A 115,343-nucleotide genomic window follows, 5' to 3' on the forward strand; every position below is an offset into this window, starting at 1 on the left:
TCAAGGGCAACTTCGGGCACACCAAGGCGGCGGCGGGGGTCGCCGGGCTGATCAAGGCGGCCCTCGCCGTGCACCACCAGGTCATCCCGCCGGGCACCGGCCACCACGACCCGCACCCGAGCCTGACCGCCGACGACGCGGTGCTGCACGTGCCGCGCGACGCGCAGCTGTGGCCCGCCGACCGGCCGGTGCGCGCCGGCGTCTCGGCGATGGGGTTCGGCGGCATCAACACCCACATCACGCTGGAGCAGGCCGCCGGCACGGCCCGCCGCACGGAGCTCGGCGACCGGACCCGCGCGCTGGTGACCGGCCGCCAGGACGCCGAGCTGCTGCTGTTCGACGGCGCGGACGTCGCCGAGGTGCGCGCCCGGCTGGCCGAGGTCGCCGCGCTGGTGCCCAAGCTGGCCTTCGCCGAGCTGGCCGACCTGGCGGGCGTGCTGGCGGGCCGGCTGACCGGCGGCCGGGTGCGGGCGGCGGTCGTCGCCCGGAACCCGGAGGAGGCCGCGCGCCGGCTCACCCGGCTGCTCGACGGCGCCGGGCCGGTGACCGACCCGGCGGACGGGATCTTCCTGGCCGACCGCGCCGAGCCGCCGCGCATCGCGTTCCTGTTCCCGGGACAGGGTTCCGGGCGCGGCGCGGTCGGCGCGATCCGGCGCCGGTTCGCCGCCGCCGAGGCGGTCTTCGCCGGGTCGGGCCTGCCGACCGGCGGCGACCAGGTGGCCACCGAGGTCGCCCAGCCCCGGATCGTCGCGGGCGCGCTGGCCGGGCTGGAGGTGTTGCGGGAGCTGGGGATCGAGGCCGGCACCGCCGTGGGCCACAGCCTGGGCGAGCTGACCGCCGTGCACTGGGCCGGCGCGCTGGGCGCGGACCGGGTGCTGGAGCTGGCCGCCGAACGGGGCCGGGTGATGGCCTCGGCGAGCCGGGGCGGCGGCGCGATGGCGGGCCTGGCGACCGGGCCGGAGCGCGCGCTGGAGCTGGCCGGGGACGAGGACGTGGTGATCGCCGGCTACAACGGCCCGGCGCAGACCGTGCTGTCCGGACCGGCCGAGGCCGTCGACCGGGTGTGCGCCGCAGCGAAGGCCGCCGGCGTGCACGCCACCCGGATCACCGTCTCGCACGCGTTCCACTCGGCACTGGTCGAGCCCGCCGCCGCGGCGATGGGCGAGCGGCTGGCGGACTACGACTTCGACCGGCCGACCCGGCCGGTGCACTCCACCGTCACCGGGGACCTGCTCGACCCCGGCACCGACCTGCGCCGGCTGCTGCGCGACCAGGTGCTGGAGCCGGTCCGGTTCCACGCCGCCGCGGCCAGGGCGGCGGCGGACGCCGACCTGCTGCTGGAGGTCGGGCCCGGCCGGGTGCTGACCGGGCTGGTGGCCGACATCGCGCCGGGCACGCCCGCCGTCGCGCTGGACACCGACCACGCCTCGCTGGCCCCGCTGCTGACCGCGGTCGGCGCCGCGTTCGCGCTCGGCGCGCCGGTCCGGGTATCGACCCTGTTCGCCGGCCGGGGGCTGCGCGACCTACCGCTGGACGGCGCGATGACCTTCCTGGCCAGCCCGTGCGAGACCGCGCCCGCGCTGGACGTGGCCCTGGTCGCCGACGCGCCGGCCGCCGCCGACGCCGTGACCACGTCGGAGGGCGAGTCCACCCTGGACCTGCTGCGCCGGCTGGCCGCCGAGCGGGCCGAGCTGCCGCTGGACGCGATCGGCCCGGACACCCACCCGCTGGACGACCTGCACCTGAGCTCGATCACGGTGGGCCAGCTGGTCAACGGGGTGACCAGCAGCCTGGGCCGGCCCGCGCTGACCGCCACGCCGAACTTCGCCACCGTGCGGCTGGGCGAGCTGGCCGGGCTGATCGACGAGCTGGCGTCCACCGCGCACGAACAGGAGCGGCCGGGCGAGGTGCCCGGTGTCGCGCCCTGGGTGCGGCCGTTCGCGGTGACGCACGTGCCGCGCCCGCGTCCCGACGCGGAGCCGGCCGGGCCGGGGGAGTGGACCGTGTTCGCACGGCCCGACCACCCGCTGACCGCTCCGCTGCGGGCCGCGCTGCCCGGTGACGGGGTCCTGCTGCTGCCCGAGGAGGGCGACCCGGGCCTGTTCCTGGCCGCCGCACGGGCGGTGCTGGCCGCGCCGCACGGGACCCGGTTCGTGGTCGTGCAGGGGCGGTTGGGCGCGTCCGGGCTGGCCCGGACACTGCACTTGGAGGCCCCGCACGTGCCGGTGACGGTGGTCGACGGCGAACCGGGCGTCGAGGACGTCGTCGCCGAGGTCGCCGCCACCACCGGGTTCACCCAGGTCCGCTACGCCGGCGGCGTCCGCACCGTCCCGGTCCTGCGCGCCGTGACCGGCCAGGCGTCGGGCACCGCGCTGGACGCCGAGGACGTGCTGCTGGTGACCGGCGGCGGCAAGGGCATCACGGCGGAGTGCGCGCTGGTCGTGGCGCAGGACTCGGGCGCGGCACTGGCGCTGCTCGGCCGCGCCGACCCCGCCGACGACGCCGAGCTGTCGGCGAACCTGGAGCGGATGACCGCCGCCGGCATCCGGTTCCGCTACGAGCGCGCCGACGTGACCTCGCCGGAGCGGATCGCCGAGGCGGTGGCCCGGTTCCGCGAGGAGCTGGGCGAGATCACCGCCGTGCTGCACGGCGCGGGCCGCAACGAGCCGCGCGCGCTGACCGGCCTGACCGACGACGAGTTCACCGCGACCCTGGCGCCCAAGGTCGAGGGCCTGCGGACGGTGCTCGCCGCGGTCGACCCGGACCGGATCAAGCTGCTGGTCACGTTCGGCAGCATCATCGGCCGCGCCGGGCTGCGCGGCGAGGCTCACTACGCCACCGCGAACGACTGGATGAGCGAGCTGACCGTCGAGTTCGGCCGCGAGCACCCGAGTGCGCGCGTGCTGGCCCTGGAGTGGTCGGTGTGGTCCGGCGCGGGCATGGGCGAACGGCTCGGCGTGGTCGAGGCGCTGGTGCGCGACGGCATCACGCCGATCTCCACCGACGAGGGCGTGGCCGTGCTGCGCGAGGTGCTCGCCGACCCGGGGCTGGGCCCGGTGCTGGTGGTCGGCGGCCGGGCGGCCGGTCTGCCCACGCTGGAGTTCGACCGCCCGGACCTGCCGCTGACCCGGTTCGCCGACCGCGTGCTGGTGCACTACCCGGCGGTGGAGCTGGTCACCGAGGCCGACCTGTCGGCGGGCGGCGACCCGTACCTGGCCGACCACCGGCTGGCCGGCGACCTGCTGTTCCCGGCGGTGCTCGGGATGGAGGCGATGGCCCAGGTGGCGTGCGCGCTCACCGGGAACGCCGCGCCGCCGGTGCTGGAGGACCTGGAGTTCCCCCGGCCGATCGTCGTCCGGCCGGACGGCGCGCTGACCGTGCGGATCGCCGCGCAGGTCCGTGCGCCGGGCGTGGTCGACGTGGTGATCCGGGCCGAGGACACCGGCTTCGGCGCGGACCACTTCCGCGCCCGGCTGGTGTTCCCGCGCCCCGAGCTGACCGGGGCACCGCTGGAGGACCCCGGCCTGCCGCCGGTGCCGGTGGACCCGGTCGGCGAGCTGTACGGCGGCGTCCTGTTCCAGGGCAAGAGGTTCCAGCGGTTGCTGGGCTACCGCCGGGCGTCCGCGCGGCACGCCGTCGCGGAGGTCGCGGCCACGCCCGTGTCGTCCTGGTTCGCGCCGTACCTGCCGCAGGACCGGGTGCTCGCCGACCCCGGCACGCGGGACGTGATGATGCACGCGATCCAGTGCTGCGTCCCGGACGCGACCCTGCTGCCGCAGCGGGTGGCGCGGCTGATTCTGGCCGACCCGGCCGACCGGTCCGCCGAGTACGTCGTGCTGGACGCCCGCGAACGGTCCCAGGAGGGCGACAGCTACACCTACGACGTCGACGTCCGCGACCCGTCCGGGAAGCTGGTCGAGCGCTGGGAGGGGCTGGTGCTGCGGGCGGTTCACAAGCGCGACGGCGCGGGGCCGTGGACGCCGACCATGCTCGGCCCGTACCTGGAGCGCTCGCTGGAACGCGTGCTCGACGGCGCGGGCGCGGTCGTCGTGGAGCCCGACCACGCCGAGACCGACCTGGCCGACACCGCGCCGGACCGGCGGGCGCAGACCGCGCTGGCGCTGAGCCGGGCGCTCGACCGCCGGGTCGACGTGCGCTACCGGCCCGACGGCAAGCCCGAGGTCGACGGCGCGGCGGTGTCCGCGTCGCACGGCGCGGGGCTGACCCTGGCGGTGGCGGGCACGGGCCGGCTGGGCTGCGACGTCGAGTCCGCCGCGCCGCGCACCGACGCGGACTGGGCCGGGCTGCTCGGCGCGGACCTGCTGCCCGTGCGGGACCTGCTGCGCACCGAGGCCGACGAATCGCCGGACGTGACGGGCACCCGGCTGTGGGGCGCGCTGGAGTGCCTGCGCAAGACCGGGTCCACCAGCCGGGCGCTCACCGTCGACCGGGTGCACCCGGACGGCTGGGCCGTGCTGTCGGCGGGTGACGCGAAGGTCGCCACCTGGGCCACCACCGTGACCGGACGCCCCGACCCCGTGGTGTTCGCGGTGCTCGTCGGAAAGGAGGACTGACCATGCCGGAGTACTACGAGATCCGCCACACCGTCGGATTCGAAGAGACCAACCTGGTCGGGAACGTCTACTACGTGAACTACCTGCGGTGGCAGGGCCGCTGCCGGGAGCTGTTCCTGCGGGACAAGGCACCCGGTGTGCTGGAGGAGGTGCGCGAGGACCTCAAGCTGTTCACGCTCAAGGTGGACTGCGAGTTCTTCGCCGAGATCACCGCGTTCGACGAGCTGTCGGTGCGGATGCGGCTGGACGAGATGACCCAGACGCAGATCCAGTTCAGCTTCGACTACGTCAAGCTCAACGACGGCCCGGAAGTCCTGGTGGCGCGCGGGAAGCAGCGCGTGGCGTGCATGCGCGGCCCCAACACCGACACGATCCCCTCGCGGGTGCCGGAGGAGTTGCGGCTGGCGCTGGTGCCCTACACCGAGACGCCGGAGCTGGCGCGGGCCGGGCTGGGGTGATGACCGTGTACGACTCGGCCCTCACGATGGAGGAGACCACGCTGCGGGACGCCATGTCCCGGTTCGCGACCGGCGTCTCCGTGGTCACGGTCGGCGGCGAGCACACGCACGGCATGACGGCGAACGCGTTCACGTGCGTGTCGCTCGACCCGCCGCTGGTGCTGTGCTGCGTGGCGCGCAAGGCGACCATGCACGCGGCGATCGAGGGCGCCAGGCGGTTCGCGGTCTCGGTGATGGGCGGCGACCAGGAGCGGACCGCGCGGTACTTCGCGGACAAGCGCCGCCCGCGCGGCCGGGCCCAGTTCGACGTGGTCGACTGGCAGCCCGGCCCGCACACCGGGGCGCCGCTGCTCTCCGGTGCGCTGGCCTGGCTGGAGTGCGAGGTGGCGCAGTGGCACGAGGGTGGCGACCACACGATCTTCCTCGGCCGGGTGCTCGGCTGCCGGCGCGGGCCGGACTCGCCGGCGTTGCTGTTCTACGGTAGCGACTTCCACCAGATCCGATGAGGGGAAAGCGATGTTGGTGACGGTCACCGGGGGCAGCGGTTTCGTCGGCGCGCACACGGTCGCCGAACTGGTCCGCGCCGGGCACCGGGTGCGGGTCCTGGCCCGCAGTGAGTCCACAGTGGACAGCGCACTGCGCCCGTTGGGGGTGCCCGCGGTGGAGGTGGTGGCCGGGGACGTCACCGACGAGCGGTCGGTCGAGCCGGCGGTGCGCGGCGCGGACGCCGTGGTGCACTGCGCCTCGGTGTACTCGTTCGACCGCCGGCGGCGGGAGGAGATGGTGCGCACCAACGTGCGCGGCACCGAGGTCGTCCTCGGTGCCGCGCTCCGCGCGGGCGTCGGCCGGGTGGTGCACGTGTCGAGCATCGCCGCGCTGTTCGGCCCCGGTGTCCGGGTGATCGGGGAGCAATCGCCGCTGGGCACCAGCCGTGAGCCCTACGCTGCGACGAAATCCGGGTCCGACGCGGTCGCCCGCCGGCACCAGGAGCGCGGCGCGCCGGTGGTGATCAGCTACCCGCCGGCCCTGCTCGGCCCGCACGACCCGAAGATCGGCGACCAGACGTCCCGGCTGCGCGACCTGGTGCGTGGCCTGATGCCGATGTGGCCGGCCGGCGGTCTCCAGCTCGGCGACGTCCGCGACACGGCGGCGCTGCACGCCGCGCTGCTCGCACCGGACGTGACCGGCCGCCACTTCGGCCCCGGCCGCTACCTCACCACGGCCGAGTACGTGCGCGCGGTGCGTGCGGCGACCGGCCGCGCGCTGCCCGCCGTGTTCCTGCCCGCCGCGGCGATGCTGCCGGTGGGCCGGCTGGCCGACCTGGTGCAACCGTGGTGGCCCTGGCACATCCCGGCCGAGCACGGCGCGATCGCCACGGTCGGCGCGGCCACCCGCGTCGACCCGGCGGCGAGCACGCTGGGGCTCGCGCCCCGACCCTTCGCGAACACGGTGGCCGACACGGTGCGGTGGCTGGCGCAGACCGGTGTGGTGACGCCCCGGCAGGCGGGCGGCTGAGGATCAGGCCACTCCGGGGCAGGCCACTCCGGGGCAGGCCACTCCGGGTCAGGCCGATTCGGGTCAGGCCGATTCGGGGTCAGGCCACCTCGGCGAGGCGGGCGGCCGAGTCGGCCACCGACCGCCGGGCGGTCTCGGCCCGGTCGCCCGCGCTGACCATCATGCCGACCAGTTGCGACTCGAACACGCCGTCGGCGGTGAACGGCTCGATCAGGTACTCGCCCAGCTCCAGCGTGACCAGGCCGTGGGTGGCGATCCACATGTGGTGCGCCACCAGGTCCGGGTCGCCCGGCGCGAACCGGCCGGCCGCCATGCACCGGCCCGCGCAGCGGGCGACGTTGGCCAGCGTGTAGCGGCCGTGGTGGCGGTCCTCTTCGCTCAACGTGTACCCGGCCAGCGAGAGCCCGCCGAACATCACCGGGTACAGGTGGGTGTTGGCCAGCGCGTTGCCCCGGTACGCCCGCCCCAGCAGCGCCATGTCGGCCACCGGGTCGTCGGTCTGCCCGACCCCGGTCAGGAAGTCCTGCAACCGCGCGAAACCCTCGTGCACCATCTCCCGGACCAGGCCGCTCATCCCGCCGAAGTGGGTGTACACCGCCATCGTAGACGAGCCGGCCTCGGCGGCCAGCCGCCGGGTGGACAGCGCGGCCGGGCCTTCCTCGGCGAGGAGGCGCGCCGCGATGTCCACCAGGGCGGACCGGGCCTGCGGGGTCGCGCGGCGTGGGCTCACCGGCGCACCCCGGCGCGACCGGTGGCGGGCAACGCGGTCAGCGCCCGGCGCGCAGCGGCGACCGGGTGGGCGCGCGGCCGGGTCCGGCCGGGCCCCGGTAGGCCTGCGCGAGTTCCAGCCAGCGGCCGGCGACCGCGCCCTCGGCCCGGACGTCGAGGTCGGCGTGGTGCCGGCGGCGGGTCACCAGCAGGCAGAAGTCCTCCGCCGACCCGGTCACCCGCTGCGCGGCGTCCTCGGGACCGTGGTCCCAGCGCTGCCCGGACGGCGCGGTGATCTCGAACCGGAACTCGTCGGCGGGCGGTCGCTCGCCCCGCGCCAGGTAGCCGAAGTCCTTGGTGCGCACCGCGAAGCCGACCAGGAAGCCCAGCCGGTCGTCCCACTCGCGGGTCACGCCCAGCGCGTCGGCGACGTCCTGGCCGTGCCCGAACAGCTCCATCATCCCGGCGGCGGCCAGCACGGTCGGCGTAAGCGGGTTCACCAGCCACGGCACGACCGCGTCGGCGGGCACGGCGGCCAGCGCGCCGATCGCGGCGTCCTTCGTCGCCTGCCACCGCCGCAGCAGCTCGCCGGTGTCCAACGCGAGGTGCGGGGCCATCGAGGCGTCCACGTTGGCGTCGAAGTCGTCCGACAGGGTCGCCAGGACCGCCCGGAACTTGTCGCCCTCGGCGGCGGCCATGCCGGCCATGCCGAAGATCGACGTGAGGTGGGCGACCTGGTGCTTGACGGTCCACCCCGGCGCGGGGGTGGACAGCGACCACTGCTCGTGGTCGAGGGTGGCGACCATCCGGTCGAAGTCGTCGCCGGTGGCCCGGAGCGCCGTGATCACGTCCATGCGCACGTCCTCTGGTCGAGTTTGCCCGGATGCGTTCGGACCCGGCGGGACCGCACCGGCCACGCGGAGCCCGCAGGCGGTTGTCCAGTCCGACGATGCCCCAGCGGTGCGGCGAAGTCTTCTCACGGCGTGCTCAAGGGTGCGCACGATCAGCGCGGGGCCACCACCTCCCGCAGCGCGTCCTGCACCGCTTCGGCGACGCGCAGCAGGCGGGTGTCGCCGAACGGGTGCGCCTCCAGGCACACGCCGACCGGCAAGCCGGTGCGGGAGCGGCCCGCCGGCAGCGACAGCATCGGCAGCCCGGCGACCGTGCCGGGCCCGACGTTGCGGGTGACGGTCGGGAACACCGGCACCTGCTGTCCGTTGTGGGTGATCACCTCGTCCTCGCCGAGCAGCGGCGGCAGCACCGGCGCGGTCGGCCCCAGCACGACGTCGACCCGGGCGAACACCTCGGCGTAGGCGCGCCGCAACCGCCAGCGGGCGGCCCGCGCGTCCTCGTAGGCGTCGGCGGTGACGGGGGCCGAGGCCATCAGCCCGACCAGCGCGCGCACGTCGGGCGAGACGACCCGCTCGGGCCACCGCTCGACGGCCGAGCGCACCCGCCGGGCCAGCAGCCGGGGCGCTTCGAAGAACACCAGGTCGTTGCCCGCACCGGCGGCCACCTGCACGTCGTCGCCCAGGTCGACCTCGACCAGGTGCGCGCCGGCCTGTTCCAGCGTGGAGAGCACCTCGTCCACCGCTGCGGCGACCTCCGGGTCCAGGTGCCGGAAACGGCTGCGCGGCAACCCGATGCGCAGGCCGGCGAGCGTGACCGGGGGAGCGTCCGGTTCTCCGGTGATCACCCGGTCGACGGTCCGCACGTCCCGCACCACGCGGGCGTGGACGCCGATGGTGTCGCGGCTGGTCGACAGGTTCACCACGCCGTCGCCGGGGTAGCGGCCGGTGGACGGGCGGAACCCGACCACGCCGCAGAACGAGGCGGGCACGGTGACCGAGCCGCCGGTGTCGGTGCCCAGCGCGAACGGCACCACGCCGAGCGCGACGCCGACCGCGCTCCCGCCGCTGGACCCACCGGCGCTGCGGTCCGGGTCGGCGGGGTTGCGCACCGGTCCGAAAGCCTTGTTGTTGCTGGTGATCCCGAACGCCAGTTCGTGCAGGTTGGTCTTGCCGACCACGACCGCCCCGGCGGCCCGCAACGCGCTGACCACGGTCGCGTCGACGGCCGCCGGGGAGTCGTCGAGCAGCGGGCTGCCGGCGGTGGTCGGGACTCCCCGGACGTCCACGTTGTCCTTGACCGAGAACGGGACCCCGGCCAGCGGGCCCTCGCCCGGCGAACCGTCACGCACGGGCCCGATCCAGTCGCCGTGCGCGGAGGCCCCGGCGCGGGCGACCGCTCCGGCCCGCCGGCGGTCGCGTTCGGCCGGGTCGAGGTCCGACCAGTCGGCCAAGGTCAGGGCGCTGGTCAGGGCGCTGTCGTCGGCCATGGCCGTCCTCTCCGGGGCGGGTAGTGGTCGAACCTAGGGTCGCCCGCGCCGGCGGTCGTTGTCCGTGCGTGCCGGTTGTTGTGCCGCGCGCGCACGGTTCGGGCCGGGGTCGGCGCGTGATCCGGTCAGGCGGGCAGGTCCTCGAACTCCACGACCTGCCGGACCTCCACCTCGACCGCGTCGAACAGGTCGGCGTACTGCGCGGCGTGGGCCACCGCCTCGGCCCGGTCCGCCGCGTTGATCAGCACGAACCCGCCGATGACCTCCTTGGCCTCGGTGAACGGGCCGTCCGTGGCGGAGACCGCCGCGCCGTGCTCCTTGCGGACCCGCGCGCCCTTCGCCGACGGGTGCACGCCCTCGGCGGTGATCAGGATTCCCCGGTTGATCCAGTCCTCGACGAGCCCGCCCATCCGCGCGACGAACTCCGGGGAGGGGTTCCACGCCTCGGAGGCGCTCTCGTCGAGCCGGTGCATCAGCAGAAACCGCATGTGTCGCTCCCTGGGTCGTCCTCGGTCGGTGCCGGGCCCGGTGGCCGGCCCCACCTCCACGTCGAACGGCCGCACGCTATTTCGACAGCGCGTCGCAGGCAATTCCGGGCAGGCGTGTCGGCGCTGGTCAGCCTCGCCTCGGCGGTGGTGGCGACCACACTCGCTTGCCGAACCGGACAACTCGGTTTACCGTTTAGACAACTCAGTTGACCAGTATGCGAGTCGAGGAGCCTGGTGCCCACCTACGTCGAAGCCCCCTTCCCCGACCACACCCCGGAAACCGCCCCGCCCGGTTCCCGCCGCGCGATGACGGCCACCGCCGACCGGCTGGGCTACCTGCCCGCGCCGGTCGCCCGGCTCGCCGCCTCACCGCACCTGCTCGACGGGTTCCTCAAGGTCAGCGGCTTGTTCGAGGCCGCCACCCTGGACAGCACGGCCCGCGAGGTCGTGATCCTGACCATCGCGACCCGCAACGGGTGCGAGGTGTGCGTGGCCATGCACACCGCGATCCTGACCGGCCTGGGCGCGCAACCCGGCCTGATCGAGGAGCTGCGGGAACAGCGGCCGCTGAGCGACGCCCGGCTCGAAGCCGTGCGGACGTTCACCTTGGCGGTCCTCGCCACCAGCGGGGCCGTGGACGACGACGCGCTGCGGGCGTTCCTGGCCCACGGCCACACCCCGCAGAACGCGCTGGAGGTCGTGCTGGGCATCGGCGCGTACACGATGTCCACCCTGGCCAACCGGCTCACCCGCGCGCCGCTGGACGAACCGCTCGCGCCGTTCGCCTGGCACCCGCACGTCGAGGCGCAGTCCTGCTCGTGAGCCGGGCTCACGCCGCCGCGGGGCGCGACAACTGGCTGAGGAACTCGTAGTTCGTGCGGGTCTTGCGCAGGCCCTCCAGCAGCATGTCGACGTCACGGCCGTCGAGCGCCCGCCGCAACGTCTGCGTGACGGCGAGCTCCTCGGGCGAGAGCAGCAGGTCGTCGCGCCGGGTGCCGGACTGCTCGACGTCCACGGCGGGGAACACCCGCTTGGCGGCGACCTTGCGGTCCAGCTTGAGCTCGGCGTTGCCGGTGGCCTTGTACTCCTCGAAGATCAGCGTGTCACCGGTGGAACCGGTCTCCACCAGGGCGGTGGCGAAGATGGTCAGCGACCCGCCGCCCTCGATGTTGCGGGCCGCGCCGAGGAACCGCTTGGGCGGCAGCAGGGCGCTGGAGTCGATGCCGCCGGACAGGGTCCGGCCGGAGGCGGGCGCGGCCAGGTTGTAGGCCCGGCCCAGCCGGGTCAGCGAGTCGAGCAGCACGACGACGTCACGGCCCTGCTCGACCAGCCGCTTCGCCCGCTCCACGGCCAGTTCGGCCAGCGCGATGTGGTCCGCGGGGGAGCGGTCGAACGTCGAGGCGACCACCTCGCCGGGCACGGTGCGGCGCAGGTCGGTGACCTCCTCGGGGCGCTCGCCGACGAGCACGACGATCAGGTGGCACTCGGGGTTGTTGCGGCTGATGCCCTGGGCGATCGAGCACAGCACGGAGGTCTTGCCCGCCTTGGGCGGCGCGACGATCAGCGCCCGCTGCCCCTTGCCGACCGGCATGAGCAGGTCCACGACCCGGGTGGTCAGCTCGTCGGGCCGGGTCTCCAGTCGCAGCCGCTCGGTGGGGTGCACCGGCACCAGGTCGGCGAACTCGGGGCGGTGCCGGGCCTTCCCGGCCTCCTGCCCGTTGACCCGGTCGACCTGGACCAGCTGCGGCCGCTGGTGGCGGCCGGTGCCGGGCCCGGTGGAGCCGGCCACCAGGTCGCCGCGGCGCAGGCCGAACCGGGTCGCGGTGGACGGGGGGACGAAGACGTCGTTCGGGCCGGGCAGGTAGCCCGACGTGCGGATGAAGGCGTTGGCGCCGACGACGTCGAGGACCCCGGTCACCGGGGTGTGCGTCGTGGTGGTGGTCTTGTCCCCGCGTTGCAGAGTGGCAGTCATGGTGGGTGTCCTTTCCGGACCGGAGCGCCCGGTGACCACGCGAAACGTGACGAAGGGCGAAAAGTGGAGAGGGGCGGAACTCCGAAGACCGGATCCGGACCCTGGGAGGAGAATCCCGGTGGGAGGCGTTGGCCAACATCCACATCAGGACAACCACACCATAGCGCGCTTCGGGAAGTCGCGCAATGTGACCCACGTCCCGTCGCACGCGGTGTCTTCTTGCCCTGTCGACATGGCGGTGACGCACTCGTCCGTCACGCCGGGGACTTTGCGCGACGGAGGCGCGAGGCAGCCGCGCGCGGCACCCACAACAGTCCACAATGGACTGAAGTGGGCGGAGCGCCGCCCGCGCCGGGCTGTCCGGGCGCGGGCGGCGTCGGGCTACATCCGTTGGCCCGGCGGCACGTTCGTGCGGTTGCCGCCGATCACGTCGTAGGTGCCGTTCGACGGTCCGATGTGCGTCTCGCCGACGGTGTTCAGGTTCGCGTCCTCGGTCAGGACCTCGGTGTTGCGGTTCGGGTAGTACTCGGCGTACGAGCTGGTGCCGTTCGGGTCGTGGTACCACTGGGTGCCCGAGTAGTCGCCGTGCACCACGGACTCGGTGATCTGGCCGTTGGGCCGGTTGGTGACCAGGGTGGTGGAGCCGTCCGCCGGGTTGTGGGTCATCGTCCACGGGTTGCCCTGAGCGTCGACGCCCTGCACCGGGTTGTGCCCGAGGCTGGTCTGCGGCGTGCCGCCCGGCGTGAACGTGTGGATGCCGTCCGGCGAGCCGACGTGGACGTTGGACCCGTGGGCGTTCGCGATGCCCTGGAACTGCGGCTGGCAGGACGTGCACATCGGCCGGGTGACGACGATCGGGTTGCCCGGCTGGCCGTTCCACGCCTGCAGCTCGGCGTGCGAGGCGTTGTACTGGCCGTTGACCCCGCCGTCGAAGTTGTGCGGCGAGAACGGCGTGTTCGAGTTGTTCATGATCGTCTGCGGCGGCACCGAGTCGAACCGGCCGGGCGGGGACGTCCAGCCGCTCTGGTACTGGTTGTAGCCGGTGAACGCGTTGGTCTTGTCGCCCGGGTAGTGCCCCTGGTTGTTCAGCGTCTGGCACGGCGTGGGCATCAGGCCGAGCGGGTCGGCCGCCGAGGTCGGGTTGCCCGCGTAGGCGCGGGTGTTGGCCGACGGCGCGAGGCCCAGCGGGTCGTGCGTCGCGTACCGGCCCACCAGCGGGTCGTAGTAGCGGTGCACGTTGTAGTACAGGCCGGTCTCGTCGTCGTGGTACTGGCCGGGGAACCGCAGCGGCGTCCCGGCCGGGTTGGGCGCGCCGCCCCACAGCGTGGTGTCCTGGTGCCAGTCCAGCGTGCCGTCCGGGGCGACCAGCTCGGTCGGCGTGCCGACCAGGTCGGTGACGATCGCCTGGAACCGCTGGTCGACCCACTGCGCGCCGGTTGTCGCGCGCAGGGTCTGGCCGACCGCGCGGTGGCCGCCGGGCTCCCAGTCCCACACCACGGCCGCCACGCCGTCGCGGACCTGCTCGGCCACCGTCGTGCCGTCCCAGGTGAAGTCGACCCGCTCGACCACCGAGCCGTCCGGGGCCAGCCGGTGCTTCCACACCCGGCGGCCCAGCGCGTCGTAGCCGTAGCGCCACCGGCCGCCGGGCGTGTCGGTCCACACCAGCCGGTCCTCGGCGTCCCAGCCGAACCGCCACGTGTCGACCCACCCGCCGGGCCGGGCCACCTCGCGCAGCACCATCCGGCCCTCGGCGTCGTAGCCGTACCGGACGTTGCCCGCGCGCAGCACCAGCGTGCCCCGGTACTCGCGCGGCCCGTGGCCGTCGGCTCCCCGGTGCGACTGGGCGTGCACCACGTTGCCCGCCGGGTCGTAGCCGTAGGACTCGGTGCCGTGCGCGCCGCGCACGGCGGTGACCCGGCCCGCCTGGTCGAGGTCGAACGCCCGCCCGCCGGTGAGCTGGTCGTCCACCGCGACCAGCCGGCCGTCCGGCCGGTAGTGGTAGGAACGCCGTTGCAGCGTCGACGGTCCCGCGAGCACGGTCTGCCCGCCGAGCCGGTCCGCCGCGTCCCACCGCTGCGCCAGCACCACGTCGCCGACCCGGCGTTCGACCTCGCGGCCGGCGGCGTCGTAGCCGAACCGGATGGTGCGCCCGGCGGTGTGCAGGGCGGTGACCCGGCCCGCCGGGTCGTGCTCCCACGCGCTGAGCGCCCCGGACGGCGTCCGGCGGCCGACCCGGCGACCCAGGGCGTCGTAGCGCGACGAGAGGACCCGCCCGCCCACCGCCTCCGCCAGCACGCGCCCGGCGGCGTCGTAGGAGATCGCCAGGTCGGCGTCGGACGTCGTGGCCCGCACGACCCGGCCGACGCCGTCGTAGGCGAGCCGGGCCGAGCCGTCGTCGTGGTTGCGGGCCACCACGCGGCCGCGCGCGTCCCGCGCGTACCGGACGGTCTGGCCGGCGGCGTTGGTGCGCGCGACGACCTGGCCCGCGGCGTCGTAGGCGTAGCGGACCAGCCGGCCGTCGAAGTCCTCCTCCGACAACAGGTTCCCGGCCGGGTCGTAGGTGTAGCGCCACACCCGGCCCTGCTCGTTGGTGACCGCCGTGGGCCGCAACTCGGTGTCGTAGGCGAACTCCAGCCGCGACCCGTCCGGCCGCACCTCGGCGACCGGCAGGTCGAACACGCCGATCTCCACCCGCGTCGCCGACCCCAGGGCGTCGCGCGACTCGCGCAGGTTGCCCTCGCCGTCGTGCCGCAGCACGACGTGCGTGCCGTCCGGGTCGACCCGGCCCGCCGGCCTGCCCTCCGGGGTCCAGGTGAACCGGGTCGCCGCGCCGAGCCGGTCCACGACCTGCGCCTTGCGGCCCAGCTCGTCGTAGGCGTAGCGGGTGGTCGCGCCGGACGGGTCGGTCGCCGACACGACCAGGCCCAGCAGGTTCACCTCGTAGGTGGTGGTCCCACCGGCCGCGTCGGTGACCGTGCGCAGGTTGCCCAGCTCGTCGTAGCCGTAGACCGTCCGGCCGCCCATCGGGTCGACCAAGGCGGTCAGCGCGCCGGCGGGGCTGTACTCGCGCCGCCACACCGCGCCGTCCGGGTCGACCGCGGACACCAAGCGGCCGAACTCGTTGTACTCGCCCAGCGACCGGGTGCCGTCCGGGTAGGTGACCGCGACCAGGTTGCCGCGCTCGTCGTACGCGTAGGAAGTCTTGCGGCCCAACGGGTCCGTGCGCGACAGCGGCTGGTGGTGCTCGTTCCACGCGAAAAGCGTCGCGTTGCCCAGCGGGTCGGTCTCGCGCACCACGCGGTAGCGCTCGTCCACGTGGTAGACGGTGGTGTGGCCCAAGGAGTTCGTCGCACGGGTGACGCCCGGCTCGTACTCCATCGAGTAGTTCAGGTAGCCACCGGCACCTTCGGCGCGCACGCAGCGGTTCGCCGAGTCGTAGGAGTAGCGGTACCACATGCCGTTGCGGTCCTCGCAGCGGACGATCCGCTCCTGGTCGTCGTACTCGAACGTCAGCGGCGTGCCGCTGGAGTTGACCACTTCGGTGAGCCGGCGCGCGGCGTCGTGGCGGAACTCCGCGAGCAGCACGTCGTCTTCCTCCTGACGTACCAACCAGAACGCGGTGATCAGGCCGTCGTCGCTGTCCACCCGCAGGCGGTAGCCGCCGGAGTGCACCACCTCCACGACGGTGCCGTGCGCGTCACGGCCGAACTCGATCCGCCGGCCGTTCGCGTCGGACACCGCGCTGAGCAGCCGTTCCCGGCCCGTGGTCGCGGCGAAGTGCAGGATCAGGTCCTGCTCGGCGACCAGCACCGCGTAGCCGCCGGCGGTGGTGCGGGTGAGCGGCCGGCGCGGACCGTTGTCCGGCAGGACCTCCTGACCCTCGGCCGGGTGCGGGTAGAGCAGCAGCGTGCCGTCCTCGGCGGCGAACGCCACGCCGGCGTCGTCCACCTCCAGCCGTTGGTCCAGGGTGGACGCCCAGGAGCGGCCGAACGACCGGCCCAGCCGGTAGTTCGACAGGTGGGTGCGGGACAGCACCAGCGGGAGCGTCGAGTCCAGGTGCACGTCGGTCTGCGGCAGGATCATCCAGCCGGTCGTGACGTCGATCGGGTCGCCGCAGGTCGGCCGGTTGTCGACCGGGTTGTCGTGCGCCCCCTTGGGGGTCGCGTCCTCCCGGATGCCCCGGTCGTTCCTCGGCGGACCGTCGGTGCGCGGCGGGGGAGGCGCGTCGGTGCGCGGCGGCGGGTCGGTCTTGGGCGGCGGTGGGGCGTCCGTCTTCGGCGGCGGAGTGTCGGCCTTCGGCGGTGGCGGCGGGGCGTCGGTCTTGGGCGGGCCGCCCGTGCCGGACGTGGACGTGGTGCCGCCGCCGTCGCCCTTCGGCGCTGGTGGCGGGTCGGTCCTCGGTGGCGGTGGGCCGTCGGCACCGGAGGTCGAGGTGGTGCCCCCGTCACCCTTGGGCGTCGGGGGCGGGTCGGTCCTGGGCGGTGGGGGAGGGCCGCCGGAGCCGGCGGTGGAGGTGGTGCCGCCGGCTCCGCTCGGGCCGTCGCTGTGGTGCGCGGGCGGCGGGCCGCCCCGGGTCGGCGGCGGCGGGGCGGAGCCGGTGGGCGCCTTGATGCCGCGCAACGACTTCGCGGCGTCGTCGAACAGGTCGCCGGCGCGCTTGAGCAGCGGCACCAGCGCCTTGAGCGCGCGCACGAGCCGGGTCGTGTAGCGGGCGATCAGCGCGGCGACCTTGGCCACCTCGGCGACCACCTGCGGCACCACCCAGGCCAGGCCGATGCCCAGCGTGGCCACCACCTGCAACGCCCAGCTGATCAGGTGGCCGACCAGTTCGGCGATGACGTCGCGGACCAGCCCGCGCACCGCGCCGACCACCTCGCCCGCCGTCTTCACGCCGCTGGACGCGCCGTCCGCACCCTCCTTGGCGGCGGTGAGCAGGTTGGCCGTGTCGGCCGCGCGGCCCCGGTAGGAGTCGGCCGCCGCACCCTCCCACCCGGAGGTGTCGGCGGTGACCATCGCGGTCAGGTCGCCGGCGATCGCGGCCAGTTCGGCGGCGACGTTCTTCCACGTCTCGGAGTGCGCCTTGATCTCGTCCGGGTTGCCGGCGAGCTGGTCGAGCCCCTCCTTGAGCGGGCCGACGTGCTCGATCAGCCAGCCGACGCCGGCCGCGAACACCGCGCCGACCGGGTCCATCACCGCGCCCAGCGCGGTCAGCCCGACGTCCACCGCGCCCATCGCGATCGAGGCCCAGTCGCCCTGCTCGATGGCCTGGCGCAGGCCGATCGCGGACTCGACCATGGTCGCGCCGGTGTAGGACTTGGTGGAGTCCTCGGTCTGGGCGACCAGCGGGTTCACCACGGCCGGTCCTCCTCGTCGTCGTCGGCCGGCGCGGCCTCGCGGGCGGTCGGCGCGGGACCGTCGTCGTCGTCCGCGGTCTCCGGGTCGGGGAACCGCGAGCGCAGGTTGTCCAGCACCAGCGCCCGGGTTTGCGCGTCCTCGTCGCCGAGCCCCTCGGCCATCACGCCGGCGACCTGGTCGGCGATGCCGGACTGCGCCTGCCGCACGGTCTCCATCACCAGCCCGGAGAGCCGTTCCAGCGGCACGGTGCGGGCCCGGTCGCCGAACTCCAGGTCCTCCAGCGCGCCGTCGGCGCGAACCGTGACGCGCACGGCCCCGTCCGGGCTCGACGCGGTCAGCCGCAGCGCCTCGGTGCGCTGACCGACCTCCTGGTAGCGGGCCGCCTTGTCGGCCAGGCCCTGCGCCCACGCGGCCATCCGGGCTTCCGCCTGGTCGGGGTCGCGCGCCGGCTCGCCGAATCCCGCGGGCAGCGTCACGAGGCACCGCCCAGGGACTTGGTGCGCAGCGCGGTCATCGTCTCGCCGTGCGCGGCTTCCTGGTCGTCGTACGCCGTCGCGGTGTCGCGGATGCTCGACGCGATGTCGGAAACGCCCTCGACCGCCGCGCCGAGCGCCTCGGCCGCCTTCTCCTCCATCGGGTTGACGATCAGCGGCATGAACGCGCACAGCAGCCCGTAGGAGTCGCCGGACATGCCCGCGATCCGCGCCGCGTCCGCCGCGGTGCCCAACCGGTCCGCCAAGCCGTCCAGATGACTCCCGTGCGCCCGCAGTGCCTCCGGCACCGCGCTGTACCCGCCCGCAGCCATGGTCCGCTCCCCTTCCTGCCCGGTGCTCCGCCGGGGCGATCTCCGCAAAAAGGGGGAGGGCGGCACAGCGCCCACGTCGGCACGACCCGCCCGCCCCGGAAACCCCGCGGCGGCGAACTCTCGATTCTGCCGAAAGTTCTCCCGGAATTTGCGAGAGCGCGACCACGACACCCTGAATTCGCCCGAATGATCTAACGGAACTGGACCGTCTCGCGTAGCTATCGGTGGTACCGAAGGTCGCGAGACTCGATCACGACCTGGCGCAGATCACCGTCCCGCGGACGACCCCGCAGACGACCCCGCAGACCGCCGCACCAGCCGCCATGCGCACCGGGTTGTCCCCCTTTCCTTTCGGCTTACGTGCCACTGCTCCGAAAGGGGTGGATCACTCCGAACGGGTTGACGCACGGCGACCGGATCGGCGACGAGCCGCGCGGATCTTCGACGGCGACAGCCGGTGGGCGCCGCTACCCTCCCAAGTGGACACTCCCCGAGGAGGACACGTGACCGGCCTGCACACCGACATCCCCACGCGCGCCCAGGTGGACCGCCTGTTCACGACGAGAACGCCGGCCGGGGTGTCGCTCTACCTGCCGACCCGGCCCGAGTCCTCCGGCGACGCCGAGCGGATCGAGCTGAAGAACCTCGCCGGCGAGGCGGCCGACCAGTTGCGCGCCAACGGCGTGGAGCGGGCGGCGCTGGCGGCGGTCGAGGAGCAGCTGGCCGACCTGGTGGACGACGACGAGTTCTGGCGGTTCCAGGCGCGCAGCCTGGCCGTGTTCGTCACGCCCGAGTCGCTGACCACGTTCCGGCTGCCCAACCACCTGACGCCGGCCGCGGAGGTGTCCGACCGCTTCCACGTCAAGCCGCTGCTGCGCTCGATCACCTTCGCCCAGACCGCGTTCCTGCTGGTGCTCACCCAGGGTTCGGTGCGGCTGCTGGAGGTCGTGCCGGACCTGCGGCCCGCCGAGGTCGCCGTGCCCGGCCTGCCCCCGGACGTGGCGAGCGCGGTCGGCAAGTCCTCCACCGCCGACCGGGCCCCGGCCGGCCGGGTGCAGGGCGGCGAGGGGCAGAAGGTCCGGCTGCGGCAGTTCGCCCGGCAGGTCGACCGCGCGCTGCGGCCGGTGCTGGCCGGGCACGACGTGCCGCTGATCCTCGCCTCGGCCGAACCGCTGGACAGCATCTTCCGCTCGGTGTGCAGCTACCCGGGGCTCGCGCCGACCGGCATCCCGGCGGGTGTCGGCGCCCCCGGCACGGCCTCCGCCGACAGCGAGCTGGTCGCCGCCGCCCGCGCCGTGCTGGACGGCGTGCACGCGGGGCAGCTGGACGAGCTGCGCGAGCTGTTCGAGCGGCGGACCTCGCAGGGCCGCACCGCCACCGACGTGTCGGACGTGGCCCGGCTGGCGACCATCGGCGCGGTCGACACGCTGTTCGTCGACATCGACACCACCGTCCCCGGTTTCGTGGACGAGGAGACCGGCGCGGTCGAGTTCCGGGACACCCCGAACGCCGTCGACTACGGCGTGCTGGACGAGATCGCCCGCCGGGTCTGGCTCACCGACGGTCGCGTGCTCGCGGTGCGCCGGGAGGACGTCCCCGGCGGCGGCGAGGTCGCGGCCGTCCTGCGGTTCACGCCCTGACCGGGTTCACGCCCCGACCGGGGTTCACCGGGCCTCCACGAGCTGCCGGTAGCGCGCGGTGTCGTCGGCGGACCAGTCGGCCGGGGTGAGGACCTGCGCCCACGCCCCGGCCACCTCGACCGGCCCGTAGTGGTGGCCGTACCCGGGCGGCACGTCGGCGGCGAACACCATGTCGATGGTGAGCTGCCAGAACGTGACGGCGGGCAGCCAGGTCATCTCCGGGCTCACGTCCGGGCCGCGCGGCTCCTCCAGCCAGTCCGGCGGACCGGTCAGCAGGTCGGTCGACCACCAGACGACCGGGTCGGAGGCGTGCTGGAGGTACACCACCCGGTGCGGCCCCCACGGGGTGCCCAGGTCGAGGTCGTCGGGCCGGGCGGCGAACCGCGCGGCGGCGCCGCCGTCGACCACCGGCAGCCGCTCGTCCGAGCCCGGCTCGCGGTCGGCGGTGAGCTGCCGCCACACCTCGGTCGAGTTCGGCGTGCCGACCCACAGCGCGCCGGAGGTGCGGGTGGTCATGTCCTGCAACCCGCTGAACGCGGCCTGCCCGCCGAACGAGCCCAGGCTCTCGCCGAACGCGACCAGCCGCGGCCGGTGCTGCGCGGGCCGGCGCTGCCACGCCGCGTAGACCTGGTCGAACAGCTCCAGGCCGGCCGCGCGCGGGCTGTCGCGGTCGGCCACGAACGCGGCCCAGCTCGGCAGGTAGGAGTACTGGACCGCGGCGATCGCGGTGTCGCCGCCCTCGACGTACTCCAGCGCCTCGGCGATCGCCGGGTCCACCCAGCCGGTCCCGGTGGTCGTCGCGACGGCCAGCACCGCCCGGTCGAACGCCCCGGTGCGCTCCAGTTCGGCCACCACCAGCGCCGCGACCTCGCGCAGCGACCCGGCCGACGACAGCCCGCCGTACGCCCGGATGGGCGAGAGCGCGGGACGTCCGGTGAACGCCGTGAGCTGTTCAGCGCGCGGACCGCCCGCGACGAACGCGCGCCCCTCCTTGCCCAGCGACTCCCACCGCACCAGCGAACCGGGGCCACCCGACCGCTCGGCGGTGTTCGGCTGCTCCACGCCGGGGAAGTCGCCCTTGTCGGACCGGGCGGCGATGGCGTTGACCACGGCGAGGAACCCGTTCACCAAGCCGCCGTTGACGACCAGCACGGTCATCACCGCCACCACGACGACCCCGGCCAGCCGGGCGATCCGCACCGGGACGTACCGCGCGCCCCACGTGCCCACCCGCCGTGACGCGGCCAGCAGCAGTCGGCCGACCTCGCGCAGCGCCGTCGCCACGCCGAGCGCGATCGCGAGCACCAGCCCGTAGTAGAAGTCCTCGTCCGCCCGCACGCCGACCAGCACGCGGACCTGCTCCTGCCAGTGCGCGCCCAGGCCCAGCGCGACCGGGACGTACACGCACGTCACCGCCCCGAGCGCGACGTTGCCCCGGTACCGCGCCAGCGGGGACCAGTCCGGGTGGTAGCCGATCCGGCGGACCAGCCGGGCGACGCCGACCCCGATCAGGTAGCCGGTGGCCGTGCAGATGCCGGTGGCGACGCCTTGCAGGTACCAGGCGCGCGGCAGCAGCGACGGTGTCATCGACCAGGCGAAGAACACCAGGGCGAACACCAGTCCGACGCTGCTCAGCGACCGGCGGTAGCGGACCAGGGCGTGGCGGACCGGGTTCGGGCGCGGTGCCTTCGAGACCTCGGCGGCTGCCGTGACGACCTCCCCGCTGGTGCCGCGGGCCGGTGCGAGCCACACCGGCGGCGAGGCCGGCCCGATGATGATCGCATCCTAGGTCACGGGGGTCTCCCCCGCTCGGCCCAGTCTGGCCACCCGTAAGGCCCAGTCGGCCGCGCGCAGTGCCGTGACACTTCCGCCAGGTGACCGTTCGGTCGGGTAAGCAGCAGCGAGTGCCCGCTGGCCGGGAAGATCCGCAGCCGCCCGCTGGGCCGGTAGCCGCTGCCGGCTCACCGGCGGCCTCTTCCCGCCGAGAGGTCGGTCCGGAGGGGTGATGGCCGGCCGCGGGCTGTGCCATCGTGGAGGGGGCGACGGGACGAGGGAGGCGTGCGTGGCGCGCAAACGTGGGGGCGGGATGGCGCTGTACGTGGCGCTGGCGGTGGCGCTGGTCCTGTTCGTGCCGCCGCTGCGGGAACGGGCCGCCGACCTGATCGCCCCGCTGCTCGACCAGCTCAAGAGCCTCAACCCGTTGCGGGGGTGAGGCTCCGCGCCGGCGGGCCCGGTCAGCCCAGGCCGCGGTCGTCCTGCTTGAGCGCGGTGTCGACGGTCAGCGCCGACGCCACGACCAGGCTCAGCAGCGGGTCCGGCAGCGGTCGGTGGATCTGGAGCACGTAGTTGTCGGCCGTGGTGAACATGGTCTTGGCGAAGCCCTCCCACGTCTTGGTGATCCGCGCGACCTCGGTTCCCGTGTGGTCGGAGATCGCGAAGTTCCACGCCCGCCAGTTCTCCGCCTGGATGCCGCCGATCCGGGCCCCGTCCCGCTCGAACGCGAACCGGATCCGGCCCACCGCGTTCTCCTGGCGGATCTCGCCGACCGGGGACCCGTCGGCGCGCTCGACGATCATCCGCGACTTCACGAACTTCGCCGGCCGGGTCAGCCGCAGCAGGGGGTGGCCGGCCGCGTCGCGCACCTCCAGCCGGTGGGTGAAGAACTGGTCGTAGCTGCCCAGGAACCGGATGGCCTTCTTGAGCGCGCTCTGCCCGACCTGGACGACGCTGCCGAGCTGCCGGCCGTGCTGGTCGTGGACGGCGTACTCGTTGGCCAGTTCGATCAGCTTCACCCGCTGGTTGACCACCAGCACCGGCTCGGTGAACAGCGTCCCGCCGCCCGCTCCGACCTGGCCGACCCCGGCAGCGCGCTGCTGCGCCCGGATCCGGTCCGGGTCCGGCGCGCCGTCGAGGGGCACCTCCCACGGGCTGCCGTCACCGGGCCGCTGGTGACGGGTCTGGTCGGTCCACCGCGCGCCGTCCCAGTAGCGCAGCACCGGTGAACCGGGCGCCTCCGGGTACCAGCCGGGCTGAGGGTTGGTCATGTTCGGCACGGTACCTCCGGCGCGCGCCGCCGGGGTTGTGCCGCGGACCACGCCGGTCCGGTACGGGCGGATCGTCACTGTTCGTCATCGCCTGGTGGGATTCACCGCCGGACTGCTCCATCAGTGGCCCGCCTCCCGGGCCCACCGGTCCGGGGAACGATTCCACGAGTGCGCCGGGTATCCGTCGACCGGGATTCGGGAAAGGGGAAAGGGGTTGGCCGGGTGACGGGCCGGCTTTCGCTGGATCCAGAGTTGACCGTTGCCATTCACCGGACAATTCGCTACCTACGATCAGGTGTATCGCCTGCACCCCGGGTTCAGTATGTTCACATGATTGTGGAAGGTGGAATCGGCACCCGGCGGAGTGCCCGGTGGTCGCGGTGGTCCGCGCCCTGGGTGCTGCTGGTGGGTTTCCTCTACCTCTACCTGGCGATCTGCGCGACCGACGACGTCGCCGGCACCCCGGTGCCCACCACGGTCGTGTCGATGGCGGCACCGTCGCCCACCGACCACCACCACGGCACCGCCGACGGGTTCGGCGTGCTGATCCGGCACTCCGACTGCTTTTTGCTGGTCGGCGGGGATCTGTTCGCCGGTGCGCTGCTCCTGCTCGCGCTGTGGCTGTGCCCGGACCTCGCGGCGCGCCCGGCGACCGGCCAGGGCCCGCCCGGCGTCGGCCGCACCCGCCCGCCGCCGCTGATCGGCGCGGGCGGGCGGGAGATCCTGCTCTCGCTGTGCGTCGCCCGGACCTGACCGACCTTTTCCCGTGACGTTCCCGGCCGCCCCTCGGCGGTACCGGACCTGTTCGCGCGTTTCCCCGACACCGCCCGCCGACCGCCTTGCGCGGATTGCCGCCGGCCGTTGTTCCGGGACCCGCCGTGCGCGGACGACCGCGATCCCGTCACATCGCCACTGGCTGCCCTCCGCTGTGTGAGGGCATTGTGCCGCCGCACCCCCGGTGCGCCCCTTTTCGCGCTGGTTGCTGTTGCAATCGTCCCTGCGCTCAGGTCCTGAGCACGATTCTTGGAGTTCGCATGGCACACGTCCCGCATCCCTGCACCGGCCCGGACGGCCGCCTACCGACCGTGTTGGACACCGTCGGCACCACCCCGATGATCGGTCTGCGACACCTGACCCGGACGTCCGACGCGGCCGTGGTCGTCAAGCTGGAGCGGTGCAACCCCGGCGGCAGCATCAAGGACCGCCCGGCCTGGTACATCGTGCGCCGCGCCGAGGAGGAAGGTCTGCTGCGGCCCGGGGGAACCGTCATCGAGTCCTCGTCGGGCAACTTCGGCATCTCCCTGGCGATGATCGGCGCGGCCCGCGGCTACCGGGTGATCGTCATCGTCGACCCCAAGGTCACCGCGACCAACCTGGCGATGCTCCAGGCGTTCGGCGCGGAGGTGATCGTCGTCCACGAGCAGGACGACACCGGCTCCTACCACAAGACCCGCATCGCGCTGGCCAACCAGCTGCACCGCGAGATCGCCGGGTCCTTCCGGCCCGACCAGTGCTTCAACCCGCTCAACTCGCTGGCCCACTACCACGGGACCGCCGTGGAACTGGTCGACCAGACCGGGCCGGGGCTCGCCGCCGTGGTGGCCACCGTGAGCACCGGCGGCCAGCTCGGCGGCATCTCGCGCTACCTGCGCGAGCACGTGCCGGACGTGCACGTGGTCGGGGTGGACGCGGTCGGCTCGGCCGTGTTCGGCGGCGACTCGCACTCCTACCTGATCCCGGGCGTCGGCCTCGGGTGGACGCCGGCGAACCTGGACGACCTGTCCCGGCTCGACTCGGTGTACAAGGTCTCCGACGAGGACGCCTTCGTCGCGTGCCGCGTGCTGGCCCGCGCCGAGGGGATCCTGGTCGGTGGCTCGACCGGGGCGGCGCTGTGCGTCGCCCTGCGGCTGGCCCGGGAGCACGGGGCGGGTCGCTCGGTCGCGCTGCTGGCCGCCGACAGCGGCGAGCGCTACCTGCACACGATCTACAACGACGACTGGATGAAGGAGCACGGGCTGACCCTCGACACCTCGCCGGACGAGCTGCACCGCCGGGCCGAGGACCTGGTGCCGCACAGCACCGAGCCGGTGGAGACCGCCAACTACCGGCCCGAGCTGGCCGGCGAACTGGGCTCGCCGCACGCGCCGGCCGACCTCGGCCGGCCGGCGTCATGACCACCGGTGTCGAGCGCGGGGCGTGGTCGATCCCGGCGTTCCGCCGGCTGTGGCTGGCCAACACCGCCGACGCCTGGGCGGTCTCGCTGCTGCCGGCGGCGGTGACCTTGGCGCTGGTGCACCAGGGTTCCGGCGCGACCGTGCTGGGGCCGGTGCTGGCGGCCAAGACCGTCGGGTTCGTGCTGGCGACCGTGCCCGGCGGCGTGCTGGCCGACCGGTGGTCCCGGCGCAAGGCGATCCTCCTGGCGTGCCTGGTGCGGGTCGTCGCCGCGCTGGCCCTGCCGTTGGCGTTGACCGGGCCGAGCTGGGGCAGTGTGCTGTGCGTGTTCCTGGTCGGCGCGGGGGAGGGGGCGTTCCGGCCCTCTTACCAAGCCATGGTGGGAGACCTGGTCCCGGAGCGGCAGCGGCAGTCGGCCAACGCGCTGTCCACGATCACGTTCCGGCTGGCGCTCGTGCTGGCACCGGGAGTGGCCACCGCGGCGGTGATCTGGGTCGGGCCGTGGGCGGTCTTCCTGCTCACGGCCGCGTTGTGGTGCCTCGTCGCGCTGGCCGCGCGGGGGTTGCCGGAGCACGAGGTGTCGGGGGTCCGTGCGGACGAGTCGTTCGGGCAGCAGTTCATGGCCGGCGTGCGCGAGGCCCGACGTCACCGCTGGTTCGTCGCGGGACTGGTGATGCTGGTCTTCGTGCTCGCGGTGGGGGAGGCGTCGCAGATGGTGCTGCTCCCGGTGATCAGCCGGGACCGGTTCGGCACCGACCTGGTGTTCGCGGCGGCGCTGACCGGGTACTCGATCGGGGCGCTGGCCGGCGGTGCGGTGATGACGCGGTGGACACCCCGGTCGCCCGGCCTGGTCGCGGTGTCCGGACTGGCCCTGTACGCGGGGATCCCGCTGGCGTTGGCGCTGTCGTCGGACGCCTGGCCGGTGGTCGGCGCGTACGTGCTGGCCGGGGTGGGGATGGAGTTGTTCAACGTCCCGTGGTTCAGCGCGGTCCAGCGCGAGGTCCCGCCGGAGCTGCAAGCCCGAGTGTCCTCTTTGGACTTCATGGTCTCGTACTCGATGAGCCCACTGGGCCTGGCGCTGCTGCCGCTGGTGGTGGAGGCGTCCGGCGTGCAGCACGCCCTGGTCGGCACGGCGGTGGTGGTGCTGGTCGCGTGCGTCGGCACGTTGGCCGTGCCGGGCATGACCCGCTTCCGCACCGGTGCGCCGTCCGCCGCACCTGTTCCGGAAGGCAGCCGCTCTGGGTGATGCGCTTGTCGGCGTGCCCGGTCACCGCCGTGACCGGGCACGTCGACGCGGTGGGCAGATCAGTCCTCGTGCTCCTCGAAGTTTTGGTTCGGGTCCGGCGAGACGATCATGTAGCGCAGCCGCACACCTGATCGTTCGGCAATCGCCATGCCGCGGCGATTGTGGTCCGTGTCGATGGCCTCGCCGGCGGGCGTCAGGAGGACGACGATCGGCATGTCGAGCGGCGGGTCGATGGCGTCCATGGCGGCCCACAACAGAGTCTGGAAGTCGCGTAGTGGTCCCCAGAACAGGTAGTGGGTCGAGCGGCCGTCGGTGACGCGGCAACCGGGCGGCCTGGCGCGGAGCGAGCCGGGCACGAACGTCCATCCGTCCCCGCACACCGCGCGGATGAGTGACGCAGGTCCGCGGATCGGGTCTGCTACCGTCGTCCAGTAGTCCAGGTAGTCCTCGACGTCCCGTCCCCAGGACGTCAGGACCCGTGCGACCTCGTCGGCGGACTTCGGGTCGACCTCCACGTCCAACGAGTTCGCGTGGCGGAGCAAGTCCTGTGGTTGCACCATGAACAGCCGTCGGCCCGTGCGTTCGCGGAACTCCACGGACAGTTCGTGCCGCGGGCCGCGCAGCTCGTCACGTGAGCGTTCCCACCAGTCGTCCTTCGTGTCGCTGGTGACGAACAAAACGTCGCACTCACGGCCGGCGGCCTCGCACAGCAGTTGCTCCCACACCAGGTAGTCGCCTACGCGGAGGTCGGGGTCCTTGTCGTGATCGAGGTAGCCGGGCGGCTGCTGGTCGCGGATGCGGGATTCGGCTTCGCGCAACGCCTTTTCGTGCTCCTCGGACGGTAGGGGCGCTCCGATGCGCCGGGCGAGGAGTTCGGACAGGCGGGTGAGGACGTGGTCCTTGTCGGTGTCGTACGTGTGGGCGGAGGCGTCGGTGTCGGTCTGCCGGTCGATGGCCTGGCGCACGGTTGTGAACGCGCGGTCCAACTCGGCTCGCAGGTCGTCGCGCAACTTGTCGGGCAGGGCCGACTTCTTGGCCCACACCGAGATGGCGTTCTCCGCGGACCGGGAGGACTTCTCCAGGGTCGCGGTGGCTTCCCGGGCGGCGTCGCGCAAGGCTCCGAGGACCGAGTCGCGGTTGCGCCAGAATTCGCGCATCGCCTGGTGCGGGACCCACAGGTGGTCGCCGATGCGGTCCATCACCGAGAGCAGGTCGTCGCGGGCGCCGGTGTTGTACCGGTAGAGGTTGAGCAGGACGTTGGCGTCCAGCACGACCAGGCCCTCGGCCAGCGCGCGCTGGTAGTCCTCTGTCTGCGGCGTCCGGTACTGCTCGAAGCCCTCGAAGATGTCCCCTTGCGGCGGGGTGGTGTCTGCTCCCACTGCGGCCCCCTGGTCGATCACCGGATCTTAGCCCGGTTGTCCCCGTACGTTCCGCCCTACTGCGGGCTGCGCCTTTCCCTCCAAGCTCGATCGGCGGGGGTTCACGTCGGGAAGGCGGCGCACATGCGCTCAGGTTTGGTGAAACTGTTAACGGTGGCCCTGGTCCTGGCCGGCACCGCGGTACCGGGGACCGCTTCGGCGGCGGGGCGGGTGGTCAGTGAGCCGGTGTACGACTTCGCTTCGGCCATCAGGGAAACGGTGTGGGTCGACACCGGGCGGGACGGGGACGCGGACGGGCGTGACGACCGGGTCGCGGCCGACCTGGTGCGGCCTCGGGAGGCCGCCGACCGCGGGATCAAGGTGCCGGTGATCATGGACGCCAGCCCGTACTACTCGTGCTGCGGTCGCGGTGGGGAGAAGGAGGTCAAGACCTACGACGGCGCCGGGCGGCCGGTCGGGTTCCCGCTCTACTACGACAACTTCTTCGTGCCGCGCGGGTACGCCGTCGTGCTGGTCGACCTCGCCGGCACCAACCGGTCGCGCGGGTGCGTCGACGTCGGCGGGGTGTCGGACGTCGGGTCGGCCAAGTCGGTGGTCGACTGGCTCAACGGGCGCGCCACCGGGTACTCCTCGGCCACCGGCGGCACGGCCGTGAGCGCGGCGTGGAGCACCGGGAACGTCGGCATGATCGGCAAGTCCTACGACGGCACCATCGCCAACGGCGTCGCCGCCACCGGGGTCGCCGGGCTGAAGACGATCGTGCCGATCGCGGCGATCTCCAGCTGGTACGACTACTACCGGACCGACGGCGCGGTGGGCAACTCCGGTTCGCCCGCCGGGCTCGCGCAGACCGTCTCGGCGCGCAACCAGGGGCAGAACTGCTCGGCCGCCAACCAGCGGCTGCGGCAGGACTTCCCGGCCAACGGCGACTACTCGCCCGCCTGGCTGGAACGCGACCACGTCGCCGCCGCCAAGAACGTGCGGGCCAGCGTGTTCGCCGTCAACGGGGTCAACGACCTCAACGTCAAGACGATCAACTTCGGGCAGTGGTGGAGCGCGCTGGCCTCGACCGGCGTGGACCGCAAGCTGTGGCTGTCGCAGACCGGGCACGTCGACCCGTTCGACTTCCGGCGCGCGGAGTGGGTGGCGGCCCTGCACCAGTGGTTCGACCACTACCTGCTGGGCCTGGACAACGGGGTCGGGAACTCGCCGCGGGTGAGCGTGGAGCGGCAGCCCGACGTCTGGGTGGACCAGACGGCGTGGCCGGCGGCGGGCACCCGGGACGTCGTGCTGCGGCCGGTCGCCGGGCCGACGGCCGGGGTCGGGACGATGACCTCGGGGCCGGCGGTGACGGGCAGCGCGTCGATCACCGACACCGGGCGGGTGGGTGAGGCGACGTGGGCCGCCCAGCCGACCGCGACCTCCACCTCGCGGGTGCTGTACTCGACCGGGGTGCTGGCGCAGGACCTGCACGTGTCCGGCACCGGCACGGTCACCGTGACCGTCACGCCGAGCACGCCCACCGCGCGGGTCTCGGCGGTGCTGGTGGACTACGGCCGGCAGACGATCCGCAACTACGGCGGGGCCGGCGAGGGCGTCAAGTTCGGGTCGGCGGAGGACTGCTGGGGTGCGAGCACCACCGGTGACGACGCCTGCTACCGGATCGCCGCCACCGACACCGCGAACGTCGGGCTGCACATCTTCAGCCGGGGCTGGGCGGACCTGGCCAACCACCGCTCGCTGAGCCGCGAGGAGCAGCTGGTCCCGGGACGCCCGTACACGATGACGTTCCGGTTGGCCAGCACCGACAAGGTCGTGCCGAAGGGGCACCAGCTCGCGCTGATCATCGGTGGGACGGACGCGGGGTTCGTGTCCGCTCCGGCGCAGCCGCCCAGGCTCACGGTGGACCTGTCGAAGACGTTCGTCACCCTCCCGCTGGACGGGACGACCCCGGTGGCCGGCGTGCCGGGGTCGCTGCCCGCGCACCCGGCGCAGGTCGTGGCGACCGAGCCGGCCCGGCTCGACCACGGCTGACCGGGAACCCGGTGGTCCGGACGCCGCCCAGGCTCCCGGACCACCGGGCCGCCGTCCCTACGCCCAGTTCCAGCGTCGGCTCGGCTTGTTCCGCAGGACGCGTCGCAGCACAGCGGTCATGGCTGATCACCTCCTCCCGGTGCGGTCGGCGCTCCGGGCGGGGGCCCGGTGCAGGACGAAGGGCCGGGGGACCGCGCCGTCGGCCAGGACGGGGCGCGTGTCGCCGCCGGTGACGGTCAGCCGGGCGTCGTGGCCGAGGGCGGCCAGGGCCAGGCCGGTCAGCTCGCGGGCCAGGGACGCCCCGGCGCACGCGAACGGGCCCGCGCCGAAGGGCAGGTACGGCCCGCGCCCGCCGGGTTCGGCCCAGCGCTCGGGCCGGAACGCGGCCGGTTCGGTCCAGTGGCGTTCGTCGTGGTGCAGCAGGTAGGGGCTGACCGACAGGACGTCGCCGGGCCGGAAGGGCAGGCCGCCGACCTCGGTGGGACGGGGGACCGTGCGGCCGACCATCCAGGCCATCGGTCGGTGCCGCAGCGCCTCCCGCACGGCCGCGTCGACGGGCCACGGCCACGGCGGGCCCGCCGGGTGGTTCAGGCAGACCAGCAGCACCGCCCACGCCAGCGAGCAGCCGACGGGGGCGATGATCGACCGGAACAGCACCAGGAACAGCTCGGCCACCGCGCGGTCGGACGTCTCCTCGGGGCACGTACCGACCACTGCGTCCAGCACGTCGAGCGGCTCGCCGGCAAGGACTTCCCGGCGGTCGCGCACCACGGCGGCCACGGCGGTGACCAGCCGGGCCCGCCGCACCTCCGCCCGCGCCCGCCGCCACACCCGTCGCGCTCGCAGCACGACCCCGTCGGTGACGGCCCGCGCCAGCAGCCGCCGGGTGCCGGCCGGCGTCCCGGGGTGCAGCAGGAGGTCGGCCAGGCACCGGTGCACCAGCCGGGTCCCGGCCGTGGGCCAGCGGCTGGCCGAGGACAGGTCGGCGACGCCTGCGGCGAACCGGTCCCGGAACTGCGGCGCGTGGGCCCGCAGCACGTCGCGCACCGCGTGCCCGACCGCGACCTGGGCCGACCGGGTGGGCAGCAGCGGCCCGAAGAAGTCGGACGCCCCGTCGTTGAACTCCGCCCCGCGCAGCACCTGCCGGGCCAGGTCCGGGTCGCCGACGCACCAGCCGCCCCACGGCAGCGGGATCACCCCGGACGGGCTGCGCCGGCGCAAGTCCTCGATGTAGCCGTACGGATCCCGCCGGAACCGCCGCCTGTCCCCGATCCCCATCCGACGACCCACTTCCGCGAGAGGTGTCGACCCTGCCGAGGACGAGCGTGGCCGCGCGGGCGGTGGTCCGGGAACACCCAAGTTTGGGGATTGCCGAGGGGATCGGGGACGGGCAGGCGGGGGAGCGGGGGCGGTCAGCCGCGCAGCGGGCGGCCCGGCAGGGCGTCGAGCATCCGCTGGTCGCGGACCACGAACGTGCCCGCCACCAGCAGGTGGTGCACGCCCGCCGAGGGTCGGGTGGAGTCCTGGTAGGTGGCGGTGTCGGTGATCCGCTCCGGGTCCAGGACGACGATGTCGGCGTCCGCCCCCACCCCCAGGTGCCCCTTGCGCGCCGCGGCCGGCGCGACCGGGTCGAGGGTCCGGGCGGGCAGCCACGAGCAGCGCCGGAACGCCTCCAGCCAGGTCCACGTGCCGCTCTCGCGGACCATCTGGCGCAGCGTCTTGGCGTAGGTGCCCGCCGTGCGCGGGTGGGTGCGGCCACCGGGCGGCAGCGGCCACTCGTAGGTGTCCCAGCTCCCGTCCGGCCACTGGATCGGCAGCGCGTCGCTGGCCACCATCGAGTCCGGGAACACCATCGACCTGCGCAGCAGGGCCGCGTCCGCCGGGTCGTCCTCGTCCAGGAACGCGATGATGCACCCGGCGGCCGGGTCGAGCTCCCGCAGCTGCCGCAGCCGGCCGAGGTCGGCGACCCGCTCGCCGGACTCCACCATGGTGATCGACGTCGGCCCGACGCCCAGGCCCGCCAGGCGTTCGGGCGCGAGGAAGTACGCGCCGATGCCGGTGCTGCCCGCCCCGTACGGGTAGCACTCGACGGTGACCCGCGACCCGGCGGCCTGGGTCGTGGCGAGCAGGTCCAGCACCCGGTCGATGTGCCGCAGCGACGTGCTGTTGACGTGGCAGTGGTGCATCGCCGCGCCGGTCTCGACGGCGGCCCGGACGAGTTCCGCGGAGCCGTCGTACCGGGTGCTCGGGTCGGTCTCGACCAGCTCGCGGACGTGGGTGAAGATCGGGGCGTCCGCGCGGGCGGCCAGCGCCGCGAGGGTCAGGAACTCGGCCGGGTCGGTCTCCGGCGCGTACCCGAGCGGCACGCCCACGCCGAGCGCGCCGGTCGACAGCTCGTGCTCCAGGTCGCGCAGCCAGGCCACCAGCTCGGCGGGTGTGGACGAGCGCTGCCAGCGCGGGTCGTCCAGCAGCTTCATCCCGGCCCACGGGTCGGCGTTCTCCTCGAAACCCAACTGGGCCTTGGCGCGCGCCGCGCCCCACGACGCGGAGAACCCGTAGTTGAGCGGGCGGCCCTGGGCGGCGGCGTCGGCGTACGCGCGCTCCACGGGGTGCAGCCCGGACTCCAGGTCCAGGGCGGTGGTGACGCCGTCCATGCCCTGGAGGCGCTGCCCGGCGACGCTGTGCACGTGGCTGTGCAGGTCCACGAACCCCGGGCCGACGACCAGGCCGGTCACGTCCACCACCGCCGCGCCGTCCGGAACGGGCAGGTCGGCGCCGACGGCGGCGACCTCGCTTCCCCGCACCAGCACGTCCGCGACCCCGTCCAGCCCGGTTCCGGGATCGACCACCCGTCCGCCACGCAGCAGCAGCACCATGCGGCCCACCTCACCACGGACGGGCCGCGACGCACGTTGTCGGGAACGACAACACCGCGCCCCCGGATTGGTCGCAACCTCTGATGACCCCGCTTCCACGGCCCCGCCACAGTGGGCCGGAGATCCGGGAGGGAGTCTGATGGGGACGATGACGTTGGCCGAGGACCTGCTGGTCGGTGCCGGGTGGCAGCAGCGGCTGGACGGGCTGCGCGAGCGGCACGGCGTGCCGGGCTGCCAGGTGGGGCTGATGACCGCCGACGGCGACCTGCGGGTGCTGGCCTCCGGCCTGGCGGGCGTGGGCACCGGTGTGCCGGTCACGCCGGAAACGCTGTTCCACTACGGTTCCGCCGGCAAGGTCTGGACGGCGACGCTGGTCCTCCAGCTCGTGGACGACGGCCTGCTGGACCTGGACACGCCCGTGGTGGACGTGCTGCCGGGCTTCACCCTGGCCACCCCCGGCTACGCCGAGCGGATCACCGTCCGCCACCTGCTCACCCACACCAGCGGCATCGACGGCGACCTGTTCACCGACACCGGCCCCGGCGACGACTGCCTGGACCGCTACGTCGCCTCGCTGGCCGGCGCCACCTCGGTCACCGAGCCCGGCGGCCCGCTGAGCTACTGCAACTCCGGGTTCGTGGTCGCGGGTCGGATCGTCGAGGTGCTGCGCGGCCAGACCTGGGACGAGGCCGTGGCCGAGCGGATCGCCCGGCCGCTGGGCCTGACCCACGTGCTGACCCTGCCGCACGACGCCCCGCTGTTCCGCACCGCCGTGGGGCACCTGGTCGACGGTGACCGGGTGCGGCAGGTGCCGCACTGGCAGTCGCCGAGGTCGGTCGGCCCGGCCGGGTCGGTCACCGGGACGGCCGGCGACCTGCTGCGGTTCGCCGTCGCCCACCTGCGCGACGGCGAGGGCGTCGACGGCGGCCGGGTCCTGTCGCCCGGGTCGGCCCGGCTGATGCGGGACAAGCACGTCGACCTGTCGCACCTGCTGTCGACCTACGACGGCTGGGGCCTGGGCTGGATGCTGTCGGACTGGCACGGCGTGCGGGTGGTCCACCACGGCGGCAACACCGACGGGCAGATCGCGCAGCTGCGGACGTTCCCGGAGCTGGGGCTCGCGCTGTGCGTGCTCACCAACTCCGAGCACGGGTCGGCGCTGACCGACGCCGTGGAGGCAGAGCTGGGGCCGGAACTGGGGCTCACGCCCGGTCTCCCGGTGCCGGACCCCGACGCGGCGGACGCGGACGTCACGGCCGTGCTCGGCCGGTACGAGTCCACGCTGATGGTCTTCGAGCTGGAGGGCGGCCCGGGGTCGCTCGCCGCGCGGTTCTCGGTGAAGGGCCAGGAGCGCGGCGCGCCGATCCCGGTGACACCGCTGGGCGGTGACCGGTTCGAGGTCGAGTTCAACGGCGCGCGGCGCGAGTTCGCCCGGCTGGTGCACGACGGCCGCGAGTTCGTCCACCTGGTCCGGTTGATCGAACGCGCGCGCTGACCGGCGAGCGGGGTGGCGCGGTCGACGGCGACCGCGCCACCCGTCGGGACTACGAAGTCGTGAACACGACGTCGACCCAGTAGTTGTTGTAGGTGGCGTCCCTGGGGAACGACGGGTAGCCCTGGATCCGGCCGAACATGCCGTTGTAGGAGTCCGGACCGCCCGGGGCGGTCAGTTGCGGCGTGACCGTCCCGCCGTTGCGGAAGTAGTTCGTGGTCTGCGAGTAGCGGCCGTCGAGCATGGTGTACCAGGCCAGGTACTCGGTGCCGGCGGTGACCGGTACCGGGTTGGCGAAGGTGACCGTCTGCCAGCCCGACGGCGTCTCGTCGGCGAACCCGCCGGACGCGAGGGTCTCCTGGTTGGGCAGCGACAGGTAACCGTGGTGGTACCGCCGGTTGGCGGGCCCCTTGTAGAACTTCACGGCGGTGATGGAACCGTTGGTGCTGGGGATGAACCGGACGCCGATGCCCGCGCCGCCGTAGTAGCCGAACTCGGCGATCTCCGGCACCGCCGCCTCGCTGTAGAGCGAGCACGGGCACGGCGGGTTGCCCATCGTGAACGACCAGGTGACCGTGTCGACCGCGATGTTCTCGGAACTGTCGGCCGCCCGCGCGCTCGCGGTGTAGGTCGTGCCGCGGACCAGCGGCGCCACCGGCGTCCACACCAGCGTCCGGTTGCCGTCGGTCAGGCTGAGTGTCCCGCGCATGGTGACGCCGTGGGAGTCCTTCACCCGCACCGTCGAGTCGGCGACGTTCAACGGCTCGTCGTAGGTGATGTGGAGCGGGCCGCTCAACCCGACGTCGACCGCGCCGTCACCCGGCGTGTGTCCGGTGTGGACTGGCGGCGTGAAGTCGGTGTAGGGCGTGAAGTCGACGTCGACCCAGTAGTTGTTGCCGTTCCAGGTCAGGCTGGGGTAGCCGCCGCCGGGGGCGAACACGCCCGCCGCCACGCCCTCCGCGGTGCCCAGCGGCGGTGAGACGACCGGGTTGCGGAAGGTGAAGTACCCGTGGTCGATCGAGTAGTGGCCCTGGGGCGCGGAGTACGAGGCGACGTAGGTCGCGCCGTGCGCGATGGCCACCGGCTCGGCGAAGGTCAGCTCCTGCCACCCGATCGCGGTCTCGTCGGTGAACGTCCCGTGCGCGATCCGCTGGCCGCTGGAGTTCCACAGCGAACCGGTGTGGGTGCCGTTGTTGCCCTCGCCCTTGTAGAACCGGACGCTGGTGACCCAGCCGCCGCGCGGGACGGTGAACCGCACGCCCAGCTCGTACGCGCCGCCGTCGTTCGCCGACGGGATCTTCGGCACCGTGGCGTCGCTGAACAGCGAGCACGGGCAGGGCGCTGTGGCCTGGGTGGTGATCGACCACGAGACGGGCGCGGTCATCGTGTTGCCGTTGACGTCCGCCGCCTGCACCCGCACCGCGTACCTGGTGGCGGGCTTGTACGTGCCGTTCGGCGTCCAGGTCACCGTCTTCTGGTCGGCGGAGAGCGTCGACGTGCCGCTCAAGGTCCCGCCGCCGGTGTCGGAGAACGTGACGACCGCCGACTCCGGGTCGATCGCCTCGCTGAAGCCGAGCGTCACCGGCTGGTCGAGCGCGACGCCCGTCGCGTCCGGGCCGGGCGTGCGGGTGTCGAGGGTCGGCCGGTCGGTGTCGCCGTTGAGACCGTTGCGGTAGACGACGTCGACCCAGTAGTTCGACGCCAGGTACCCGCCGGTGGGGAAGCCGCCGTCGTAGCGGAACAACCCGTTCGCCCCGGCCGTGCCGTCCGTGATCGCGGTGATCGGGCCGTAGGTCGTGGGCTGGTCCTGGAACTGCTTCTGGGTGACCGCGTAGTGGCCGTCGGGCGCGAAGTACGACACCACGTAGGTGGTCCCGGTCTGCACGGACACCGGCTCGGCGAAGGTCAGGGTCTGCCACCCGGTCGTGGTCTCGCCGGTGAACGTGCCGGTCGCCAGCAGGACACCGGTCGAGGTCCAGAACGACCCGGTGTGCGTGCCGGTGTTGCCGGCACCCTTGTAGAACCGGACGCCGAGCACCTGGCCCTTGCCGGCGAACCGCACCTTGACGCCGAGTTCGACCGGCCGCGAGTCGTCGGCGGCGGTCACGGCGGGCGTGGTGAAGTCGTCCCACAGCGTGCACGGGCACTCCGCCGCACGCGGCGTGCCGGTGGTGAACTGCCAGGTGTGCTGGGCGGTCTGGTTGCCGGCCGCGTCGCCGACCCGCACCGACGCGGTGAACGCGGTGCCGGCGGGCAGCGGGCCGTCCGGGGCGAACTGCGCGGTCTTCGCGTTGCCGGACAACGAGGTCCGGCCGGTGACCGGGCCCGCCGGGCCGGTGACGGTGAACTGGGCGGAGCCGGGCGCGATCGTCTCGTCGAACGCGGCGCTGACCGGGGCGGTGAGCGCGACGCTGCCCGCGCCGCCGGTCGGCGTGGTGCCGATCAGGTCCGGGGCCCGGCCGTCCGCGCCGGGCTCGGGGGCCCACACCACGTCGACCCAGTAGTTGGCGTTGCCGGGCGAGCCGGTGTTCGGGAAGCCGCCGCCGGTGCGGTACACGCCGTTCGGGCCGTCGACCCCGGTCTGGAGGCCGGTCAGCGGCTCCAGGTAGCGGGAGGACCGGGCGAAGTACCCCTGGTCGACCGAGAAGTGGCCGGTGGGGGAGAGGTAGGAGGCGGTGTAGGTGGTGTTGCCGGTGACCGCGACGGGCTGCGCGAAGACCAGCGTCTGCCAGCCGCTCGCGGTCTCGGCGCGGAACGTGCCGGTGGCCAGCGCCGTGCCGGTCGCGGACCACAGCGTGCCGGTGTGCGTTCCGGTGTTGCCGGGTCCCTTGTAGAACCGGATGCCGCGCACGTGGCCGTCCGACGTGGACCGCCACTTCAGGCCGAGTTCGACGGCGGTGTTGTCGGTGGCGTCGGCGGTCGCGGGCGCGTCGGCGTCCGACCACAGGCCGCACGGGCAGACCCGCGCCGCGACGGGGGTTTCGGCCGAGGCCGCGCTGAACGGGCTCTGCGCGGCGTCCAGCGCCCGGACCCGCAGGTGGGCGGTGCCGGAGTTGGCCGGGGTGAACGTGTGGCTCCACGTCGTTTGACCGGCCTGCCACCCGGCGGCCCGCCAGGTCACACCGGCGTCGGTGGACACCTCGACCGCGGCGACCGGGCTCTCGTCGGTGACGGTGCCGCCGAACGTGTACGGCGCGCCGACCGCGGCCGTCGCGGGGACGTCGGTGAACGCGGTGGTCGTGGCGGCGACCGCGACCGGTGTGCGCCCGGCGACCGGCGCGACGACCAGCGCGGCGGCGACCACCAGGACGGTGACCAGCCGGACCAGTGCGGTGCCGGGTCTGTGCCTGGCCGCATCGCTCGGGAACATGAGTCCACCTCTCCCCGCCGGGCCTGGGGATGGCGCGGCTTCATGCCGGGGATCGGCGTGCGGGACAACGCTGTTACGGCTCGTCTGATCGGTTGGAGCCTCTATGGCGCAAGGGATGCACCCCGTTGCGACGGGACCCGCGAACCTGCGCTTCGTGCACCGGGGGGACGGCGATCGACCTGCGGCGCGCGCAGGCGGCCATGATCATGCGACCCGTGCCGCCGTGGGCCTGCCTTCGTAGCGGGTACTCGATAACCGGCAGCGGGTTACTCGCCGGGTTTGGGGTCGGACGTGGTCGTGGGCGGGTCGTCGATGCCCGCTCCGCTGGTCGTGGACGTGCCGGCGCGATCGGCCGACCACGTCCCCACGACCACCGCCGCGACGGAGGTGACACCGAGTACCGCCGCCACCGCCATCGCCACCGCGAACCGCTGATGAGCGCGCATACCGGTCCTCCTGTCGGCCGACGCCCGGAAAGCCACCGCGAAGTGTCCTCCTGCCCGGCACGCCGGTCCACCGGCCGGGCAGGCGAACCCGAGGGGTCCGTTCAGGCCCCGTCGAGCCCGGCGATCAGCAGCCGGACCCGCCGGGCCTCCTCGCCCCGGTGCTGGGCCTCGAACAGCCGGACGGCCCGCTGCCACGCGCGGCGGGCCTCGTCCGGCCGGCCCAGCGCGCGGTACGGGTGGCCCAGGCGGTCGAGGGTGTGCGACTCGCTGAACGCGTCGCCGTCCTCGCGGAACAGGGCCAGAGCGCGCTCGTAGTGCGCCACGGCGGCGGCGTGGTCGCCGGTCTGGTGCGCGATGTAGCCCAGGCTGTCGCGGGCGGCGGCGTCGACCTCGCGGCCGGCGCGGTCCAGCGCGGCCTCGCAGTGCGCGCGGGCCCGCCCGTACTCGCCCAGCCGGGCCAGGTACCAGCCCACCGCGTTGAGCGCCAACGCCTCCAGCGCCGGCCGGCCCAGGCTCCGGTACAGGTCGAGTGCGCTGGTGGCGTGCTCCAGCGCCTGCCGGTCGTGGCCGAGTCGTTCGGCGATCTGCGCCAGGGACCGGTGGGTGTGGGCCTGGGCCAGCGCGTCGCCCAGGTCCTCGGCCAGCGCCAGCGCCTCGGACAGGTGCGCCGCGGCCTCGTCGTGCAGGCCCGCGTAGGTGACCGCGGCCCCGAGCAGGCGGTGCGCCAGCACGCGGACCGCCGGGTCGCCGTGCCGGTCCGCCGCCGCCAGGCCCTCCCGCCACACCAGGACCGCGTCGTGCAGGTGCCCCTGCCGGTAGAGGAACGTGTCCAGCGCCCAGGCGAGCTGCCAGACCCGGGCCGAGGACGCGTGCCGGGTGACCGCCAGCAGGGTGCGGTGCTCGGCGGTGAACCAGTCCAGCGCCGCGCCGGTGTCCGGCAGGTGCCGGGGCCGGGAGTCCGGCGCGGGCTCGCCGAACGGGATCGGCGTGCGGTGCGGGTTGAGCAGCCGGTCCGCCGCGCGGGCGGTGTGCAGGTAGTGGTCGACCAGGCGGGCCAGGGCCCGGTCCAGCTCGCCCCCGGGCATCTCCTGGTCGGCCGCGTACAGCTTGATCAGGTCGTGCAGGTGCCACCGCGCCGGGCTCCGCTGCTGCACCAGGTGCATGTCCTCCAGAGCGCGCAGCACGGACCTCGTCGCCGCCTCGGACCGCCCGGCGAGTCCGGCCGCCGCGGCCAGGCCGATGTCCGGTCCGGCCACCCGGCCCAGCAACGCGAACACGCGCGCCTGCTCGGCGGTGAGCGCCTGGTGCGACCAGGACAGCACCGCGCGCAGACCGGCGGCCGGGTTGTCGTGGTCCAGCACGTCCAGGCACGCCTCGTGCAGCTCCGCCGCCAACGCGGCCAGCGGCGAGCCGGGGTCGGCGCACGCGCGGCCGGCCACGATCGCCAGCGCGAGCGGGAAACCGTGGCAGCAGGCCAGCAGGTCGCCGGCCGCGTCGGGTTCGGCGGCCACCCGCGCGGCACCCAGCCGGTCCACCAGGACGTGGCGCGCCTCGGCGTCGCTGAGCACGTCGACCCGCAACGGGCGTGCGCCGTGACCGGTGGCCAGCCCGGTGAGCCGGTGCCGGCTGGTGACCAGCACGGTGCACGTCGGGCTGCCCGGCAGCAGCGGCACCACCTGCTCGGCGTTGCGCGCGTTGTCCACCACGACCAGCACCCGCTTGTCCGCCACCAGGCTCCGGTACAGGCCGGCCTGGGCGTGCGGGTCGGGCGGGACGGACCGGGGGTCGACGCCGAGCGCGTCGAGGAAGCCGCGCACCGCGGCGGTCGGGTCCACCGGTGACGCGGTCGGGCTGAACCCCTGGAGGTCGACGAACAGCTGCCCGTCCGGGAAGCGGTCGGCGTGCCGGTGCGCCCAGTGCAGCGCCAGCCAGGTCTTGCCGATGCCGCCCGCCCCGGCGACCGCCGAGACCACCATCGTGCCGCCCGGTGCGGCGCCGTCGAGGTGGGCGGTGAGGGCGGCGAGTTCCGCGGCCCGGCCGGTGAACCCCGGTGGTGCCGGCGGGAGTTGGCGCGGCACCGGGACGACGTCCCCGTGCTGGGCCGGGGCGGTCAGCGTCCGGTCGTCCTCGATGATCCGCTGGTGCAGGTGGCGCAGCGGGAGGCCGGGGTCGGTGCCGATCTCGGTGACCATCCGGGCCCGCAGGCCCCGGTAGTGCTCCAGCGCCTCGCCGGGACGCCCGGCGTGGCACAGCGCCAGCAGGTACTGGGCCGCGACCCGTTCGTCCAGCGGGTGCTCCGCGGCCCGCGCGGCCAGCTCGGCCACCAGGTTCGCGCCCTGCCCGGACCGGAGCCGGGCGTCGGCCAGGTCGCACTCGGCGGTCAGCCGCTCCCCGGCCGCCCGGCCCCGCTCGGCGAGCACCCACGCGCCGCCCAGGCCCGCCAGCGCCTCCCCGCGCCACAGCCGCAGCGCCTCGGTCAGCAGGGTCTCGGCCTGGTCGGTCGCGGCGGTGCGGGCCCGCGCGCACAGGTCGCGGAACCGGTGCAGGTCCACCGCGTCCCGGTCGACGTCGAGCAGGTAGCCGCCGCCCCGCCGGAGCAGCCCGACCGGTCCGACCAGGGGCCGCAGCCGGGAGAGGTAGCTGTGCAGGGTGGCGCGGGCCCGCAGCGGCGGCGCGGGGCCCCAGACCCGCTGGACCACCCGGTCCACCGGCACCACCTGCCCGGCGTCCACCGCCAGCGCGGCCAGCACGCACCGCTGCCGCGCGGGCCCCAGGTCGACCGGCCGGCCGTCCACGAGCGCGGTCACCTCGCCGAGCAAGGTGAACACTGTCGCCATCGCCGTCCCCCCTGCGATCACGGCTGCCCGACCAGGCTTACCGGTCCACCCGGGACGGCGTGCGGCGTTGCCCCCGGTTCACCCGATCGGCGGCCGGCTCATGCCCGGTCGGCGCGCACGGCCGCCGCCGCCGCGCTCACGTCTGGTCGGTGCGGACGGCCAGGGCGGCGTCGCGCACGTCCGGGTCGTCGTGCCGGCGCAGTCCGCGCACCAGCTCGCGCCACCGCGCCGGCCAGCCCGCCGCCGGGCCCGCGGCCGTCGCCACGGCGACCGCCAGCGCCGGGCACTCCACCGCCAGCACGCCCGCCAGTTCGTGCGGCCGGTCCGGCGGGAGGCGGTCGAGCACCCCGGAGAGGGCCACCGCGAGCTCCTCGGACGCCTGCCGGCGCAGCGCCGGCCGGTCCGCGACGCGCGCCACGTCCCGCAGCCCGGCCAGGTCCGCGCCCGGCTCGCCCCACGGCACCGCGAGCACGGCCAGCCGGACCGCCGCCGGGTGGTGCCCGGCCGCCGCGAGCACCGGCCCGAGCGCGCCCGCCTCCGCCCGCCGGCCCGCCGAGTCGGCCTGGCCCGCGACCTGGCGCACCAGCGCCTCGATCCGCCGCCGGCCCGGCAGGTCGCGGTCGGTCTCGGCGTCGTACCGGTCGGCCACGGCGAGCAGCCCGGTCACCGCCCGGCGCAGCGGTTCCGGGTCGGCCTGCGCCCGCGCCGCGCGGACCAGCGCGGACAGGGCGAACTCCCAGGTGGCGGTGTTGTCGAGGTCGACCACGAGCCCGACGAGCAGGTCGGCGGTGCCCTCGACCCAGCGCAGCCAGGCCGGCAGCGCGGCCAGCCCGCGCCGGGCGGTGTCCGGGTCGGCGGACGCGGCGACCGCGAGCACCAGCTCCCCGTAGCCGACCCGGTGTCGGCGGGGCACCGCGGCGGGCGGCTGTTCGAGCACCTCGGCGGCCACCTCGCACTGCTCGGCGGTGGCCCGGGTCAGCAGGTCCCACGCGGTGTCGTCGTCGAGGAACCAGCGGGTCGCCGACACCAGCGCCCGCCGCACGTCCCGGTGCGCCCCGTCCCAGGCCCCGGCGAGCACCGCCACCGCGCCGGGGGCCCGGTGCTGGGCGAGCAGCCGCACGGCCTCCTTGCGGGTGGTCACCTTGCCGCCGGTCACCAGCGGGGCGAGCAGCTCGCCGAGCCGCCGCGGCGAGGTGAACCGGGCGCACCGGGACAGCGCGTAGACCGCGACCCGGGCCCGGTCGGTGCCGACGTGCTCCAGCAGGTCCGGCAGCACGTCGGCCGGGTCGTCGGTCCACGCCAGCGTGGCCAGCGCCGCCTCGGCCACCGGCACGTCCGGGTCGGTGGTGAAACCCCGGACCTCGGCCACCGAGCCGGGCAGCCGGCCCAGCCGCGCCACGGCGGACGCGCGCTCGAACACCGGGACGCGCGCGGACGTGGCGCAGTCCAGCAGCTGGTCGCGGTAGGCGTCGACCTGGCGCGGCAGCCAGCGCTCGGCGCAGTCCGGGAACGGCGGCACGTACCGCACGCCGCGCTTGAGGAACCGGCCGTGCAGCGGCTTGCCGATCACCAGGTCGAGCAGGTCGGTGCAGCGCCGGGCGACGACCTCCCGCACGACGTCCACGGTGATGGTGGACCGGTCGTCGGCCAGCACCCGCCGCACCCGGTCGTCGCGGGTGCGCGGCGGCGCGAGCCACAGCCCGATCGCCGCGGTCACCACCCGGTCGCTCTTCGCCGACCGGGCCCGGTCGAGCAGCTCCTGCAGGCGCGGCAGGTCCCAGGCGCGTCGGCCGAGCCCGGTCGCGAGCGGCAGCAGCAGGTCGAACTCGCCCCGCCGGGCGTCCTGGGACAGCCGCGGCTCCAGCGCGGCGAACACCTCGTGCTCGGCGCCGCGCGGCAGCGCCCGGCCGATGCCGTGCAGCCCGATCGCGGCCTGCTCGGCGATCCGGGCCAGCCCGGTGCGGCCCGCGTCGACCAGCTCCGGGCGGCGGGCCACCACGCCCTCCCGGATCAGCGCCTGGGCCAGCCCGCGCACGGCGTACCTGGTCTGCCAGGAGGCGTCCCGGGCGTCCGCCGCGTCGGCCATGAGCTTGCCGTAGGCGTCGACGTCCGCGACCCGGAACAGCCACGACGGCACCTCCGCGAACGCGGCCAGCGCTCGCGAGCGCACCGGGTCCTGGTCGTTGGCCAGCCGGGCGAAGTTCGCCACCACCTCGGCGAGCACGGCCGGGTCGCGGGTCGCCACGGCGGCCCGCACGCACAGCTCGTGACCGGTGGCGCGGTCGTCGGCGGTGGCCCGCCGGGTCGCCGCCAGCAGCGCGTCCCGGGCCTGCGCCCACGGCAGCAGCGCGGTCGCGGCCAGCCGCCGCACCGGGTCGTCGGCGACGGCCGGCCGGTCGAGCAGCCGCCGGCCGAACTCCGCCCGCGCCGGGGCCGGGAGCTGGTCGAGCACCCCCGCCGGCAGGTCGAGCCGGTCGCCGTACACGCCGGCGACCACGGCCGCCCGCCGCGACGGCGGCAGGGTGCGCAGGAAGGTGCCCTGGTCGCGCTCCGGCAGCACCCGGCCCACCGCCACCAGGTCGGCGTCGGGCAGCGCCGCCAGCGCCCGCCACAGCGCCGGCCGGGCCGGGACCGGACCGGTGCGGCGCGGGTCGACCAGGACGGCGGCGAGCCGGCGCGGGTCGTGGCGGGCGAGCCGGGCGGCGGCCGGGTGCAACGCCCACGGCAGGGGCGCGTGCGGCAGGACCCGTTCGACCAGGCCGAGCACCCGCTCCGGGTGGGTGGCCGCCGCGGCGGCGACACCTCCGGCCACCCGGCCCCACACGTCGGACCACCAGGTCGGGGCGGACCCGTCCAGCTCGGCGCCCACGAAGTCCAGCAGCACCTCCGGGTGCCGGCGGCCGAGCGCGGTCCAGTTCCGGACGGCGTGCTCCAGCTCCGGCAGCAAGGCCCGCACGGTCTCCGTCGTGCATGACGCCAACAGCCCCGCCGCCTCCACGTCGCCGTACGCGGCGCGCACCACGGGCAGCAGCTCGTCCACCTGTCGGCCCCGGTTCCGCCGGCGCACCGCGCGGTAGAGCGTCCGCCGCAGGTCGGTGGACAGGTGCGGGAGGAGGTCGAGGAAGACCGTGGTGGGCAGGTCCAGCCGGCCGGCGGAGGCCAGCGCGTGGCGGGCCACCTCGGTCTCCGGCCAGGTCGCCGCCCGCACGACGAACTCGCCGTGCCCGGCGACGTGGGCGATCCGCACCGCGAGCCCCCGGCTGAACCGGTCGCCCCCGGACAGCTCCCGCAGCAGCCCGTCCAGCGCGGGCGTGCCGACCAGCTCGCGCGCGGTGCCGGCGAGCAGCCGCTGCCGCGAGCCGTGAGGGAGCGGGTCGAGCGAGCGCAGGAGTCGGTTCGCGGTGATCGTCACGACCGCGATTCTCGCCGGCGGGCGCGCCCATTGCCAGCAGATTGATTACCGGCGCGGGATTCGCCGACCGACCCGAGGCGGCCCGTGCCCGGCGATCCGGTCCTGTCCCGCGGGGGAATTGCGGTGGGTGGACGGCTCTTTTCAGGCCGCATCCGCTGCAATTGAAATTCCGGTGCGCTGCGGAAGCGGCGGGCGCTGCACGTCCGACGAGGCCGAAGGGGGACGGCTGGTGCGCCGGTCCGGTGATCGTGGAACCGCCGGGTACGGCTTTCGGGGTGCCTGGTTCACCTGAAGGCGTGCACTTCGGAACCACCCTGGCCCACCGCTCGACCGCAGCGGTTGACTTCACAGGTCAATCCACGAACTGGAGGCATTCGTGACCAGTGGTTCCGTGATCCAGGACGACAACCTCGGCAAGATCTTCGACGTGCTCGACGTGACCGGCGACGACGTCTTGTCGGCGGACGACTTCACCGTCCTGGCCGAGCAGGTGGCGGCCCGCCTCCTGCCCGGCGCGGAGGAGGAGCGGAGCAAGGGCGTCACGGCCGCGTTCGGCGAGTGGTGGGCGCAGGTCGAGCGTGACGCCGACCTCGACGGCGACGGGCGGGTGAGCCGGGCGGAGTTCGTGGCCGCCACCGAACGCGGTCTGCTCGGCAACCCGGACTACCTGGAGGAGGCGGTCTCGTCGGTGGCGCGGGCCGTCTTCGAGGTCCTGGACCGCGACGGGGACGGGCGGATCGCCCGGGGCGAGTACCTCGACCTCTACGCCGCGATCGACGTCGACACCGACATCGCCGTCACGGCGTTCGAGCGGATCGACGCCAACGGCGACGGCGTGATCGACTTCACCGAGTTCCGCGCCGCGATCCAGGAGCTGTTCAGCACCGCCGATCCGGCCGTGCCCGGCGCGGCCATGCTGGGCTGACCGCGACCGCCGCGCGGTGGGCTGACGACGACCGCCGCGCGGTGGGCGGGCCGCCGCGCGGTGGGCGGGCCGCCGCGCGGCGGGAGCGGCACGGGCCGGGGTCAGGAGCCGGTGGCGCTGGGGAGCAGGGCGGGGCAGCCGGCCGTGGCGTAGGACGGCGAGTACTCGAAGTGCCAGTACTCGTTGTCGTAGCGGCGGCACCACCCCAGGGCCGGCGCGTTGCGCTCGACCCAGATCGCCGAGTCCTGCGGCTGGACGTCCACCGCCCTGCCCTTGACGTGCATCGACTTCTCCGGCGGCAGGACGTACCGCGCGGCCAGCTCCGCCGAACCGAGCTGCCGCACCGACGCGTCGAACTCGCGTTGCTGCTGGCCGTTGCTGCGCTTGCCGTCGTTGAGGCACAGCCGGACCCCCTTCGCGCCCGCGGCGTCCACCAGGCGCTGCCACGCGGCGAGGACCTCGGGGTGCAGGCCGGTGGCCGGTTCGTCCACGTACCGACCGTCCACCGGGCACACCGGGCCGGTCTCGGGACCCGGGACCTCCTCCAGGATCGCCAGCGGCCGGCCCGGAGCCGGGTCGGGGACGAACCGCAGGCGGCCGGTCATCCCCAGCCCGCCCGCGACCCCGGCCGCGATCATCGCCACCACCAGCGGAACCACCACACGCAGGTACACAGAACCCCCCAATCGGCGACGACGGGACAGTGCTTCACGTCAGCACGGCCACGACCTGCGCCGCGGCCTCCGCGATGAGCGCTTCGTCGTACTTCGCGTCCGTCGTCGTTTTACTGGACATCACCGCTATGACGAGTGGGGCGGCGTTCGGTTGCCACCCGAGGCCGATGTCATTGACCGTCCCGTACTCGCCCGTCCCGGTCTTGTCGGCCACGACCCACCCCAGGGGCACGCCCGCGCGGATGCGCCGCGCCCCGGTCGTGTTGCGCTCCAACAGGTCCCGCAGGAACGCCCGCTTGTCGGCCGGCAGCACGTCGCCCAGCACGATCCGCTGGTAGTCGGTCCCGATCGCCCGGGGCGAGGTGGTGTCGCGAGGATCACCCGGGGCGGCTTCGGTGAGGGCGGGCTCGGTCCGGTCCGCCCGGGTCACCCCGTCGCCGATCCCGCGCAGGAACGCGGTGAGCCCGGCCGGCCCGCCCAGGTCGCGGACCAGCAGGTTGCCCGCCGTGCCGTCGCTGTACCGCACGGCGGCGTCGCACAGGTCGCGGATCGTCATGCCGGTCGCGACGTGCTCGCGGGTGATGGTCGAGCTCTTCATCAGGTCCGCGTCGGTGTAGGTGACGACGGTGTCCAGGTGCGCCAAGGGGTTGCGCTGGAGCACGGCGGCCGCGGCGAGCCCTTTGAACGTCGAGCAGAACGCGAAGCGCTCGTCCGCGCGGTAGGCGAACGTGGCACCGGAGCCGGTGGCGACCGCGTACACGCCCAGGCGTGCGTCGAACTTCCGTTCCAGCCCCGCCCACCGGCCGTCCGGCGGCACGGCGGTGGTGGTCGGCCCGGTGGTCGGCGTGGTGACCGGAGTGGACGTCCCGGATGGACTCGGCGGCTCCGGCTCCGGCGTCGCGCACGCGGCCAGGGACAGCAGGGCCGTACCCAGCAGGGTGCGGCGGGTGATCGGTGCGATGGTGTTCCCCCTGTGGTTCTCCGGAACCCGCGCGATCCCGGGTTCCGGACAGGCCGGTCTCAGTCGAAGAGGGGAGCGATGCCCAAGGTCAGCCCCGAGGTCCAGACGGCCAGGAGCACCCAGCCGACGACCAGGCCGACGCCGAAGCCGCGCCACGAACGGCGACCCCGCACGGCGCACCACGCGCCGGTGAGCGCCATCGCGAGCAGCAGCGCCGCGCCGAGCGCGTACCCCACCACGGGCAGCATGAACAGGGCGATGGCGAACACCTCGAAGCCCGCCACCGCCGACACGAAGACGCCGAAGCACGCGGCGATCACCACCGCGACGCCGACCTCGAAACGGGTCGGCTCGGCCGTGGGCGGGTCGTCGCGCACGGGCCTGGACTCCTCCACTGGATCGTCCCCCTCGTCTGGTCCCCGACAGCCTCTCAGCCTGCGGTGCATCGCGTCCAAGACGCCAACGGCCGCATCGATGCCGATTCGGCATACGATGGCCGGCGTGGACGTCGTCGCGGCATGTCGGGCCTTCGTCGCCGTGAGCGGGCACGGCAGCTTCACGGTTGGCGCGTCGGTCGCGCGGATCCCGCAGTCGGTCGCCAGCCGGCGGATCGCGGCGCTGGAGAAGTACCTCGGGGCCCGCCTGCTGACCAGGTCGTCGCGCAGCGTCGCGCTGACCCCGTTCGGCCGTGAGCTGCTGCCCTCCGCCCGCCGGCTGGTCGAGCTGGCCGAGGCGATGGAGCACGACGCCGAGCAGGCCCGGCTCCGGCCGTTCCGGATCGCGGTGCCCGCCGTGTGCGCCCCGCACCGGCTGGCCCGCCTGGTCGCCGCCGCGCGCGGGCACGGCCTCACCCTCGACCCGCACCCGGCCGACCCGGGCCGGCGCGCCGAACTGGCCCGCACGCTGGAGGTGCGCGCGGCCGTGGTCGCCGTGCCGCCCGACGAGGGCGCCTGGCGGGTGCCGCTCGGCCTGGCCGGCGTGGCGGACGAGGGCGGCACGTCCGCGCTCTACCTGGAGACGCTGCGCGCGGGCCGAGTGGACCGGCGTGCCCGGCGTCGCCGGGTCTGGATCCACGCGGAGGACGACGTGCCGCACGTCCGGGACCGCGTCACCCGGCTGCGGGACGCCGTCGGGCTGCTGCCCGCGCAGGTGGTGGTGACGGCCTCGCTGGTCGCCGCCACGGCGGAGGTGCTGGGCTCGGCCGACCTGCTGCTCTGCCCGCCGGGGCAGGCCGCCGAGCTGGGGCTGCACTGGCGGCCGATCGGCGAGCTGACCCTGGCGCGCGGCTACGACGTGACGTCCCGGGCGCGCGAGGACGTCCAGCGGATCCGCGCCCTGCCGCCCGCCCTGATCGGTGCCTGCCTCGGTGCGGTGGACGACCACGCGCCGGGGGTGGGGGCGGGATGACGGCGAAGGTGCTGCGCGACGCGCGCGAGGCGTTGGAGGCCGGTGGGCTGCGCGGCTCGTTCCTGGTGCGGGACCTGGACACCGGCGACGAGCTGGGGATCGACGCGGACGTCGAGTTCCCGGTGGCGTCGCTGGTGAAGGTGCCGCTGGCGGTCGCCACGCTGGAGCGCGTCGCGCGCGGTGAGCTCGACGAGACCCTGCCGGTCGTGGTGCGGCCCGGCCGCAGCACCGTGCCGGGGCCGACCGGCCTGAGCAAGTTCCGGCACCCCGCCACGATCGCGCTGGGCGACCTGCTCTACCTGAGCACCGCGATCAGCGACAGCGTCGCGGCCGACGCGCTGTTCGCGCTGACCCCGCCCGCCGCCGTCACCGCCGAGCTGCGCCGGCTCGGCTACGACGGCATCGCGGTCCGGCACCTGGTGGCGGACCTCACCGACACCCCGGCCGAGCGGTTCGCGCCGCCCGACGTGCACCTGGCCCACTCGCTGGCGATCACCGCCGGCACGGCGGGCCAGGGCCACCCGGTGCCCCAGCTCGACATCAGCCTGGCCAACACCGGGTCGCCGCGCGCGTTCGTGGACCTGGTCGGCGGGCTGTGGCGGCCGACCTCGGTCGATCCGTCGGTCGCCGCGCGGGTGCGCGGGCTGATGGGGGACAACCTGCTGCGCCAGCGGCTGGCCCCGGACTTCGTGTCCGACTCGTCGCGCTGGTCGTCCAAGACCGGGACGCTGCTCAACCTGCGGCACGAGGTCGGCGTGGTGGAGCACGCGGGCGGGCCGGCGTACGCGGTGGCGGCGTTCACCGAGTCCCGCGTGCCGGCCGTCGTCCAGCCCGGCGCGGAGGCGTTGATGGCGCACGTCGCCCGGACCTTGCGCGACCAGCTCCGGATGTCTTGACGGTCGCTCTCCCGGGCGCATCCCCTGCGGGCCCGGCGGAGCGGAGTTAGGTTGCGCTGCGTGGCCGACCGTCCCGCCGGCGAAGGGGTCCGCATGACGTCCGAGCAGGCCGCGCTCACCAGCGGTGCCGACTTCTGGCACACCGCGAGCACCCCGCCGATCACGCTGACCGACGGGCCGCACGGCGTGCGGCTGGCCGGCACGCCCGGCGACCCGCTGACCGGGCGGCCCGCGACCTGCTTCCCGCCCGCCGTGACCACCGGCTCGACCTGGGACCCGGACCTGCTGCGCCGGCTGGGCGAGGCGCTGGGCGACGAGGCGCGGTCGATGGGCGTCGCTGTCCTGCTGGGGCCGGGCGTCAACCTCAAGCGCAGCCCGTTGTGCGGGCGCAACTTCGAGTACTTCTCGGAGGACCCGCTGCTCACCGGCGTGCTGGCGACCGCGTGGGTGCGCGGGCTGCAGAGCCGGGGCGTCGGCGCGTCGGTCAAGCACTTCGCGGTCAACAGCCAGGAGACCGACCGGATGACGGTCAGCGCCGACGTGGACGAGCGCACCCTGCGCGAGCTGTACCTCACCGCGTTCCAGCGGGTCGTGCGCGAGGCCCGGCCGTGGACCGTGATGTGCTCCTACAACCAGGTCAACGGCGTGTACGCGAGCCAGAACCACTTCCTGCTCACCGACGTGCTGCGCGGCGAGTGGGGGTTCGACGGCGTGGTGGTCTCGGACTGGGGCGCGGTGGTCGACCGGGTCGCGGCCGTCGCGGCGGGCCTGGACCTGGCCATGCCCGGACCGGACGACACGGGCGACCGCGCGCTGGTCGAGGCCGTGGCCGGCGGCCGCCTGGCTCCCGAGGCGCTCGCCACGGCGGCGGACCGGGTGCTCACCCTGGTCCGGCGGGCCGCCGCACGGCAGGCGGGGGAGTACGACCGCGACGCCCACCACGCGCTGGCCCGGGAGATCGCCGCGCGCGGCACGGTGCTGCTCAAGAACGAACGGGCCGTGCTCCCGCTGCCGGCCGACACCTCCGTCGCCGTGCTCGGCGAGTACGCCCGCACCCCGCGCTACCAGGGCGGCGGCAGCTCCGCCATCACCCCGACCAGGCTCGACGTCCCGCTCACCCGCATCGCCACCGCGACCTCCGCCCCGGTCCGGTTCGCGCCCGGCTACGGCCCGCCGGGTCCGGACGGGACGCCGGCCGAGCCCGACCCGGCGCTGATCGTGGAGGCCGTGGCGGCGGCGCGGGAGAGCGACGTGGCGCTGGTGTTCGTCGGCACGCCGGAGGAGACCGAGGGACGGGACCGCACGTGCCTCGACCTGCCCGCCGCCCACGTCGACCTGATCCGGCAGGTGGCGGCGGCCAACCCGCGCACGGTCGTCGTGATGTGCAACGGCGGCGTCGTGCGCACCACGCCGTGGGACGCGGAGCCGGCGGCCGTGCTGGAGTGCTGGCTGCCGGGCCAGGCGGCCGGCAGCGCGCTCGCCGACGTGCTGTTCGGGCAGGTCGACCCGTCCGGCCGGCTCGCCGAGACGATCCCGCTGCGACTGGCCGACCACCCGTCCTACCTCGACCTCCCGGGCACCGACGGGCACCTGCGCTACGGCGAGGGCATCCACGTCGGCTACCGGGGCTTCGACGCGCGCGAGCAGGAGGTCGCCTACCCGTTCGGGTTCGGCCTGTCCTACACGACGTTCGAGTACGGCACCGCCACCGCGACCGCCGACGACACCGGGATCCGGGTGCGGGTCGAGGTGACCAACACCGGCGACCGGGACGGGCGCGAGGTCGTCCAGGCGTACGTGAGCCGGCCGGGTTCACGGGTCCGGCGCGCGCCGCGCGAGCTGAAGGCGTTCGCGAACGTGCCGATCGCGGCCGGCGCGACCGCCGAGGTGGTGCTGGACGTCGCCCGTGATGATCTCGGCCACTGGGACGTGGCACTGGGCCGGTGGCTGGTCGAGGGCGGGCCGTGGCACGTCTCGATCGGCGCGTCCTCTCGTGACCTCCGCACAACGGTGGTGGTCGACGTGCCGGGCGACGAGGTGCACGTCCCGCTCACCGCCGGCTCCAGCCTGGCCGACTGGTTCGCCGACCCGCGCGGCGCGCGACTGCTCGGCGCGGCGCTGGCCGGCCCACCCGGATCACCGGCCGTCGACCCGGCGCTGCTCGCCATCGCCGCCGCGATGCCGCTGGACCGGCTGGCCCGGCTGCTGCCCGGCGGCCCGCTCGACCCGGCGGCGGTCGCCGCCCTGGTGGCCGCCGCGAACTCCTGACCAGGGCGACATCGAACCCGTTGCGGGACAGCGGTCGTGGCCCGGCGGGCGGGCCCGGGGCGTCGGACGCGGCCTCGGTCCACATCGGACGGCGCGCCCCGGCGGAACCGGACGAGCCGGGCGCGGCGGCCGGCGCGACGGCGGTCGGACCGGCGGGCATGTCCCGCGACCAGGTGACCTTGGGCGACCGGCCGGCGCGGTGGTCGGACGTCCACCGGTCGGACTATCGCGCAGGTCACAGCGGGGTGGTCCGACCGCATCGTGCACCGAGGCGTCCGCGCACCTGGGCTTTTGGACGTTCTCCACAAATGCGGAGCCGTGTCATGCTTCCTCTGCGACATTCCCCTACTGGCGAGTAGTAGTAAGGCTGTACTGGCGCGGTGGGGGCCGCCCCGGGGAGGGCGCGCACAGTCAACAGGAAGGCTCGGTCGGTGTTCAGTCGTGTCGTCATCGTCAACCGTGGTGAGGCCGCGATGCGGCTCATCCACGCGGTCAGGGACCTGGCCGCGGAGACCTCCACCACGATCGAAACGGTGGCGCTGCACACCGATGTCGACCGCACGGCCACGTTCGTGCGCGAAGCCGACATCGCCTACGACCTCGGGCCCGCGTCCGCGCGCCCGTACCTCGACCTGAAGGTGCTCGAACGCGCCCTGGTCGAGACCGGTGCCGACGCCGCGTGGGTCGGGTGGGGCTTCGTCGCCGAGGACCCGGCGTTCGCCGAGCTGTGCGAGAAGGTCGGCGTGACCTTCGTCGGGCCGAGCCCGGACGCCATGCGCAAGCTGGGCGACAAGATCGGCGCGAAGCTGATCGCCGAAGAGGTCGGCGTGCCGGTCGCGCCGTGGAGCCGGGGCGCGGTCGAGTCGCTGGAGGCCGCGACCGCGTCGGCCGCCGAGATCGGCTACCCGCTGATGCTCAAGGCCACGGCCGGCGGCGGTGGGCGCGGCATCCGGGTGGTCACCAGCGACGCCGAGCTGGCCGACGCCTACGAGCGCACCAGCCAGGAGGCGGCGCGGGCGTTCGGCAGCGGCGTGGTGTTCCTGGAGCGCCTGGTCACCGGCGCGCGGCACGTCGAGGTGCAGGTCATCGCCGACGGCCAGGGCACGGCGTGGGCGCTGGGCGTGCGCGACTGCTCGGTGCAGCGGCGCAACCAGAAGGTCATCGAGGAGTCCGCCTCGCCGGTGCTCGGCCCGGAGCAGACCGCCGAGCTCAAGACCTCCGCCGAGCGGCTGGCCGTCGCGGTCGGCTACCGGGGCGCGGCGACCGTCGAGTTTTTGTACCACCCCGGCGACAAGCTGTTCGCGTTCCTGGAGGTCAACACCCGGCTCCAGGTCGAGCACCCGATCACCGAGTCGACCACCGGGTTCGACCTGGTCAAGGCCCAGCTGTGGGTCGCCTCCGGCGGCCGGCTGGAGGGGGAGCCGCCGGCCGAGCGCGGGCACGCCATCGAGGCCCGGCTCAACGCCGAGGACCCGGACCGCGACTTCGCGCCGTCACCGGGCCGGATCGCCCGGCTGGACCTGCCCGCCGGGCCCGGCATCCGGGTGGACACCGGGGTCAGCGAGGGCGACACGATCCCCGCCGACTTCGACTCGATGATCGCCAAGATCATCGCCCACGGCCGCGACCGGGACGAGGCGCTGGGCCGGCTGCGCCGGGCCATGGCCCAGACCACGGTCGTCATCGAGGGCGGCGCGACCAACAAGAGCTTCGTGCTCGACCTGCTCGACCAGCCCGAGGTGATCGACGCCAGCGCCGACACCGGCTGGATCGACCGGGTCCGCGCCGAGGGCCGGCTCGTCTCGCACCGGCACTCCGCGGTCGCCCTGGTGGCCGCCGCCATCGAGGCCTACGAGGAGGAGGAGCGGGTCGAGCGGCAGCGGCTGCTGTCCACCGCGTTCGGCGGACGCCCGCAGGTCCGGCACGAGAGCGGCCGGCCGCTGGACCTCAAGCTGCGCGGCGCCGACTACCGGGTGCGGGTCGCCCGGGTCGGCGCGCACCGGTTCCGGGTCGGCGTCCAGGCGGGCGAGGACGTCCGGGTGGCCGACGTCGAGCTGGACCGCTTCGACCGGCACACCGGCCGGATCGTGGTCAACGGCACCCGCTACCGCCTGCTCACCGACACGTTCGGCTCGGTGCACCTGGTCGAGGTGGACGGCGTCACGCACCGGGTCAGCCGGGACGAGGGCGGCGTGGTCCGCTCGCCCGCGCCCGCGCTGGTCGTCGCCACGCCGCTGGCGGTCGGCGCCGAGGTCGAGGCCGGCGCGCCCGTCCTGGTGCTGGAGAGCATGAAGATGGAGACGGTGCTGCGCGCGCCGTTCAAGGCCCGCCTCAAGGAGTGCGTGGTCTCGGTCGGCAGCCAGGTGGAGACCGGCGCGCCGCTGCTGCGGCTGGAGCCGGTCGCCGACGCCGACGTCGAGGAGACCGCGGCCGGCGTGGCCGTGGAGCTGGACCTGCCCGCCGCGCCCGACCGCGGCCCGGTGCTGGAGCGCGTCACCCGCGGCCAGGAGGACCTGCGCGACCTGCTGCTCGGCTTCGACGTCGACCCGCACGACGAGGGCCGGGTGCTGGAGGACTACCTCGCCGCGCGCCGGGCCGCCGCCGACGACGGCCACCGCCCGCCCGCCGAGGAACTCGGCCTGGTCGCGGTGTTCGCCGACCTGGCCGAGCTCAGCCGCAACCGGCCGGCCGGCGAGGAGGGCGGCGGGCACGTGCACAGCGCCCGCGAGTACTTCCACACCTACCTCCAGAGTCTCGACGTGGACCGGGCCGGCCTGCCGGAGTCGTTCCAGGCCAAGCTCGCCAAGGCGCTCGGGCACTACGGCGTCACCGACCTGGAGCGCACGCCCGAGCTCGAAGCCGCCGTGTTCCGGATCTTCCTGGCCCAGCAGCGCGCGGCCACCGACGCCACCGTCGTCACCACCCTGCTGCGCGCGTGGCTGCGCGAACTGCCGCCGGACGAGGCGTTGCGGGAGACCGCCGGCCTCGCGCTGGAACGCCTGGTCGCCGCGACCCAGGTCCGCTTCCCGGTGGTCGCCGACCTGGCCCGGGGCGTGGTGTTCGCCTGGTTCGGCCGGCCGCTGCTGCGCCGCAACCGCGCCCGCGTCTACGCCGACGTCCGCAAGAACCTGCGCCACCTCGACGCCAACCCGGACGCGCCGGACCGCGCCGAGCGGATCGCCGACATGGTCCGCAGCACCGAGCCCCTGGTGCGGCTGCTCGGCCAGCGGCTGATCCGGGCGGACCTCGACAACGCGATCATGCTGGAGGTGCTGACCCGCCGGTACTACGGCAACAAGGGCCTCACCGGCGTGCGCACCACCGAGGTCGCCGGCTGCACGTTCGTCGTGGCCGGGCGCGCCGACTCGTGCGTGGCCTCCACCGCGGTCGGCTTCGAAGCTTTGGGCAGCGCGCTGCGCGGGCTGGCCGAACTGGCCCACGGCGAGGACGCCGTCGACGCCGACATCTACCTGGCCTGGGAGAACCAGCCCCAGGACTCCGAGGCGATGGCGGCGGCGCTGGCCGACGTGATCGGCGCGTTCACCCTGCCCCACCAGGTCCGCCGGGTCACCGCGACGGTGGCGGGCAGCGGCGGCGCGGTGATGCACCACCACTTCACGTTCCGCCCGTCGACCGCGGGGATGACCGAGGAGCGGCTGATCCGCGGCCTGCACCCCTACATCGCGCAGCGGATGCAGTTGGAGCGCCTGCGCAAGTTCGACCTCACCCGGCTGCCGTCGTCCGACGAGGAGGTCTACCTGTTCCAGTGCGTGGCGCGGGAGAACCCCGCCGACGACCGGCTCGTGGCGTTCGCGCAGGTCCGGGACCTGACCGAGCTGCGCGAGCAGGACGGCCGGCTGGTCGCGCTGCCCACCGCCGAGGACACCGTGGCGATGTGCCTGGACTCGATCCGCCGCGCGCAGTCGCAGCGGCCGTCCAACAAGCGGTTCACCACCAACCGGATCGTCGTCTACGTCTGGCCGCCCAGCGACATCACCCGCGCCGAACTCCAGATGATCGCCGGACGCGTGCTGCCGACGACGGCGGGCGCGGGACTGGAGGAGATCCTGTTCATCGCGCGCCAGCGCAGCCCGAAGACCGGCGAGCTGACCAAGATCGCGGTGCGGGTCTCGTTCGACGCCGCGGGCGGCACGTCGCTGTCGGTCGGCGAGCCGTCCGCCGAGCCGCTCGAACCGCTCGACGGCTACCGGCTCAAGGTGCTGCGGGCGAGCAGCCGCAACACGGTCTACCCGTACGAGCTGACCGCGCTGCTCGGCGACTTCACCGAGCACGACCTCGACGCCGACCACGCGCTGGTGCCGGTCGACCGGCCGAAGGGCCGCAACAGCGCGGCGATCGTCGCGGGCGTGGTCAGCACGCCGACCCGGCGGCATCCGCAGGGCGTCACCCGGGTCGTGCTGCTGGGCGACCCGACCAAGTCGCTGGGCGCGCTGTCCGAGCCGGAGTGCCGCCGGGTGATCGCCGCCCTCGACCTCGCCGAGCGGATGAGGGTCCCGGTCGAGTGGTACACGCTGTCCTCCGGGGCCCGGATCTCGATGGAGTCCGGCACCGAGAACATGGACTGGGTGGCGGCGGCGCTCAAGCGCATCGTCGAGTTCACCCAGGACGGCGGCGAGATCAACATCGTGGTCACCGGCATCAACGTCGGCGCGCAGCCGTACTGGAACGCCGAGGCGACGATGCTCATGCACACCAGGGGCGTGCTGGTGATGACGCCGGACTCGGCGATGGTGCTGACCGGCAAGCAGGCGCTGGACTTCTCCGGCGGCGTGTCGGCCGAGGACAACTTCGGCATCGGCGGCTACGACCGGGTGATGGGCCCGAACGGCCAGGCCCAGTACTGGGCGCCGAACCTGTCGGCCGCGCGCGGCGTGCTGATGTCCTACTACGACCACACCTACGTCGCACCGGGCGAGAACGGGCCGCGCCGCGCCCGCACCTCGGACCCGTTCGACCGGGACATCTCCGGGTTCCCGCACGCCGTGCCGGACAGCGACTTCACCACGGTGGGCGAGATCTTCTCCGCCGAGGCCAACCCGGACCGCAAGAAGCCGTTCGACATCCGGACCGTCATGCGGGCGCTGTCCGACCAGGACCACCCGGTGCTGGAGCGCTGGGCGGGCATGGCCGACGCGGACACCGCGGCGGTGCAGGACGTGCACCTCGGTGGCATCCCGGTGTGCCTGCTCGGGATCGAGTCGCGCTCGGTGCCGCGCCGCGGCTTCCCGCCCACCGACGGCCCGGACACCTACACGGCGGGCACGCTGTTCCCGCGCTCGTCGAAGAAGGCCGCGCGGGCGATCAACGCGGCCAGCGGCAACCGGCCGCTGGTGGTGCTGGCGAACCTGTCCGGGTTCGACGGCTCGCCGGAGTCGATGCGCAAGCTCCAGCTGGAGTACGGCGCGGAGATCGGCCGCGCGATCGTGAACTTCCGCGGGCCGATCGTGTTCTGCGTGATCTCGCGGTACCACGGCGGCGCGTTCGTCGTCTTCTCGAAGGCGTTGAACCCGAACATGACGGTGCTCGCGCTGGAGGGCTCGTTCGCCTCGGTGCTCGGCGGCGCACCGGCCGCCGCGGTGGTGTTCGCCGGTGACGTCAACGCCCGCACGGCGGCCGACGCGCGGGTCCGTGACCTGGAGGCCCGGGTGGCGGCCGCGTCCGGTGCCGACCGGGCGGCGCTGGCCGCGGAGCTGGACGAGGTGCGCTCGTCGGTCCGGGCGGAGAAACTGGGCGAGGTGGCCGCCGAGTTCGACCGCGTGCACGACATCCGCCGTGCGGTCGAGGTCGGGTCGGTCGACGCGGTCGTCCGCGCGGCGGAACTGCGGCCGAAGGTGATCGAGGCGATCGAGGCCCGCCTGGGCCAGATGATCTAACGCAAGGAGTAGGTGCCTGGAGACGCGAGGGTGTCGACGTACGGGTTGTGACGACCGGCGTTGACACCCTCGCGACCGCATTCCAGGTCAGGACCGACGACCTGCTGAAGGCCGCACCTGGCCCCGTGGCGGCCGAGGGTCGGCATCGCGCCGAGATCGACCGACGCGGGGCTCTTGTCACCGGCGGGTCGCGGCCTGGTGGATCTCGGGGTCCAGGATGACCCGCCGGGGCGTCTCGCGGCCGTCGTGCATGCGTTCGAGGATGTGCACGGCGCACTGGGCGAGCCGGTGCGAGTCCTGCACGACGGTGGCGCGCAACGGGCTCGTGCCGCTGTCGATCAGGTCGCGGGCCTCCGGCACCCCGTCCACGCCGACCACCACGGTGTCGGGGGAGCCGGCGGTGCGCAGCGCGTCGACCGCGGCGAGCGCCATCTCGTCGTTGGTGCAGAACACCGCGTCCGGCACCGGCTCCGCGCACAGGTGCGCGCACACGGCCCGGTAGGCGCGGACGCGGTCGAACGCGCAGCCGTCGTCCACGGTGATCCGCACCGCGCACAACGCCTCTCGCAGCACCCGCGCGCAGTGGTCCTGCCGGTCCCGGTGCTCGCGGCTGGCGATCATGAGCACGCGCGGCCGTGGTACGTGGGCCAGGTGGGCAGCCAGCCACCGGCCGGCGAGTGCGCCGATCGCGGTGCCGAGGTAGCCGACGTAGGCGGCGTTGGCGGGGTGGTGGTGGCCGGGGCCGAACGGCTCGATGTCGGTGAACACCACCGGCCGCCCCAGTTCCGCGCAGAACTCGACCAGGTCCGGCCGCAGCCGGTCGATCTCGGTCGGCACGACGAACCCGCCGACGTAGTCGCCGCCGGCCGCCAGGACCCGGCGCAGCAGGTGCGCCTGGGCGGCGGCGTCGTAGTCCCGGTCGGGCAGCTTGAGCACCAGGTCGACCCCGTCGCGGTCGAGCGCGCGGTGCATCCGGCCCACCAGCTCGGCGATCCAGTACTTGTGGTCGAACGCCGAGGCGACCAGGAACGCCTGGCGCGCCTTGCCCTCCGGCCACGCCGACCGTCCGGGCAGGTGGAGGTGCTGCTCGACGGTGACCAGCACGTCCCGCCCCGCCTGCACGACCGCCCCGGAGTCCGACGCGCACGCCTGCTGCCCGCCCGATTCCGGGCGGGCCGCGTCGGGCGGGTCGGGGGCAGGACGGCGCACGCGGGCGATGGTCCCGCAGCCGCGTGCGCCGGCGTGTGTTTCCGCCTGGGTTGCCCGACTTGGCCCAGCGCGGACACGCCGTACTGCGGAAAGGCCGGCTCACGGGCACGTGTCGCGGAACGGGGTGCGCGGTTCGAGGTCGGGCCGACAGCCGGTGGCCACCACGCGGCCGGCGACGCGGCCGGCTCCGGTGATCAACTGTCCGCAGGGGCGGCCCCGTTCGCCCGAACGGCCGCCCGAACGTCCCTGAGCCGGGGGCCGGCGACGACCGCACAATCGGGGAGCCGTCGAGAAATCGGGAGGCTGCCATGGCCGGTGCAGGACGACACGACGAACCTGTCACACACCTCCCGAAGCCACGCCCACCCCGCCCGGCCCGCAGCCCCGGCCCGGCACTCGGCCCCTCCGGCGTGCTGGCGCTGCAACGCTCCGGTGGCAACCGAGCCGTCACGGCCGCCTTGACCGCACGCTCCCCGGGCGCTGCGCCGGCCGCCGTGCAACGGCTGGTGCTCTACGCGGACCAGATCACCGAGATCGACGACGTGATCTCCGCCGACCTGGCCTTCCAGCAGGCGATGGCACGTGCCCGGCCGCGCGGCGCGGGAGCCGTGCTGACCCTGGACGCGCTGGAACACCCCGGCTTCCGGCACGCCATCGAACCGGATGAAGCCGTGGTCGTCATCGGGCACGGCCTGCCCGGTCTCGTGCAGGGCCGCTCCGCCCAGGACATCGCCCGATCGCTGCGCCGCGTGGGCAACATCCAGCACGCCTCGTTCGTCTACATCGCCAGCTGCGACGCGGCGGTGGACCAGCCGGGCAGGCTCAAGTCGTCGGTGGTGGACGTGACGGCCACCGTCCTGGCGTCGCTGCGCCAGGAGGGGATGCCGGTCTACGGCGCGCCGGGCGCGGCGGTCAACGACTTCACCGGCGTCACCGGCGACCGCCAGGCCTACGCCTTCCCGGAGACCGACGCCGAGGCGAGCGCGCTGGAACTGCTGGTCATCAACGCCGAGGGCCGGCACGACATCAAGGAGGCACGCGGGTTCACCGGAGTCGCCCAGGCTGCCGCCCACGGCGCGGCACTGATCGAAGACCCCGAGTTCCTCGGCTTCTACGGCAAGTTCGTCGGCGCGGTCTCCGGCGCGGACCGCCGGCAGCTGGTCCGCCTCAGGCACCAGTACCACCAGCTGACGTCCGCGGCCGGCGCCCGTTTCGGCTGGCCGACCTGGCTGGTCGGCTGGATCACCGCCGCCGAGCGCCGGACGAACAAGCGGATGGACGACAGAACGTGGCTGGCCATGACCAAGAAACGCCTGGCGCCCGCCGGCGCGAGCATCCAGAAGATGCTCGCGGACCCGAAGGTCGGCTTCCTGTCCCAGGCCAGGAAGGGCAAGCAACCGCTCCGCAAGGCCGGCGGCCACTCGATCGGCTACAACCGGATCGCGGCCGACGCCGAGTTCTACCGCAACCAACGCGAAACGATGCGCAACCACGGCACGGTCGACGCCAACACCAGCATCCGGCCGCCCCACGACTGGTCGTCCGCCTACATCGGCTGACCGCCGGGCGGCATCAGTGGTCGAATCTGCCCAGGGTGTCGACCGGGGTCGCGCCGGGGCGGGTCCACTGCGGCACTGGGCGGCTGGTCGGGCCCCAGGTGGCGTTGCCGTCCGCGTCGGAGCGCCACGACCAGCACGCGGGCTGTCCCTCGGGCCAGGTCGCGGGCTTGTCCTCCCACTTCTCACCGCGGCCGTAGGGGGTTCGGTCGAGCAGACCGAGCGACGGGTTGAACGGCTCGTTGCCGCGACCTGTCGTGTCGTAGGTGAGGAACGTGCGGTCGCCGTCGCGCAGGTAGCAGGTGAGGTGGCCCATGGGGTCGCCGATCGGGGCGGCCAGGCCGCGTACCGAGTACCAGGGCTCGGTGTAGCCCATGAACTCGACGTACGGGGCCACCTCGTCCCAGCTTCCCGTGGTCAGGACGGCGTACGAGACGCCGCGCGCGTTGAGGTAGACCGCGTCCTTGATGTGCCAGGCGATGGTGGTGCAGCCCTCGCACTGGCCCTGGTGCGGCGCGCCGTCGTGCCACATGTGCTTGTAGACCACCAGTTCGGCACGGCCTTGGAACAGCTCCACGAACGGCACCGGGCCGTCGGGTCCGACGACCTCGGCCGTTGCGTCGAACTCGACCATCGGCAGGCGTCTGCGGGCCGCGGCCAGGGCGTCGCCTTCGCGGGTGTGGGCCTTCTCGCGGACCAGGAGTTCGTCACGGGCGGCCTGCCAGGTGGCCAGGTCGACCACGGGTGGGCGGCCGTGGGGGTCGTTCGGCGTCGTCATGAAAGTCCTCCGTGGCGTCGCGTACCGCCGGCATCCTATGGCCGGGCGCGTCGATCAGGTGGTGGCTCAGCGGTCGTGCGTCCCCTCGGCGGTGTGGGTCGTCCGGTCGCGGAGCATCGCGTCGCCGGCGTCGATGTAGGCGGTGAAGAAGTCCGCCACCTCGGTCAGCCGGGACTTGGCGTGGTCGTCGTCGGCGAGTCGGGTGCCGTCCCGGAGCACGCGGACGAAGACGCGGGTCCGGGCGTGGGAGGCGGCGAGGAGCTGGTCGAACCCACCCGCCGCGTCGACCAGCAGGCGGCGGCTGCCCGGCTGCGGGATGGTGCGGGCCAGGCCCCACGAGACGAGTTCGCGGACCGCCGTGCTCACCGCGCCCTTGCTGAGCTCCAGCGTGGTGCCGAGGTCGTCCAGCGACGCCGGGTCGGCGTTGAGCAGCAGTTGCCCGTACACCCGGCCGGTCGCGCGCGGCAGGTGCCACGACGCGAGCAGGTCGCCCAACGCCGCGACGAACGCGGCACGGTCGTCTCCCGTGGTCACGCCTCAGCCTCCCACCGGTCGACCAGGTCACGGATCACCGCGGCGGTCGCGTCGGCCGCGTCGAGCGTCACGTTGTGCCCGGCGTCGGGGATGACGTGTTCGGCCACGGCTTCGGCGGCGGCCCAGCGCGGCATGGCGGTGGCGATGTTGCCGGTGCGGTCGTGCTCGCCCCGGACGAGTCCCAGCGGGACCGGTGTGCGGTAGCCGGGTTCGGGGGCGATCAGCGACACGGTCGCCCGCCACACGTCGAGGAAGACCCGCTTCGGGATGCGCGCGAACGTCGCCTCGGACTCCGCGATGCCCTCCGGTGTCACGGCCGACGCGCGAGCCATCAGGCCCGGCAGCCGGGAGGCCGGCACGAGGGCCAACGACGGCGCGGCGAGCCCGAGCAGGAACCGTTCCGCCGTGCCCAGCGGCCCGGCGTTCCACGTCGCGTCCACGACGACGAGGCCGTGCGCCCGGTCGGGCAGGCGGCGGACGAACGCCTGGGAGAGGTTTCCGCCCAACGAGTGCCCGACCAGGACCGGGCGCTCCAGTCCGAGGTGGTCCAGCAGCGAGACCAGGTCGTCGAACGCGGCGGTCGCGGTGAACCGGGACCCCGCGTCGAGAGTGGACTCGCCGTGACCGCGCAGGTCCCAGGTGACCACCCGGTGGCCGGCCTGGTGCAGGACGCGCGCCGGCACGTCGAACATCCGGTGGTCCATCCCCGCGCCGTGCGTGAACACGACGGGCCGCCGACCACCCGCGAGGTCGCGGTACCGCACCACCGCCCCGTCCCGACGCAACACCCCAGTCAGATTTGCCATATTCAGAATATAGCAAATATAGCTGTCCGCAGGCGAGGGCACTGGTGGCCGAGCATGGTGTGTGGCCGGAGGTCGTCCGCCACATCGCCACCGGGCGGCTCCCTACCAGATGATCACACCGCCGCCGACAACCCCCGCGCGGGCAGCGGCAGCCTCGATGTTCGACAGGCGCAGCTCAACGGGGTCGGTGTGCTGGTCCTGGGCCCGAGGCAGGTCCGGACCGGGGGTGACCGCAGCCAGGTCGGCGCGGATCACGGCACACTCCCGCACCAGCGCCGGCACCTGGTCGGGAGCGACGACGAGGTCTCCGGTGGCCAGGACCGGCAGCAACGTGCAGCCCAGCCCACGGGCCGCGGACGACCCCCAGACCCTCGTGCGCCAGCTCTCGAACCCCGCGGAGTCGTCGCAGCCGGGCGGCGTGTCCACCACCTCCACGCGGTCACCCGGTCCGAAGACGAACACCTGCACGTTCAGGCTCATACCCGCACTCGACCACGGCGGCCGTCCCCCGGTCCACCGGGTACGGCGTCACAGCGCGTCGGCCACCGCGATGCCGATCGCGGTCAGCCCGTCCTCCGACAGCGGCAGGGTTTCGCGGCCCGGACCGGTTCGGTCGAACGCCCGGCCGTCCGCCTGGGGGCGGAAGTCGGGGCTGCCGAAGTTCCGCAGGGAGATCGAGTACACCTCACCCGACGGCGCGTACACCCGCAGTTCCTGGGTCAACGACTGGAACGGCTCGCTCACCCGCACCGGGTAGAGCTGGAGCAGGACGCCGTTGGGCCGGACCATCCGGCGCGGCGGCAGGCAGTTGCCCTGCGCCCACAGCTCGGCGTCCGCCGCCGCCTGCGGTGGCACGCTCGCCGAACCCCGCTCCAGCGAGACGCTGCCGGTGCCGCGGTCGTCGGTCAGGTCGATCCAGCGGGTGTGGCCGTCCACCGAATCAGGGCGCTTCGCCAGGTTCGCCGGGAACAGGTGCGAGTGCACCGGGCTCGCCCGGCCCGGCGCGGCGACCTGGCCCGTGGTGGTCGACCAGGCGTTCTGCACCGCCGCGCCGGGTTCGGGGTGCAACCACGACACTTCCGGCCCCGGGAAGGCCAGATCGCACTGCGGCACCGCCTTGACCTCCCGGTCGACCGGGGGCGGGGCGCTGAACGCCGGGCTGAACGTCCCGTACGGCTGCCGCGCGGCCCGGTCCAGGGTGGTCCACGGCGGGGGCGGAGCGGTCGTGGTCACGTCCGGACCGGACGCCGGCTCGGCGGGCCGGGCGGCCAAGCCGCTCAGCGCCACCGTGCCGCCCACCACCCCGACCACGGCGAGCGCACCCGCCACCGCACCCGCGCGGCGGACGAGCACCCGGCGCCGGCCCCGGCGCAGCACGTCGGCCAGGTCGGTGCGCGCGGCGGGCGCGGGGCCGTCGACCTCCGTCCGCAGCGTCGCGCGCAGTCGCTCCTCGTCCTCCCACATCACGCACCTCCTGGGGCCGCGGCCCCGTGATAGGCGGTGCGCAGCGTCTCCAGCCCGCGCGCCGCCTGGCTCTTCACCGTGCCCGGTGAGCAGTCCATCGCCTCCGCCACCTGCTCCACGGACAGGTCGTGCACGTACCGCAGCACCAGCACGGCCCGCTGCCGCGGCGGCACCCGCTGGAGCGCGGCCAGCAGCGGCGGGCGTTCCTCGGCCGCCGCGGTGTCCGGCGGCACGGCGGCCTCCGGTGGCGAGGCCACCACCTCCTCGCGACGCCTGCCGCGCCGTCGGGAGTCCAGGAACACCCTGGTCAGCACGGTCCGCAGGTAGGCGTCGGCGCTGTCCGGCCGGACCCTCGGCCAGTGCGCGTACAGCCGCACGAACGCGTGCTGCGCGATCTCCTCCGCCTCGACCCAGTTGCCGCACAGCGCGTTCGCCGTGCGGCGGGCCTGGTCGAAGCGGCTCGCGAAGAACCGGGAGAACTCGTCGTCCCGTCGCATCCCTCGTCCCCTCAAGTCCGGTCGGACCTTCTACGCCGATCCGGCCCGGGTGGTTGCATCGCTGTCCGGGTGAATGCGGTCGTTGTGCGTCACGTGACCTACTGGCCGGGGCCGGTCGGCGGGACCGTCGTGATCATGGCGAACTCTGGTCGGCTCGCGCACCTGGTGGCGTGGGGGTGCGACGTGTGGGTCCGGCGGCGGTGGGACCTGTGCGCGGTGGTGTGCTGGCAGTTGCTGCTCGCGCAGTTCGGCGTGGGGTGCTTCGTGGCGCGCGCCCTGGTGGTGGCGCTGTTCCGGGACCGGGGTGGTCGGTCGTGGTGGCAGCGGCTGGCGGCGGTGGACGTCGTGGAGCTGGCGTTGGACGCGGCGGGGCTGCCGGGCGCGCTGCTGGCGCAGTGGGCGGTGCTGGTCGTGTGGCTGCACCGGAAGGCGGCACCGCGCCGCAGGGCGGGGCTGCGGGGTGGGACGACGTGGCACGGGGGAGTGGTGCCGCGCGGAGGGGCGACCGGTGCGACGTGACGGACCCGGCCGTCCGGAGTGGACTGCCGGGTCCGTCGCGGACAGGGGTCAGGAGGTGGGCACGTCGCCGACCGGGCAGTCGGCCACGCCGATCGTGTCGCGGGTGATCGCCTCGACGTTCTCCTGGGCCTTGGTCGCGTCGTTCACCCAGGTCTTGTAGAAGTCGAACGGGCAGTCCGCCACGCCCTTCGCGCCCTCGCCCGCGGCGTGCACGCCGGTGTAGCCGCGGTGCAGCAGCTTGAAGAGGTGGTTCTGCGACTGGTCGAAGTGGCGGGCGTCGCGGATCGCGGACACCGACAGTTGCGCGTACTGGATACCGTACTCCTCCTCGCCGGTCTCGCCGAGGGTGCGGCCGTCGAAGCCGATGATCGCCGAGTGGCCGAAGTAGGAGTACACGCCGTCGAACCCGGCGGCGTTGGCCACCGCCACGTAGCAGTTGTTGGCCCACGCCATGGCTTTGGCCATCAGCACCTGCTGCTCCTTGGCCGGGTACATGTAGCCCTGGCAGCGCACGACGAGCTCCGCGCCCTTCATCGTGCAGTCCCGCCAGATCTCGGGGTAGTTCCCGTCGTCGCAGATGATCAGCGAGACCTTGAGGCCCTTCGGGCCGTCGGTGACGTAGGTGGTGTCGCCGGGGTACCAGCCCTCGATCGGGCACCACGGCAGGATCTTGCGGTACTTCTGGACGATCTCGCCGGCGCTGTTGATCAGCACCAGGGTGTTGTACGGCGGCTTGTGCGGGTGCTCCTCGTGGCGTTCGCCGGTGATGGAGAAGACGCCCCAGGTGTCGGCCCGGCGGCACGCCTCGGCGAAGATGTCGGTCTCCTCGCCGGGCACGGCGGCGGCGGTCTCGAACATCTCGCCCGGGTCGTACATGATGCCCTGGGTCGAGTACTCCGGGAACACCACGAGGTCCATGCCGGGCAGGCCGGTCTTCATGCCCACCACCATGTCCGCGATCTTGCGCGCGTTGTCCAGCACCTCGGCCCTGGTGTGCAGCCGGGGCATCTTGTAGTTCACCACCGCGACGCCGACGGTGTCGGGACTGGCGGAGATGTCACCGTGTCGCATCAGCTCTCCTTGGCTAGAACGGGTTGGGGGACGAAAGATGCGCGCGAGGCCAGCACGGCGGCCAGCGCCACCAGCGCGACGGCGAGCACGGCCGCGAGCACGCCGGTGCCGGCGTCCGAGCGCAGCGAACCGGTCATCGCGAGGAACGCGGGCACGGTGCAGGTGGGCTGGCTCAGCAGCACCACCGCCCACCCGGTGAACCGGGTCAGCCGCTGCTCACCGAGGCCGAACACCAGGAAGAACAACGCCCACAGCAGGGCCCACGCCAGCCAGATGACGCCGAACACCGGATCGCCGTTGCGGAAGAACGAGATCCCGGCGTACACCACGGCCGCGCCCGCCACGAACAGCGAGAACCAGCCGATGCCCTCGGGTTCGAGGCCGGCCAGCGCGCCGATGCCCACGTACAGGTAGGTGAAGCCGAACAGGTAGAGCCCGGACGCGGCGAGCACCGCGTCCGCGTTCCCGTCCGCCTGGATGATCAGCACGGTCGGGGTGACGCACTGCAACGCGCCGACGAGCAGGTTCAGCGCGGCGGCGGCGCGGGCGGGGACCCGGCCGAGCAGCACCAGGCCGTTGAGCAGCAGCACGGCACCGACGTAGAGCAGGCCGACATCGCTCATCGCGCCTCCCTATTAGCACCACTTGTAATATTTTCAAGTGAACGTAAATGGCCGCACGGGGTCCGTCAAGGGGGTGCGGTGGGTTCAGCGCCCGGGGCGGAGCCGGGTGATCACGTCGAAGTCGTAGCCGTCCGCGACGGCCAGGTGCACGTGCTGGTCGGCCTGCGGCCCGCGGAACCGGACCGTCCCGCGTGGACCGTCGTAGGCCACGCCGTCGATCGCGGCGTTCAACTCGGGCAGGCCCGCCGTGCCCGCCCGCCGCACCAGGCTCGCCATCGTGCGCAGGCCCTCGTAGCAGGACTCCGCCGCGTTGTTCAGCGCCGGCGCGGCCGGCCCGTGCAGGCCGACGTAGCGGCCCAGCAGGTCCATCGCGTCGGCGTTGACCATCGACCGGAAGTACGCCGCCGACACGAACAGGTTGCGCGTCGCGTCGCACCCGCTGGCCAGCAGCATGTTCTCCTCCATCAGCGGGCTGAACCGGACCAGCCGCTCGTGCAGGCCGCGCGCGGCGAACCGCCGGTTGAACTCGACCGCGTCCTGGCCCACCAGCAGCATCAGCACGCCGTCGCACGAGGACCGCTCGACCTGCCCGATCACCCGGCTCATGTCGGCGGTGCCCAGTCGCACGAACGCCTCGCCGGCGATGCGCAGATCCAGCTCGTGCGCGTACCGGCGGACCGCCGCGGCCGATGTGTGCGGCCACACGTAGTCGTCGCCGACCACGAACCAGTCCCGCACGCCCGCGTTGTCCCGCAACCACTCCAGCGCCGGAGCCAGTTGCAGGCGGGGCGTCTCGCCGCAGCAGAAGATGCCCGGCCGGCGTTCGCCACCCTCGTACAGCGAGGTGTAGATGTAGGGCACGCGCCCGGCGACGACCGGCGCGATCGCGTTGCGCACCGACGAGATGTGCCACCCGCTGACCGCGTCCACCCGGCCCTCGGCCACCAGGTCGCGCATTCGCGCCGCCACCCGCTCGGGCGCGTCGCCGCCGTCCACCACCTCGACCGAGACCTCGCGGCCGAGCAGGCCGCCCTCGGCGTTGAGCTCGCGCGCGGCCAACTCGGCGATCGCCTCGCAGGACGGCCCGAACAGACCGGCCGGACCCTGGAGGGGGACCACCAGGGCGACGCGCCAGTCGGCGCGGGTTCGCGAGGCGATGCCTGCCATCCGGACAACTCTCGACCCTCGGCTGTTGCTTTCAGCTGAAAGTCTTACAATCGGTCGCAAGTTCCGCAAGAGGGAGGGTCTGTGGGCGAGCCGCTGACCAGAGCGCTCACCAGGGCGGTCCGCACGGTGACCGGCCACGTCGAGCAGGTGCTGCGCCCCGAGGGGCTCACCCTCGACCAGTGGCTGGTGCTCGCGGCCCTGGCCGAGGAGCCCAACCTGACCATGACGGAGCTGACCGCCCGCACCCCGGCCAGCGGCCCCACCGTGACCAGGGTGGTGGACAAGCTGGTCAGCACGGCGGCGGTGTACCGCGAGGTCGACCCCGAGGACCGCCGGCGGGTGCGCGTCTACCTGAGCCCGCGCGGCCGGGCCCAGCACAAGCGGCTGGCGGTGAAGGTGGCGGAGGTCGAGCGCGAGCTGCTCGGCCAGTCCGACGCCACCGTCCTGGAACTCCTGCACCGCCTCGCCGACAGCTGACGCCGCCCCGCCCCGGCAGCCCCAGGGTGTCGTTCTGGTGCTCGGCCACGCCACCTCGGCGGTGTCGGTCGCACTCCGCGTCGTGCTGATCTTTACCGGGGACCGGTGTCGCCCGGCCTCCGGACCGGGCTGCCGCTGACGGCGATCGCCGCCGCGCACCTCTCCGCCGGTTGCCGGGCCGGGGCGCGAAGACCCCGGCCGAGTACGCCGCCGCCGTCCGCGCCCGGCTCGACGCGGGCTAGCCGGTGAGCTCCCGCCACCGGGTGTGGCGCTCTCGCTGCACCACCGGGTCGGCGACCGGTGCGGCGGCGATCAGGCGGGCCGTGTAGGGGTGTCGGGGTCGGGTCAGCACGTCGGCCGCCGGGCCCTGCTCCACGATCTCGCCGTCGCGCAGCACGGCCACCCGGTCGGCCAGCCGCTCGACCACCGCCAGGTCGTGGCTGATGAACAGGCACGCGAACCCCAACCGCTCCTGCAACGACCGGAACAGGTCCAGCACCCGCGCCTGCACCGACACGTCCAGCGCGCTGGTCGGCTCGTCGGCGATCAGCAGCGCCGGGTCCAGCACCAGCGCGCGGGCGATCCCCACCCGCTGCCGCTGCCCGCCGGACAGCTCGTGCGGGTACCGCGACCGCAGCGACACGTCCAGCTGCACCAGTTCCAGCAGCTCGTCCACCCGCCGGTCGGCGTCCACGTCCCGGGGGTGCAGCAGCAGCGGCTCGGCGATGGTGCGGGCGATCGTGGCCCGGGGGTTGAGCGACGAGGTCGGGTCCTGGAACACCACGCCGACCCGCCCCCGCGCGGCCCGGCGCTCGGCCCGCCGCACCGTCGACAGGTCCCGCCCCGCGACCACGACCCGCCCGGACGTCGGCGAGCGCAGCCCGGTGACCACCGACGCCAGCGTGCTCTTGCCGGACCCGGACTCGCCGACCAGCCCGAGCACCTCGCCGGGCTCGACGTGCAGGCTCACCCGGTCCACCGCGCGCACGGCGGACCGCCCGAACCGCCCGCCGTAGACCACCGTCACGTCGTCCACCACCAGCGCCGCCTTCGCCGACGGCACGGCCGCCGGCAGCGTCGACACCACGGCCTCGTCCAGCGGCGACAGCGACACCACGGCGGAGAGCAGCTCCCGCGTGTACGGGTGGCGCGGCCGGGCGAACAGGTCGAGCACGTCGCCCTGCTCGACCACCTCGCCGTCCTTCATCACCGCCACCCGGTCGGCCAGCCCGGCGACCACGCCCATGTCGTGCGTGATCAGCAGGATGGCCACGTCCAACCGGTCGCGCAGGTCGCGCAGCAGGTCGATGATCTCCGCCTGCACGGTGACGTCCAGCGCGGTGGTCGGCTCGTCGGCGATCAGCAGCGCGGGCTCGCACGCCACGGCCATCGCGATGACCACGCGCTGCAGCTGCCCACCGGACAGCTCGTGCGGGTACGCGCGCAGCCGCTGCTCCGGATCGGGCAGGCCGACCAGTTCCAGCAGCTCCACCGCACGCCGCCGGGCGCGCGACCGGCTCCACGGCCGGTGCGCCCGGACCGCCTCCACGAGCTGGTGGCCGATGGTGAACACGGGGTTAAGCGCGCTCATGGGTTCCTGGAACACCACGCCGACCCGGCCGCCGCGCACGGCCCGCAGCTCGGCGGGGCTCATCCGGTAGAGGTCCTGCCCGGCCAGCAGGGCGCTCCCGGACAGCACGGCGGTGTCGGGCAGCAGCCGCAGCAGCGACATGGCCGTCACGGTCTTGCCGGACCCGGATTCGCCCACCACGGCGAGGACCTCGCCGGCGGCCAGGGACAGCGTGACGCCCCTGACCGCCGGCCGGTGCCCGCCGCCGAACTCCACCGTGACCTCGCGCAGAGCCAGCAGCGGTGCGGTCACGAGGTCAGACCGACCTGGAGGTAGTTCGGGTAGGCCGGGAAGTCCGCGATGAACAGGTTGGTGACCTTCGACCCGCGCAGGAACGAGTTGCGGGTGTAGATCAGCGGCACGATCGGCGAGTCCTGGAGCACCAACTTGTCGATGGCGGCCCACTTCGTGCCGGCTTCGGCCGGGTCGACGGTCGCCTGGGCGGCGTCGATCAGCTTGTCCACCTCGGGGTTGCGGTAGCGGGACAGGTTGTACCCGCCGCCGCCGATCTCCGAGGACGCGAACAGCGGCTGGATGTTGGCGTTGGCGCTGGGGAAGTCGGGCTGCCAGGACGCCAGCGTCAGGTCGAACTTCGCGGTCGGGGCGACGCTGGTCTCCTCGGTGTAGGCGTCGCCGTCGAGGGTGCGGATGGTGGTCTGGATGCCGGCGCGGGCCAGTGACGCCTGGAGCGCCTGCGCCTTCTCCGGGGCGTTGTTGGTCTTGGCGACCAGGAAGTCGAGGTTTTGCAGGCCGTTCGGGAACCCGGCCTCGGCCAGCAGCTTCTTCGCCTTCTCCGGGTCGCCCGCGGGCGGTGCCGGGAACAGGTCGAACCTCTCCCGGCCGGGGATGCCCTCGGTGATCAGCGTGGTGGCGACGTCACCGGCGAGCTGGGCGTTGCCCGCGGACGCGATCTGGAACGAGGTCTTGTCGACCGCGTACTGGAACGCCTCGCGCACCTTCGGGTTGTCCAGCGGGGCCTTCTCGGTGTTGAGCGCCAGGTAGGCCAGCGCGCCGGACTTCGACGTGACGACGCGCTGCTTGGCCGAGGCGTTGCCGGACAGCTGGGCGAGCTGCGCGGCGGACACGAACGACGAGCCGAACGCGGACTTGTCGTCGCCGGAGTCGGCGGTGAGCCGCTGGGAGACCACCGACGCGTCCTGGCCGAGCTGGAAGACCACCTCGTCGGGCAGGCCCGCGCGCACCTGGTCGGTCTTCTCGTCCCAGTGCGGGTTGCGGGTCAGCTTCGCCTCGACGCCCTTCTGGTACTTGGCGAGCTGGTACGGGCCGGACGCGACGGGGTGCTCGGCGTAGTCCGGCTCCGCGCCCTTGCCCTTGGGCACCGGGGCGAACGCGGGCGTGCTGACCACCCACGGCCAGTCGCCGTAGGGCCGGACCAGGCGGAACCGGATGGTCCTGGCGTCCGGGGTCTCCACGCCCTTGAGCTCGGCACCCTCGAACGGCCCGCGGTAGTCCGCGCCGCCGTCGATCAGCTGCTTGTGGTAGCCCAGACCGCCGGAGACCGAGGGGGCGAAGGACCGCTCGACGCCCCACTTGACGTCGGCGGAGGTGATCGGCGTGCCGTCGCTGAACTTCAGGCCCTCCTGGAGGGTGAACGTCCAGGTCTTGCCGCCGTCCTCGGTCTTGCCGACGTCGGCCAGGTCGGGCACGACCTTGGCCTGCTCGCCCGGCTTGTTGTGCCACGCGGTCAGCCTGCGGTGCACCAGGGCCAGCGAGGTGACCGCGAGGCTCGCGCTCTTGGCCGGGTCGAAGTTGACCGTCTGCCCCTCGGACAGGACGCGCAGGGTGCCGCCGCGGGTCGCGGCCGCCTGCCCGGCTCCCTGCGGCTGCTCGTTGGCGCCGCAGGCGGTCACGGCCAGGGCCCCCGCCAACGCGGCTGCCACGGCCAAGCGACTTCTGGTCATGTCGGGTGTCTCCTCGGGTTCTTCGTCAGCCGGTTCTCGTGGAGCCGGTGGTCGGGGGCGGTCGTTCGGCGGGGGTGGGCCGGTCAGGTCAGGCGGGCCCGGGGGTCGAGCGCGCCGTAGCAGAGGTCGACCACGACGTTGGCCGCGACGATGAGGAAGGCGGCGAACAGCGTGCAGCCCAGCAGCACCGGCAGGTCCCGCTGGCCGACCGCGTCGATCAGCAGCCCGCCCAGGCCCGGCAGGCCGAACACCCGCTCGGTGATCACCGCGCCGCCCAGCAGCGTGCCGAGGTCGACGCCGAACACGGTGACGATCGGCAGCAGGACGTTGCGCAGCGCGTGCTTGCCGACCACCTTGGTCTCGGTCAGGCCCTTGGCCCGCGCGGTGCGGATGTAGTCCTCGCCGAGCGTGTCCAGCATCTGCGCGCGGGTCAGCCGGGTGTAGACGGCGGCGTGCGAGAACGCGAGCACCGCCCAGGGCAGGGCCAGCCGCCACGCCCAGTCGACGGGGCTGGTGGTGAACGGCACGTACCCGCCCACCGGCACCACGTCGAGGGTGAACCCGAACAGCAGGATGCCCAGCAGCCCCACCAGGTAGACCGGCGCGGACACGCCCGCCACCGACGACGCCAGCGCGATCCGGTCCCACGCGGTGCCCCGGCGCAGCGCGGCCACCACGCCCGCGCCGACCCCGGTGACCAGCCACAGCAGCGCCGCGCCGACCGCCAGCGAGACGGTCACCGGGAGGCGCTCGCCGATCAGCGTGAGCACCTCGGTGTTCTGCGCGAACGAGTAGCCGAAGCAGGGCGCGTCGCAGCGGATCGCGGTGGGCCCGGAGCCGAACGTGCGGCCGGTGAACAGGCCGCCCGCGAAGTCCAGGAACTGCCGCCACCACGGGTCGCCGTAGCCCATGAACTCGCGGGCCAGCGCCAGGTTCTGGTCGGTGCACGGCCGGCCGCAGGCTTGCAGCGCCGGGTCGGCCGGCACCAGGTAGAACACCGCGTACGTGCTCAGCGCCACCAGGAACAGCACCAGCACCGCCCCGGCCAGCCGGGACCCGACGAACTTCGCGGTACCCATCAGCGCAGCACCGCCGTCCGCGGGTCGAGGGCGTCGCGCAGGCCGTCGCCGAGCACGTTGAACGACCAGGTGGCCAGGAACAGGGCCGCGCCGGGGAACACCAGGAACATCGGGTCGGTGGCCACCCAGTCGATGGCGGCGCTGATCGCGCGCCCCCAGCTCGGGGTGGGCGGCGGGATGCCGAGCCCGAGGAACGACAGCGCCGCCTCCAGCCCGATCTTGCCGGGGATGGACAGCGTGGACACCACGATGATCGGACCCCACAGGTTGGGCAGCAGCTCGTGCCGGAACACGTGCGCCGGTCCGGCGCCGAGCGACCGCGCGGCCGAGACGAAGCCGCGGGTGCGCAGGGTGAGCGTCTGGGCCCGCACGATCCGGGCGATCGACGGCCAGCCGAAGAACCCGATGACCAGCACCAGCAGCAGCGGGCGCGGCACCTCGCCGGGCACCACCGCGGCCAGCGCGATCATGAAGACCAGGTAGGGGAAGCCGAGGATGACGTCCGCGCTCCAGGTGACCACCCGGTCCAGCGCGCCGCCGAGGTAGCCGGCCGTCGCGCCGAGCAGCACGCCGATCAGCACCGACAGCGCGGTGGCGGCCAGGCCGATCAGGAACGACGTGCGCGCGCCGTGCGCGACGATCGCGAACAGGTCGCGGCCGGTCAGCGGCTCGACGCCGAACCAGTGGTCGGCGCCGACCCCGCCCAGCGGCCCGGCGGGCGCGCCGGTCGCCGGGTCCAGCGCCTCGGTGCGGTAGGTGTAGGGGTCCTGGCCCTCGATCGCGGTCCAGAGGTCCGCGCCGACGGCGAGCAGCGCCAGCAGCGCGATGGTGACCGCGCCGGCCAGCGCCCAGCGGTCCCGGCGCAGCATCGAGCGGACAGCCGACCAGGACGAGCGGACGCCCGGGGCGGGAGGGGATTCGGACACGTGCACCTGTCTTCGCCGAACGGGTGAATGCCGCTCACCTTAGGTCGCTTCGAAATGGTTCGAACCTACTCCCACTGCGTGGGATGTGTGATCGAGGCCGCTTCGCCTTGCCTGCCTTGGAATAACTTCCGGAAAACAGATCATCCACTGTGGAGTGTCGGACGCCGATACTTCTGCGGTGCGTCGCACCGCTCCGGGCCCGCCGCGCGGCCCGGCGGTTGACCGGCCCGCGCGGCCTGTGCCAGCATCCGGGGGAGGGTCGAGAGGCGCTGCGACGGACCTGGTCCGCCACGCTCGACCCCGTACCGGGCAAGAAGGGCGCCTCCGTGCGAGGGGGAGGCGGGTGTGTCCACTGTGTCCACTGTGGTCGGTCGGGTCGCCGCACTGCACCGGTACCCGGTCAAGTCGATGGCGGGCGAGCCGCTGGACCACGCCGACGTGGCGTGGCACGGGCTCGCGGAGGACCGGCGCTGGGGGTTCGTGCGGGAAGGCCAGACGCGCAACGGCTTCCCGTGGCTCACCCTGCGGCAACGCCCCGAACTCGTGCGCTACCGACCGAGACTGGCCGAAGGCACTGTGGTCGTGCGCACACCGTCGGGGCACGAGCACGACGTCGCGGACCCGGCGTTGGCCGCCGAACTCGGCGGCCGGCCGATGAAGCTGGACCGGGGCGCGTTCGACTCCGCGCCGGTGTCGTTGATCACGGCGCGGAGCGTGGCGGCGGTCGGCGCGACCGACGAACGCCGGTTCCGGCCCAACGTGCTGGTCGACGCCGAGGGCGAGTTCCCCGAAGCCGCGTGGGTCGGCGCGGCGCTGGCGATCGGGCAGGCCGTGCTGCGGGTGGACCGCGAGGACCGGCGCTGCGGCGTGGTGTCGGTCGACCCGGACACCGGGCGGCGCGATCCGGCCGTGCTGCGGGCCGTCGCGACCCTGCACGACATGACGCTGGGCGTGTACGCGTCGGTCGTGAAGCCGGGGCGGATCTCGGTGGGCGACCGGGTCGTCCTGGTCGCGGACCGCGCGCGGGCCTTCGCCCAGCTGTGGTGAGGGCGCGCCGGCGGTTCGCCGCGAGCGCTCCGAACCGCCGGCCCGCCGGGTCAGTCGAGCTTCGCCCCGTACACGTGCTCGACCGCGATCGTGATCAGCACCCGGCGGTCGGAGACCATCACCGAGCGGTACTCGTCCCAGTCCGGGTGCTCGCCGGCGGCGGCGCGGTAGTAGTCCACCAGGGCTTCGACCTCGGGGCCGTGCGGGTCGGTGCCGGGACCGCTCAGCCTGGCGGTGCCCTCGGCGGTGGCCCAGGCCCGGCCGTTCGCGCTGGTGACCTCCAGTGCCGTGCGCGGGTCGCGGCGCAGGTTCACCGCCTTGGCCAGGCCCTCGCGGGTGGACACCAGGATCACCTCCGCCGACCGGTCGTAGAACGGCGTGACGGGGGAGAGCTGCGGGCGGCCGTCGGCCTTGATCGTGGCCAGGACGCCGAGCCGGCTCTCGGCGAGCAGTGCGCGGGGGTCGAACGACGAAGTCATGCGCCCATGATCGACCTTCACACCGGTGTGAGGTCAAGCCGGGATCCCACGGCGGCGGGACCCCGGCTCGGCCTCAGGTCCGGGCCGTGACCTCCGGCCGGGGCGTCACCCGGCGCAGCATCGCCGCCGACACGATGCCCAGCAGCAGCACCGCGATGGGCAGGATCAGGGTGGTGCGCGCGGCGTCGGTCAGCCCGGCCTGCACCGCGCCCGACGCGAGCCGCCCGGCCAGCTCCGCCACCTCCGGCGGCAGGCCGGGGATCGCGGCCTGCCCGCTGCCGGAGCCGAACTCGCCCGCGCCCGCCGCCGTGTTCGCGATCGCCTCGACGAACGGCGCCCGGTACTGCTCGGGCAACTGCGCCGCCGCCGCGGTCGCCTCGTCCGTGACCGACGTGCTGATCCGCGCCTGGAGCAGCACGCCGATCGCCGCGCTGCCCAGCACGCCGCCGACCTGCCGCGAGGTGTTGAAGATGCCGGACGCCGTGCCCGCCAGCTTCGGCTCCACGCCGTTCATCGTCAGGTTGCTCATCGGCGAGAAGATGCAGCCGATGCCCACGCCGCACACCAGCAGCGCCGGGATGAACGTCCACGGGTTGCTGTCCGGCCGGGCCTGCAACGCGATGGTCCCCATGCCCAGCGCGAGCAGCGCCAGGCCGCCCATCACCAGGTACCGGCCGTCCACCCGGTCCGACGCCCGCCCGACGAACGGCGCGACCACGCCGGAGAGCAGCGACATCGGCGCGGTCAGCGCGCCGGCCATGGTGGGGCTGAGGCCCAGCACGGTCTGGATGTAGATGATCAGCGGCAGGAACATGCCGGTCATCGTGAAGCCGACCGTGGCGGCGGTCAGCGTGCCGGCCGAGAAGTTCCGGTTGCCGAACACGGCCAGCGGCATCAGCGGTTCGCTCTTGTTGTAGCGCTGCCACAGGACGAACGCCACCAGCAGCACCACGCCCGCGCCGATGATCTCGAAGACGGTGATCCCGCCGGCGACCGTGCCCCAGTCGTAGTGCTCGCCGTTCTGCACGCCGAACACCACGCAGAACAGGCCCGCCGCCGACAGCACGATGCCCGGCACGTCGAACGAGTGCGAGTGGCGCGGCTGCCAGTCGGGCACCAGCAGCAGGGTCAGCACGATCGCGACCACGCCGATGGGCACGTTGACGAAGAAGATCCACTCCCAGCCCAGGTGGTCCACCAGCACGCCGCCGAGCAGCGGACCGGTGATCGTGGCCAGGCCGGCGACGCCGCCCCACATGCCCATCGCCGCGCCGCGCTTGGCGGGCGGGAACAGGTGGGTGATGAACGCCAGCGTCTGCGGCGTCATCAGCGCCGCGCCCAGGCCCTGCACCGCGCGGGCGGCGATGAGCATCGAGACGTCGCCGGACAGGCCGCACCACAGCGACGAGGCGGTGAACACGACCAGGCCGGCGAGGAAGATCCGCTTGGGGCCGAACCGGTCGCCCAGCCGGCTGGTGAACAGCATCGGCACGGCGTAGGTCAGCAGGTAGACGCTGATCACCCAGACCACCGAGTTGAGCCCGGTGTCGAGTTCGCGCAGCATGTCGGGCACCGCGATGGACACGATCGTGGTGTCCAGCAGGATCATGAAGAAGCCCAGGCAGAGCGCTCCGAGCGCGGCCCACGGGTTAGCTTGTCTTGCGTTCATTGTTTTCCTTGACGATGAGGCTGAGCGTGGGCGTGCACTCCTGGAACGGGATGCGGCCGGTGCGCAGGTCGTCGATGAGCTGCTCGGTCCACGCGAGTTCGAACGCGCGCTGCGCGGTGGCGTACCGCCAGTCCAGCCAGTAGACCTGGGGCGTGCCGTCCTGCTCCAGTCCGGCCAGGACGGTCTGGTCGGAGGCGATCATCGCGCGCAGCCGCAACACCCGGTGCTCCAGTTCGAGCAGCGCGATGTCCCGGCCGAGCTCGTCCACGACGGCCAGGCCGCTGAGGTAGAGCGGGTACTCCTGCACGACGTCGCCGAGCAGTTCACGGCCGCGCTGCTCGAACGCGTCGCGGCCGGCCTCGGTCATCGCGTACACCGTGCGCTCCGGCCGCCGACCGTCCCGCCGGGTGTCGACCACCTCGACGTAACCGTTGTCCTGGAGCCGTTCCACGGTGTGGTAGAGCGATCCGGCCCGCACCTTGACACGCGTGTCGACGTACCGCTCGCGCATCAGCTGCGCCATCTCGTACGGGTGCATCGGCCGCTCGTGCAGCAGCTCCAGCACCGCGATCCCCAGTGGCGTCAACTTGGCCGCCGCCATCCGCCCGCCTTCCCGCCCACTCCGATTATTCCGCGTGGACTATACGACGCGGGCTAATGGTGCGCGAGGGACGGTGGCCGGCAGCACACCTCCACGGTGCGGCCTGTCGGCGGACATCGCACGGCGAGAGCCCGGCCGGACGCGGCGACCCGCGAGCTATGTCCACTTCCGTGCCCGCCTGTCTCTTTCACGCTTCTTGTTCGCCTCCTGGGGCGGGACCCGTTGCCGAAGCTATTCTGGATGTCTAGTATCCAGAACATGCGGATGAGCGAGGGCGTCGAGTGGGCGGTGCACTGCTGCCTGAACCTGGCGTGGACCGGCCCCGACCGCGCGCTCACCGCGACCCGGCTGGCCGCCTACTACGACCTGCCGGCCGCGTACCTCAACAAACAGCTCCAGGCCCTGGCCCGCGCCGGGATCGTCACCTCGACCCCCGGCCCGCGGGGCGGCTTCCGGCTGGCGCGGCCCGCCGCGTCGATCACCCTGGCCGACCTGGTCACCGCGATCGAGGGACCGGAGCCGGCCTTCCGCTGCGCCGAGATCCGCCGGCGCGGCCCCGGCGCGACCGCCGTGGACGACACCCGCTGCGCGGTCGACCAGGCGATGGGCCGCGCGGAGCTGGCCTGGCGGCGGGAACTCGCCGGCCAGGCGTTGAGCGACCTGATGGCCACCGTCGACCGCACCGCGCCGGACGCCCCGGAGCGGGCCCGGCGCTGGTTCGCCACCTGACCCGGAGGAACTCCCCGATGCCGCACGAGATCATCAACCCCGACGACCTGCACGACCCGGTCGACTTCGGCTACAGCCACGTCGCCGCGACCTCCGGCGACCTGGTGTTCGTCGCCGGCCAGTACGGCTCCGGCCCGGACGGGCAGGTGACGTCCGACGACTTCGCCGAGCAGGTCCGCCAGTCGCTGGCCAACCTGCGCACCGCGCTGCGCGCCGTCGGCCTCGACTACGCCCACGTGGTGCGCCTGGGCACCTACATCGTCGACCACGACGCGGACAAGCTGGCCGTGTGGGCCGGCGCCGTCGCCGAGATCTGGGGCCGCAAGCCACCCGCCCAGACCCTGATCGGCGTGGCCACGCTCGCGCTGCCCGACATGAAGTTCGAGGTCGAAGCAGTCGCCGCCCGCCCTTGAACGCCGGGATCCCGGACCTGGTCGGCCGGGTCCGGGATCACTGGAAGCCGCGGCCGGTGGTCGGCACCAGGGCCAGTGGGTGGACGTCGGTGGCGAACGCGGTCGCGGCGGTCGTCGGGCGTGGGTGGTGGACGGGGGTCGGGCGGTCGAAGGCTCCTTCGGTGAAGAGGTCTTCCATGAGCAGGTCGACCTTGTCCTCCGTCACCGACGGCATCACGAACACGTGGGCGTAGTGGCGTGGTTCGCCCGCGTTGGTGTTCATCGGCTGGCACGACAGGGACCACTTCTCGATGAGCCGGTCGTGCGGTCGGCGGAAGCGGACCGTCAGGGCCATCGGGCTGCGGTCCACGTACAGGCCGCCTTCGGGTAGGCGGTCTTCGCGGTCCAGGCGGTCTTCCAGTTCGCGCAGGGAGCTTTCCAGGTACCGGGTCGTGCGCAACGCCCGCACGGCGGCCGCCGCGTGTTCCCGGGTGGACTTGGACGCCAAGTGGTTCCACAGCACCAACGGCGACAGGCCGTTGCGCGATCCGGCGAACGTGGTGTCCGGCGAGCCCGTGTACGCGGGTGTCGCCGCCGGCTCCACGCGGAACTTGTTCTTCGTCATGAACACGCCGCACGGGAACGGCGCGCCGGCCCACTTGTGGCCGCTCATCACCAACGAGCCGACCACGTCCACGCCGTCGACTCGCAGCCCGAAGTCGAACTCGGGGACCTTGCCCTTCAGCTCCCGGTGCAACGCGATGGCCAGTTCGCTGGTGGGGTCCTCCTCGGCCGCCTGCCGCAGGAACGGCATGATCCCGGCACCCAGCGCCCCGTCCACGTGCACCCAGAAGCCGCGCCGGCGGTCGGTGCGCCCCGGCTCGAACTCGATCTCGCGCTCCAGCAGGCCGTGCTGCCGCAGGATCGGGATCAGTCGGGCGGCGACCTTCTCGACGTTGTCGTACGCGCCCTTGAACGTGGTGCCGAAGTTGAGCAGCAGCAGGACCGGGTGGCCGCGCTCGGCGAAGAACCGGACCAGCGCCTCCAGCTTGTCGACGTCGATCTCGCCGCTGCCGTCCGCGCCGCCCTTGGACGGCACCTCCATCGGCCACCGGTCGGCGATCGGGCACTGGCCCGGGTACTCGGTGGTGCCGATCGCGCCGAACGTGTCGATCGCCAGCGTCCGCACGGCCTTGATCACCGAGTAGTGGGTGTCCTCGGAGTAGAACGCCACCGGCCGGTAGGCGTTGCGCGGGTCGGCCGTCGGCGAGTCGCCGTCCCGGGCCGCCGGCACCAGCCGCGCGGGCGGCGCGGCCTGCACGTACACCATCTGCGACGTCGACGGGTCGGACCCGCCGTCGGGCGCGCCGATCAGCTTGCGCCCCGACAGGTAGTCACGCGCGGAGGCCAGCGCGTACAGGTTGCCCTCGGTCGACCCCATCGTCAGCACGTAACCCCAGTAGCTGTCGGGGTTCTCGGCGTCGTAAGGGCACTCCGCCCGCCACAGCGAGGCGTAGCGGTCCAGCACCGCGCGTTCCACGACCTTCGTGTTGGGTTTGTAGTTGCCCTGCTGGAACGGGTCGCCGACGTTGTTGAGGTGGAAGTCGAGGAACCGGGCGAGGTCCTGCTGCGCGTGCCCCATGTCCTGGTTGCCTTGGAAGCCCACCATGTGCTCGTGCTTGCCGACCAGGTACGTCTCCAGCGTGTTGAGCGCGCGCTTGCGCTGCTGCGAGGTCAGCCCTGCGGCGGGGATCTCGAACTCCGCGTCGTCGGGCTCGCCGTCCGCCGGGCGGGTTCCTCCGGCGGCGGGGTCGGGGTTGCGGGGAGCCGGGGCGGTGGGCGTCGAAGTCTGCGCTCGCGGTGCGCCCACCGCAGAGGTGTCCCATGGCGGTTTGTCCGGAACGGGCTTCGCCGGTACTGGTGTGGTGCGCGCCGGCCCGTGGTCGACGGGTTCGACGGGGATCGGCGGATCAGGCCACGTCGCGTCCGTGGTCGCGCTGCGCGGGCCAGGGTGCCGTTCCTCGCTGATGTGCCGGCTCATGCTGTCTTCTCCCGACCAGGGCTCGACCGTGCTCCGTCCGCCGGTCGACAGTGCCACGGGCGGTTGGGTGCACCCCAGATCGGCGCGGGTTGATTCGCCGGACCGTGGCACGGCGTCACCTGGGTGTCGCAACCGGTTCGTCGCGCGGGGTGAGCGAACGGCCGGTGGGACACCGACAGGTGACACCCCGGTTTCCGTGGGGTCAGAGCGCGACGACCACGACCAGCGTGCGGGGGCCGTGCACGCCCTCGACCCGTTCCAGCTCGATGTCGCTGGTGGCCGACGGACCGCTGATCCACGTCTGGGTGCGGACCCCGGCCAGGGCGGTGACCGCGTCGGGCACGTCGGCCACGATCCGGTCCCGGGGCACGACCACCAGGTGGTAGTCGGGCAGCAGGGTCAGCGCCCGGACGCCCTGGTCGGGGGCGTCGTGGTCGAGCACGATCGTGCCCGTCGCGGCCACCGCCACGTGGCAGCCGGTGACCACGGCGTCCGCCGCCTCCGCCGACGACGTGCGCACCTGCGCCGGCACCCACTCGTCCGGCACTCCCGGCGGGGTCACCACGGCGGACGCGCCGCGTGCGCGCAGGGCCTCGGCGACGGCGGCCGGCACGTCGGCGGCGGGCACCGCGTGGACCTCGGCCCGGTAGTCGCGGACCCGCTCGGCGAACAGCTCGACCTCGCCGGGCCCGCGCTCGCGGCGGTAGTCGTGCGGGACGACCGGCGCGGCCGGGCGGTCGGCGAGCGCGCGGGTGACGCGGGCCAGTACCTCGTCGCGGGCGCTGCTCACCGGGACTCCCACCAGTCGCCGAAGGTCTGCCGCGGCGGCCGGGGCAGGTCGCGCGCGTCGGTCCAGGCCGACAGCGGCGGGGGGAGCCGTCCGATGCGGTCGCGGCGGCGGCCCAGCGCCCGGCCGAACCGGCCCGCGCGCAGGACCCGCCGCCACCGCTTCGCGTCGGACATCACCCACGCCACGGCGCGCATCGCCGCCGCCTCGGCGTTCACGCCCTCGGACTCGGTCACCTTCTCCCGCAGGTGCACCAGCATCGACGGGATGTCGATCGCGACCGGGCACACGTCGTAGCAGACGCCGCACAGCGACGACGCGAACGGCAGCGTCCGGTTGTGCTCCACGCCGGTCAGCTGTGGTGACAGCACCGCGCCGATCGGGCCGGGGTAGACCGACCCGTAGGCGTGGCCGCCGGTGCGCTCGTACACCGGGCACGAGTTCAGGCACGCCGAGCACCGGATGCAGCGCAACGCCGCCCGCCCGGCCGGGTCCGACAGGGTGGCCGCCCGGCCGTTGTCCACCAGCACGACGTGGCCGGTCTGCCCTTCGGTCGGGCCGGTCCACACCGACGTGTAGGGGTTCATCCGCTCGCCCGTGGACGAGCGGGGGAGCAGTTGCAGGAACACCTCCAGGTCCTGCCACGTGGGCACCAGCTTCTCGATGCCGACCACGCTGATCAGGGTGCGCGGCAGGGTCAGGCACATCCGGCCGTTGCCCTCGGACTCGACCACGACCAGCGCGCCGCTGTCGGCCACCGCGAAGTTGGCGCCGGACACCGCCACGTCCACGGTGGTGAACTTGTGCCGCAGGTACTTGCGCGCCGCCTCCGCGAGCGCGCGCGGGTCGTCGGTCAGGTCCGGGTCCACGCCGGGCATCTCGCGCCTGAACAGGTCGCGGATCTCCGCGCGGCCCTTGTGGATCGCGGGCACCAGGATGTGGCTGGGCTTGTCGTCGGCGAGTTGCACGATCAACTCGGCCAGGTCCGTCTCGACCGCCCGGATGCCGGCCGCGGCCAGCGCCTCGTTGAGGCCGATCTCCGCGGTGGCCATGGACTTGACCTTGATCACCTCGGTGCTGCCGGTCGCCGTGACCAGGTCGGTGATGATCCGGTTCGCCTCGGCGGCGTCGCGCGCCCAGTGCACGGTGGTGCCGCGCTCGGTGAGCGCCGCCTCCAGCCGCAGCAGGTGGGTGGGCAGGTCGGCCAGCACGGAGTCCTTGATCGCCGCGCCGGCGGCCCGCAGCCGCGTCCAGTCGGGCAGTTCCGCGACGACCGCCGCCCGCTTGGCCCGGATCGTGCCGGTGGCCTTGGTCAGGTTGCGCCGCATCTGCGCGTTCTCCAGGCCGGCGCGCGCGGCCACCGGGAACGGCTCGCCGCTGAGCGTGGGCATGCCCAGGAACGTCATCGCGCCCCCTCCGCCGGTCGCTTCCCGATGCGCGCGGTCGGGGGTGGCTCGCTGCGGGGGGTGGTCACGGCGGGGGAGGTCATCGCGCCACCTCGGCGGGCCGGTCGGCGGTGCTCGCCAGGACCTGGGCCAGGTGCAGCGGACGCACTCCGGCGCGCAGCCTGCTCAGGCCGCCGCCGATGTGCATCAGGCACGACGAGTCGCCCGCCGTGAGCACCCGCGCGCCGGTGTCGAGCACCGCCCGCATCTTGTCCGCGAGCATCGCCGTGGACGTGTCGGCGTTCTTGACCGCGAAGGTGCCGCCGAACCCGCAGCACGTCTCGGCGGCCGGCAGTTCGACCAGGTCGATGCCGCGCACCTCGCGCAGCAGCCGCAGCGGCCGGTCGCCGACGCGCAGGACGCGCAGCGAGTGGCACGTGGGGTGGTAGGTGACCCGGTGCGGGAAGTACGCGCCGACATCGGTCACGCCCAGCACGTCGACCAGGAACTCCGACAGCTCGTAGGTCCGCTCCGCGATCCGCTCCGCCTCGTCGCCCAGGCCGGCGTCGCCGTGCGCACGGGCCACGTGGGCGTGCTGGTGGCGGACGGACCCCGCGCACGAGCCGGACGGGGCCACCACCACGTCGGCGTCCGCGAACGCCCGCACGTGGTTGCGCACGATCGGCAGCGCCTGCCCGGCGTACCCGGTGTTGACGTGCATCTGGCCGCAGCACGTCTGCCCGCGCGGCACGACGACCTCGTGGCCGAGGCGTTCCAGCAGCGCGACGGTGGCCTTGCCGACGTCCGGGAACAGGCCGTCCACGAGGCAGGTGACGAACAGCGCGACTCTCACGGCGTCCACACTAGGCTGTGTGGTCAGACCACACCAGGGCTGTGGTCCGACCACACGGAGGAGGCGTCGGGTGAACGGTTACGCGGCCGTGCTGCGGCACGTCGAGGACCAGCTCGCGGCGGGCCGCCTGACCGTCGGCGGGCAGCTGCCCGCCGAACGGCGGCTCGCCGAGCAGCTCGGCGTCAGCCGGCCCACCGTGCGCGAGGCGATCCGCGTGCTCCAGGCCCTCGGCGTGGTGCGCAGCGGCGTCGGGTCGGGCCCGGACGCGGGCACCACCGTCATCGCCGACCCGGCCGGCGGCCTGGGCACCGCGCTGCGGCTGCACCTGGCCACCCGCCGGCTGCCGCTGGCCGACCTGGTCGGCACCCGGGTGATGATCGAGGGCCACTCGGCACGGGCCGCCGCCGGCGTCCGGGACTGCGCCGAGCTGGACCGCGCCGCCGACCTGCTCGACCGGATGGACGACCCGGAGCTGGACGCCGACGCGTTCCACCAGCTCGACGCCGATTTCCACGTGGCGCTCACGGCGGCGGCGGGCAACGCGGTGAACACCGCCGTGATGGCCGCCCTGCGCGACGCCATCCACACCACCGTGCTCGACGCCGTCGCCACGCTCCCGGACTGGAACCGCACCGCCGTGCGGCTGCGCCGTGAACACCGGGGCGTGCTGCGGGCGATCCGAGCCGGTGACGGCGACACGGCGGCCCAACGCGTCACCCGGCACGTAGAGGGCTTCTACCGCGAATGGGCACGCCACGCGGACCCGGCGTAACGCGCGGATCTGGCGTGAAGTGGGTCCGCGTGCTGCGGGGCTCTCGCGGCGGCGGAGACTCCGGGGGAGCGGCGGTAACCGCACTAGCGCTTGCCGTCCCACAAAGCGCGGGCGTGAGGGCGGGGGTCGTCCACGACGGTCGACGGGGTGTCGAAAACCATCGTGGCGCGGCGCGCGGTGTCGTACTCGGGCCAGCCAGGGTCGCCGGTCGTCACGAACGACACCCAGGCCGCGTGCACGGTGTCGGCGAGGTCCTGCGGCGGCCCGTCGCCCAGCAGCGGCGCGACTGCCGGGTCGGCCAGGTTGTCGAAGACGAACGGGATTTCCAGGCTGTGGCACGCGCCGAGCCGGCCGTCGAACGTCGGCGGTCGCCAGGCGAACTCGTAGACGTGCGTGCGGCCGGTCGCGCCGGCGCGCGCCTCGGCCAGCCGGATCGCGGGCAGCCGGTAGAACCAGTCGGTGGACAGGTCGGCCATGATGTCGCCCGCCGACGCGTCGGCGTCCTCCGCGCGGTACGCGGCGAGCGCCTCCTGCGGGTCGAGGCCGTAGCGGGCGGCGGTGGCCAGCAGGAGCGGCTCGCCGATCAGGCCCTGCATCCCGGTCGGCACGGTGAAGAACCGGAACTCGTCGCGGTTGGTGCCCACCAGGACGTCCACCCCCGCGCCCGCGCCGGCGGCGATCGCCTCGATCGGCGGCACGGGTAGCAGGTCGCCGTCCACGACGGGTTCGAACGGCATCACGTTCAGCGCCACCTCGCCCCACTCCGCCGGATCCGGGGTGACCTGGCCGCGCAGCTCCTGCGCGGCGGCGGTGAGCCGGTCCAGCGGCACGGCGGCCAGCGCCTCGCGGGTCGCCGGGACGCCGAGCACCCCGGCCAGCCGGTGGGCGACGGCGCGGGCGGTGTCCGGGCCGAGCACGTGGTGCGCCGCGCCGCTCTGCAACGCGGCCCGGTGGAACAGCCCGGCCGAGAGCGGCGCGGAGAGCAGCGCGCCGATGCCCATCGCCCCGGCCGACTCGCCGAACACCGTGACGGCGTCCGGGTCGCCGCCGAACGCGGCGATCTCGGCGCGCACCCAGGCCAGCGCGGCGAGCTGGTCGAGCAGGCCGAGGTTGGCCGGGTCGCCGCGCTCGCCCAGGTGCAGGAAGCCGTCCGGGCCCAGCCGGTAGTTCACCGTCACGCAGACCACGCCGTCGCGGGCGAACCGGCCGCCGTCGTAGAGCGGCACCGAGCCCGAGCCGTTGGCGAACGCGCCGCCGTGCAGCCACACCGCGACCGGCCGCCGGCCGGCCGGGTCGGGCGTCCAGACGTTGAGGTTCAGGCACTCGTCGCCCGGGATGTCGACCTCGGGGATCAGCGCGTCGAACGGCGGCGTGTACGGGGCTTTCGGCGCGGTGGGCCCGAACTCGACGGCGTCGCGCACGCCCTCCCACGGCTGGACCGGCCGCGGTGGCAGGAAACGGTTCGGGCCGAACGGCGGCGCGGCGTACGGGACTCCCTTGAACACCGCGATGCCGTCGTCGGTCGTGGTGCCGCGCAGGACGCCGTGGCTGGTCTGGACGGTGGTCATCGGGGTGCCTTCCTTTGCCTGGTCGGGGTGGTCAGCTGTCGAGGCCGACGATCCGCAGCGCGAACCGCGCGTAGTGGTCGGCGACCACGTCCGCCGGGTACGGCTGGTCCGGGCCGAACCACTGGGCGACCTGCATGTCCATGCCGCCGATGGCGATGGCGGCCAGCGTCGGGTCCGGCACGGAGAACGTCCCGTCGGCCACGCCCTGCGCCATCACGTCGTGCATCAACCGGCGGCACGCCTCGCGCAGCTCCAGCGACGGCGCGAGCTGGGCCGGGGCCAGCGCGTGCAGCTCGCTGTTGGTCACCGCGGCCAGCAGCGGGTAGCGGGCGTGCGCCAGGACGTGCGCGCGGACCAGCGCGGCCAGTTGCGCCGCCGGGTCGGCCTCGCAGCGGCGCAGCGCGTCGGTCAGCCGGGTGTGCAGCTCGCGGTGGCCGATCAGGACCAGCTCGGCGAGCACGTGCTCCTTGGACGGGTAGTGCGAGTAGAGCGTGGCGGAGTTGATGCCGACCCGGTCCGCGAGCCGGCGGATCGACGTGCCGTGGAAGCCGGTCTCGGCGTAGAGGGCGAGCGCGGCCTTCAGGATCCGGCCGCGGGTGCCCGCCGGGGTCACGCCCTCGGGCAGCTCGGCGGCCACCGCCGCGACCCGGCGCGGCTGCCAACCCTCGTCCACGTGCGCCTCCTTGGTTCAACACCGACCGATCGATCGGCGGTGTGGCGTCAAACACGGATGTTATCGTAAAAGTGAGCCAACCGATCGATCGGTAGGCACCGCTTGAGCCGCGTGTCGGCGATGTCGGAGGAGACCGCGCATTAGCAGTCCGGACGTGAACCTCGCCTCGATCCTGGTGGCCTCGGCGGCCCGCTTCCCCGACCGCGCGGCCGTGAAGCTGGACGACGTCGTGCTCACCTACGCCGACCTCGACGCCGCGAGCGCCCGGACCGCGTCGCTGCTGCGCGAGGCGGGCGTGCAGTCTGGTGACCGGGTGGGGTTGCTGCTGCCGAACGTGCCGCACTTCGCGGTGCTCTACTACGGGATCCTGCGCGCCGGCGCGGTCGTGGTGCCGATGAACCCGCTGCTCAAGTCGCGGGAGATCGAGTACCACCTGGCCGACTCCGGCGCGGCGCTGCTGCTCGGGTGGCACGAGTTCGCCGAGGAGGCGGCCAAGGGCGCGCGGGCGGCCGGCGCGCGGTTCGTGCCGGTCGAGGCCGCCGGGTTCGCCGAGGTCCTGGCCGGGGTGCCGCCGCTGCCGGGGGTCGAGCCGCGCGAGCCGTCGGACACGGCGGTCATCCTCTACACCTCCGGCACCACCGGCCGTCCCAAGGGCGCGGAGCTGACCCACGACAACCTCACCCGCAACACCGAGGTCACCCGCACCACGCTGGTGCGGCTCAGCGAGCACGACGTGATCTTCGGCGGCCTGCCGCTGTTCCACTCGTTCGGCCAGGTCGTCGGCCTGAACTGCGCGATCTCGGCGGGCGCGGGCCTGACCCTGCTGCCGCGCTTCGACCCGGCCAAGGCGGTGGAGATCATCCGCCGCGACCGGGTCACGGTGTTCGCGGGCGTGCCGACGATGTACGGCGCGATGCTGACCGTGCCCGAGCGCGGCGGCTGCGAGTCGCTGAGGGTCTGCGTGTCGGGCGGCGCGGCCATGCCGGTCGAGGTGCTGCGGGCGTTCGAGGACGCGTTCGGCTGCACGCTGCTGGAGGGCTACGGCCTGTCCGAGACCTCCCCGGTGGCCTGCTTCAACCACCCCGACCGGCCGCGCAAGGCGGGCAGCATCGGCACGCCCGTCGCCGGCGTCGAGATGCGCGTGCTCGACCCGGCGGGCCGGGAGGTGCCCGACGGTGACACCGGCGAGATCGCGGTGCGCGGCCACAACGTGATGAAGGGCTACTGGCGCAACCCCGAGGCCACCGCCGAGGCGATCCCGGACGGCTGGCTGCGCACGGGTGACCTGGGCGTGCGCGACGAGGACGGCTGCTTCCGGATCGTGGACCGCAAGAAGGACCTGATCATCCGGGGCGGGTTCAACGTCTACCCGCGCGAGATCGAGGAACTGCTCTACGAACACCCCGCGGTGGCCGAGGTCGCCGTGGTCGGCGTCCCGCACCCGCTGCACGGCGAGGAGGTCGTCGCGGTGGTGGCATTGAAGGCCGGTTCGGACACCACGCCCGAGGAGTTGCGCGAGTTCGCCAAGTCCCAGGTCGCGCCGTACAAGTACCCGCGCGCGGTGCAGATCGTGGACGCCCTGCCCAAGGGACCGACCGGCAAGATCCTCAAGCGCGAGATCACACCGACCGTCGACGTCCTGTCCTGAGCGCGGCGGTCGCTCAGCCCACGAGGCCACCCCGGACACCGGCAGCCCGCAGGAGAGCAGTTCCGCCCCGGGCGGTGTCGCACCGGCGAGCCGTCTCGGTAAGCGCACCCTGAAGGCCCGTGGCCGGCGGCTCAGCGCAGGGTCGGCACGTCCCCGTTGGCCACTCGGACCACCTCGACCCCGGTCAGCCCGGCGCGCCACCCCGCGACCAGCCGGCCCAGCTCGGCCACGTCCGGCGGGCGGCGGCCCAGCCCGATCGCGAACCGCACCGCGTCCCGGTCGCGCTCGAACGGCCGGGGCCACGCGTCCGCGTCCGCCACTCCCGCCGTCTCCAGCGCGGTGAGCAGCGCCCGCAGCCGGCCGCGCACCGGGCCGACCCGGTCGTGCGGGACCGTCACCACGGCCCACGCCGCGTGCACCCGGTGCAGGTCCGGCGGCGTCGCCAGGTCCGTGCCGCCGGCTTCGACGACCTCCCACGCCCGGTAGAGCTCGGCGGTCAGCAGGTCCCGGAATCCGGGCCCGACCTGCTCGGTGCACGAGCGCACCGGGGCGGCGGGCGTCATGATCGTGACGGGCGCCCCGGTGCGCTCGGGCACCGCGCCGAGACCGATCGGGTCCCGCCAGTCCCACGCGGCCCACGTCCCGAAGAACTCCGCGAGCCCGCCGCCGTCGAACCCGTCACCGGCGTCGAGCACCGTCCGGGCCGCCAGCACCGCCCAGCCCACGCCCGGGACCCCGCCGAACGGCGCGGAGTCCAGCCCGCGCGCCCGCGCCCACCCCTTCACCTCCCGGGCCAGCCGCCGGAACCGGTCGACCCGGTCGCCCACGGCGGCGAGGACCGCCTCGGCGTCGCCGAGCGAACTCCACGCCGCCGGGTTGCCAGCCACCGCCACGGTCAGGTCGACCCCCAACCCGCCCACGTCCAGCCGCCACCCCGGCGACCGCGCTCCGACCACCGGTCGCAGCGCACTCGCCGCCGGCAGCGCCACCCGCACCCGCTCCGCCACAGCGTCCGCGGCGGAAGCGACGGTGATCAGGTCGAGGTCGCCGTCGGGCAGCGCGCAGCCCGTCCGCCGCGACCCGACCACGTGCACCTCGCCCAGCGCCGCCGCCAGCACGCCGGCGACCCGGTCGGCCACCGCGTCCAGCGACGGGCCCGGCGGGTCGGCCTCCTCGGCGCACCAGCGGACCTCGCCGGTGCCCAGGGCGACCGCGAACCGGGGCCGCATCGGGCCGTCGCCGCGCCGGGACAGCACCACCACCTCGTCCACCCGGTCGGTCCGCGCGCCGACCTGCTCGGCCGCCCGCCGCGAGCGGCCGACCGTAAGGTGCGGGGTGAAGCCGTCGCGCGTCGGGCAGCCCGGGAAGCGCTGGCGAACCGCGTCGTGCAGCGCGGTCCACGGGGCGGCACCCCCCGCGGCCGGGTCGAGCCACACGACGTCACGCTTGAACTCCCGCACGCCGTCGATCCGCACCTGGAACGGCGGCAGCTCGGCGACCGCGTCGGCCAGCAGCGGCGCGGCCCGCTCGAAGTCCGACTCGGGCACGAAGCCGAACAGCAGCGTCACGTGCGCCGGCCAGCGGTCCGCGCACGGGTCGTGCTCCCGGCGCAGCCGCTCGACCTCCGCCCACGGCCCCGGCAGCCACACCACGGCGGTGCGCGGTGTCGGCTCCACGTCGAGCACCCCGGCCGACGCCGGCGGGGCCAACGTCGCCAGCACCCCGAAGTGGTCCGAGGCGTAGCGCCCGTCCACCGGCCGGTCGCCCACCAGGTCCGCCACGGCGCAGCGCAGCCGCCCGCGCACCAGAACCCGGTCCAGCCGGGCCGCCCGCCCGGTCAGCGACGACACCGCCGCCAGCGGGTTGACCACCGGGTCGAAGGTCGGCGGCTCGTCGGCGCGCGCCTCCAGCCACGCGTCGCGCAGCCCGAGCGCGGCGGCCGGCCGGCGGGTGCCGTCGTTGAAGTCGCCGACCAGCACCACGTCGCCGGCCACGCCGGCCAGCGCCTCGCCGATCCGGGCCAGCTGGGCCCGCCGCTTGCCCGCACCGTTCGCGGTGTGGTCGCTGGTCAGGTGGGTGGCGGCGACGACCAGCGGGCCGGCCTCGGTGGCCACGACGACCGCGGCCACCGCCTTGTGGGCGCTCAGCGGGAGCCGCCCGGCCGCCAGCACCGGCAGCCTGCTCAGCACCACCACTCCGGTGCGGTCCACGTCCGGCGCGGTCGGGTCGACGTCGAGCGCGTAGCCCGCCCGCACCCACGGCTGCGCCAGCAGCAGCGCCATCAGGTCGGGCTCGACCTCCTGGAGCGCGATCACGTCCGCGTCCGCCGCCGCGAGCCCGGCCAGCAGCAACGGCCGCCGGCGCGCGGTGTCGACCAGTTCCCGGTCGTACCGGTCCCACAGGACGTTCCAGGTCAGCACCCGCACCGCCGCCGGGGACACGGCGCCACCCAGTTCGGCATCACCCAGTTCGGTGCCACCCGGCTCGGCGGGCACCCAGCCGCGCGCCGGGTCCCACGCGTGCGGCGTGCTCGCGGTGAACACCGACGGGTTGAGCAGGCGCGGCGCGCGCACCCGCCCCGCCGCCGATTCGCCGACCCGGTCCACCCCGGTCTCCCGGTCCCACACCGCTTCGCCGTCGGCCTCCACGAACAGCACCCGGTGCCACGGCACGTCGCCGCCGGGCGTGAACGTGGGCAGCGGGACCCGCTTGGGCGGCAGCCCGCGCTGCTGGACGCCGAGCACGAACCGGGCCGGGTCCAGCCTCGGGTCCCAGCGGATCTGGTGGTAGACCTGCTCGCTGGTGCGCATCACGGCTCCTCGTCGGCGATCTCGCCGGCCGCGCCCACGTACCAGGTGCGGTGGGCCTGCCACGGGTAGGGCGGGTCGAACCGGCGGGCCTGCGCGGCGAGCACCTGGCCCGGCACGGGGCACGCCCGCGACCCGTTGCGCCGCGCCGCTTCCTGCTCGCCGACCAGCAGCACGGCGTGCGTCAGCCACGCGTCGTGCCGGCGGGCGACCGCGTGCACGGCCACCCGCTGCCCGGCGGTGAGCGAGGTGGCGTCCCACACGACGGTCCGGTGCGCGCGCAGCGCGGCGCCCAGCCGGTCCAGGCCCTCCCGCAGCACGCGGGCGTTGTCCCGCTGGTCGGACCGGTCGCCGGCGTCCTCGCGCAGGTCGTCCAGCGACACCCGGACGTCCACGTCGGGCAGCCCGGCGGCGAAGGTCGACTTGCCGCTGCCGGCGAACCCGCAGGTCTGGATCAGGGTCGGGAAGTCGCCGGACCGCCACCGCCAGGTCACCGCCTCCGCCTCGGCCACGTCGAGCACCCGCCCGGCGCGGATGCTCGCGTCGCGCGCCTCGGCCCGACGGCGGCCGTGCAGCGCGGCCCGCAGGCCGTCCCAGCGGCCGACCTCCTCGGCGTGCAGCGCCGACCACGCCACCTGCTCCCGCGCGTCGCGCTCGCCGGGCGGCAGCACCGCCGCCGACACCGCGTGCAGCACGGCCAGGTCGACCGCCGTGGACAGCCGCAGCAGGCCCCGGCGGCGCGCCTGGTCCGGGAACGGCTCGTGCGGCAGCCGGTGCAGGCCGACCAGGTCGCCGACCCGCCGGGCGACCCCGACGCCGACCGGGCCGGCCAGCGCCGACATCACCGGTCCGCGCCGGTCGCCGTGCAGGGCCGCCGCCAGCACGCCCGCCAGCCGCGCGTCACCGGTCGCGCCGAGTTCGGCGGCGACCTGCTCGGCGGGCCCCGCGTCCCCGGCCACGCCGACGACCGCCATCAGGTCTGCGACGGCGAACGGCGCACCGGACCGGACGTCCCACAACACCGACGCCGGGGCCAGCCCGTTCGGCACGACCGGCGCGTTCATCCAGTGCGTGCTGGTCTGCACGTGCCGGGCGCGCACCCACTTCGCCACCCGCGACCCGAACTCGGCGCGGTCGAACCCGGCGACGGCCCGCACCACGAACCCCTCGCGCCGGTCGGTGTCGACCCGCAGCTTGCGCAACGCGCGCTCGTCGAAGACACCGCGCCACAACACCGGGGGAGTGGGCACGCCCACCCCGCGCAGGAACCGGACCGTGCCGTCCCAGTCGAGGCAGCGCTCGCCGTCCCAGACCGAGAAGCCGTAGAACCAGCTCTCCAGGTCCGAGTACGGCAGGGAGTGGCGCGCGTAGACGTTCTCACCGCAGATCCGCCGGCCGGGTGCGAGGTGCGGCGCGATCCGCCCTTGGAGCGCCTTGACCCACGACCGCGACGGGTGGTGCGCCGAATCCAGCGACCGCGCGTGCAGGCCGTCGGCGTAGAACGTGGTGTTCTCGCCGTCGAGCTTCTCGGTGACCACGACCTCCCGGCCGCGCAGCCCGTCCAGCCCGGTGACCCGCACGTCGTCCGCCGACGCGCCCGGCGACCACGGGAGGTGCGGCGTGCGCGGGTAGTGCGTGCGCATGGCGTTTCCCCTCCCCACGACCGGCCCGGTGGAATCGAGCTGAACCCTAGAGAGCACCGACACGCGTGATCGAACGGATTTCCGCGACACCGCGCCGCCGCCGGTCGTTACCATCGCTGGTCGACGGTGCACGGATCGAAAGGAAGAACGTGGAAACGCTGGAGTTCCAGTCAGAGGCGCGTCAGCTGCTGCGGCTGATGATCCACTCCATCTACTCGAACAAGGACACGTTCCTGCGCGAGTTGGTGTCGAACGCCTCGGACGCCCTGGACAAGCTCAGGCTGGAGACGTTCCGGGACAAGGACCTGGTCGCCGACACCTCGGACCTCCACGTGGCCATCGAGGTCGACCCCGCGCAGCGCACGCTCACCGTGCGCGACAACGGGATCGGCATGACCCGCGAGGACGTGGTCGGCCTGATCGGCACGATCGCCAAGTCCGGCACGGCCGAGTTCCTCCAGAAGCTCAAGGAGAGCCAGGACGCCGCCGCGTCCCAGGACCTCATCGGCCAGTTCGGCATCGGCTTCTACTCGACGTTCATGGTCGCCGACAAGGTCACCCTGGTCACCAAGCACCCCCGCTCGGTGGAGGGCGTGCGCTGGGAGTCCACCGGCGAGGGCACCTACACCATCGAGGACGTCCCGGACGTGCCGCAGGGCACCTCGGTGACCCTGCACCTCAAGCCCGCCGACGCCGAGGACCAGCTCGCCGACTACACCTCCACCGCGAAGATCACCGAGGTGGTCAAGCGGTACGCGGACTTCATCACCTGGCCCATCCGGCTCGCGGCGGCGGAGGAGGGCGGCGAGCCCACCACCGTCAACTCGCGCAAGGCGCTGTGGGCGCGGCCCGCCTCCGAGGTCACCGAGGAGGAGTACGCCGAGTTCTACCGGCACGTCAGCCACGACTGGAACGCGCCGCTGGAGACCATCCGGATGCAGGCGGAGGGCACCTTCGAGTACCAGGCGCTGCTGTTCCTGCCGTCGCAGGCCCCGTTCGACCTGTTCATGCGCGAGCGCAAGCGCGGGGTCCAGCTCTACGTCAAGCGGGTCTTCATCATGGAGGACTGCGAAGAGCTGATGCCGGAGTACCTGCGCTTCGTCAAGGGCGTGGTGGACGCGCAGGACCTCTCGCTCAACGTCTCGCGCGAGATCCTCCAGCAGGACCGGCAGATCCAGCTGATGCGCCGGCGGCTGGTGAAGAAGGTGCTGTCCACCGTCAAGACGATGATGGCGGACAAGGCCGAGTCCTACCGGACGTTCTGGAAGGAGTTCGGCGCGGTCGTCAAGGAGGGCCTGGTCGCCGACACCGAGAACCGCGACGCCATCCTGGCCGTCTCGTCGTTCGCCTCGACCCACGACGACGAGGAGCCGACCACGCTCGCCGCGTACGTCGAGCGGATGAAGGAAGACCAGCGGCACATCTACTACATGACCGGCGACTCGCGGACCGCGATCGAGCAGTCCCCGCACCTGGAGGCGTTGCGCGCCAAGGGCTTCGAGGTGCTGATCCTGACCGACCCGATCGACGAGATGTGGGTCGGCTCGGTGCCCGCCTTCGACGGGCGGGAGTTCCAGTCGGTCGCCAAGGGGCAGGTCGACCTGGAGACCGAGGAGGAGAAGGAGCAGGCGAAGCAGCGCGAGCAGGACTTCGCCGGGCTGCTGGAGTGGCTCACCACCACGCTGGCGGAGCAGGTCAAGCAGGTGCGGCTGTCCTCGCGGCTGACCACCTCGCCCGCGTGCGTGGTCGGCGACACGCACGACCTGACCCCGCAGCTGGAGAAGATGTACCGGGCGATGGGGCAGGAGCTGCCGCACGTCAAGCGGATCCTGGAGCTCAACCCGGAGCACCCGCTGGTGACTGGGCTGCGCGCGGCGTTCGACGGCTCGCCGGACCACTCGGCGCTGGTCGGCACGGCCGAACTGCTGCTGGGCACGGCGGTGCTGGCCGAGGGCGGCGACCTGGCCGACCCGCCGCGCTTCGCCCGCCTGCTGGCCGAACACCTCCAGCGCGCGCTGTGACGCGCCGCCGTCGCCCCGGCCCGCGCCGGGGCGACGGCGGTCCGCTACCTCCGCTCCGGCGCGGTGGTGCCGAGCAGCCCCAGGCCCGTGGCCCTGGGTGCGGGCGGTCAGCCGGCACAGCGCCACCCGGTTGCCGCGCACCGGCTCGTCGGGGTGAAGCACCGGGCACGACTCGAAGAACGCGGTGAACGTTCGCGCCAGGTCGTAGAACGACTCCCGACGAGTCCTCGGGGGTGAGCAGCACGCCCAGCCGCGCGTAGAGGTCGCCGAACGCGCTCTCGGACTCGGTCACGACCTCCCGCCACGCGGTGACCGTCGTCGCGGCGGCCCGGCCGTGGTGTCCGCGCGGGGTCCGGCGAGCGTGGCCGACGCCGGCGGCGGAACGGCGTCGTGCCCGTGCCCGGGAGGAGCGGGTCCGTCAGCAGGACGGCGGTGCGGTCTCGAACCAGGTCACTGCACGCAGGTCGCGCTCGCGGCCACGGTCGCGCTGTAGAGGGACGTGCTCGGGTGCTCGACGAGCTTGACGATCGAGTACCGCCAGCCGACGCAGTCGACGCCGACGGCGACGACCGCGCCGCGCGCGTACGAGGCGGCGAGTTCGATCGCCGCGTCGCTGCCCCGCGCGGATGCGCTCGACGTGGCGGACCGGGGCACGGTGTAGTCGGCGGCGGTCGCCGGGTGAGCGGTCGCCGGGTCGGTCGTCGCCGAGGCGGGCGTCGCCGGCAGCAGCAAGGCCGTGGCGATGACGGCCGAGAGGAAGAGGGGTCTCATGACGGCGATACTCGCAGTCCGGCACCTTGCCCGAAACGGCCGTTTCGGGCAATGGGCCTGCTCCGCAGCCAGGACCCTTCGACGGCACCCGCACTCCGCCGTGCGCCGTCGTCGCGCTCGCCTTCGGGGCCGCGACGTCAGCCGACGTCCACTGTGGACAGAGCGCGCCGCGACCGGACGCCGAGCTTCGGCAACGACCGATACCGGTGGTGCTCGACCGCGCGCGGGCTGACGAACAGCTGCGTGGCGATCTGCGGGCTCGTGCCGCCCCCCGCCGGTCGGACGACCTGGAGCTTCTGCGGGGTGAGACGGTCCCGCCGACGCGCCCGCGATCTCGGCGGCGAGCTCGCGTGGTTGCGCCCGGTTCGCCAGGGAATCACGCCCGTCAGCCCGGACGAGGACACGACCTAAACCCCGACCGGCACGTCTCCGCGCAAGGTGATCCGGTGCATCACGCGGCGTTGGTCGCCGTAGTCGTCCACCGCGTAGTGCGCCGTGCTCCGGTTGTCCCACACCACCACGTCACCCTCTCGCCAGCGGTGCCGCACGGTGAACTCCGGTCGGCCGACCGCGGCGAAGAAGACGTCCAGCAGTGCCCGGCTCTCCGCCTCCGACACGCCGAGCAGCCGCGTGGTGAAGCCGGGGTTGACGAACAGGCTCCGCCGCCCGGACTCGGGGTGCACCCGCACCACGGGGTGCTCGACCGGTTCCAGCGAACGGATGCGCTGTCCCTCCCACGTGTTGCCCTCGCCGCCCAGGCGCTCGTGCAGGTACTCCTCGAAGTCCTTGCGCCCGTCGTGCACCGCGGTCAGCTTGTCGGCCAGGTCGCGCAGCGGCTCGGACAGGAACAGGTAGGCCGCCTCCAGGTCGGTCCAGCACGTGTCGCCGCCGGTCGGCGGCAGGGTCACCGCCCGCAGCACCGAGCCGAGCGGCGGGCGGGCCATGAACGTGACGTCGGTGTGCCACACCGGGGCCTTGCCGCCGTCGCCCGCGTCGAGCACGTAGATCTCGGGGTGGTCCGCGTCCAGCCCCGGCACGACGGGGTGCGCCGGGGTCAGCTCGCCCAGCGCGGCGGCGAACCCGCGGTGGGCGGTCGGGGTCAGCGACTGGTCGGGGAACACCAACACCTTGTGCTCGACCAGCGCCGCGCGCAGCGGTGCGCCCGCCTCGGCGGACCGCACGCCGGCGAGGTCGACGCCGGTCACCCGCGCGCCGAGAACGGGCGTGAGCGGCTCGATCTGCGTCATGGTCCCGATTCCCCCTGGTTCAGGCCGCCACGGCGCGGACCGCGCCGGCCACCTCGCCGCGCAGGGCGGCGAACTCGGCCGAGCCGCGCAGCTCGTCGGCGGAGACACCCGTGCGCGGCAGCGCGACGGGCAGGTCCAGCGCGATCCGACCGGGCCGGTCGGACAGCACGACCACGCGGCTGGCCAGGTACACGGCCTCGTCCACGCTGTGCGTCACGAACACCACGCCCCGCTCGCCGTCGGTCAGCGACCGGACGTCCTCCTGGAGCCGTTCGCGGGTCAACGCGTCCAGCGCGGCGAACGGCTCGTCCATGAGCAGCAGCCGGGGCCGGGCGGCGAGCGCCCGCGCGATCGCCACCCGCTGCTGCTGGCCGCCGGAGATCTCCCACGTGCGGCGCGGCCCGAGTTCGGCCAGGCCCACCTGGTCGAGCAGGTCGCGGGTGCGCTGGGGCCGCGCGGCGCGCGGGACGCCCGCCCAGCGCAGCGCGGTGGCGACGTTGCCGCCCACGGTCTGCCACGGGAACAGCCTGGGCTGCTGGAACACCGTGCCGACGTCGCGGCCGGGAACCGGTGTCGCGCCGAGCACCCGGACCTGGCCGGTGGTCGGCCGCTCGAACCCGCCGACGAGCCGGAGCAGGGTGCTCTTGCCGGACCCGGACGGCCCGACCACGACCAGGAACTCGCCGGCTGCCACGCTCAGGTCCAGCGGCCCGAGAGCGGGCACGTCCACGTTCTTGGCCCGGTAGCGGTGCTCCACGCCGACCAGGTCGACCAGCGGCTCACCCACGCGGCACCCGCAGGGCCGCGCGGAACGCCGCCACGTCCGGCACCGATTCGACCTTCTTCTGCCGGTGCAGGAACTCCGCCGCCGCCCGGAGCTGGTCGGCGAGCTTGCCCGGCGCCTCGGCCGTGCCGAAGTACTCGGGCGCGCGCTGCTCGGCGTGGTCGAGGTAGATGTTCTGCTTGAGCTGCGCCAGCGCGTCGTCCACGCCCGCGCCGATCTGCCGGGCCACGGCCTCGGCCACCGCCCTCGGTTCGCTCTTGATCTTCTTGATGGCGTCGTCGGTCGCGGCCAGCCACTTGTCCAGCACGTCGCCGTTCTGCTCGACGAACTCCTTGCGCGCCACGGTGAAGGTCAGCGTCGGCTTGCCGGCGGCGGCGAGCCGGGCGCTGTCGGTGAGGGTGATCCCGTCCTGCTGGAGCACGCCGAGCACCGGCGTCCACACGTACGCGCCGTCGATGTCCCCGCGCTGCCAGGCGGCCTGGATGTTCTGCGGTTCGAGGTCCACCAGCGTCACCGACGCCGGGTCGACGCCCGCCTGCTCGAAGGCGGCCAGCAGGCTGTAGTGCGCGGTGGAGCTGAACGGCGCGGCGACCTTGCGGCCCGCCAGCCCCTTGATGTCGGTGATGCCGCTTCCCTTGCGCACCACCAGCGCTTCGCTGTCGCCGATCACGTTGAGCAGTTCCACCACCTGGTAGGGGATGTTCAGCGGCGGGCACAGCCCCGCGGCGGCCGGGCTGCTGCCGATGACGGCCAGGTCGATGGCACCGCCGAGGAACGCGGTGTTGATGCTCGCGCCGGAGTCGAACGACGTCCAGGCGATCCGGTGGTCGGGCAGCGCCTTCTCCAGCACCGCCTGGTCCTTGAGCAGCAGCGTGCTGTCCGCGAAGTTCTGGTAGGCGATGCGGACCTGCCGCCCGCCCGCACCGGACGACGACGAGCCGCCCACCCCGCACGCGGCCAGCACCGGCGCGGCGGCGAGCAACGACAGGACCGATCTGCGGGTGACGGGCATCAGGGGGCTCCCGGTGTCGGCGCTCACGCCCGCCCCCGCCACGGCGAGACGGCGCGTTGCAGCGCGAGGATGGCGGTGTCGATGAGCAGCCCGGTCACGCCGATGACGACGAGCCCGAGCAGGACGACCGCGGTCTGGTTGTAGCGCTGGGCGTTGAGGACCATGCCCCCGATGCCGTCCGCGCCGTTGACGGTCTCGGCGGCGACGACCGAGCTGTAGGCCACGCCCACGGCCAGCCGCACGCCGGTCAGGATCTCCGGCGCGGACGCGGGCAGCACGACGGTGCCGACGACACCGAGCCTGCTCGCGCCCAGCGCGTGGGCGGCCTCCACGTACTGCCGGTTCACGCCGGTCACGGCCGCCGCCGTGGCCACCGCGACGGGCGGGAACGCCGCCACCACCAGCAGGTACACCTTGGGTTCCTCGTCGATGCCGAACCAGATGACCAGCAGGCTGAGGTAGGCCAGCGGCGGCAGCGCGCGCAGGAACGTCACGAACGGTTCGGCCACCGCGCGGACCAGCGGGACCAACCCCATCGCCAGCCCCAGCAGGACACCGACCACGATCCCGTAGCCGGCCCCGTAGCCGACCCGGCGCAGGCTCACGCCGAGCCGCTCGACCACTGTGGACCCGGCGTACCCGCCCTGGCCGTTGCCGCTGTCGGAGGCGGCGAGCAGCTGCTCCCACACCCGCCCCGGGCCGGGGAGCACCGCCGGCGGCCAGAACTCGGCCAGCGCCAACAACTCCCAGATCGCGAGCAGCGTCGCCACCGCCGCGACGCGGACGAGGACCGCGCGCGTGGCGGACAGCGTGACGCGTCGCGTTTCCTTCTGGGCCATGGAAAACTCCGTGCCGAGGCGGGGAATCGTGGTCGGCGGTGAATGTACAGAAGTGCACATCGCCTGATCGAAATTCCCGCTCCGTGGACACCCGCGACGAAAGCCTTGCTCCGGAGGAGATCTCATGACATCGGCGCGAAGCCGTGACCCCGGCCGGCGGGAACGCATCGTGCGGCGGCCGAAGCCGGTGTGCCGCTGGGATCCACGACCTACCACTTCGCCGACCTGGACGAACTGGTGGAGGCGGCGGTGCGCCTGGTGGCGACGCGCAACGTGGCCCGAGTGCGTCGATGCGCAGACTCTCTTACCGCACAAGTGGATCTGAGTGCCGAGCTGTCGGACTTCCTGGTGCTGCCGGCACCGCGTGACCGGGGTGGTGGCCTACGAGCGTCTTCGCCCGGCACCTGCCCGCGTCGACGGCCCGCGCGCTGACCGCCCTGTTCAACGGCCTGCTGCACCAGGTATTGGTGTCACCGACCCGCCCGACACTCGCTGACTTCGCGCCCGCGCTACGCCTGCTGCTCGACCACGGCACCGGCCGGTCGCGCACCACGTGATCCGCCCGCTCCCACCGTCGATCCGAGGCCGGGTGCGGCACGGCTTCGGCAGCCCGAAGCCATGCGCGCGGGCTGTTCCCCGTCGCGGTAGGTGCCGTCCGGCGGCTGCTGGCGGTCATCGTGGTCGCGGGCTTGTCAGGCACGCCCGAGCCCGAGGGCTGTTCTACACCGGCCCCGGGTTGTCGCTGTGCGCGGACGCGGAGGTTCGCGAGGCGTGCCCTGTCCGGCGACAGCCGCCGCCGGACAGGGCAACTCCGGACTCAGGCGTGGGTGTCGGCCCAGGCGGTGGTCAGCGCTTCGGCGAAGGTCGCCACGGGCTGCGCGCCGGACACGCCGTACTTGCGGTCGATCACGAAGAACGGCACGCCGTTCGCGCCCAGCCGCGCGGCCTCGCCCTCGTCGGCCCGGACGGCGTCGAGGTGGGACTGCGGGTCCTCCAGCACGCCGCGCGCCTCGACCGGGTCGAGCCCGGCGTCCTTGGCGAGCGCGACCAGGGACTCGGTGGTGAACAGCGACGCGCCCTCGCCGAAGTGCGCGGTGAACAACTGCTTCACCAGGCGGTGCTGGAGGCCCTGCTCCCGGGCGAAGTGCAGCAGCCGGTGGGCGTCGACGGTGCTGCCGACCTCGCGGTCGGTCCGGTAGTCGAGACCTTCGCCGCGGGCCAGCTCGGCGACCTCGCCGTCCATCGTCGCGCCGCGCGGGCCGTACTTGGCGGTGAGCATGTCGGGCACCGACTCGGTCGCGCCGGGGGCGCGGGACGGGTCCAGCTCGTACGAGCGGTGCACGACCTCGACGTCGTCGGCGTGCCCGAACTCGGCGAGGGCCCGTTCGAACCGGGTGATGCCGATGTAGCACCACGGGCAGACGAGGTCGCTCCAGATTTCAACGCGCATGTGACTGTTCCTCAAGAGCACGGGGGTGGTCGCGGCCCACCTTACACTGTGGTTTCCACAGCACTGACTTTTACGCAGCGCTCACCGGCGGTAAGCTGTCCGGGTGAAGTTCGACGTCTTCGCCAAGGACTGCCCGTCGCGTGCGGTATTGGATCACCTGACCGGCCGGTGGGGCGTGCTGACCCTGGCCGGCCTGCGCAAGGGGCCCGCCCGGTTCAACGCGCTGCGCCGCCGCGTCGACGGGGTCAGCGAGAAGATGCTCGCCCAGACCCTCCAGGCGCTGGAGCGCGACGGTTTCGTGCGCCGCGAGGTGCTCGCGGCCATGCCGCCGAGCGTGAACTACTCGCTGACCGAACTCGGCGAGAGCACGGCGGACCACCTGCTCGCGTTCATCGACCACGTGCAGGCCCGGATGCCCGCCGTGCTCGACGCCCGCGCGTCGGCCGACGCGGCGCAGGCCCGCTGACCCGCTCCGGGGTCGTCAGGCGGGCCCGGTCTCGCCCACGACGCGGAGCAGGTTCTCGATCATCGCCTCGGCGTCCGGCGGTTCCGGGGCGCCGCCCAAAGCCTCGGTCACCCGGTTCATCGCGGAGGTGATGGCGCGGGCCTCCTCGGGGGTCACGTGCCGGGCGAACACCTCGCGGATCGCGCCCAGGAACGTCGTGGTGGAGCCGCGCAGGACCTCCCGGCCCTGGTCGGTCAGCACCGCGTAGGTGATCCGCAGGTTGTCCGGATCGCCCTGGCGCTCGACCAGGCCCTGCTTGGCCATCGCGGTGACCACTTGGCTGATCCCGCTGCGCGAGACGAACACCTGCTGTGCCAGTTCGTTCATCGGCAGCCGGTGGCCCTCGGCCGCGCCGAGCCGGGAGAGGACCTCGCCCCAGGTCAGGGTGAGCCCGGCGTGGTCGCGCAGCACGGCCTCGATCCGCCGCGCGGCCAGGGTCTGCGCCTTCCAGGTGGCCATCCAGGCGAAGAACCGCTCGTCCACCAGCTCGGAGATCTCGTCCCGCATGCCGCGGAACCCTACGCGAATCCCGTTCGACCTGAATGGTGAAGCTCTGTATGGTTCAGCTCTTCACTGAATTCGGAGGGGTGGATGGAGCGCAACGGGATGAGGTGGGCGCTGGTCGCGATGCTGGCCGCCGCGGCGATGGACCTGATCGACACCACGATCGTCACCGTCGCCGCGCCCGCGATCCGGGCCGACCTGGCCGCGAGCGCCGCCGAGGTCGAGTGGTCGGTGGCGGGCTACGCGCTGGCCTTCGGCGTCGGGCTGGTCGCCGGCGCGCGGACCGGTGACCGGTTCGGCCGGCGGCCGGTGTTCCTGGCCGGCGTGGCGGGGTTCGTCCTGGCCTCGCTCGCCTGCGGCCTCGCGCCCGGCCCCGGGGTGCTGGTCAGCGCGCGGGTCGTGCAGGGCTTGGCCGCGGCGGTGATGATCCCGCAGGTCCTGACCGTCATCCAGGTCTCGGTGCCGCGCGCCCGGCGGGCCGGGGCGTTCGCCGCGTACGGGGCGACGGCGGCGATCGGCACGGTGTCCGGTCCGCTGCTCGGCGGCCTGCTGGTCGAGGCCGACCTGCTCGGGCTCGGGTGGCGGTCGGTCTTCCTGGTCAACGTGCCGATCGGCGTGCTCGCGTTCGCCGTCGCGGCGCTCACCCTGCCCGATTCCCGCGCGCCCCGGGCGCGACGGCTCGACGTGGTCGGGACCGTGCTGCTCGCCGCCGGGCTCCTGCTGGTGCTCCACCCGGTGGCCCAGGGTCCGAGGCTCGGGTGGCCGTGGTGGGCGGTCGCGCTGCCGTTCTGCTCGGTGGCGGTGGTGGCGGCATTCGTCGCGTGGCAACGCCGTGCGCCGTCGCCGTTGGTGCCGTTGAGCCTGTTCAGGTTGCACGGGTTCGTGGGCGGGGCATGCGCTCAGATCGCGCTCTACGCCGGTGTCACCGGGTTCTTCCTGGTGCTGGCGGTGGAGTTGCAGACCGTGCACGGGTTCAGCGCGTGGGGTACCGGGCTGACGTTCGTGGCGTGGTCGGCGGGCATCGCGGTGGCGTCGGCGTTCTCCGGGAGGCTCGCCGCCCGGTGGGGACGGCGGCTGACCGTCGCGGGCGCGCTGGTGATGTGCCTGGGCATGATCGGGCTGCTGGTCGCGAACGGACCGGTGATCGGCGCGGCCGACCTGGTGCCGGGGTTGTTCGTGGCGGGCCTCGGGATGGGGCTGGTCGCGCCCACGCTGGTGGAGGTGTCGCTGCGGGAGGTCGACCTCGCGCACGCCGGGGCGGCCTCCGGGGTGGTGGCCACGGCCGGGCAGCTCGGGGGAGCGCTCGGCGTGGTCGGGCTGGGCGCGGTCCACCTCGTCACCGGGGACCTCGCCGCCGTGCTGTGGTGCGAGGTGGCGCTGTTCGCGTCGGTGGCGGTGTTCCTGTCGGCCGCCTCGCGGACTCGCGTTGCCTGACAAGGGGAACCCGGCCCGCCGCGAACGGCGGGCTGGGCCTCGCGGCGGTCTAGAACTCGACGCTCCAGGCGTCGAGGTAGCCGACGTCCTGCGGGCCGACGTCCTGCACCTTCAGCTTCCAGGCCCCGTTGGCCACCTCGGACGAGGCGTTGACGGTGTAGGTGGTGAGGATGTTGTCCGCCGAGTCGGCGGACGAGCTCTTCAGCCGGTAGGTGGAGCCGTCCGGGGCCACCAGGTCCAGCACCAGGTCGCCGCGGTACGGGTGCTTGACGTCCACGTTGACCTTCAGCCCGGCCGGGGCGTTGCCCGCCTGGCCGGAGACGGTGACCTGGCTGGTCACCGCCGCGCCGTTGTCCGGGATGTCGAGGTTGTCGGTGTTCTCGAACTTCTTGCCGGGCGGGGTGGTGCCGCCGGTCTGCTGGTTGATCCACGCGACGTTCGCGGCGATGCCCGTGTACAGGGTCGTCGTGGCGCACTCGCCGTTGTTGTCGCCCGGACCGTGCGTCTCGCCGACCAGCGTCCAGTTGCCGCGCGTGCCCACCAGGGCCGGGCCGCCGGAGTCGCCGTGGCACGCCGAGTGCGTCCGGTCGCCGGAAACGCAGACGTCGGTGGACGCGCCGCCGCCCGCCGCGCACCGGCTGGACGCCAGGATGGTCAGGTCGATCTCCTGGAGCGTGGACGGGTTGGAGCACGACGGCCAGCTCGTGCAGCCGTAGCCGATCAGCCGCACCGGGCTGCCCGCCGCCGGGTTGGCCGTGGCCATCTTGACCGGGGTCAGGGTGGAGGGCTGGGACAGGTGCATCAGCGTCAGGTCCGTGCCCGAGCGGTTCACCACGCGGTCGACGCTGCGCACCTCGCCGCCGGAGCTGCGGGTGTTGGACCCGAGCCGGGCCGAGCCGGCGCTGCCGCAGTGGGTGGCGGTGACGATCCACTGCGGTGCCACCAGGCTGCCGCCGCAGCCGTTGCTCATCTGGGCGTGGAACGGGTAGACCTCGGTGGCGTTGTGGCCGCCGATGACCTGCACCTCCACCGGCGGGTCGTCGGGCGCGGCGAAGGCGTCGTGCCCTGCGCCGGTCACCAGCGCCAAGGCCATGCCGATGAAGGCGGCACGGCTCAGCAGGCGGGCGGTTCTCATGGGTCTGCCTCTCGATCGCGCGGCAGGAACCACGCGGACACCGGGAAGGGCGGGTTCGCGCGGGCGGCCCGGGGGCGCGTACCCGGTCGCCTCTGAACCATTGCGCGTCAACGGCCCGAGAAGGTCATTCAAGGTGGGCATCCAGCGCATTTATGGTCAGTCGCGCTGGGTGATCGACGGGCTGTCGAAAAGTATTTGACCTGCGGCGACGGTGATCGGTGAGGGAGCCGTGGCAATCGGTTGTCCCAACGGGCGAAACGAACTGTGAACTGGTGAAAGGGAATGCCCGGCCGGAAAAGGACATAACCGGAAAACGGCGGGTGTGCCCTTATCCCGGACACATCCGCTGTTTTCCGTCAGCGCACCCACGCCTTGAGCGTGTACGACTTGCCCGGCGTGAGGGTCACCGGCTGGGACGCCTGCCCATTGCCCGACCCGCTCGGCGTGACCTGCAGCGCGTGCGTGCCGGAGTGGGCCGCGGTGCTGACGATCGCGTCGCCCGGAGCGGTCCACGGGGTCAGCCCGCCGTCCTCGAAACCGCCGTTGACGACCGCGCCGCCGGGCACCGCGCCCTTGACCTCGACCGAGAAGGTGGCGGAGTGCGGGGCCGACGGGCCGGCCCCGGTCACGGTGAAGGTGTAGTCGCCGGGCACCGCCGTGGCCGCCGCCGCTGTCGCGCTGGAGGGCTCAGAACGACAGCGTGTTGAAGGTCAGGTACTCGGCACCGGACTGCTGCGCCAGGGTGGCGGGGTTCTCGCCGGTCCAGGACTCGAAGTAGGGCGCGAACACGACCACAAGGGTTGTCAAGACGTCTCGTGGTATGCGGCTTGCGTCGCGAAATATCCGCTGTCATGCGGAAGCCCGCGGTCTAGTCCACAGTGGACTGTCGTGGGTGGGGTGTGACCTGTGCCGCACGGCGGGGGCAGGTTCGTGCCAACGCTCCCGTCCGAGGGGCTTCTGGACCGATGATCGGGGCCGGTGCGTACCGGTGGAGCCGGTGCTCGCGGAAACGGTGGCCGCGGAGTGGGGGTCTCGGGGTGAAGGTGGCGCTGGTCGTGGTGCTGGTGGCGCTGGCGGGCGGGTTGCTGTTCGCCATCGGCGGGCTGGTGGTGAAGGCGGTCGGCGGGGTGCGGGAGGTGTTCCCGAAGGTCGTGGACGCGGTCGGGCGCGGTGAACCGGTCGCCGTGGTGGGCGTGGGCGCGGTCGCGGTGCTGCTGGTCGTGCTGGTGGTGATGTGGATCGGTGCCCGGCCGGGCGGGGTGCACCGGCCGGGCCACTGGGAGACCCGCGGTGAGGACCGCCATTGGGTTCCCGATGACAGCGGCCCCGATGACAGCGGTCGAGAAGGCAAGGGTCGGGAAGGCAGGGGCTGAGGCGACCGTGGTCACGGTGGGAATCCTGGTCGCGCTCGTCGCCGCGGCTGGGGTGTGGTGGTTCGTCGGCCGGGCGCGCCTGGCCGACGCCCCGGCGTGCGCGCGGTGCCGGCACCGGTACACCGCGCACTCGGCGTTGGGCGGGCCGTGCCGGTCCACCGACCCCGAGGCGTGCGGGTGCGCGGAGTACCTCGAAGTGGTCGGCCGGGCGTTTCGCGGGGCCATGGTGCGGGAGGCCGCGGTGCGGCCGTTGCGCCGGTTGGCGGCCGGCTACGACAGCGACACGCCCGCGCGCCGGGTCGTGGAGGACTTCCTGGCCAGGCGGGACTGGCTGGTCGGCGTGGGGCCGGACCGGGAACCCGCCGCCGTCCCCGAGGACGTGCGCCGCGCCGGGTGGCTGGAGGTCCTGGGCCGGCGGGACCGGCTCGCGGTGCGGTGTGCGCGCGAGGTCCTGGCGTCGGTGGGCAGCCGGGAACTCCCGTTCCGGGGGTGGCAGGAGATCGACCCCACCACCCGGGAGGGCGCGGAGTGGGCGGCCCGCCTGCGCCCGGCCGCGCGGACCGCGGCGCACGAGGTCGTGGACATGGGGCGCGGGTCGGGTCGGAGCCTGATGGACCCGGTGAGCGGCGCGCCGGTGATCCGCCGTCGTGGCGGGACCCTGCACGCCGCCCTGCTGCGGCGGCTGCCGGCCGGCGAGGTGTTCGCGGAACTCGTGGTGGCCGACGTCCGGAGCGTGGCCGCGACCCGGCAGGCGGTCTGGGTGCGCGGGTCGTCCGGGACCCTCCACCCCGCGCCCCGGAACTCGGCCGGGCGGTGGACCGCGCACGAGCTGGCGACCCTGGCGGAGTCGTTGATGGACGCCACCGGACCGGCACAGCGGCCCGACCGGCTTCCGGAGGCCCGGCGTCGCCTGGTCGAGTACTTCGACCGGGACTGGCCGCCCGGCACGGTGTTCACCCGGGCGGAGTTGGCCGCCCGCCTCGATTCGACCCGATAGGGCTTGGCCCGGTGGGATGCGGCGCGGTGAGTTGCGGCGAAGGGGAATCGTTCGGGGCGGGAACCGTGATGGCGGCCGGGTCGTTGTAGGTGCGGGGGTGGGGGCCGGAGTCGACCTTCGTCTCTGCGGGTGCAGCCGGCGGGATGGCGCGTCACCGCGAAGATCCGCGACAACACTGTGCGGCAAGGGGGAAAGCTACTCACGGGGGGATTCCGTGCTGCGCGTCATCTTCACGACTGACGACCTGGTGCGCACAACCGTGGCACCGACCGCCGACCCGTTGTGGGAGGTGGTGCTGGGCGGTTGTCGACTGCGCGACCGGGATCGCCCGGCCGCATTTCACGAGTGGTCGCTGGAAATGCGCCGGAGACTCGATTCCCGCAGCCCGGCGGTGCGCGTGCTGCACCTGCTCTCGCCCGCTCCGGACCTGCTCACGCCGCCCGAGGCGGCGGCCGGTCTGGAGGCGGGGCTGGCCGCGCTGCGGGCCACCCCGGCGCATCGGGTGCGCGCGGAGCTGAGCCGGTTCCGGCCGTTGCCGGAATGGACGAAGCCGTTGGCCGGCGGTGACCGGCGGGCGTTGGCGGTGCTCGCCGACATGGTGCGGCACCTGCATTCCCGGCTGGTCGCCCCGTATTCCGACGTGATCCGGGAAAGTGTGAACGCCGATCGCGCGCGGCGGGCCCGCGACCTGGTGGACGGGGGTGTGCACGCGCTGCTCGCCGGACTCGGCCCGTACGCCCGGTGGGAGCCGCCGGTGCTGGAGGTGGACCACCCGGAGGAGCGCGAACTCCCGCTGCGGGGGCGCGGTCTGCGGCTGGTCCCGTCGTACTTCGGCCGGCAACGGCCGTGCACGCTGGCCGACCCCGCCGCGCCGCCCGTGCTGGTGTACCCGCTGGAGGACGGCGACCGGTGGCGGGGCGCCGAACCGCGCAGCCTGGACGCGCTGCTGGGGCCGACCCGCAGCGCGGTGCTGGAGTGCGCGCGGGCCGGCGCGGGCACGACGGAACTGGCCCGCCGCGTCGGCACGTCGCCCGCGTCGGTCAGCCGGCACACCGGGGTCCTGCGGGCGGCCGGGTTGCTGCGGACCAGTCGGCACGGCACGCAGACCGTGCACTCCCTGACCGTGCTGGGCGAATCGCTGCTCGCCGGCCACCAGCGGTAGGCCGGCATTCGGGGGGCTTGTACAGAGGGTGTCCGAGTGGTCACCATGAGTGGATGGACCCCTATCGCTTAGACCTGACCGGGCACGACATCCACGCCGAAGGCGCGCTGCTGCGCGACCGCGGCCCGGTGACCCGGGTCGAGCTGCCCGGTGGCGTGGTCGCCTGGTCGGTCAACCGGATCGACCTGCTGCGGCGGCTGCTCGCCGACCCGAGGGTGTCCAAGGACGCCCGGCGGCACTGGGCCGCGTGGCGCGACGCCGAGGTGCCGGACGACTGGCCGCTGCACATCTGGGTGTCCGTGGAGAACATGTTCACCGCGTACGGGCCCGACCACCGGCGGTTGAGATCGTTGGTGGCCAAGGCGTTCACGCCGCGCCGCACCGACGCGCTGCGGGCCGGCGTCCAGGCGATCGCGACCGACCTGCTCGACGCCCTCGACGCCGGACCGGACCTGGTGGACCTGCGCGCCGGGTACGCCAACCCGCTGCCGATCGAGGTGATCTGCCGGCTCATCGGGGTGCCCGACGAGGCCCGCCCCGGCCTGCGCCGGGCCGTGGACATCTTCTTCGACACCACGGTGACCCCGGAACTCGCGACGGCCAACCGGTTCGACGTCCGCCGGATCCTGGAGGACCTGGTCGCCGCCCGCCGCCGGGACCCGCGCGACGACCTGACCAGCGAGCTGATCGCGGTCCGCGACGAGGGCGACGGCCGGCTGACCGAGACCGAGCTGGTGGACACCCTGATCCTGTTCATCGCGGCCGGCCACGAGACCACGGTCAACCTGCTCGACCACGCGATCACCGCGCTGCTGACCCACCCCGGGCAGCTCGCCCTGGTCCGGTCCGGCGAACGGGGCTGGCGCGACGTGGTCGAGGAGACGCTGCGCTGGCAGGCCCCGGTCGCGCACCTGCCGCTGCGCTACGCGGTGGAGGACCTCGTGGTGGCCGGCGTGCCGATCCGGCGCGGCGAGGCGATCCTGGCGTCCTACGCGGCGGCGAGCCGCGACCCCGGGCTGCACGGCCCGACGGCCGACGACTTCGACCTCGCCCGCGCCGACAAGGAGCACCTGGCGTTCGGGCACGGCGCGCACTACTGCCTGGGTGCCCCGCTGGCCCACCTGGAGGCCGAGATCGCGCTGCCCGCGCTGTTCGAGCGGTTCCCCGACGCCGAACTCGCCGTGCCGCCCGGCGGCCTGCGCCCGGTGCGGTCGTTCATCTCCAACGGCCACGACAGCCTGCCGGTCCGCCTGCGGCCGTGAGTCGACCCGGGCCTACCGCAGGTGCGGTTCGAGGGCGTCGGCGATCGCGGCGGCCCCGACCCAGTGGTCGCCGGCGCGGGCGTCGGCGGGCAGGTCGACGGTGACCAGCGGCGGTTGCGCCAGGACGATGTCGGTGCCGGCGGGGTAGAGCCGCAGCGTGGTCGCGCCGGGGTGCAGCGGCAGCACGGCGGGCGCGCCGCCGACGGTGCAGGCCAGGGCGATGACCTGGTGGTCGTTCTCGGCGGGGTCGACCCGGACCTGGTCGGTGCGGACCTCGATGCCCTTGCCCACGAGGTGGGCCGCGACCGCGTCGGCGAGACCGTCGCTGGCGGCGATCAGGCGGGCGCGGCGCAGGATGTCGGCGTAGCGGGCATCGTGCTCCTCGGCCTGGCCGTCGGGTGCCGCGGTGCGGAGTTCGGTGAAGCGGGCGCGGGCGTCCTGCTCGACGCGGGCGAGGTCGACGGTCTTGGCCATGCCGGGTGGTGCTCCTGCCTTGCGGTGCTCGGGGTGACGACAGACTGTACGTCCCTCAACCGCAAAAGTGCGGACAGGTATGGCGTGTCGGTGCATCCTTCCGGGCGTACCGATAGATCCATTCGGCCGGCGCGGGTGGGGCAGCGCGGGCCGCAGGGGCACCTACGGGCGCGGGGCGCGGGTCACGCGGGTGGGGTCACGCGGCAGGGGTGGCGTGGCCGGCGATGTGGTGCGGAGGGGTCACGCGAGTGGGCGGCGTCGGCGGAGTTCACCCGACCGGTGGGTTCTCGGGGCCGGCGGCGAGTCGGGCCGAGCGCGGACCGCGGGGCCGGTGAACCATGGCACCTCTCGGCACGTGGGATCACAGTGGAAGGAACTGGGGAGCATGTCTTCGGAAGCCGCCCGGCGCATCGAGTTGTTCTTCGAACTCCTGGACGTGGACGGCAACGGCCACATCGACGCGCACGACTTCGTGCTGCTGGCCGACCGGCTCGTCCGGTCGGTCCCCGGCGCCCGCCCGGACGCCCGGGAGGCGCTCGTCGTGGCGTGCGGATCGTTCTGGGCGGCGCTGGCCGCCGAGGCCGACGACGATGACGACGTCACCGTGACGCTGGACGAGTTCCGGGCGTCGGTGTCCTCGCCGGACCAGTTCGCCGACGTCATCGAGGAGTACGCCGACGCGGTCAGCCGGTTCGGCGACCCGGACGGCGACGACTTCGTGACCCGCGCCGACTTCGTCGCGATGACGACCGCGGCGGGCTTCGACCGGGACAAGTCCGGCGAGCTGTTCGACGCCCTGGGCGCGACGGCCGACCGGATCCCGAAGCACGTCTGGTACGAGTGCATCCGGGACTACTACACCGGGGCCAAGACGAGCACGCCCGGCAACGTGATGGTGAGCTGAACCCGGGCGCGACAGCGGACGGTCGCGCCCACGGCGCGATCCGGCCGCTCCCGCGTGGGAGGCGGTCGTGCGGCCGGTGCCGGCGGCGTGCTGACAGGCACGCACGACGCCTGAGTGGACCGGCACCCCGCCCGCGGATCAGTCCCGGAGAACCTAGACCACACCAGCTTCGCGGAAGCGTTAGCTGGCTGGGCGCTCGTAGATGATCTCCAGCCCGTCCTCGTCGTCCCACTGCTCGCCGTTGCGGACGAACCCGTACTGGGCGACGAGCCGGTAGGAGGCGTCGTTGTCCGGGCTGATGGTGACCCGGACCGTGCGCACCTCGGGCTCGTCGGCGGCGCGGCGCAGCAGCGCTTCGAGCGCGGCTCGGGCGTAGCCGCGCCGGCGGTGCTCCGGGTGCACCGCGTACCCGATCTCCACCATGCCGGCCGCGTCGGGCGGCCCGTGGTAGCCCGCCCGGCCGACGGCCAGCTCCCGCCGCTCGTCCCAGATCGCGCCGGTCACCCACGCCGCGCTCGCCGGGTCCCGCTCGGCCTGCTCCTGCCGCATCCGCCACACCCCGCGCCACTCGGGCCCGGCGAAGTAGTCCGGCAGCGGCACCGGGGCGATCGCGTTCGCGCCGGCCGCGTCGCCTTCGGCGAGGGCCTGGAACACCGGGCCGGTCAGGTGGACGATGCGGACGGCGGGCGCGGCGGGATCGCTCACGCGCGCCTCTTGGGCCGGTTGACCTTCATCAGGTCGACGTCGGTCGCCGACGCCCGCAGGTCGCGGAAGTCCACCCCGAACTCCTCGACGGCCCGCGCGGCGAGCCCGAGCGCGCGATCACGGACCGCGCGGTCGTCGTCGGCCACCTCGGCGCGGAACTGCACGCGGTAGCTGAAGAAGTCGAGCGCGCGGTCGTAGGACAGCGCGCCCTGCTCGGAGAAACCGTTGGTGAGCACGCCGTGCCGGTCGACCTCGGCCAGCAGCCGGGCGCGCCCGGCGTCGTCGAGGTCGGTGAACCGGCCACGCACCATGACCCGGTAGGTGTGCTCCGCCATCTGGTCCCCACTGTCGCCGTCGTGCTCCGGTGGCACATGGTCGATCACGCGGGCGTGGTCCGCAATCGGATATTTCGAAGGAAATCGCCGACCGCGCGGGCGAAGCCGGCCGGGTCGTCGTCGTGGATCCAGTGGCCCGCCTCGGGGAACTCGACCAGGCGAGCGCCCGGCCGGCGGGCGACCATGTCGCGGGCCAGTGGACCGGGCAGCAGCGGGCTGCGGCCGCCGTGCAGGACGAGGGCCGGGCAGGTCGAGCCCAGCCAGTCCGGCCACCAGTCGCCGACGCAGCCCTCCTGCACGGCCATCATGTCGTCCCAGTCGAACAGCAGCCGCCAACCCGAGCCGTCCTCGACCGCGCTCGCCAGGAAGTACGCGCTGTCCGGCACGTGCGCCCCGATCGCGCGCGCCAGCCCCTCGCGGGTCGGCGCGGACGTCGGCCGGCCCCGGACGTCGAGCACCGGGTGCGGCACCTCCGGCGGCCCCATCACCGGGCCGACGTCCTCGACCACCAACGCCGACACGAGGTCCGGCCGGCGCGCCGCGAGCTGGTAGGCGGTGATGCCGCCGGACGAGTGCCCGAGCACGACCGCCGGGCCGAGGTCGAGGTGGTCGAGCAGGTCCGCGGCGTCCGCGACGAACTCGTCCCGGCCGTAGTCGGCGGCCCGTCCACTGTGCCCGTGGCCGCGCTGGTCGGGCGCGACGACGCGGGCCCGGCCCGCCAGGTCGGTGGCGAGCCGGGCGAACACCGCGCCGCGGCCGAACGTCCCGTGCAGCGCGAGCACGGGTGTCCCCGCGCCGCCGGAATCGGTGTACGCCAACGTCGGTCGGTCCGCGCGCGTGAACAAGAGCCCCATCGGGCCGAGGGTAGGCCCGCCGCGCTCCTGCGGCGGACCCGCCCGGTCACCACCCGGTCAGACCGGGCGCCAGACCTCCCAGGGCCAGCAGCGACAACGTGATCGCCACCGCGTAGTGCTCCAACGGCGTCAGGTCGCGCTCGCCGGTCTCCCCGGTGCGGCCCGCGAACAGGCCGAGGTAGCCGCGCAGGACGGTGATCCCGTTGACCGCGACCGCCACCACTAGCGCCGCCACGACGAACGGCGAGGGGTGGTCGAGCAGCCGGTGGGCGTTCGCGAAACCGGGTAGCAGCGGGAAACCCGCCAGCACCAGCCCGAACCCCAGGTACGCCACGGCCAGCCGGGGCGTGCGGGCCAGGTCGCCCGCCGGCGTGCCCAGCGACAGCGCGCCCCGGCGGGCGGTCAGCGCGGCCACGGTCATCGCCAAGCCGGTCACCGCGACCACCGCGGCCGGCCGCACCCCGTCGACCAGCACCACCCCGTTCACGCTGACCAGCAGGAACGCCAGGGCGCGGGTCGCGTCCGCCTGCACCACCGCGAACACCGCGCCGAGCAGGGCCGCGGCACCGCCCACCACGGCGGCGGCCGGGATCTTCGGCACGACCAGTCCGAGCGGCAGCAGGAACGCCGCCACCACGCCCATCGGCGTGCGCGCCACGAACCACGGGAACCAGCTGTGCACGGGCACCGCCGCCGCCCGCACCGCGACCCCGAGCAGCACCAGCACCTCGCCCGCCGGCGTCGGGACCAGCAGACCCGACGCCACCACCAGCGCGCTGGGCACGTGGTAGACCGCGAACAGCCGGCCGCCACCGGCCGCCGACCACGCCACGGCCGCCGTCACGGCCCACAGCACCGCGTGCACCGCCGCCGCGTCCGCGACGGTGAACGCACAGGCCAGACCGACCAGCACCAGGGCGCGCGCCAGCACGCGGGGCGGGTGCGTGGTGACCGGGCTCAACGCCGTTACCAGCACCCCGGCCAGGCTGAACGCGGTGCACACCAGGCCGCCGGGGAACGCCGCCAACGACAGCAGGAACACCGCCGTGGCCCCGAAAACGCCCTTGCGCCGGGCGAGGCGCGGGTCCGCCTCCCGACCGACCACGACAGCCGCGACGAGCCACCCGACGACGACCACCGCCGACACGACCACCGCCGACACGATCACCGGGCCACCGCCAGCCGGCGCACCAGGCGTTCGTCAGCCGCCGCGAACCGCCGCACCAGCCGCACGAACCCGCCCGCCGCCCGTTCCACCACGACGGCGTCGAGGTACCCGCGTTCCAGGGCGAACCGGTACAGCCACAGCCGGACCGGCCGGGGCGTGACCCGGTCCCAGAACCCGCCGCCGCCCCCGACCGGCTCGCCCAGCGCCTGCTCCAGGTGGTGGTGGTCGTGCAGCAGGCTGGGGGAGCGCAGGATCTGCGCGCTGCGCAGCGCCGCGTGCCCGAGCAGGTGGACCAGCGCGAGCAGTTCCCAGCCGAGCCCGATCTCCACGAGCACCAGCCCGATCTGGGTGGTGGAGGCGTAGGCGAGCGTCGTCTTGATGTCGGTCTGCGCCCGACCCACCAGGGTGGCGTGCACGGCGGTGAGCCCGCCGACCACCGCGATCAGCACCGGCAGCGCCGGGGCCTGTGACCACTCGGGCGCGGTGCGCAGCAACAGGTACGGCCCGAGGCTGACCGAGATCGCGCCGTAGCAGATCGCGCTGGACGGCGTCGGACCCTCCATCGCGCGCGGCAGCCACCCGCCCAGCGGGAACTGCGCGGCCTTGCCCATCGAGCCCCACAGCAGCAGCAACCCGACCGCGAGCGGCGGGCCGTCGTGGTGCACGACCACCGCCGCGCCGACCAGCCCCACGTCGCACAGCCGGTAGGTGGCGAACGCGCGCAGCCCGTGCGCGACCGGCCCGCGCCGCTGGTGGAAGAACGCGATGAGCAGCGCGGACGCCAGGCCGGTCAGCTCCCACCCGACGACCAGCAGGTCCAGCGTGCCCGCCAGCACCACCAGTTGCACGCCCGCCACGAACAGCGCCAGCAGCAGGTGGAACCGCCGGTAGCCGGGGTCGCGGTGCAGGTACCGCCGGGAGAACGCGCCGATCAGCGCGCCCAGCAGCCCGGACAGCACGCCGACCGGCACCGACAGCCCGTCGGCCACCAGCACCAGCGGGAACCCGTCGAACCAGGCGCCCAGCGGCACCTCGACCGGTCCCGCCGTCGCCACCACCGCGAGCAGCCCGGACGACACCGCGGCCGACAGCACGGCCACCGCCGACACGGCCCGCTCGCCCAGCGGCAGGTCCAGCCAGGACACCAGTCCCAGCAGCAGGAACGCGCCGAACGGCACCGCGGCCGCCGCGACCAGGACGCCGGTCACGGGACGAGCACCGGCACGTCGGCCGCCGCCAGCACGTGCGCGCACCCGAGGTGGTCCCGGGAGCCCGCGTACACCTCGACCGACCGCGCCACCACCGGGAACGCGGTGCGCTCCCGCACGTGCGGTTGGAACGCCCCGTCCTGGAACACCGAGACCGCGTCCTGCTCGGGCACCCACGCGGCGAGCTGGATCCACTTGCCGGACACCAGCCGCTCCAACGCCGGGTCGGCGGCCACGATCGCCGACAGCCGCTCCGGGGACGCCTCCACGACCAGCAGCAGCCGCACCGGCTCGTGGATCTCCACCATCTGCCACGGCAACCCGGTGCGCAGGTCGGACGCGTGCCCGTCCATCACGCCGATCAACCCGGTGATGTTGTGCGGGAGCTTGGTACCGCAGCCGTACCCGGCCGGGTCAACGAAGCTGAAGTAGTACTCCAGGTTGATGCCCGCGCACACCGGCCCGACGGCTCCGAGCAGGGCCGCCAGCAGCCCGCCGTCGGTGTCGGCGGCGGGCTCGTAGGAGGCCAGGAACGCCCGCCGGTCGAGGTAGAGGCCGCGGGTCAGGGAGCGCCGGCCGACCACGCACACCGCGTTGGTGGCGTGCCCGTACTCCGGCCGGGGCTGGCCCAGGTCGACGGCGTGCGTCTCGGCGTGCGCCA

Annotated in this window: 95 protein-coding genes and 1 pseudogene (2 of these 96 cut by a window edge); 34 read left to right on the top strand and 62 right to left on the bottom strand. The window is 74.0% G+C overall.

Annotated elements, in window-relative coordinates; translation table 11 throughout:
* The 4 genes in view from BN6_RS19015 to BN6_RS19030 are tightly spaced (at most 10 nt apart) and all read left to right on the top strand, a layout consistent with a single transcriptional unit that may run on beyond the window.
* A protein-coding gene (locus BN6_RS19015; protein WP_015101330.1) for a type I polyketide synthase crosses the window boundary here: on the top strand, positions 1-4,574 show its 3' portion. The gene continues 1,138 nt to the left of window position 1, outside the view; the window shows 4,574 of its 5,712 coding nt (coding positions 1,139-5,712); its start codon lies off the left edge, out of view; the stop codon is at positions 4,572-4,574.
* A 2-nt stretch (positions 4,575-4,576) separates the two neighbouring features.
* Positions 4,577-5,032 (top strand): acyl-CoA thioesterase, encoded by a 456-nt coding sequence (locus BN6_RS19020; RefSeq protein ID WP_015101331.1) that lies wholly within the window; start codon positions 4,577-4,579, stop codon positions 5,030-5,032.
* Positions 5,032-5,538, top strand: a complete 507-nt coding sequence (locus BN6_RS19025) for a flavin reductase family protein (RefSeq protein WP_041313262.1) — start codon at positions 5,032-5,034, stop codon at positions 5,536-5,538. Before BN6_RS19020 ends, BN6_RS19025 begins: the two co-directional genes overlap by 1 nt.
* Positions 5,539-5,548: 10 nt before the next feature.
* A complete protein-coding gene (locus BN6_RS19030; RefSeq protein WP_015101333.1) occupies positions 5,549-6,547 on the top strand; it encodes an SDR family NAD(P)-dependent oxidoreductase in 999 nt (332 codons plus the stop codon).
* 79 nt (positions 6,548-6,626) lie between these two features.
* On the opposite strand, the gene BN6_RS19035 is transcribed toward BN6_RS19030, so the two are convergent.
* The 4 genes from BN6_RS19035 to BN6_RS19050 form a co-directional block, all read right to left on the bottom strand.
* Positions 6,627-7,277: a TetR/AcrR family transcriptional regulator gene (locus tag BN6_RS19035; RefSeq protein WP_015101334.1), complete on the bottom strand. Its 651-nt coding sequence runs from the start codon at positions 7,275-7,277 to the stop codon at positions 6,627-6,629.
* A gap of 37 nt (positions 7,278-7,314) precedes the next feature.
* Positions 7,315-8,109 (bottom strand): TIGR03084 family metal-binding protein, encoded by a 795-nt coding sequence (locus BN6_RS19040; protein WP_015101335.1) that lies wholly within the window; start codon positions 8,107-8,109, stop codon positions 7,315-7,317.
* Between the two features lie 149 nt (positions 8,110-8,258).
* Positions 8,259-9,593, bottom strand: a complete 1,335-nt coding sequence (locus BN6_RS19045; RefSeq protein ID WP_015101336.1) for an amidase family protein — start codon at positions 9,591-9,593, stop codon at positions 8,259-8,261.
* A gap of 125 nt (positions 9,594-9,718) precedes the next feature.
* Positions 9,719-10,081: a YciI family protein gene (locus BN6_RS19050; RefSeq protein ID WP_015101337.1), complete on the bottom strand. Its 363-nt coding sequence runs from the start codon at positions 10,079-10,081 to the stop codon at positions 9,719-9,721.
* A 306-nt stretch (positions 10,082-10,387) separates the two neighbouring features.
* On the opposite strand from BN6_RS19050, the gene BN6_RS19055 reads away from it, so the two are divergent.
* Positions 10,388-10,903, top strand: a complete 516-nt coding sequence (locus BN6_RS19055) for a carboxymuconolactone decarboxylase family protein (protein WP_084672907.1) — start codon at positions 10,388-10,390, stop codon at positions 10,901-10,903.
* Between the two features lie 7 nt (positions 10,904-10,910).
* Here the strand turns inward: BN6_RS19055 and rho are convergent, their stop codons facing one another.
* The 4 genes from rho to BN6_RS19075 form a co-directional block, all read right to left on the bottom strand.
* Positions 10,911-12,092, bottom strand: coding sequence for a transcription termination factor Rho (gene rho, locus BN6_RS19060; protein WP_269454342.1), 1,182 nt, complete (start codon positions 12,090-12,092; stop codon positions 10,911-10,913).
* A 342-nt stretch (positions 12,093-12,434) separates the two neighbouring features.
* On the bottom strand, positions 12,435-17,408 hold the full coding sequence (locus BN6_RS19065) for an RHS repeat-associated core domain-containing protein (protein ID WP_015101340.1): 4,974 nt from the start codon (positions 17,406-17,408) through the stop codon (positions 12,435-12,437).
* Positions 17,402-17,884: a YbaB/EbfC family nucleoid-associated protein gene (locus BN6_RS19070; RefSeq protein ID WP_015101341.1), complete on the bottom strand. Its 483-nt coding sequence runs from the start codon at positions 17,882-17,884 to the stop codon at positions 17,402-17,404. The genes BN6_RS19065 and BN6_RS19070 overlap by 7 nt, the downstream gene beginning before the upstream one ends.
* The gene (locus tag BN6_RS19075; protein WP_041313266.1) at positions 17,881-18,213 is read right to left on the bottom strand and encodes a type VII secretion target; all 333 of its coding nucleotides are present in this window, start codon (positions 18,211-18,213) and stop codon (positions 17,881-17,883) included. The genes BN6_RS19070 and BN6_RS19075 overlap by 4 nt, the downstream gene beginning before the upstream one ends.
* Before the next feature lie 503 nt (positions 18,214-18,716).
* Between BN6_RS19075 and BN6_RS19080 the strand changes: the two genes are divergently transcribed.
* Complete coding sequence (locus tag BN6_RS19080) at positions 18,717-19,853, top strand: baeRF11 domain-containing protein (protein ID WP_015101344.1); 1,137 nt, start codon at positions 18,717-18,719, stop codon at positions 19,851-19,853.
* A gap of 24 nt (positions 19,854-19,877) precedes the next feature.
* On the opposite strand, the gene BN6_RS19085 is transcribed toward BN6_RS19080, so the two are convergent.
* On the bottom strand, positions 19,878-21,605 hold the full coding sequence (locus tag BN6_RS19085; protein ID WP_015101345.1) for an alpha/beta hydrolase: 1,728 nt from the start codon (positions 21,603-21,605) through the stop codon (positions 19,878-19,880).
* A 310-nt stretch (positions 21,606-21,915) separates the two neighbouring features.
* On the opposite strand from BN6_RS19085, the gene BN6_RS42130 reads away from it, so the two are divergent.
* On the top strand, positions 21,916-22,065 hold the full coding sequence (locus BN6_RS42130) for a hypothetical protein (protein WP_231905338.1): 150 nt from the start codon (positions 21,916-21,918) through the stop codon (positions 22,063-22,065).
* 22 nt (positions 22,066-22,087) lie between these two features.
* On the opposite strand, the gene BN6_RS19090 is transcribed toward BN6_RS42130, so the two are convergent.
* Positions 22,088-22,897, bottom strand: coding sequence for a phospholipid scramblase-related protein (locus tag BN6_RS19090; protein ID WP_015101347.1), 810 nt, complete (start codon positions 22,895-22,897; stop codon positions 22,088-22,090).
* A gap of 330 nt (positions 22,898-23,227) precedes the next feature.
* On the opposite strand from BN6_RS19090, the gene BN6_RS19095 reads away from it, so the two are divergent.
* The 3 genes from BN6_RS19095 to BN6_RS19105 all read left to right on the top strand — a co-directional run bounded on the left by BN6_RS19095 (position 23,228) and on the right by BN6_RS19105 (position 26,315).
* Positions 23,228-23,650, top strand: a complete 423-nt coding sequence (locus tag BN6_RS19095) for a hypothetical protein (RefSeq protein WP_148302930.1) — start codon at positions 23,228-23,230, stop codon at positions 23,648-23,650.
* A 281-nt stretch (positions 23,651-23,931) separates the two neighbouring features.
* Positions 23,932-25,071: a PLP-dependent cysteine synthase family protein gene (locus BN6_RS19100; protein ID WP_015101349.1), complete on the top strand. Its 1,140-nt coding sequence runs from the start codon at positions 23,932-23,934 to the stop codon at positions 25,069-25,071.
* Entirely contained in the window at positions 25,068-26,315 is a 1,248-nt protein-coding gene (locus tag BN6_RS19105; protein WP_015101350.1) for an MFS transporter, read from the top strand. Before BN6_RS19100 ends, BN6_RS19105 begins: the two co-directional genes overlap by 4 nt.
* Positions 26,316-26,374: 59 nt before the next feature.
* Here BN6_RS19105 and BN6_RS19110 read toward each other — a convergent pair whose 3' ends face one another.
* Positions 26,375-27,694: a PIN-like domain-containing protein gene (locus tag BN6_RS19110; RefSeq protein ID WP_015101351.1), complete on the bottom strand. Its 1,320-nt coding sequence runs from the start codon at positions 27,692-27,694 to the stop codon at positions 26,375-26,377.
* A 123-nt stretch (positions 27,695-27,817) separates the two neighbouring features.
* Here BN6_RS19110 and BN6_RS19115 point away from each other — a divergent pair, with 123 nt between their 5' ends.
* Positions 27,818-29,728 carry a Xaa-Pro dipeptidyl-peptidase gene (locus BN6_RS19115; protein ID WP_015101352.1) on the top strand — a complete coding sequence of 637 codons (1,911 nt, stop codon included), beginning with the start codon at positions 27,818-27,820 and terminating at the stop codon, positions 29,726-29,728.
* Between the two features lie 126 nt (positions 29,729-29,854).
* Here the strand turns inward: BN6_RS19115 and BN6_RS19120 are convergent, their stop codons facing one another.
* Positions 29,855-31,006 carry a cytochrome P450 gene (locus tag BN6_RS19120; RefSeq protein WP_015101353.1) on the bottom strand — a complete coding sequence of 384 codons (1,152 nt, stop codon included), beginning with the start codon at positions 31,004-31,006 and terminating at the stop codon, positions 29,855-29,857.
* A 134-nt stretch (positions 31,007-31,140) separates the two neighbouring features.
* Positions 31,141-32,604, bottom strand: coding sequence for an amidohydrolase family protein (locus BN6_RS19125; protein ID WP_015101354.1), 1,464 nt, complete (start codon positions 32,602-32,604; stop codon positions 31,141-31,143).
* 139 nt (positions 32,605-32,743) lie between these two features.
* Between BN6_RS19125 and BN6_RS19130 the strand changes: the two genes are divergently transcribed.
* Complete coding sequence (locus tag BN6_RS19130; RefSeq protein WP_085983509.1) at positions 32,744-34,099, top strand: serine hydrolase domain-containing protein; 1,356 nt, start codon at positions 32,744-32,746, stop codon at positions 34,097-34,099.
* A 49-nt stretch (positions 34,100-34,148) separates the two neighbouring features.
* Here the strand turns inward: BN6_RS19130 and BN6_RS19135 are convergent, their stop codons facing one another.
* From BN6_RS19135 to BN6_RS19150, 4 genes are all read right to left on the bottom strand, one after another.
* Positions 34,149-37,466: a DUF4082 domain-containing protein gene (locus BN6_RS19135; RefSeq protein WP_015101356.1), complete on the bottom strand. Its 3,318-nt coding sequence runs from the start codon at positions 37,464-37,466 to the stop codon at positions 34,149-34,151.
* Between the two features lie 266 nt (positions 37,467-37,732).
* Positions 37,733-37,912, bottom strand: a complete 180-nt coding sequence (locus BN6_RS19140; RefSeq protein WP_041313273.1) for a hypothetical protein — start codon at positions 37,910-37,912, stop codon at positions 37,733-37,735.
* Between the two features lie 101 nt (positions 37,913-38,013).
* The gene (locus BN6_RS19145) at positions 38,014-40,749 is read right to left on the bottom strand and encodes an AfsR/SARP family transcriptional regulator (protein ID WP_015101357.1); all 2,736 of its coding nucleotides are present in this window, start codon (positions 40,747-40,749) and stop codon (positions 38,014-38,016) included.
* 136 nt (positions 40,750-40,885) lie between these two features.
* A complete protein-coding gene (locus BN6_RS19150; protein WP_015101358.1) occupies positions 40,886-44,161 on the bottom strand; it encodes a hypothetical protein in 3,276 nt (1,091 codons plus the stop codon).
* Between the two features lie 376 nt (positions 44,162-44,537).
* Between BN6_RS19150 and BN6_RS19155 the strand changes: the two genes are divergently transcribed.
* Positions 44,538-45,086, top strand: a complete 549-nt coding sequence (locus tag BN6_RS19155; protein ID WP_015101359.1) for an EF-hand domain-containing protein — start codon at positions 44,538-44,540, stop codon at positions 45,084-45,086.
* A 101-nt stretch (positions 45,087-45,187) separates the two neighbouring features.
* Here BN6_RS19155 and BN6_RS19160 read toward each other — a convergent pair whose 3' ends face one another.
* From BN6_RS19160 to BN6_RS48905, 3 genes are all read right to left on the bottom strand, one after another.
* On the bottom strand, positions 45,188-45,760 hold the full coding sequence (locus BN6_RS19160; RefSeq protein WP_015101360.1) for a D-alanyl-D-alanine carboxypeptidase family protein: 573 nt from the start codon (positions 45,758-45,760) through the stop codon (positions 45,188-45,190).
* Positions 45,761-45,794: 34 nt separating this feature from the next.
* Positions 45,795-46,577, bottom strand: a complete 783-nt coding sequence (gene bla / locus BN6_RS19165) for a class A beta-lactamase (RefSeq protein WP_015101361.1) — start codon at positions 46,575-46,577, stop codon at positions 45,795-45,797.
* A gap of 203 nt (positions 46,578-46,780) precedes the next feature.
* Positions 46,781-47,098, bottom strand: coding sequence for a hypothetical protein (locus BN6_RS48905; protein WP_231905339.1), 318 nt, complete (start codon positions 47,096-47,098; stop codon positions 46,781-46,783).
* Between the two features lie 115 nt (positions 47,099-47,213).
* On the opposite strand from BN6_RS48905, the gene BN6_RS19175 reads away from it, so the two are divergent.
* The 5 genes and pseudogenes from BN6_RS19175 to BN6_RS50395 form a co-directional block, all read left to right on the top strand.
* A complete protein-coding gene (locus BN6_RS19175; RefSeq protein ID WP_197540351.1) occupies positions 47,214-48,128 on the top strand; it encodes a LysR family transcriptional regulator in 915 nt (304 codons plus the stop codon).
* Positions 48,125-49,024 (top strand): serine hydrolase, encoded by a 900-nt coding sequence (locus BN6_RS19180; protein WP_015101363.1) that lies wholly within the window; start codon positions 48,125-48,127, stop codon positions 49,022-49,024. The genes BN6_RS19175 and BN6_RS19180 overlap by 4 nt, the downstream gene beginning before the upstream one ends.
* A gap of 93 nt (positions 49,025-49,117) precedes the next feature.
* The gene (locus tag BN6_RS19185) at positions 49,118-51,292 is read left to right on the top strand and encodes a glycoside hydrolase family 3 C-terminal domain-containing protein (protein WP_015101364.1); all 2,175 of its coding nucleotides are present in this window, start codon (positions 49,118-49,120) and stop codon (positions 51,290-51,292) included.
* 431 nt (positions 51,293-51,723) lie between these two features.
* The gene (locus BN6_RS19190) at positions 51,724-57,186 is read left to right on the top strand and encodes an ATP-binding protein (RefSeq protein ID WP_015101365.1); all 5,463 of its coding nucleotides are present in this window, start codon (positions 51,724-51,726) and stop codon (positions 57,184-57,186) included.
* Positions 57,187-57,233: 47 nt separating this feature from the next.
* Positions 57,234-57,372, top strand: a pseudogene (locus BN6_RS50395) (IS982 family transposase); the annotation flags it as partial.
* On the opposite strand, the gene BN6_RS19195 reads toward BN6_RS50395, so the two are convergent.
* Entirely contained in the window at positions 57,364-58,395 is a 1,032-nt protein-coding gene (locus BN6_RS19195) for a sugar ABC transporter substrate-binding protein (RefSeq protein ID WP_015101367.1), read from the bottom strand. The pseudogene BN6_RS50395 and the gene BN6_RS19195 sit on opposite strands and share 9 nt — an antisense overlap.
* 458 nt (positions 58,396-58,853) lie before the next feature.
* Here BN6_RS19195 and BN6_RS19205 point away from each other — a divergent pair, with 458 nt between their 5' ends.
* Positions 58,854-59,954 (top strand): hypothetical protein, encoded by a 1,101-nt coding sequence (locus BN6_RS19205; protein WP_148302932.1) that lies wholly within the window; start codon positions 58,854-58,856, stop codon positions 59,952-59,954.
* Positions 59,955-59,967: 13 nt separating this feature from the next.
* Here the strand turns inward: BN6_RS19205 and BN6_RS19210 are convergent, their stop codons facing one another.
* From BN6_RS19210 to BN6_RS19235, 6 genes are all read right to left on the bottom strand, one after another.
* Complete coding sequence (locus BN6_RS19210) at positions 59,968-60,729, bottom strand: DUF899 family protein (protein WP_015101369.1); 762 nt, start codon at positions 60,727-60,729, stop codon at positions 59,968-59,970.
* A gap of 66 nt (positions 60,730-60,795) precedes the next feature.
* Complete coding sequence (locus BN6_RS19215; protein WP_015101370.1) at positions 60,796-61,263, bottom strand: GbsR/MarR family transcriptional regulator; 468 nt, start codon at positions 61,261-61,263, stop codon at positions 60,796-60,798.
* Positions 61,260-62,069: an alpha/beta fold hydrolase gene (locus BN6_RS19220; protein ID WP_015101371.1), complete on the bottom strand. Its 810-nt coding sequence runs from the start codon at positions 62,067-62,069 to the stop codon at positions 61,260-61,262. Before BN6_RS19220 ends, BN6_RS19215 begins: the two co-directional genes overlap by 4 nt.
* Positions 62,070-62,171: 102 nt before the next feature.
* Complete coding sequence (locus tag BN6_RS19225) at positions 62,172-62,549, bottom strand: hypothetical protein (RefSeq protein WP_015101372.1); 378 nt, start codon at positions 62,547-62,549, stop codon at positions 62,172-62,174.
* 48 nt (positions 62,550-62,597) lie between these two features.
* Complete coding sequence (locus tag BN6_RS19230; RefSeq protein ID WP_015101373.1) at positions 62,598-63,533, bottom strand: hypothetical protein; 936 nt, start codon at positions 63,531-63,533, stop codon at positions 62,598-62,600.
* Positions 63,533-64,030: a SigE family RNA polymerase sigma factor gene (locus BN6_RS19235; RefSeq protein WP_015101374.1), complete on the bottom strand. Its 498-nt coding sequence runs from the start codon at positions 64,028-64,030 to the stop codon at positions 63,533-63,535. The genes BN6_RS19230 and BN6_RS19235 overlap by 1 nt, the downstream gene beginning before the upstream one ends.
* A 93-nt stretch (positions 64,031-64,123) precedes the next feature.
* On the opposite strand from BN6_RS19235, the gene BN6_RS19240 reads away from it, so the two are divergent.
* Positions 64,124-64,549, top strand: coding sequence for a hypothetical protein (locus BN6_RS19240; RefSeq protein WP_041313288.1), 426 nt, complete (start codon positions 64,124-64,126; stop codon positions 64,547-64,549).
* Positions 64,550-64,597: 48 nt separating this feature from the next.
* On the opposite strand, the gene BN6_RS19245 is transcribed toward BN6_RS19240, so the two are convergent.
* From BN6_RS19245 to BN6_RS19255, 3 genes are all read right to left on the bottom strand, one after another.
* Complete coding sequence (locus BN6_RS19245; protein ID WP_015101376.1) at positions 64,598-65,620, bottom strand: aliphatic amidase; 1,023 nt, start codon at positions 65,618-65,620, stop codon at positions 64,598-64,600.
* Positions 65,620-66,243 carry an AmiS/UreI family transporter gene (locus tag BN6_RS19250; protein WP_015101377.1) on the bottom strand — a complete coding sequence of 208 codons (624 nt, stop codon included), beginning with the start codon at positions 66,241-66,243 and terminating at the stop codon, positions 65,620-65,622. The genes BN6_RS19245 and BN6_RS19250 overlap by 1 nt, the downstream gene beginning before the upstream one ends.
* Positions 66,244-66,327: 84 nt before the next feature.
* Entirely contained in the window at positions 66,328-67,410 is a 1,083-nt protein-coding gene (locus BN6_RS19255; RefSeq protein WP_015101378.1) for a substrate-binding domain-containing protein, read from the bottom strand.
* An 81-nt stretch (positions 67,411-67,491) separates the two neighbouring features.
* Here BN6_RS19255 and BN6_RS19260 point away from each other — a divergent pair, with 81 nt between their 5' ends.
* Positions 67,492-67,887, top strand: coding sequence for a MarR family winged helix-turn-helix transcriptional regulator (locus BN6_RS19260; protein WP_015101379.1), 396 nt, complete (start codon positions 67,492-67,494; stop codon positions 67,885-67,887).
* Positions 67,888-68,125: 238 nt separating this feature from the next.
* Here the strand turns inward: BN6_RS19260 and BN6_RS19265 are convergent, their stop codons facing one another.
* The 4 genes from BN6_RS19265 to BN6_RS19280 all read right to left on the bottom strand — a co-directional run bounded on the left by BN6_RS19265 (position 68,126) and on the right by BN6_RS19280 (position 73,387).
* Positions 68,126-69,769, bottom strand: coding sequence for a dipeptide ABC transporter ATP-binding protein (locus BN6_RS19265; RefSeq protein WP_015101380.1), 1,644 nt, complete (start codon positions 69,767-69,769; stop codon positions 68,126-68,128).
* Positions 69,766-71,439, bottom strand: a complete 1,674-nt coding sequence (locus tag BN6_RS19270) for an ABC transporter substrate-binding protein (protein WP_015101381.1) — start codon at positions 71,437-71,439, stop codon at positions 69,766-69,768. The genes BN6_RS19265 and BN6_RS19270 overlap by 4 nt, the downstream gene beginning before the upstream one ends.
* Before the next feature lie 83 nt (positions 71,440-71,522).
* The gene (locus BN6_RS19275; RefSeq protein ID WP_015101382.1) at positions 71,523-72,518 is read right to left on the bottom strand and encodes an ABC transporter permease; all 996 of its coding nucleotides are present in this window, start codon (positions 72,516-72,518) and stop codon (positions 71,523-71,525) included.
* Positions 72,518-73,387: an ABC transporter permease gene (locus BN6_RS19280; RefSeq protein WP_015101383.1), complete on the bottom strand. Its 870-nt coding sequence runs from the start codon at positions 73,385-73,387 to the stop codon at positions 72,518-72,520. Before BN6_RS19280 ends, BN6_RS19275 begins: the two co-directional genes overlap by 1 nt.
* Positions 73,388-73,789: 402 nt before the next feature.
* On the opposite strand from BN6_RS19280, the gene BN6_RS19285 reads away from it, so the two are divergent.
* Positions 73,790-74,491 (top strand): MOSC domain-containing protein, encoded by a 702-nt coding sequence (locus BN6_RS19285; RefSeq protein WP_015101384.1) that lies wholly within the window; start codon positions 73,790-73,792, stop codon positions 74,489-74,491.
* A gap of 50 nt (positions 74,492-74,541) precedes the next feature.
* On the opposite strand, the gene BN6_RS19290 is transcribed toward BN6_RS19285, so the two are convergent.
* The 3 genes from BN6_RS19290 to BN6_RS19300 all read right to left on the bottom strand — a co-directional run bounded on the left by BN6_RS19290 (position 74,542) and on the right by BN6_RS19300 (position 77,240).
* Positions 74,542-74,970 carry a PPOX class F420-dependent oxidoreductase gene (locus BN6_RS19290; RefSeq protein ID WP_015101385.1) on the bottom strand — a complete coding sequence of 143 codons (429 nt, stop codon included), beginning with the start codon at positions 74,968-74,970 and terminating at the stop codon, positions 74,542-74,544.
* Between the two features lie 73 nt (positions 74,971-75,043).
* Positions 75,044-76,639: a DHA2 family efflux MFS transporter permease subunit gene (locus tag BN6_RS19295; protein WP_015101386.1), complete on the bottom strand. Its 1,596-nt coding sequence runs from the start codon at positions 76,637-76,639 to the stop codon at positions 75,044-75,046.
* A complete protein-coding gene (locus BN6_RS19300; protein WP_015101387.1) occupies positions 76,620-77,240 on the bottom strand; it encodes a PadR family transcriptional regulator in 621 nt (206 codons plus the stop codon). The genes BN6_RS19295 and BN6_RS19300 overlap by 20 nt, the downstream gene beginning before the upstream one ends.
* Positions 77,241-77,480: 240 nt before the next feature.
* Here BN6_RS19300 and BN6_RS19305 point away from each other — a divergent pair, with 240 nt between their 5' ends.
* Positions 77,481-77,969: an RrF2 family transcriptional regulator gene (locus BN6_RS19305; RefSeq protein WP_331712639.1), complete on the top strand. Its 489-nt coding sequence runs from the start codon at positions 77,481-77,483 to the stop codon at positions 77,967-77,969.
* Positions 77,970-77,986: 17 nt separating this feature from the next.
* Positions 77,987-78,382, top strand: a complete 396-nt coding sequence (locus BN6_RS19310; RefSeq protein WP_015101389.1) for a RidA family protein — start codon at positions 77,987-77,989, stop codon at positions 78,380-78,382.
* A gap of 37 nt (positions 78,383-78,419) precedes the next feature.
* On the opposite strand, the gene BN6_RS19315 is transcribed toward BN6_RS19310, so the two are convergent.
* The 4 genes from BN6_RS19315 to BN6_RS19330 form a co-directional block, all read right to left on the bottom strand.
* Positions 78,420-80,231, bottom strand: coding sequence for a PLP-dependent aminotransferase family protein (locus BN6_RS19315; protein WP_051075647.1), 1,812 nt, complete (start codon positions 80,229-80,231; stop codon positions 78,420-78,422).
* Positions 80,232-80,604: 373 nt separating this feature from the next.
* Positions 80,605-81,192 (bottom strand): LutC/YkgG family protein, encoded by a 588-nt coding sequence (locus BN6_RS19320; RefSeq protein WP_015101391.1) that lies wholly within the window; start codon positions 81,190-81,192, stop codon positions 80,605-80,607.
* On the bottom strand, positions 81,189-82,595 hold the full coding sequence (locus BN6_RS19325) for a lactate utilization protein B (protein ID WP_015101392.1): 1,407 nt from the start codon (positions 82,593-82,595) through the stop codon (positions 81,189-81,191). Before BN6_RS19325 ends, BN6_RS19320 begins: the two co-directional genes overlap by 4 nt.
* 79 nt (positions 82,596-82,674) lie before the next feature.
* Positions 82,675-83,427, bottom strand: coding sequence for a (Fe-S)-binding protein (locus tag BN6_RS19330; RefSeq protein ID WP_041317370.1), 753 nt, complete (start codon positions 83,425-83,427; stop codon positions 82,675-82,677).
* A 70-nt stretch (positions 83,428-83,497) separates the two neighbouring features.
* On the opposite strand from BN6_RS19330, the gene BN6_RS19335 reads away from it, so the two are divergent.
* Positions 83,498-84,199, top strand: a complete 702-nt coding sequence (locus BN6_RS19335) for a FadR/GntR family transcriptional regulator (protein WP_015101394.1) — start codon at positions 83,498-83,500, stop codon at positions 84,197-84,199.
* Positions 84,200-84,282: 83 nt separating this feature from the next.
* Here BN6_RS19335 and BN6_RS19340 read toward each other — a convergent pair whose 3' ends face one another.
* Together BN6_RS19340 and BN6_RS19345 are read right to left on the bottom strand one after the other, a co-directional pair.
* Positions 84,283-85,767: a carboxylesterase/lipase family protein gene (locus BN6_RS19340; protein ID WP_015101395.1), complete on the bottom strand. Its 1,485-nt coding sequence runs from the start codon at positions 85,765-85,767 to the stop codon at positions 84,283-84,285.
* A gap of 31 nt (positions 85,768-85,798) precedes the next feature.
* Positions 85,799-86,440 carry a TetR/AcrR family transcriptional regulator gene (locus BN6_RS19345; RefSeq protein WP_015101396.1) on the bottom strand — a complete coding sequence of 214 codons (642 nt, stop codon included), beginning with the start codon at positions 86,438-86,440 and terminating at the stop codon, positions 85,799-85,801.
* Between the two features lie 154 nt (positions 86,441-86,594).
* Here BN6_RS19345 and BN6_RS19350 point away from each other — a divergent pair, with 154 nt between their 5' ends.
* Entirely contained in the window at positions 86,595-88,088 is a 1,494-nt protein-coding gene (locus tag BN6_RS19350) for a long-chain-fatty-acid--CoA ligase (protein WP_015101397.1), read from the top strand.
* Positions 88,089-88,219: 131 nt separating this feature from the next.
* On the opposite strand, the gene BN6_RS19355 is transcribed toward BN6_RS19350, so the two are convergent.
* Positions 88,220-90,898: an RNA repair domain-containing protein gene (locus tag BN6_RS19355; protein WP_015101398.1), complete on the bottom strand. Its 2,679-nt coding sequence runs from the start codon at positions 90,896-90,898 to the stop codon at positions 88,220-88,222.
* The gene (locus BN6_RS19360; RefSeq protein WP_015101399.1) at positions 90,898-92,538 is read right to left on the bottom strand and encodes an RNA ligase family protein; all 1,641 of its coding nucleotides are present in this window, start codon (positions 92,536-92,538) and stop codon (positions 90,898-90,900) included. Before BN6_RS19360 ends, BN6_RS19355 begins: the two co-directional genes overlap by 1 nt.
* Before the next feature lie 149 nt (positions 92,539-92,687).
* Here BN6_RS19360 and htpG point away from each other — a divergent pair, with 149 nt between their 5' ends.
* Complete coding sequence (htpG, locus tag BN6_RS19365) at positions 92,688-94,559, top strand: molecular chaperone HtpG (protein ID WP_015101400.1); 1,872 nt, start codon at positions 92,688-92,690, stop codon at positions 94,557-94,559.
* 450 nt (positions 94,560-95,009) lie between these two features.
* Here the strand turns inward: htpG and BN6_RS42135 are convergent, their stop codons facing one another.
* The 7 genes from BN6_RS42135 to BN6_RS19395 all read right to left on the bottom strand — a co-directional run bounded on the left by BN6_RS42135 (position 95,010) and on the right by BN6_RS19395 (position 100,662).
* Positions 95,010-95,330, bottom strand: a complete 321-nt coding sequence (locus BN6_RS42135) for a hypothetical protein (protein WP_015101401.1) — start codon at positions 95,328-95,330, stop codon at positions 95,010-95,012.
* A gap of 137 nt (positions 95,331-95,467) precedes the next feature.
* A complete protein-coding gene (locus BN6_RS43920) occupies positions 95,468-95,710 on the bottom strand; it encodes a helix-turn-helix domain-containing protein (protein WP_197540288.1) in 243 nt (80 codons plus the stop codon).
* Between the two features lie 27 nt (positions 95,711-95,737).
* Positions 95,738-96,577, bottom strand: a complete 840-nt coding sequence (locus BN6_RS19375; RefSeq protein ID WP_015101403.1) for a TauD/TfdA dioxygenase family protein — start codon at positions 96,575-96,577, stop codon at positions 95,738-95,740.
* A gap of 19 nt (positions 96,578-96,596) precedes the next feature.
* A complete protein-coding gene (locus BN6_RS19380) occupies positions 96,597-97,364 on the bottom strand; it encodes an ABC transporter ATP-binding protein (protein WP_015101404.1) in 768 nt (255 codons plus the stop codon).
* A complete protein-coding gene (locus tag BN6_RS19385) occupies positions 97,357-98,373 on the bottom strand; it encodes a taurine ABC transporter substrate-binding protein (protein WP_015101405.1) in 1,017 nt (338 codons plus the stop codon). Before BN6_RS19385 ends, BN6_RS19380 begins: the two co-directional genes overlap by 8 nt.
* A 23-nt stretch (positions 98,374-98,396) precedes the next feature.
* On the bottom strand, positions 98,397-99,212 hold the full coding sequence (locus BN6_RS19390) for an ABC transporter permease (RefSeq protein ID WP_015101406.1): 816 nt from the start codon (positions 99,210-99,212) through the stop codon (positions 98,397-98,399).
* A gap of 817 nt (positions 99,213-100,029) precedes the next feature.
* The gene (locus tag BN6_RS19395) at positions 100,030-100,662 is read right to left on the bottom strand and encodes a DsbA family oxidoreductase (RefSeq protein ID WP_015101408.1); all 633 of its coding nucleotides are present in this window, start codon (positions 100,660-100,662) and stop codon (positions 100,030-100,032) included.
* A 103-nt stretch (positions 100,663-100,765) separates the two neighbouring features.
* Between BN6_RS19395 and BN6_RS19400 the strand changes: the two genes are divergently transcribed.
* Positions 100,766-101,128 (top strand): winged helix-turn-helix transcriptional regulator, encoded by a 363-nt coding sequence (locus BN6_RS19400; protein ID WP_015101409.1) that lies wholly within the window; start codon positions 100,766-100,768, stop codon positions 101,126-101,128.
* A gap of 15 nt (positions 101,129-101,143) precedes the next feature.
* Here BN6_RS19400 and BN6_RS19405 read toward each other — a convergent pair whose 3' ends face one another.
* On the bottom strand, positions 101,144-101,674 hold the full coding sequence (locus tag BN6_RS19405) for a MarR family winged helix-turn-helix transcriptional regulator (RefSeq protein WP_015101410.1): 531 nt from the start codon (positions 101,672-101,674) through the stop codon (positions 101,144-101,146).
* A gap of 84 nt (positions 101,675-101,758) precedes the next feature.
* Here BN6_RS19405 and BN6_RS19410 point away from each other — a divergent pair, with 84 nt between their 5' ends.
* Positions 101,759-103,105 carry an MFS transporter gene (locus tag BN6_RS19410; RefSeq protein ID WP_015101411.1) on the top strand — a complete coding sequence of 449 codons (1,347 nt, stop codon included), beginning with the start codon at positions 101,759-101,761 and terminating at the stop codon, positions 103,103-103,105.
* Between the two features lie 49 nt (positions 103,106-103,154).
* Here the strand turns inward: BN6_RS19410 and BN6_RS48915 are convergent, their stop codons facing one another.
* Positions 103,155-104,240: a trypsin-like serine protease gene (locus tag BN6_RS48915; protein ID WP_015101412.1), complete on the bottom strand. Its 1,086-nt coding sequence runs from the start codon at positions 104,238-104,240 to the stop codon at positions 103,155-103,157.
* A 356-nt stretch (positions 104,241-104,596) separates the two neighbouring features.
* Positions 104,597-104,869: a carbohydrate binding domain-containing protein gene (locus tag BN6_RS19420; protein WP_231905340.1), complete on the bottom strand. Its 273-nt coding sequence runs from the start codon at positions 104,867-104,869 to the stop codon at positions 104,597-104,599.
* Positions 104,870-105,277: 408 nt separating this feature from the next.
* Between BN6_RS19420 and BN6_RS19425 the strand changes: the two genes are divergently transcribed.
* From BN6_RS19425 to BN6_RS19440, 4 genes are all read left to right on the top strand, one after another.
* On the top strand, positions 105,278-105,613 hold the full coding sequence (locus BN6_RS19425) for a hypothetical protein (RefSeq protein WP_041313303.1): 336 nt from the start codon (positions 105,278-105,280) through the stop codon (positions 105,611-105,613).
* Positions 105,614-105,629: 16 nt separating this feature from the next.
* Positions 105,630-106,610 carry a hypothetical protein gene (locus BN6_RS19430; RefSeq protein WP_148302933.1) on the top strand — a complete coding sequence of 327 codons (981 nt, stop codon included), beginning with the start codon at positions 105,630-105,632 and terminating at the stop codon, positions 106,608-106,610.
* A gap of 214 nt (positions 106,611-106,824) precedes the next feature.
* Positions 106,825-107,772, top strand: a complete 948-nt coding sequence (locus BN6_RS19435; protein ID WP_015101416.1) for an ArsR/SmtB family transcription factor — start codon at positions 106,825-106,827, stop codon at positions 107,770-107,772.
* A 53-nt stretch (positions 107,773-107,825) separates the two neighbouring features.
* A complete protein-coding gene (locus tag BN6_RS19440) occupies positions 107,826-109,034 on the top strand; it encodes a cytochrome P450 family protein (protein ID WP_015101417.1) in 1,209 nt (402 codons plus the stop codon).
* Positions 109,035-109,046: 12 nt separating this feature from the next.
* Here BN6_RS19440 and BN6_RS19445 read toward each other — a convergent pair whose 3' ends face one another.
* Positions 109,047-109,508 (bottom strand): hypothetical protein, encoded by a 462-nt coding sequence (locus tag BN6_RS19445; protein WP_015101418.1) that lies wholly within the window; start codon positions 109,506-109,508, stop codon positions 109,047-109,049.
* Between the two features lie 385 nt (positions 109,509-109,893).
* Here BN6_RS19445 and BN6_RS19450 point away from each other — a divergent pair, with 385 nt between their 5' ends.
* A complete protein-coding gene (locus BN6_RS19450; protein WP_041313309.1) occupies positions 109,894-110,412 on the top strand; it encodes an EF-hand domain-containing protein in 519 nt (172 codons plus the stop codon).
* 180 nt (positions 110,413-110,592) lie between these two features.
* Here BN6_RS19450 and BN6_RS19455 read toward each other — a convergent pair whose 3' ends face one another.
* The 6 genes in view from BN6_RS19455 to BN6_RS19480 are tightly spaced (at most 46 nt apart) and all read right to left on the bottom strand, a layout consistent with a single transcriptional unit that may run on beyond the window.
* Entirely contained in the window at positions 110,593-111,117 is a 525-nt protein-coding gene (locus BN6_RS19455) for a GNAT family N-acetyltransferase (RefSeq protein ID WP_015101420.1), read from the bottom strand.
* Positions 111,114-111,500 (bottom strand): DUF6204 family protein, encoded by a 387-nt coding sequence (locus tag BN6_RS19460; RefSeq protein WP_231905341.1) that lies wholly within the window; start codon positions 111,498-111,500, stop codon positions 111,114-111,116. The genes BN6_RS19455 and BN6_RS19460 overlap by 4 nt, the downstream gene beginning before the upstream one ends.
* Positions 111,497-112,306, bottom strand: a complete 810-nt coding sequence (locus tag BN6_RS19465) for an alpha/beta fold hydrolase (RefSeq protein ID WP_015101422.1) — start codon at positions 112,304-112,306, stop codon at positions 111,497-111,499. The genes BN6_RS19460 and BN6_RS19465 overlap by 4 nt, the downstream gene beginning before the upstream one ends.
* A gap of 46 nt (positions 112,307-112,352) precedes the next feature.
* Entirely contained in the window at positions 112,353-113,474 is a 1,122-nt protein-coding gene (locus BN6_RS19470) for a hypothetical protein (RefSeq protein WP_015101423.1), read from the bottom strand.
* Positions 113,471-114,682 carry a proton-conducting transporter transmembrane domain-containing protein gene (locus BN6_RS19475; protein WP_015101424.1) on the bottom strand — a complete coding sequence of 404 codons (1,212 nt, stop codon included), beginning with the start codon at positions 114,680-114,682 and terminating at the stop codon, positions 113,471-113,473. Before BN6_RS19475 ends, BN6_RS19470 begins: the two co-directional genes overlap by 4 nt.
* Positions 114,679-115,343, bottom strand: the end of a protein-coding gene (locus tag BN6_RS19480) for a YbcC family protein (protein ID WP_015101425.1). The gene runs 2,032 nt beyond the window's last position; the window shows 665 of its 2,697 coding nt (coding positions 2,033-2,697); its start codon lies beyond the right edge, outside the window; the stop codon is at positions 114,679-114,681. Before BN6_RS19480 ends, BN6_RS19475 begins: the two co-directional genes overlap by 4 nt.

The organism is Saccharothrix espanaensis DSM 44229 (assembly GCF_000328705.1).
Lineage (GTDB): Bacteria > Actinomycetota > Actinomycetes > Mycobacteriales > Pseudonocardiaceae > Actinosynnema > Actinosynnema espanaense.

Coding starts and splice junctions, on each gene's coding strand:
- BN6_RS19135 (WP_015101356.1), bottom strand. CDS start 37,466: ATGTTCCCGAGCGATGCGGCCAGGCACAGACCCGGCACCGCACTGGTC.
- BN6_RS19230 (WP_015101373.1), bottom strand. CDS start 63,533: ATGTGGGAGGACGAGGAGCGACTGCGCGCGACGCTGCGGACGGAGGTC.
- BN6_RS19040 (WP_015101335.1), bottom strand. CDS start 8,109: ATGGACGTGATCACGGCGCTCCGGGCCACCGGCGACGACTTCGACCGG.
- BN6_RS19340 (WP_015101395.1), bottom strand. CDS start 85,767: ATGACCACCGTCCAGACCAGCCACGGCGTCCTGCGCGGCACCACGACC.
- BN6_RS19130 (WP_085983509.1), top strand. CDS start 32,744: ATGGGGACGATGACGTTGGCCGAGGACCTGCTGGTCGGTGCCGGGTGG.
- BN6_RS19275 (WP_015101382.1), bottom strand. CDS start 72,518: ATGGGTACCGCGAAGTTCGTCGGGTCCCGGCTGGCCGGGGCGGTGCTG.
- BN6_RS19115 (WP_015101352.1), top strand. CDS start 27,818: ATGCGCTCAGGTTTGGTGAAACTGTTAACGGTGGCCCTGGTCCTGGCC.
- BN6_RS19225 (WP_015101372.1), bottom strand. CDS start 62,549: ATGAGCCTGAACGTGCAGGTGTTCGTCTTCGGACCGGGTGACCGCGTG.
- BN6_RS19280 (WP_015101383.1), bottom strand. CDS start 73,387: ATGCTGCGCCGGGACCGCTGGGCGCTGGCCGGCGCGGTCACCATCGCG.
- BN6_RS19405 (WP_015101410.1), bottom strand. CDS start 101,674: ATGCGGGACGAGATCTCCGAGCTGGTGGACGAGCGGTTCTTCGCCTGG.
- BN6_RS19050 (WP_015101337.1), bottom strand. CDS start 10,081: ATGCGGTTTCTGCTGATGCACCGGCTCGACGAGAGCGCCTCCGAGGCG.
- BN6_RS19355 (WP_015101398.1), bottom strand. CDS start 90,898: ATGCGCACCAGCGAGCAGGTCTACCACCAGATCCGCTGGGACCCGAGG.
- BN6_RS19145 (WP_015101357.1), bottom strand. CDS start 40,749: ATGGCGACAGTGTTCACCTTGCTCGGCGAGGTGACCGCGCTCGTGGAC.
- BN6_RS19055 (WP_084672907.1), top strand. CDS start 10,388: ATGACGGCCACCGCCGACCGGCTGGGCTACCTGCCCGCGCCGGTCGCC.
- BN6_RS19395 (WP_015101408.1), bottom strand. CDS start 100,662: ATGCGCGTTGAAATCTGGAGCGACCTCGTCTGCCCGTGGTGCTACATC.
- BN6_RS19300 (WP_015101387.1), bottom strand. CDS start 77,240: ATGGCGGCGGCCAAGTTGACGCCACTGGGGATCGCGGTGCTGGAGCTG.
- BN6_RS19385 (WP_015101405.1), bottom strand. CDS start 98,373: ATGCCCGTCACCCGCAGATCGGTCCTGTCGTTGCTCGCCGCCGCGCCG.
- BN6_RS19125 (WP_015101354.1), bottom strand. CDS start 32,604: ATGGTGCTGCTGCTGCGTGGCGGACGGGTGGTCGATCCCGGAACCGGG.
- BN6_RS19175 (WP_197540351.1), top strand. CDS start 47,214: ATGGCCGGCGTGGACGTCGTCGCGGCATGTCGGGCCTTCGTCGCCGTG.
- BN6_RS19120 (WP_015101353.1), bottom strand. CDS start 31,006: ATGGGGATCGGGGACAGGCGGCGGTTCCGGCGGGATCCGTACGGCTAC.
- BN6_RS42135 (WP_015101401.1), bottom strand. CDS start 95,330: ATGAGACCCCTCTTCCTCTCGGCCGTCATCGCCACGGCCTTGCTGCTG.
- BN6_RS19255 (WP_015101378.1), bottom strand. CDS start 67,410: ATGGCAGGCATCGCCTCGCGAACCCGCGCCGACTGGCGCGTCGCCCTG.
- BN6_RS19295 (WP_015101386.1), bottom strand. CDS start 76,639: ATGAACGCAAGACAAGCTAACCCGTGGGCCGCGCTCGGAGCGCTCTGC.
- BN6_RS19450 (WP_041313309.1), top strand. CDS start 109,894: ATGTCTTCGGAAGCCGCCCGGCGCATCGAGTTGTTCTTCGAACTCCTG.
- BN6_RS19290 (WP_015101385.1), bottom strand. CDS start 74,970: ATGACTTCGTCGTTCGACCCCCGCGCACTGCTCGCCGAGAGCCGGCTC.
- BN6_RS48915 (WP_015101412.1), bottom strand. CDS start 104,240: ATGAGAACCGCCCGCCTGCTGAGCCGTGCCGCCTTCATCGGCATGGCC.
- BN6_RS19185 (WP_015101364.1), top strand. CDS start 49,118: ATGACGTCCGAGCAGGCCGCGCTCACCAGCGGTGCCGACTTCTGGCAC.
- BN6_RS19180 (WP_015101363.1), top strand. CDS start 48,125: ATGACGGCGAAGGTGCTGCGCGACGCGCGCGAGGCGTTGGAGGCCGGT.
- BN6_RS19235 (WP_015101374.1), bottom strand. CDS start 64,030: ATGCGACGGGACGACGAGTTCTCCCGGTTCTTCGCGAGCCGCTTCGAC.
- BN6_RS19270 (WP_015101381.1), bottom strand. CDS start 71,439: ATGACCAGAAGTCGCTTGGCCGTGGCAGCCGCGTTGGCGGGGGCCCTG.
- BN6_RS19325 (WP_015101392.1), bottom strand. CDS start 82,595: ATGACGTTCCTGGGCATGCCCACGCTCAGCGGCGAGCCGTTCCCGGTG.
- BN6_RS19105 (WP_015101350.1), top strand. CDS start 25,068: ATGACCACCGGTGTCGAGCGCGGGGCGTGGTCGATCCCGGCGTTCCGC.
- BN6_RS19025 (WP_041313262.1), top strand. CDS start 5,032: ATGACCGTGTACGACTCGGCCCTCACGATGGAGGAGACCACGCTGCGG.
- BN6_RS19045 (WP_015101336.1), bottom strand. CDS start 9,593: ATGGCCGACGACAGCGCCCTGACCAGCGCCCTGACCTTGGCCGACTGG.
- BN6_RS19375 (WP_015101403.1), bottom strand. CDS start 96,577: ATGACGCAGATCGAGCCGCTCACGCCCGTTCTCGGCGCGCGGGTGACC.
- BN6_RS19210 (WP_015101369.1), bottom strand. CDS start 60,729: ATGACGACGCCGAACGACCCCCACGGCCGCCCACCCGTGGTCGACCTG.
- BN6_RS19445 (WP_015101418.1), bottom strand. CDS start 109,508: ATGGCCAAGACCGTCGACCTCGCCCGCGTCGAGCAGGACGCCCGCGCC.
- BN6_RS19250 (WP_015101377.1), bottom strand. CDS start 66,243: ATGAGCGATGTCGGCCTGCTCTACGTCGGTGCCGTGCTGCTGCTCAAC.
- BN6_RS19220 (WP_015101371.1), bottom strand. CDS start 62,069: ATGGCAAATCTGACTGGGGTGTTGCGTCGGGACGGGGCGGTGGTGCGG.
- BN6_RS19100 (WP_015101349.1), top strand. CDS start 23,932: ATGGCACACGTCCCGCATCCCTGCACCGGCCCGGACGGCCGCCTACCG.
- BN6_RS19090 (WP_015101347.1), bottom strand. CDS start 22,897: ATGACCAACCCTCAGCCCGGCTGGTACCCGGAGGCGCCCGGTTCACCG.
- BN6_RS19140 (WP_041313273.1), bottom strand. CDS start 37,912: ATGCGCGCTCATCAGCGGTTCGCGGTGGCGATGGCGGTGGCGGCGGTA.
- BN6_RS19310 (WP_015101389.1), top strand. CDS start 77,987: ATGCCGCACGAGATCATCAACCCCGACGACCTGCACGACCCGGTCGAC.
- BN6_RS19030 (WP_015101333.1), top strand. CDS start 5,549: ATGTTGGTGACGGTCACCGGGGGCAGCGGTTTCGTCGGCGCGCACACG.
- BN6_RS19440 (WP_015101417.1), top strand. CDS start 107,826: ATGGACCCCTATCGCTTAGACCTGACCGGGCACGACATCCACGCCGAA.
- BN6_RS19360 (WP_015101399.1), bottom strand. CDS start 92,538: ATGCGCACGCACTACCCGCGCACGCCGCACCTCCCGTGGTCGCCGGGC.
- BN6_RS19305 (WP_331712639.1), top strand. CDS start 77,481: ATGTCTAGTATCCAGAACATGCGGATGAGCGAGGGCGTCGAGTGGGCG.
- BN6_RS19465 (WP_015101422.1), bottom strand. CDS start 112,306: ATGGGGCTCTTGTTCACGCGCGCGGACCGACCGACGTTGGCGTACACC.
- BN6_RS19075 (WP_041313266.1), bottom strand. CDS start 18,213: ATGGCTGCGGGCGGGTACAGCGCGGTGCCGGAGGCACTGCGGGCGCAC.
- BN6_RS19390 (WP_015101406.1), bottom strand. CDS start 99,212: ATGGCCCAGAAGGAAACGCGACGCGTCACGCTGTCCGCCACGCGCGCG.
- BN6_RS19410 (WP_015101411.1), top strand. CDS start 101,759: ATGGAGCGCAACGGGATGAGGTGGGCGCTGGTCGCGATGCTGGCCGCC.
- BN6_RS19095 (WP_148302930.1), top strand. CDS start 23,228: ATGATTGTGGAAGGTGGAATCGGCACCCGGCGGAGTGCCCGGTGGTCG.
- BN6_RS19020 (WP_015101331.1), top strand. CDS start 4,577: ATGCCGGAGTACTACGAGATCCGCCACACCGTCGGATTCGAAGAGACC.
- BN6_RS19245 (WP_015101376.1), bottom strand. CDS start 65,620: ATGCGACACGGTGACATCTCCGCCAGTCCCGACACCGTCGGCGTCGCG.